The organism is Streptomyces sp. NPDC017936, from assembly GCF_044328485.1.
Classification (GTDB): Bacteria; Actinomycetota; Actinomycetes; order Streptomycetales; family Streptomycetaceae; genus Streptomyces.
In genome coordinates, this window is sequence record NZ_JBIRHK010000006.1 from 55,184 (window position 1) to 168,334 (window position 113,151).

Genomic DNA, 113,151 nt, shown 5'->3' on the forward strand with positions numbered 1-113,151 from the left:
GCCGCGGTGATCAGCCGCGAACCCGTCGCCTTCACCGCCTGCCGCCCCCCGGACCGGTGGCTGGACTTCCACCTCTACCCGGACGCCAGCGGCATCAGCGTCCGCATCGTCCCCACCGGCGCGCAGTCACTGCCCTGGTCCGCGCCGCACCAGCTCCCCGACACCACCCCGCCGGCCCGGGCCGGCCGGCTCTACCAGCTCACCCACCTGGCCGCCGCCCTCACCGAGGTGGTCGGCGTCCAGGACGTCGTCGACCTGGTCGCGGACCAGATCATGCCCGCCTTCAGCGCTCAGGGCCTGGTCCTGTCCACCGCCGAGGCCGGCCGGCTGCGCATCACCGGACACCGCGGATACGACCCCGAGATCATCGAGCGGCTCGACGGCCTGTCCCTCGACACCTCCTTCACCCCGGCCGGGCGGGCCATGGACAGCGGCACCCCCGAGTTCTTCTCCGACACCGAGGAGATGCGGCGGGCCTCCCCCGAGGCGCCCCGGATCAGCGACAAACAGGCCTGGGCCTTCCTGCCGCTGATCATCTCCGGCCGTCCCGTCGGGATCTGCATCCTGTCCTACGACCGTCCCCACGTGTTCCCGGCCGAGGAACGCGCCGTCATGGCCTCGCTCGCCGGGCTCATCGCCCAGGCACTCGACCGCGCCCGGCTGTACGACACCAAGCACGAGCTCGCCCACGGCCTCCAGCAGGCACTGCTGCCGCGCGCCCTCCCGGTCGTCGCCGGCCTGCGGGTCGCCGCCCGCTACCTGCCCGCCACCCGCGGGATGGACATCGGCGGGGACTTCTACGACGTGCTCCGGCTCGGCGACAACGCCGCCGCGGCCGTCATCGGCGACGTCCAGGGGCACAACGTCGCCGCCGCGGCGCTGATGGGGCAGGTCCGTACCGGCGTCCACGCCCACGCGGCCCTGGGCACGGCCCCCGGGAGCGTCCTCTCCCGCACCAACCGGCTCCTCATCGATCTGGCCCCCGACCTGTTCACCAGCTGCCTGTACGCGCACTTCGACTTCGTGGGCGGGCGGGTGACGCTGGCCAGCGCCGGCCACCCGCCGCCCCTGCTGCGCCTGCCCGGCCACGGCACCCGTCCCCTGGACGTGACGCCCGGGCCGCTGCTGGGCATCGACCCCGACGCCGAGTTCCCCGGGACCGAGATCCCGCTGACGCCGGGGCTCATGCTCGCCTTCTACACCGACGGGCTCATCGAGACGCCGGGCGTCGACCTCGACGACGCCATCGCCGGTCTCGCCGGCCTTCTCACCCAGGCCGACGACCGGGACCTGGACCGGCTCGTCGACGACCTGCTGGACAAGGCGCGCACGACGGGGCAGCGCACCGACGACATCGCCCTGCTCGTCCTGCGGCACGGCGGTGACGAGCCGGCCACGCGGGCCGGACGGGCCGCCACGGTCGCCGATCACGGGGCGGACGGCGCCGGTGCCGCCGACGGCGTCGCGCGCACCGGCTCAGCCGGCGGTCGCCGTGACCCGCACCGCCGTACGGGAGGGACACCGCCTCGCGGCCGGCACGGGACGCCGGGCGAGCCGGGCGCCGGGTGACCGTGGGGCGCCCGGCCGCAGCCGGGCCGGCGGGTGCCGTGCGTCGGCGGGCGCGGCCGGTCACCGGGACCGCCGGCTCCCCGGCGGGGTCCGCTGCCGGAGGGCGGCCGTGTCAGGCCCGCCCGTGCGCCTCCTGCGAACCCCGGGAGAACGAGTCGATGACGACCGCCGCGAACAGCACCCCGCCCGTGATGACGAACTGGACGGCGGCGGGTGTGTCCGTGATCGCCATGCCGGAGGCGATCGACTGGATCACCAGCATGCCGAGGACCGCCGTCCAGGTCGTGCCGCGTCCCCCGAACAGGCTGGTGCCGCCGATGACGGCGGCCGCGATCGCGTTGAGCAGCAGGACGCCCGAGCCGGACGTCTGGCTCACCGAGGTGATGCGCGACGCCAGGAACAGGCCGCCGATCGCCGCCATGGTGCCCGACACCGCGAGCACCGCGGTCCGCACGCGCGTCACGCTCAGGCTGGCGCGACGGGCCGCTTCGACGCCGCCGCCGACCGCGTAGACCTGCCGCCCGTAGTGGGTGTGCCGGAGCACGACGTCGAGGCCCGCCACGACGACCAGGAAGACGAGGAGCGCGAGCGGCAGCCCCTGGAACCGGTTCAGCACGTACGCGGTGGCGAAGGCGATCACCGCGACGCCTCCGGTGCGCACCGCGACGGAGCCGGTCGAGCGGTGCGGCATGCCCACGGCCTTGCGGCGCCGTCCGTCCTGGTGCAGCACGAGGAAGACCGCGAGGGCGGCGGCCGCCGCCAGGCCGTAGGCGACGGCGTCGTCGGTGAAGTAGTAGCTGGTCAGCCTGGCGACGAGGCCGTTCTCGTCGAGGTTGATGGTGCCGTTGTTGCCCAGGATGGACAGCATGATGCCGTTCCAGGTGAGCAGCCCCGCGAGCGTGACGACGAACGCCGGCACCCGGGTCCTGGCGAAGGAGTACCCCTGCACGGTGCCCGTCACGGTGCCCACGAGCACCGCGATGATCACGGCGAGCCACTCCGGCACCCCGTGGTTCACGTTCAGGACGGCGAACACGGCGGCGGCGAGCCCGCTGATCGAGCCGACCGAGAGATCGAGCTCACCGAGCAGCAGCACGAAGACGATGCCGACCGAGATCAGCCCGGTGCCCACGATGTCGACGCTGAGGTTGGACAGGTTGCGGGGGGACAGGAAGTTCTCGTTGAGGGACTGGAAGATGATCCAGACCGCGGCGAGGACGAGGACGACGGGGAGCTCTCCCAGTTCACCGGCGCTCAGCTTGCGCCGGAGAGCGGCGACCCGGCCCTCCACGATCCGCGCCGCGGCCCGCCCGCGCCGGGGCCGGCCCGCGCCGGCGTCGGACGCGGCGGGTTCGGTCCGCGAGGTGTCCGCCCCGCCGCGCGTCTCGTTCACCATGCCGCCCCCTGGGAGGCCGGCCGGCGCGGCACGTTCTCCGTGGCGCCGGTGATGGAGGCGATGATCTGCTCGTGGGACGCGGTGTTCACGTCGAAGAAGCCGTTGTTGCGGCCGAGCCGCAGCACGGCGGCCCGGTCCGCGAGCGCCTTCACGTCGCCCATGTTGTGACTGATCAGCAGGACTCCCACGCCACGGTCGCGGAGGTGGTCGATGAGGTCCAGGACCTCGTTGGTCTGCTGGAACCCCAGGGCCGCGGTCGGCTCGTCCAGGAGGAGCACCCGGGGGTCGCCGAGGAGCGAGCGGGCGATGGCCACCGTCTGCCGCTGGCCGCTCGACAGGGAGACGACGGGGGCGCGCAGATCGGGCAGCTCCCGGGTCAGCCGTTCCAGCAGGTGCCGCGTGCGGCGCTCCATCTCCACCTCGTCGAGGAAGCCGTACCTGCGCAGCTCCTGCCCCAGGAACAGGTTGCCGACGACGTCGAGGTTCCCGCACAGCGCGAGGTCCTGGTACACGGTGGCGATGCCGAGGTCGCGGGCGTCGTGGGGGCGTTTGACGGTGACCGTGCGGCCCTCCCACTCGACGGCGCCCTTGTCGGCGGGGGCGACCCCGGAGATCACCTTCACCAGGGTGGACTTGCCGGCCCCGTTGTCGCCGAGCAGGGCGACGACCTGGCCGGCGTGGATCTCCAGCTCGATGTCGCTGAGCACCTCGACGACGCCGAAGCGCTTGCACACGCCGTGCAGCGCCAGCAAGGGGGGAGCCGGCACGGGAACCATCTCCTTCCTCGGGGCCGGATCCGGCGGGAACCCGGCTGTCAGGTGAGCCCGGCCTTGCCGCAGGCGGCCCACAGTCCGGGTGCGCAGATCTGCCGGACGGTGTACACGCCGTCCTTCACCAGCGTGTCCTTGATGTTGTCCGCGGTCACGGCCAGCGGGGTCAGCATCACGGCCGCGATCTTCGTCCCGTCGCGCGCGGTCACGGTGTCCTCGGCGACCTTGCCGAGGTTCTCCCCGCGGGCCGCGGCCACGGCCAGCGCGGCGCCGCTCGCGGCCTCGGGGGCGAAGGGCTTGTAGACGGTCATGTACTGGCGGCCGGCCACGATGCGCCGCACCGCCGCGAGTTCGGCGTCCTGTCCGGTGACGGGCGGGATCGGGGCGACCTTGTTGGCGCGCAGGGCGGAGATGCTGCCCGCGGCGAGGCTGTCGTTGGCCGCGTACACCCCGTCGATGTTCCCGGCGCCCAGGGCGGCGATGGCTCCGGTCATGTTCATGTGCGCGACCTCCGCCCTCCACTGGTGGGTGTCGTACGACTTGCCGATCTTCACCCGGCCGGTGAGGACGGACAGCGCGCCCTTCTTGAACAGCGCCGCGTTCGGGTCGCTGGGGTCCCCGTTCATCATGACGATCTGGTCGTCGGGCGCTCTCGAGGCCATGCCCTGCAGCAGGGACGTGCCCTGGAGCCTGCCCACCTGCTCACCGTCGAAGGAGACGTGGCCCGCGATCGGTCCCCCGGCGAGACGGTCGTAGGCGATGACCGGGATGCCCGCCTCGTCGGCCTTGCGGACCGAGGCGGCGAGCGACCGGCCGTCCACGGCCACCAGCAGGATCGCGTCGACCCCTTTGGAGATCATCGAGTCCATCTGCTGCTGCTGGAGCGCCACCTCCCCCTTGGCGTTGGCGTGCTCGACCGTGCATTCCTCGCACAGCTTCTTGATCTTCTCCTCGAGCAGGGGCCCGTCCTGCGTCTCCCAGCGGGCCGTGATGGCGTCCGGCAGCAGCACGGCGATCGTCGGCGCGTCGTCCGCGTTGTCCCGGCCGGGGCCGGTCGCGGTGTTCGGTCCGCAGGCCGTGAGGGCGAGGGCCGCCGACACGGCGGTCACGGCCACGACCGCGTCGCGGATGAAGGCCTTCATGCGGGAGACCTCCCTTCGGCCGGTCTTCGATCCGGGGGTCCACGCGAGCGCGGCCGCGTGGCGCGTGCCGCGGACGTGGCGGCGGGGACACGGCGGGCCCGTGACGACGGGCCCGTACGGGCCGTTCGGCGCGCGACGCCACGGCGGAAGCCGCCGGGGTCAGCCGGGGGACCGGGCCGGCGGGGACGCGCGGTCGCGGCTCCGGCGCTCGTGCGGCAGCCGGCGGACGACGACGAAACGGGAGCCGACCGCCCGCCTGGAACGTGCCGCGCGGAAGCGGCGAGACGACCACCTCGTCAGTCTGACACCGGCCCGGGTGATCTGCGAACGCAGTGCGGACGGCGGAAAGGAAGGGGGACGGGGGAGGGGGGAACGTGAGGAGGGGGCGGTCGGCTGAACGCCCGAAGGGCGGCAGGGAAGGCCGTGGGGAGGCCGGAGGGGGCCTGGGGGACGGCCGGGGGGAAGCCGAGGGGACGCCGGGGGGAGACCGACGAGATCTGTCCGTTCCCTCCGCATATGCGATTCTGGTGTCTGGGTGCCGGATCTCCACCTGTCGACACCTGCTGCCTGTACGGGGAGGTAGGTCGCGGACATGCCTCAAGACGGCCGTGCCCGCGCCGGGGTCTCGGAGCCGCCGGCTCCCGGGTCCGGCGCCGACGACACGGGGGCGCCCCTCCCGGTGCCCGGCTCCACCGCGCACCAACGGGTCCTGGCCTTCGCCGGAGCGGCGCTCGCGGCCGTCTACGTACCCGTCGGGGGCGGCGACGAGCTCCGCCTGGTCGACACCGCGGGGTGCGCCCGTGCCGAGTACGGGCTCCCGGCCCGTCTGTCCCTCGCCGGCGGCTCGCCCGCGGCCCACGCCTGTCGCGGCGACCGGCCCCTGTGGCTCAGCTCCACGGCCCTCGCCGCCTATGCCGAGGGCGGCCCCGTGCCGCCCCGGGCCGAGGCGTCGCTCGCCGCGCTGCCGCTCGGCGCACAGGGCGCGCGCCTGGGCTGCCTCGTCCTCGTCGGGAGCGACCCGCACGGCTTCGACGCCGAACGGCGCCGTTTCCTGGAGCGGTACGCCGACGCGGTCACCGGCCTGCTGCGCACCGGGGCCGACCGCGCGTCTCCGCTGCTCGTGCCCGCCCTGCGGAGACTGGGCGTCGGCTCCTTCGTCCTGGTGCCGGACACCGGCCTGGTCGAGGTGGACGACACCCTGCTCGAACTCGTCGGCATCACGCCGGACGCCTTCGACGGCAAGGCGGAGACCCTGCTCGCGCACGCCCTGCCGGAGGACATGCACGCCCTGATGTCCGTCCTGGAACCGTCCCCCCAGCCCTTCGGCCGACGGGAGCTGGAGTTCCGGGTCCGCTGCCCCACCGGCGAGATGCGCTGGCTGAGCCTGGGGTGCCGCGTGCTGGCGGGCACCGGGGACCGGCCGGAGCGCGTGCTGGGGGTGGTGACGGCGACCTCGGTCCTGCGCCGCGGCGCGGACGACGTCTCCCGGATCCAGTGGCTGACCGCCGCGCTGGACGAGGCCGCGAGCGTCCACGAGGTCGGGCGGCTGGTGGTGTCCGTGCTGCGGGAGCCGCTGGGCGCGGACCGGGTGGCTCTCGCCGAGGCGCGGGGCGACCGGCTCGCGGTCACCGTGCTCGACCCGCCGGAGCCCGCCGCCTGGCCGGAGGCCTGGCGTTCCGCGTGGCGCTCGCAGTGGCCCGACGTGCCGGCCACCGCCGTGCCCGCCCTGCGGACGGCGCTGCGGGACGGCCGGATGGACCTGTGGCCCGCCGGAACGGTCCTCGCACCCGGACTCGCGGGCATCGGCGACGGCGGCCTGGCCGTGCTGCCGCTGCCCGCCAAGGGCCGGGTCGCCGGAGTGTGCCTGGTCGGCTGGGACCGGGTGCACGAGTTCGTGCCCGAGGAGCGGTCCTTCCTGACCGCCACCGCCGCCCTCGTCGGACAGGCGCTCGCGCGCGCGCACGCGCACGACGCCGAGGAGGAGCTCGCGACGATGCTGCAGCGCAGCCTGCTGCCCCGCCGGCTCCCCGAGCTGCCCGGCGGGACGGCCGTCGCCCGCTATCTGCCGGCCCGGCACGGACTGCAGGTGGGGGGAGACTGGTACGACGTCATCGCCCTCACCGAGGACCGCGTGGCCCTGGTCATCGGCGACGTGCAGGGACACAGTGCCGGAGCCGCGACGATCATGGGCCAGATGCGCACCGCCGTCCGGGCCTACGCGGTGGAGGGGCACCCGCCCGACGTGGTCGTCTCGCACGCCAACCGCCTCCTCGTCGGCATGGAGACCGACCTGTTCGCCACCTGCTGCTACGCCGAGGTGGACATGGACGAGGGCACCATCCTCTTCGTCCGGGCCGGACACCTCTCACCGCTGGTGCGCCACCCCGACGGCGGCACCGAGGAGGTGCAGGTCGAGGGAGGGCCTCCGCTCGGGGTGCTGGCGGAGGCCGAGTTCCCGATGACCTCGGTCGCCCTGGCCCCCGGCACGGTGCTCGTCATGGTCACCGACGGCCTGGTCGAGGCCTCCGACCTGCCCCTGGACGTGGGCATGCGGCAGACGCTCGCCGCGCTCGCGGCGGCGGAGCCGGCCGATCCCGGGCGCATGGCCGACCGGCTGCTCGGCGACGGCGGCCGGCGTGAGGACGACGTGGCGCTGCTGCTGCTGCGCTACGACGGCATGAAGACCCGCCCGATCAAGGCCGGCTGGGCGGTGTGGCGGCTGCCCGACGCCGTGATGCACGCCCGTCGCTTCACCGCCCGCACCCTGCGCCGGTGGCAGGTCGGGGAAGCGGCCGACGCGGTGCTGCTGGTCGTGTCCGAACTCGTCACCAACGCCCTGGTGCACACCCAGGGGCCGGTCCACATCGACCTGATGCTCCGCGGGGACCGGGTCCGGGTCGGCGTGAGCGACTCCTCGCCCCGCGCGCCGGCCAAACCGGTCATCGTGGACTGGGAGGCGACCGGTGGCCGGGGGCTGCTGCTGGTCGAGGCGGTGTCGGACTCCTTCGGCTCGATGCCGGTGGCCGGCGGGAAGCTGGTGTGGAGCGAGATCGTCGTACCGCGGGGCGAGCCGGCCGCCGGGGAGCCGGCGTCCCCGGGGGAGCCGGGGGGCCCGCCGTGAGGGCCCGCGGACGGTACGTCGCCGCCGCCCTCGTCGCGGGGCTCATGACGCTGTCCGCCGTCTCCTGCCAGGGGCGGGGCGACGGCGGCCCGGACGGCTTCACCGTCGGCCTGCTGCTCCCGAGCCGTTCGCTGGCGCGGTGGGAGCAGTCCGACAAGCCGCTCATCGAGCAGCGGCTGAAGGAGCTGTGTCCCGACTGCGCCGTGCAGTACGCCAACGCCGAGGACGACGCCGCGCAGCAACGGCAGCAGATGAGCTCCATGATCACCAAGGGGGTGGGGGTGCTGATCCTCGACGCCGCCGACACCAAGGCGCTGCGCTCCTCGATCCAGGAGGCGCGCAAGGCGGGCGTCCCCGTCGTCGCCTACGACCGGCTCGCCGAGGGCCCCGTCTCGGGCTACGTCGGCTTCGACGGCGGCCGGGTCGGTGAACTCCAGGGCGAGGCGCTGCTGAAGGGCATGGGGGACCGCGGCGGCGACCGGACCGTCGTCATGATGAACGGCGACCCGAGGAGCCCGAACGCGGCCTGGTACAGGTCGGGCGCGCTGTCCGTCATCGAGGGCAAGGTGACGATCGGACGGTCCTACGACATCCAGAGCTGGAACACGGAGAACGCCCACGCCCGCATGTCCGCCGCCATCGCCGCCCTGGGCCCGGACCGCATCGGAGGTGTCCTGGCCGCCAACGACGCCATCGCCGCGGGCGTCGTCGCGGCCCTGAAACGCGCCGGCGTCCGGCAGTTCCCGCCCGTCACCGGCCAGGACGCCGAACTCGGCGCCGTGCGCCGCATCCTCCAGGGCGAGCAGTACATGACGGTGTACAAGCCCTTCCGGCAGGAGGCCGCGGCCGCCGCCGCCATGGCCGTCGCCCTGGGGCGCGGCGGGGACGCCGGCGACGCCGCCACGACGACGATCGACAGCCCCACCACCCGGAACATCCCGTCCGTCCTGCTCACCCCCAGGGCGGTGACGGTCGACACCATCGCGCGGACGCTGGTCAAGGACGGCGTGTACACGGTCGACCAGATCTGCACCCCGCGCCTGCGGGCCGCCTGCGAGAAGGCCGGGCTAATCCCGTAGAGGAAACCGGCGGGACCAGGCACGACGCGCGCCGCATCACTCTCCGTGCCCGGATCGCCGCCCTGTGTTGCGGGACCTCGTGCCCGGTGCGACCGTGTACGGGGGGCGAGATCGACGGCCCCGCAAGGGACGGCCTTGCGCGGCCCCGGTCCCACCGCGCCGACATCCGGCCGCATCGCGGCCCGCCCTCCCCGGCCCGTGCCGGAGGGCGATCGGCGCGCGTCCACGTAACGGGGGGACGCACAGAAAGCGGGAAATCCCATGGCGAACGGACCCATGAACAGGGGCGTCTTCGGCGAGCAGCCCGACGGGCACCACGGTCCCCTCGGAAGCTCCGGCACCGAGTTCACCGGCCGGTACGTGATCGTGTTCGACCCGAGAGACCAGGAGAGCGGACTGAACGCGCTGAGTTCCGCCGCCGCCATCGCACCGGTGGAACGCGTCATGGGAAGCGAGACCACGAACGTCGGGGAACTCCTCGAGCGCCCCGACGTCTCCGTGCACTTCCCGGACCTCGGCGTCGCCGTCGTCGAGGTGCCGCCCGAGAAGCGCCACTCGCTGGTCACCACCGCCGAGGCGGAGACCTCGATCATCGCGGCGGAGCCGGAACGCATGGTCTACGCCTTCCCGGTCACCGCCCCGCAGCAGGCACCGACCGAGTTCTTCCCGGCCTACCGCAGCGACGAGGAAGTGGTCACCCGCCACTCCCGGGCGGAGATGGCCGCCGGCCAGGGACCGGCCTGGGACGAGCAGCGGTGGACCTGGGGCCTGCAGGCGATCCGGGCCGACATGTCCCACCTGACCGGACGCGATGTGAAGATCGCCGTCCTCGACACCGGCGTGGACACCCACCACCCGGACTTCGCCGGCCGCATCGAGGCGACGGAATCCTTCGTGCCCGGCGAGGCCGTCGAGGACGGCAACGGCCACGGCACCCACTGCATAGGCACCGCGGCCGGCCCCGCCGAACCCCATGAGGGCCCCCGCTACGGCGTGGCCTGCGACGCCAGGATCCTCGCGGCCAAGGTGCTCAGCAACGCGGGCACCGGCACCGACGGCCAGATCATGGCGGGCATGGCCTGGGCCGTCTCCCGCGGCGCACGGGTGATCTCCATGTCCCTCGGCGCCCCCGTCCGGCCGGGTGAGATCTTCCCGCAGACGTACGAGATCCTGGCCAAGCGCGCGCTCGAACGCGGCACGGTGATCGTCGCCGCCGCCGGCAACGACAGCCGCCGGCCCCCGCGCATCGAGCCCGTCAGCCGTCCCGCGAACTGTCCCTCCATCCTCGCGGTGGCCGCCCTCGACAAGGCGATCACCCCGTCGTTCTTCTCCAACGGCGGCATCAACGGCCAGGGCGGCGAGATCGACATCGCCGCGCCCGGCCGGGACGTGCGCTCGGCCCGTCCCGGCGGCGGATACCAGAACCTGAGCGGCACGAGCATGGCCACACCGCACGTCGCCGGTGTCCTGGCCCTGCTCGTCGAGGCGAACCCCGCGGCCTCCGCCGCGGACATCATGACCGCTCTGAAGGCCGGCGCGTTCCCGCTGGCGCAACCCGTCCGGGACACCGGCGCGGGCCTCCTCCAGGCGCCGTGAGCGAGCCGTCCCGGCCCGGGCCGGTCGGGGTCGTCCTCGCGGTCGACCCCGACCGGTTCACGGAGGTCGTCGAGGCCCTGCGGCGGGCCGGGCTGACGGTCACGGGCGAGCAGCCGGTCGTCGGCACGCTCTCCGGCACCGTCGCCGAGGACCGCGTCGAGGCCCTGCGGGCCGTCGACGGCGTCGACGCCGTCGACCGGGAGCGCACCGTCAGGCTCCCTCCGCCCGACGCGCCGGTCCAGTGAACACCGGGACGCCTCCCGCGGGTTCGCCCCGGCGCCGGCTCAGCTCATGAGACGGCTGCCGATCGACCGGGCCGCCTCGGCGTGGGCGAGGTACTCCACGATGTGGTGGGCCCGGTCCCGGGCGTTGAGGACGGCGAGGTCGGTCAGACCGTCCGCCCAGTCGTCGCCGAGCGGGCACCCGATGGTCACCGGGTCGGTCGGACACCAGACGTTGAACCAGTCCGCCACCTTGTCCGGACGCTTCGGCCCGCCGACGAGCAGCCTGGTGTACACGCTGTCCAGGCCGAGCGGGCTCCCCGCCGTGGTCAGGTGCACCAGGTGCACGCCGGGGGAGAGCCGGGTGACGAGATCCAGGCCGACGACCGTGCCGAGGCTGTGCGCGACGAGCACGACGTCCCCCTCCTGCGGCATCGTGTCGAGCACACAGTCCAGCACCTCGTCCCGGATCCGCCGGTCCTCGAGGTAGGCGGCGACGTCACGGAAGACCAGCGCGATGGCCCAGGCGTCGAGGTCGCTGCGGGCGGCCAGCCAGCTCAGCTGCCGCTGCAGGGCCCCGACCAGGTCGCCCGCGCCGATCCGTTCGGTGGCCAGCTGCCGTTGCGGCGGCACCTCCCACCGCGTCGCCGCCTCCGCGACGATCTCCTCGTACACCGCGCGGGCGGCGGGCGTGACGGGAGCGACGACCTCCGCCGCCGTGGCAGCCGGAGCCTCCACGACGCGGGGAACGGCCTCGTGCGCGGTGAGGGCACGCGCCAGCCGGTCGCCGTAGTACGGGAACCAGACGTCCGCCGGGTCCACCGGAGCGAGCCCGGCGCGGACGAGCCCCTGGTTCAGTCCGGCTGCCCAGGTGCGGCGCAGCTGCTCGGGGTCCTTGCCCTCCTGCGAACGACCGTGCAGGAAGACCAGGTGCCGGTGGCCGCCGAACGCGCCCTCCCGGGCCCGCAGCCCCGCACGCGCGGCGGCGCTCTCGGCGCTCGGGCGCGGCACGCCGAGGGCGGCCGCCGGGGCCGCGGCGGTTCCGGCGACGGCGGCCGGAGCCGCGGCCGCCACCGGACCGGCGACGGGCGACGGGGCCGCCGCCGGGCCGGCGGCGGCCTGCGCGAGACCCAGCCCGGCCTCCGGACCCAGCCCGGCCAGCAGCGCCCGCTCACCGGGGGTGAGCGGCAGCGCGGCGAGGTGTCTCAGGACGGAGCTGATGCGTACGCCCTCGTTGGCCAGCCAGTCGATGGCGTCGTCGCCGTCGCCCGGCTGCCAGACCCGGCCGTCACGGCGCAGGACGCGGCCCTGGCCGTCGGTGCGGGGCACACCGCTGTGGTGCAGCGCGACGACCTCCCACTGGTCGTTGAAGACCGGCGACCCCGAATTGCCCGGCTCGGTGTCCGTCCAGTAGTGCAGGAAGTCGTCCAGGCGCACCTTGAGCATGTTGTCGCGTACGGCGATCTCCTTCAGACGGCCCATCGGATGACCGACGACGTTGACCGGCTCGCCGATCACCAGCTTGCCGGGCTGGGCGCTGAGCCGGTTCCAGCCGAACGTCTCTCCCGGCGGCCGCCCGTCGGCGCCGGCGGCGACCAGCACCAGCGCGTAGTCGAGGCGCTCGTCCGTCACGAAGAAACCGTCCGGGTCCAGCTCCAGCCGCGTCGGCGACTGCGGGGTGTTGTCGACGGTGACCTGGGCGTCGAACTCCACGAAGCACTGCCGGGCGGCCTCCGCGTCGGTGAGCACGTGATGATTGGTCATCAGCAGGCCCGGCGACACGAGGAAGCCGGTGCCGAGCGGCAGTTCGCGGCCGTTCTCCCGCACCGAGATCCGGGCCACCGTACGGGCCGCCCGCGCACCGCGCGGCAGGAAACTCCACGCCTGCAGCTCCTTGGACGCCCCGAGGATGCGCTCGTACGCGGCGGGCGCCGTCAGCGGTTCGCCGCGGACGGCCTCCACCGCCATGGCGGCCGGCACCGCGTGCCGGTCGAGCAGCCGGGCCGCGCGCGCGGCGAGCGCCTCCCGCGAGTCCGGGAAGGCGACCCCGGCGTCCTGCTGCCGCTCGACCGCGCGGCGCTCGTCGCCGGTCTCGCCGTACCGCGCCGCGGCCGCCGCGAGCTGGTGGTCCCGCTCCCGGCGTGACCTGTCCGCCGTTCCCATGTCAGGCCACCGTCCCTCCGGCGGAGTGCCACGGCACGAAGGCGTTGGTCAGACCGGCGAGCGCGGTGCGCAGCTCCGGATGGTGGCGCAGCAGCACCGTGATCATGCTGTTGTCGTCGATCCAGGCCATGCCGGCCTTGGAGTACACCTCGGGGGTGTAGTACTCGGTGAAGAAGCGGTCGCTGTTGAGCCGCCGCGAGGCCATCAGGATGAAGATGCGGAACGCCGTGTCGCTGAAGGCGAACCCGGCCGGCAGCTTCTCCGCGTACAGCCCGACCATGAGGTCGACCTTCTCGATGTCCCCCTCGTAGAGCTGCTCGATCTGCTCCGCCCGCGCCCGGTTCTCCGTCAGTTCCAGGAAGTTCGCCGCGGGCTTCAGCCGCAGCAGCCGCCGGAACTCGTTGTAGCGGGGCACGCCCAGCTCGCGGGAGCGCAGGATGTCGGTGGCCGCGAGGTCCTGCAGATGCCCGTCCGGACGCTCGAACTCCTGCAGGAACTTGGGGAAGTTGAACAGGGTGACCAGCCCGGGGTGGAGGGTGCCGAAGCTGTAGAGCAGATCGGCCATCCCGGTCGTCTCCAGGAACTTCAGCGCTCCCGGCCCCGCGATGTCGCGCAGCGTGCAGTGGCGCAGGGTGGCGTCGTCGGCGACGGAGCGCAGGTGCCAGTCGTCGCGGACCAGCGGGTGCATGCGGTAGACGGCCACGAACTCCTCGGTGATGGCGAACGGGACGCCGTAGTGGTCGGTCTCGCCCCCCATGATGCCGCTGACGACCTCGCTGTCGCTGACCCGGCCGAAGAGGTCGTGCACGCGTTCGCCCGCGACGCCCCACCAGTTGGCGCGCAGCGCCTTGACGGTGGTGGGGTGGCTGAGCACGGCCGGGGTCCACTCCACGGTGTGGATCTTGGCGAGGAGCGCGGCGTTGACGAGCCGGGCGCGCTGGAACAGCTCCTCGTCGCCCCACGACGGGTACGCGCCGTGCAGGTGGTCGCAGATCGCGTTGTGCTCCCGCGCGAACAGGTCGTGCATCATGGCGAGACCCAGCCAGAACCCGGGGACGCGGGAGGGATCGCGGGCGGGGTCCGAGCGGACCGGGGACTGCTCGTCGTCCCACAGGTGCAGCTTGCCCGTCTCGCCGGTGCGCAGCAGGCGCTGCTCGGTCTCGTTCGCGCCGTAGATCTGGGAGGCGTCCCACCAGTGGGAGGACACGTTCACCCGCGTGTCGGGGGTCCCGGCGGGCGCCCGCGGGTCACGGGTCGGGTCGTCCGGCGTGCGCATGATGCGCATGGGGTGCTCCGGCCACGGGTCGTCGTCCAGGAGGGGGACCTCCCAGGGCCGGTCCGTGGGGCTCGTCCCGTGGCTGAACCAGTCCCGGACCATGAACTGGAGCCAGGCGGCCACCAGGGAGTTGACCGAGGTGGCCGGGATGAGCTCGTCGCGGGTGAGCAGGGCGCGGCTGACGTCGCGCGGGTTGGGACGGGACAGGACGTCCTCGGGGGTGGCGGGAGCGATCCGGTCCAGCGGGATGTTCCGGCCGAAGCGGGTGCCCGCCATGCCCATACGGGGCTCGTCGAGGTCGTTGTGGCTGCCGTCGGCGGTCCGGTTGACCCGGTGCGTCTCGGAAGGGGGCGCGGGGTCGGGCAGCGAGACCGAGGGCAGCCGGCCGGTGTCGTGCAGGTTCTCCTGGCGGAGCCTGACGCGCAGCCCGAGGAGCGTCAGCAGGCCGGGGATCACGGGCAGCCGGTCCCAGCCGACGCGCCGGTCCAGCCACTGGGCGCCGGCGGTGACGATCCGCCAGGGCAGGGACGTACGGTATCCGGCCGTCGAACGCGGTGCGCCACGTCGTTGCTTGCTCATCGTGGTACTCCTTGCGCGGCGAGGATCACGTCGCTCGCCTTCTCGCTGATCATGTAGATGGGGGTGGCGACGAAGAAGCCGGGAATGCGGGGAAAGACCGAGGCGTCGACGATCCGCAGACGGTCCACCCCGCGCACCCGGAAGTCGCTGTCGACGACGGCCGAGGGATCGTCCGCCCGCCCCATCCGGCAGGTGCAGGACGCGTGGTGGCCCCAGGCCTCGTCCTGGACGAACCGGCGGATGTCCGCGCGGCCCCGGACCCCCTCTCCGGGCCACAGTTCCTCGACGATCACGGAACCGGCCCTGCGGTTCATCCCGCGCACGAACTCCACGGCCTCCGCCATGGCGTCGAGGTCCACGTCGTCCTTGTCCGTGCCCTCGGTGAAGTAGTGGAAGTTCACCAGCGGGGTGTCACGGGGATCGGTGGAGCGCAGCCGCACCCGGCCCCCGGTGTTGTGGGTGCGGCTCTTGAGGATCGCCCACGTGAAACGGTCCCGATGACGCGTCAGGTCCATGGAGTAGCCGGGGTAGTAGCCCCGGAAGTCGAAGGGGCCGCCGAAGACGAACAGGTCGGGCGCGTCCAGCGACGGGCGGGACTTGCGGGTGACGCCGACGACGGCGCCGTTGGTCGTGTACACCCCCTCGCCCCGCTGCCAGGCCCGGTGGCAGGGGTCCGGTTCGGTTCCCGGTCCCGGCGCGTGGAAGCCGCAGTCCCCGACGGCCGGGAACGCGCGGGCCGTCCGGCTGACCACACCCACCTCGTAGCGGTCCTGGAGACCGCCGCCGACGCCCTGGAGGCCGACCCGTACGGGGATGCCGTGCCGCCGCAGCTCCTCACGCGGCCCGATGCCCGACAGCATCAGCAGCTGGGGCGTGTTGAACGCCCCCGCCGCCAGGATCACCTCACGGGAGGCGAGGACCCTGCGCGGGGTCGGCGGCCCGCCGGCCGGCCGGCTCGCGGGGTCGGCCCGGTAGGCGTGCGCCTCGTCCAGGTAGTCGACGCCGGCGGCCGCTCCGCCGTCGTCCAGCACCACCCGGGCCGCCAGCGCGTTCGTGCGGACCACCAGCAGGTCCGGGTGGCTTCGCCGCACCTCCTGCACGCGCTCGCGCACGGCGCTGCGGCGGCCGTTCGCCGTGGAGATCGGGATCTGCCACAGCCCCTGCAGGGCACGCGTCTGCACCCGCCAGTCGTTGGGGTCGACGAAGGAGCCGTAGCCCTCCAGCGGGGACAGCGGCCGGTCGAGGAAGTCGACGAGCGTGTCCTTGGCGGCGGACAGGATCACCTTCAGCAATTGCTTGTCCTGCACGGCCAGTTCGGGATCGGCGAGGGCGGTCGGCAGCCAGCCGTCGAAGCCGTGCCGGGCGTCGTTGCGGTACCGGGCGGCGGTGAGGGGCAGGGCCTTGAGCAGGGCGGCCAGCAGCGGGTTGGCCGGCGGTTCCTTGGGCCTCGGCCGGTAGGTGCAGCGCTCCAGCCGTTCGAAGTAGCGGCGCATGGCCGTGCTGTGCCACGTGGCGTCGCCGGTCTCCGCCGCGATGGCGTCCCAGTCGCTGTTGTACGGGTAGACGGTGATCAGCGCGTGGTGCGCGGTGCACCCGCCGACCGTCCCGGCCCGGGGGTAGAGGATGCCCCGCTCCGGCACGAGTTTGCTGTCGCGCCGCTGCCGGTCCTCGTCGGCGTAGTGCCGCACGAAGTAGTTCCAGCACTGGACGGGGTCCTCGGAGGCGTCCGCGTGGAAGGCAGGGACGAGGTAGGTGTCGTTCTCCTCGGCGCCGCCCGCGTCGAGGAGCAGGGTGCGCCGGCCCGCCGCGGCGAGGTTGGCCGCCAGCGGCCCGCCTCCCGCGCCGGCGCCCACGACGACGTACTCGAAGCCGGTCTCGGCCGGGGGAGGGGCGGCACCGGGGTCCGCCGTCACTTCCGCCGCCCCTTGCGCGAGGTGCCGAGCGAGACGCCGGCCGCCACGGCCAGGGCCGTGTTGGTGGCCGAGATGAGCGTGGTCAGCGCGCCGGTGCGCGGCGGCAGCCGGCCGCTCAGGGCGAGCATGGCCGCGGTCGCGGTGTCGCTGCCGTGGATCAGGACGCCCTCGCGCAGGTCCTCCCTGAGCCGCTCGTCGCGGTAGGTCAGCAGGTCGAGCCCGAGCAGGACGGTCCGGATCCCGAACAGCCGGAAGGCGTAGATCGCCGCCGGACTGAGCGGTTCACGGGCGTCGGGGTCGAGGCGCCGGATGAGCAGGTCCGGTGCCAGCAGCCCGGTGGCGCCGTTGAAGACGCGGATTCCGGCGAGTGCGTAGAGCGAGGCGGGACGAGTGACGGCACGGTGCCTGGCCATCGTGTCTCCTGAGGGGTGGAGTGATGTGTGCGGCGGTGGGAACTACTGCCGAACCTCCCGGAAAGGGGGAAGAAAACGCCCCTGGAAGCACTCCGCCTTCCACGTTAGGGGAGCCCCTGCCCCGCTGCACCTCGGGCGCGTGAGGACGACGTCGCGCGCCCGTACGATCCGTGCCGCCCGCCGTCCCTCACTCGTGGACCGGCCGGCGAACCCTCGCCGGCCGGTCCGGGCGCCGTGCGCTGCGGCGCCCGTGGGTCAGAGCGCCGTGCCCCAGGTGTGGGCCACGTCGACGACGAGGTGGTCGGCCAGCCGCAGCACCCGGAAGGGCAGCCGGGCCCGCACGCCGAGGCCGATCTGGGTGTCGCCCTCGAAGCTGCCGACGAACCGTGCGTCGCGGAAGGTCTGGTAGCCGGTGAGGTCGACGCCGTGCAGGGGCAGGCCGGCCCCTCCGGGGTAGGTGGGCAGGCCCGTGTCGGGGTCGTAGGCCGGCGCGTGCACCCGCACTTCCAGGACGGCTCCGCCGCCCACGGCGATGGGCCGGCCCGAGCCGTCCTGGTAGATGCGGTCGACGTACCGGACGGAGTGGCCGAGGTCGGCTCCGGCGGCCCCGGGGATGTCGACGACCAGCCGGTCGTAACAGTCGTGACGGCCGGTCCTGGCGTACTGCACCGGCTCCGCCGAGGCGGCGGTGTACGACTTGTCCAGGCTTCCCCAGCCGGTGGGGCAGGCGGCGACGGCCTGCGCGGCGGCGGCCGGAGCGGCCTGCGCCGGTACGGCCGCCACGGCCAGGGTGGCGGTCATGAGGGCCGTCGCGGCCCAGACGGTTCTGCTTCGCACCATGGTGTCCCCCGAAGAGTCCGTGTGTCTGATATCGGGTGAGACATCCGGGGCGGCCCGATGGTTGCGCTGTTCCGCGGTCGCACGCGGCCGTGCGCCGGGCATGCGGGGAGTGACCGGCGCCGCCGCACGGGACGCGCCGGGCGGGCCCCGGCCGCCCGTGCCCGCCGCTCCCGACGGGGGAGCGGCCCGGCCCGGATCCCCTCCTGACGAGGGCGGTGCGCGGGTAGTCTGCCGCAGATGAGGGTGGGCACCGGGACGACCCGGCTGGTCGTGCTGCGGGGCAACAGCGCCTCGGGGAAGTCGTCCGTCGCGGCCGGCCTCCGCGACAGGTTCGGCCGCGGGCTGGCCCTGGTCGGCCAGGACAACCTCCGGCGGGTCGTGCTGCGCGAGCGCGACCGGCCCGGAGCGGCGAACATCGGGCTGATCGACACCGTCGCCCGCTACGCCCTGGACGCCGGGTACCACGTCGTGGTGGAGGGCATCCTGTACGCCGACCACTACGGCGACATGCTCGCCCGGCTGCGAGCCGACCACCGCGGCCCGACCCACGGCTACTACCTGGACGTGCCGCTCGACGAAACGCTCGCCCGGCACGCCCTCAAGCCGATCGCCGACGAGGTCGACGCGAGCCTGCTGCGCGACTGGTACCGGCCGCTGGACCTCCTGCCCGGCGGGGCAGAGACCGTCATCGCCGCCGACAGCCCCCTCGCCGCGACCGTCGACCGCATCATGCGCGACACGGGCCTGGCCGACCTCCCCGCCCTGGACCGCTGACACGGCCCGGACCCGCCCTCCGCCGCCCCAGCCTCGTGCCGTCCCCAGCCTCGTGCCGTCCCCAGCCTCGTGCCGTCCCCAGCCTCGTGCCGTCCCCAGCCTCGTGCCGTCCTCGTGCCGTCCCCGTGCCGTCCCCGTGCCGTCCCCGTGCCGTCCCGTCCCCGTCCCGTTCCGGCCGCGGGGACGGACGGCGCGCGGTGTCAGGCGGGCGGCGGGCCCGGCGGGGCGCGGGGCCCCCCCCCCCGGGGGCCCCCCCCCCCGCGGCCCCCCCCCCCGCCCCCCCCCCCCCGGGGGGGGGGGGGGGGGGGGGGGGGGGGGGGGGGGGGGGGGGGGGGGGGGGGGGGCGGGGGGGGGGGGGGCCCCGCGCGGGGGGGGCCCCGGGGCCCCCGCCCCCCCCCCCCGGCCGCATCCGGCCGGTGTCGTCGGCCTATTCGACCTCGGCCCAGTCGAGGGTGCGCTCCACGGCCTTCTTCCAGCCCGCGTACCCTTCCGCGCGCTGGTCGTCGGACCACTTCGGCTCCCAGCGCTTGGACTCCTGCCAGTGGGTGCGCAGTTCGTCCGTGTCCTGCCAGAAACCGGTGGCGAGGCCCGCCGCGTAGGCGGCCCCGAGCGCCGTGGTCTCGGCGACGACCGGCCGGCTGACCGGGACGCCGAGCACGTCCGCCTGGATCTGCATGCACAGGTCGTTGGCGGTCACCCCGCCGTCGACCTTGAGGACGTCCAGGTGGACCCCGGAGTCCTGCTCCATGGCCTCGACGACGTCACGGCTCTGGTAGCAGATGGCTTCCAGGGTCGCCCGGGCCAGATGGCCGTTGTCGTTGTAGCGGGCGAGGCCGACGATCGCGCCGCGGGCGTCGGAGCGCCAGTACGGGGCGAACAGGCCGGAGAACGCGGGGACGAAGTAGATGCCGCCGTTGTCCTCCACGGTGCGCGCCAGGGTCTCGCTCTCGGCCGCGTTGTTGATGACCTTCATCTGGTCGCGCAGCCACTGCACGGCGGACCCGGTGACCGCGATGGAGCCCTCCAGGGCGTAGACCGCCGGCTCGTCGCCGAACTGGTAGGCCACGGTGGTGAGCAGGCCGCTTCGCGAACGCACCAGCTCGGTGCCGGTGTTCAGCACGAGGAAGTTGCCGGTGCCGTAGGTGTTCTTGGCTTCGCCCGGCGCGTAGCAGACCTGTCCGACCGTGGCGGCCTGCTGGTCGCCGAGGACCCCGCTGATGGGGATGGCGGCCCGCAGCGGGCGTGTGGTGCGGGTGACGCCGTACGCCTCGCGGTGGGAGGAGGGGTTGATGGTGGGCAGCATCTCCCGGGGGATGTCGAAGAAGCCCAGCAGCTCGTCGTCCCAGTCGAGGGTCTCCAGGTCCATCAGCATGGTGCGGCTGGCGTTGGTCACGTCGGTGGCGTGGATACCGCCGTCGGGTCCGCCGGTCAGGTTCCACAGGACCCAGGCGTCCGTGTTGCCGAACAGGGCGTGGCCCTGCCGGGCGGCCTCGCGGACGCCGTCGACGTTCTCCAGGATCCACTGGATCTTGCCGCCGGAGAAGTAGGTCGCCGGCGGCAGGCCCGCCTTGCGGCGGATGACGTCGCCCCGGCCCGAGCGTTCCAGGGCGGCGGCGATGGAGTCGGTCCGGGTGTCCTGCCAGACGATGGCGTTGTAGTAGGGGCGTCCGTTGCGCGGATCCCACACCACGGTGGTCTCCCGCTGGTTGGTGATGCCGATCGCCGCGAGGTCCTCCGCGGTCAGGTCGCCCTTGCGCAGAGCGGTCTGCATCACCGAGTTGGTGCGCTCCCAGATCTCCACCGGGTCGTGCTCCACCCAGCCGGACCGCGGAAGGAACTGGGTGTGCTCCAGCTGGTGCCTCGCCACCTCGTTGCCGGAGTGGTCGAAGATCATGAATCGGGTGCTGGTGGTGCCTTGGTCCACCGCTCCCACGAAGTCAGCCATGGTGTGCCGCCTCTGTTGCGGGGGTCAGCGCTCGGGGGTGGGGACGCGGCCGGGGGGCTCGGGTTCGGCCGTCGGCAGGAACCGCCCGACGAGGAACTTGTACAGGAAGGCGCCGAGCAGGCCGCCGATCAGGGGGCCGAGGATCGGGACCCAGAAGTAGAAGTTGCCGTACTGATCTCGCCACGCGGTGCCGTAGCCCGTGATGAAGCTGGCCAGACGGGGTCCGAAGTCACGTGCCGGATTGATCGCGTAGCCGGCGTTCGTGCCCCAGGCCATGCCGATGGCCACGACGATCAGGCCGACGATGAAGGGGGCCAGGTTCGCGCCGGGCGGATTGTTGAGCAGGTCGGTGACGGCCATGATCAGCAGCAGCAGGATCGCGGTGCCGATGACCTGGTCGCGGAAGGCGCCCCACTCGTGGACCGGCAGGTTCGGGTTGCCGTTGGCCGGGAGGGTGGAGAAGACGCCCTGTGTCTTGAAGGTGTGACCGGGGTCGGCCTTCGCGAGCGCCTCGGTGTAGTTCCAGCGCACGATGAGGGCCGCGACGAAGGCGCCCGCCGTCTGGGCCACCACGTACGGCGCCACCTTGCGCCAGGGGAACCCCTTGAACGCCGCCAGGGCGACGGTCACGGCGGGGTTGAGGTGGGCACCGCTCAGCCGGGCGGCGACGTAGACGCCGAGGGTGACGCCGATGCCCCAGGCCCAGGCGATGCTGTCGTGGTTTCCGAGACCGCCGGGCGGCGTCGTCAGGGCTCCGCCGGCGACCACCTGGGCCACCACACCACAGCCGAAGAGGATGAGAACCATCGTGCCGGCGAACTCGGCCGACAGTTCGCCGACGAGCCCCGACCGGGTGGATCGTTCAGCCATGAAAGCCCGCTTCCCGCCGGCCCAGGGCCGGCTGTCGACTGCCCGAGCTTTTCTCAGATCAGCATAAGGCGATCATGAATTGACCGCACTTGTAGCGGAAAACACCCGTATTCCGGGAATCCGGCGAGGAGTCCGCCCTCGCTCCACGCGTCCGTCGTGCACGCCCGCCGCGGAGGGTTTCGGACTTTCCGCACGGGGGTGCGCGACGTGGCCTCCGCCCGGTCCGCTCCCCCTATGCTTCTACTCGCTTGTAGAAAATGGCTGCGTGTCCCCGGTTCCCCCGCGGACACGCACGTGGCACGTGAAGGAGTGAACGCCCCGATGGTGTTCAAGAGGTTGCTCGGCTCGCTCGGTGTGGGCGGACCCACGGTCGACACGGTCCTCGACCCCGGCGCCGCCCGTCCCGGGGGCGCGCTGACCGGTCGGGTCCACCTCGAGGGCGGCAGCGCCGACTTCGACATCGAGCACATCGCCCTGGAACTGGTGGCCCGGGTGGAGGCCGAGCACGAGGAGGGCGAGAGCCGGGGGACCGTCGCCTTCGAACGGTTCGTCGTCGGTGGCGGCTTCCGGCTCGCCGCGGGCGAGGAGCGCAGCGTGCCGTTCAGCGTCACGCTGCCGTGGGAGACCCCGGTCAGCGAGCTGTACGGGCAGCCGCTGGGCATCGTGCTGGGCGTGCGGACCGAGCTGTCGGTGGCCGGCGCCAGGGACAAGGGCGACCTCGACCCGCTGACGGTGGCCCCGCTGCCGACGCAGGAGGCGGTCCTGGAGGCCCTCGGCCGGCTCGGCTTCGGCTTCGCGTCCGCCGACCTGGAGTACGGCCGCATCGGCGGCACCGGGCAGCGGCTGCCCTTCTACCAGGAGATCGAGCTCACTCCCGCCCCGCAGTACGCGCACCAGGTCAACGAGATCGAGCTGACCTTCCTCGCGCACCCCGGCGGCGTGGAGGTGGTCCTGGAGGCCGACAAGCGCGGCGGGTTCCTCTCCGCGGGGCAGGACGCGCTCACCCGCTTCACCGTCGGTCACCACGACGCGCGCGACTGGGTCCAGGAGGTCGACGGCTGGATCCGCCGGCTCGTCGAGCACCGCGAGTCGTACGGCTCCCCCGCCCTGTACGGACACCACGGCCAGGACGGCCACCCCGAGGGGCACCGCTCCGGCCCGGGCGTCGGTACCGCGGTCGCCGCCGGGGCGGCGGGACTGGCGGTGGGCGTCGTCGGCGGCATGGTCGCGGCCGAGGTCGTCGACGAGGTCGGTGACCTCTTCGAGGGCGACGAGGACGACGAGGGCGGCGAGGACTGAAGCGGCCGTGGGTTGCCCCGGGCACCCGCTTGTTTCTACATTGATGTAGAAACAAGCGGGTGCCGGGTCGCCGCAGGGGCGGCCGGGTCCCGCCCGACCTTTGGAGTCCTCATGGCCCTGTGGGACCGCATCAAGGAGTCCGCGTCGACGATGCAGACCCAGCTGGTGGCGAAGAAGAACGACCTCAAGAGCGGCGCCTTCCGCGACGCCGGCATGGCCATGTGCGCGCTGGTCGCCGCCGCCGACGGCACCGTCGACCCCGCGGAGCGCCGGCGCGTGGCCCAGCTCATCGCCACCAACGAGGTGCTGCAGAACTTCGACGCCGTGGATCTGCAGCGGCGCTTCGACGACAACCTCGGCAAGCTCACCGCCGACTTCGCGTTCGGCAAGGTCAGCGTTCTCCAGGAGATCGCCAAGGCGAAGAAGAAGCCCGCCGAGGCGCGTGCCGTCGTCCAGATCGGCATCGTCATCGGCGGCGCCGACGGCGACTTCGACAAGAGCGAGCAGGCCGTCGTCCGCGAGGCGTGCTTCGCGCTCGGCCTGCCGCCGCACGAGTTCGACCTCTGAGCGGCACGCCGCGCGCGTTTGCGGGCGCGGCGGGGCGCGTCGGGCCGGCCCCCCCGGGGCGACGGCGCGGCGCGCCCACCGGTCCGCGCCCGCCCGGAGGGGCGCGGTGTCAGAGGGGCGTCGCGGCGTGCAGGACGAAGGCCAGCGTCAGGGCGGAGTTCGCGGACGACATGGCCGACACGGCCGTCCCCGCGGCCGCCGTCCACGCCGCCATCCCCACCGCCGTGAACACCGGCGGCCAGGCGCGCGCCGCGGGCGCCGGGGCGAGCAGGGCCGCGACCCGGCGCGGCACGGGGCCGGGCAGCGCCAGGCCCGCGAGCGTGGGCACGGGAGTGCCGCGGGAGACCAGCGCCGCCTTGCCGATGGCGCGGGCCACGGTGAGGCGGCTTCCGACCGCCTCGGCCGCCTCCTCGTCCGCCCACCGTTCCGTCGTGTAGGACACCGCCGTACGCAGTGGGTGCAGGAACGGATTGGCGTGCGCCGCCAGCCGCACGGCGAGCAGGAGACGATGGTGGCGGCCGGTGAGGTGGGCCCGCTCGTGGGCGAACAGGGCGCGCCGCTCGGCCGGTTCGAGGCAGGACAGCAGGGCCGTCGTCACCACGACACGGTCGCGCCGCCCGCCGGGCAGCGCGTACGCGTAGGGTTCCGCGTCCGGGAGCACCGCCACCTCGGTGCCCGGCAGGCCGGCCAGGGCCCGGTGGGCCCGGCGGCGCACCCGCCGGTGGCGCCAGACGGTTCCCGCGCACGCGGCGACCACCGCGAGGAGGGCCGGTACGGCCGCCCGGCCGGCGACCTCGTCGTACGGCACCGCCTCCCGCACCTCCGGGTCCGACCAGCCGTCGGGCAGCGGGTTGCCCGGCAGCTGGGCGGTGCCCACCACCATCAGCAGCCCCAGGCACACGGAGCTGCAGACCGCCATGGCCGCGGCGAGGCCGGTCAGCAGCCGGGTGGCGGTCCGCGGGTGCAGGTGCTGCTCGGCCAGGCGCGCGACCGGCCACGCCGTCAGCGGCAGGACCAGCGGAAGAAAGACGAAGACCCCCATGCGGCTGTCAGTCTTCCCCGTCGTCCTTCGCCCGGTCCAGCAGCTCCCGCAGCAGGCGCTCGTCACCCGGTTCCAGGGACGTGACGAAGCTGGCCAGGACCGCTTCCCGGTCGCTCTCGCCGTCCAGCAGCTTGCGCATCTTGTGAGCGGCGAGCCCCGCCTGGTCGGAGACCGGGGTCCAGGCGAAGGAGCGGCCCGCGCGCTCGCGGGTCACCGCGCCCTTGGCCAGCAGCCGCGTGAGGATGGTGATCACGGTCGTGTAGGCCAGGTCGCCGCCGAGCCGTTCCTGCACCCAGCCCGCGGTGGCCGGACCGCCGGCCTCCCGCAGGGCCGACAGGACCAGCCCTTCCAGCTCGCCCTGTCCCCGGCGCCGAGGTTCCCGCCGATGGTTCGTCACACCCTGTCTCCCTTCCGCCGCCCCGCAGTTCACGAGCGGTACATCGTAGAGACCCCCGCCGCGGCCGTGCCGGCAGCGGGCGGGTCCCCGGCGCGGGCTGCGGGTTCCGCCCGGACGCGGAGACGGCTGGTCCGCGCCGCCGGAAAGCGGCGAGGCAGCCGGGACGCCGTGCTTCCCCGCCACGGCCGCGTCCCCGCGAGACCCGCGTCCCCGCACGCGGCCGCGCGTAACGGACGGGTCCCCGGCAGCGCCACGGAACGGGCCGCGCACGACCCCGCGCCGGCGCCACGTGCGGGGCGGCGGCGCGTCCCCGTGGCCGGCCGCCGGTGGCTCAGGAACGCGTGGGCGGCTCGTCCCGCTCGACCACCGTGCCCGGGACGACCCGCCCCGTGTCGTGCCGTGCTTCCGGAGCGTCCTGCTCCCGGAGCGCCTTGGCCTCGCTCTTGAAGATGCGCGCGGCCTTCCCCGCCGAGCGCGTCAGTCCGGGCAGTTTCCTGATCGCGAGGATCACCGCGACGACGAGGAGTATCAGGGCCAGCTCGCTCATGCCGAACATCAGGTCTGCTCTCTTCCCGGGCGGACGGCGGCCGTTGAGGGCGTGCCGCCGAGCCGCCGCGATCTACAATGCTGTAGAAGTTTCTCCTGGGGCGTGATCGCTCAACAAGCCCGATTTCCGGCCCGGTCGGCGCCGGCCGGACCGTCGTGCCGCGCGAGGAAGCAGGACAGTACGATGCCGGACCAGCATGATCCCATGTCCGAGACGGCGGCCGGCGCCGCCCGGCGGGAAGGGGCGAGGCGCTGCCGCGCCCTCATCGAGGCCCGCTGGTTCGCCCTCACCGTCGTCGCGGTGATCCTGCTCAACGCGCTGCTGCTGGGCGTCGAGACGTATCCCGGTCTCGCCGCCGGCGTGGACCGCTGGTCACGGCTCGCCGAGCACGCCTGCCTGGCCGTGTTCACCGTCGAGATGCTGCTGCGCCTCGCCGCGCACGCCGACCGGCCCCGGGACTTCTTCAGGGATCCGTGGAACCTCTTCGACCTCGCAGTGGTCCTGTGCGCCTTCCTGCCCGTCGTCCGTGAGAACGCCACCGTGCTGCGGCTGCTGCGCCTGGCCCGCGTGCTGCGCGCCGCCCGCTTCCTGCCCCAGCTGCGCGTCGTCCTCGCCGCGGTCGCCCGCAGTCTGCCCGGCACCCTCGGTTTCCTCCTCGTCGGCGCCCTGCTGCTGTACCTGTACGCGATGGTCGGCTGGGTCTTCTTCGGCCGTCACGACCCCGGGCACTACGGCTCCCTCGGCCGCGCCGTGCTCACCCTCTTCCTCCTGATGACCCTGGACGGCATCGGCGACGCGGTCCACGCCGGCCTCGAGGTCTCCCGCTGGAGCCTGCTCTACTACGGCTCCTACGTCCTGCTCGCCTCCTTCGTCCTCGTCAACGTGCTCATCGGCGTCGTCCTCACCTCCCTCGACGAGGCGCGGCAGGCGGAGCGGGAGGCGTCGGACGGGGGAGGCCCCGGCCGTGACGCGCCGGAACGCGACGAGCCGCGACAGGGCGGGCGGGACCGCGCGGCAGGCCCTGCGGACCCGGCGGTGCTGCGTGAACGGGTCGCCGCCGCCCGCCGCGCCCTCGAGGACCTGGAAGCCGAACTCGACCGCGGCGCGCCGGACTTCACCGCCGGACCGGACCGCACCGCCGCAGCGGGGCGGAGGGGGACCGGAGGGGAAGGGTTCCGCCCGTCCCTCTCCGGGGACCTGGGCGAGGGATCCGAACCGGCCCGGGCCGTGACATCGCCGCGGGTCACAGGGTTGCCCGCGGACCGTTGACGGCCCACGGCGTCGCGGACGCTCGGGTCCGGGCGCGCGACGGGGGTGCCGACGCCTTTGATCGAAACGGTTGCACGGACCGGCCGTGACATGCGTCACGGCCCCTTCTCACATCAACGCCGTCCGGTAGTACATGGCGCGTGGGCCATATAAGTGGATCTGCCCTCTCGTAAGCGGACATATGGCGCACAAGATCCAAAGTGGCGGCTCTGTGGCGTTTCCCGCACGCCGCCGGCCCGCCGCGCACGGCCTGCTGACGGAGCGTCAGGCGTTCCCCGTGGTCCGGACGGACCGGGGCAGCACACCCGCGCGCCCGATTCAAGGGCGTCGGACGCCTACGAAGGCGGGTAGGAGAAGAGCGCGTTGCCCTGTCTTCACACACATCTCAGAATGACGGCTCGGAAGGCGTCACCGCAGGTCAGGCCCAGCGTCCTTGCTGAGTCGAGCCCGTCGGAGGCGCACTCGAGACGACCAGCGAGGCACGTATGAAGAAGCACCGCAGGAAGACGCGCCACCGGCATCTCGCCGTCGCCGCCGTCGCGCTCGGCGCGCTGGCGATACCGTCCGCCGCCATGGCCTGTCTGAACGACCCGAGCGCTAAGGGCGCCGAGTCCGCCGGCCAGGGGAAGAACGACTGGAAGAACGCGTCCGCGCAGGGCCGCTGGCAGGGCGGCGCGTGGACCTCGCAGCCGTCGGCGTCGGCTTCGCCCCAGGCCCCCGCGCCGGCCTCGACGGGAGCGGCGGACACCACCGCGCCCGCCGCGGCTCCGACCGCCTCCGGCTCGTCGGCCCCGGCGTCCGGTGCCGTGGCCAAGGTCGTGGCCCTGGTCAACAGCGAGCGCAGCAAGGCGGGTTGCTCCGCGCTGACCGTGAACGCGAAGCTCACGACGGCCGCCCAGAGCCACAGCGCGGACATGGCGAGCCACAAGACCATGTCGCACACGGGGTCCGACGGTTCGGACCCGGGCCAGCGGATCACGCGGGCCGGCTACAACTGGAGCACCTACGGCGAGAACGTCGCCTACGGATACTCCACGCCCGAGCAGGTCATGGCGGGCTGGATGTCCAGTCCCGGCCACAAGAAGAACATCCTGAACTGCGGTTTCAAGGAGATCGGTGTCGGTCTCGCGCAGCCCGGCAACTACTGGACGCAGGACTTCGGCACGGCGCGCTGACGCACGGGCCGGCCGGGCGCACCCCCGCGACACGCCTGCCGGCACACCCGCGTCCACGACCGCGGCGACGCCGAACGGGCCCCTCCGTGAAGGGGCCCGTCCGGGGTTCCCGGAGCGGAACCGGTCAGGCGGCGCCACCGGGCGGGTCGAGCACGACCGGCAGCTCCGCTAGGCCGCGGAAGGCGGGGAAGGGGACCTCCAGCCACCGTGGTTCGGCCGAGGGGTCGGCCGGACTCATCCGCGGGAAGCGGTCGAACAGGCCGGTGAGGGCCAGTTCCATCTCCAGCCGGGCCAGCGGGGCCCCCAGACAGTAGTGGCCGCCGTGCCCGAACCCGATGTGGACGGTGCCCTGCCGGCGCACGTCGAACTCGTCCGGCTCCGGGAACTTCCGCGGATCACGGTTGGCCGCGCTCAGCGCGACCTGGACCAGGGCGCCCTTCGGGATCCGCGTCCCGGCGTACTCCACGTCCTCGGTCGCGTAGCGGAACGTCGAGCTCTCCACGGAGCCCTCGAAGCGCAGCACTTCCTCCACCGCCGGACCGATCAGAGCCGGGTCCTCGCGCACGGCGCGGAGCTGCTCGGGATGGGTCAGGAAGTTCTGGACGGCGTTGCCGATGAGGTACGCGGCCGTCTTGTGACCCGCGAACATCAGCAGGAACGCCGTGGACACCAGCTCGCTCTGGGTGAGCTCGCCGTCCTCGTCGTCCCGCAGCGCGGTGAGCGCGCTCAGCAGGTCGTCACCCGGTCGGCCGCGCTTGGTCTCGACGAGCTCCGTGAAGAAGGCGTGCAGGTCCTCCTCCGCCTTCTGCTGGGCCCGTCTGGCCTCCTCGTCGAAACCGCTCCGCGCCACCGCGGTGGACAGGTGCTGCATCCGCGACCGGTCCCGCGCCGGCACACCGAGCAGTTCGCAGATCACGATGATCGGCAGCGGGAACGCGAACGCCGGCAGCAGGTCGAACGGCTCGCGGGTCGGGCACCCGTCGAGCAGTTCGTCGACGGTCTCCCGGATCCGCGGCCGCAGGGCCTGCACGCGCCGCGGGGTGAACGCGGTGCTGACCAGCTTGCGCAGCCGGGTGTGCTTGGGCGGGTCGGAGTTGAGCATGTTGTCGTCCAGCGCCACGGACGATTCACCGAAGATCCTCCGGTAGGCGTCCATGGCCCCGTACATGTCCTTGCTCAACCGCGGATCCGCCAGGGCGGTCCGCGCGTCCTCGTACCGTGTGATCAGGTACGTCTCGTTGCCGTGGGGCGGTCTCATGGGGCAGACGGGCGCCTCCTCCCGGAGGCGGGCGTAGACCGCGTGCGGGTTGCGCCGGTACTCCGGGGTGCACCGCTCGGCGGCGGCGACGGCGTCTTGCGTGGTGATCAAGGACGACTCCTCAGGTCGAAGAGGGTCTGGGCGTTGCCGCCGAGGATGCGCTGCTGGGCCGCCTGGTCGATCGGCAGTTTCTCGATCATGCGGAGGGAGTCCTCCAGCGGCGCCGCCAGCGGTGGGGAGTCGGTGCCGAACAGCATCCGTTCGGGCCCCAGCACCTCCAGGTTGAGGTTCAGGTGCGCCGTGCTGAACGGACTCGTGTCGACGTACATCCGTCGGAGCGCGGCGGCCGGGTCGGCCGCCGGCGCCCCGTCCGGGGGCGGGATGGAGCCCGGCGCCGCGGGCCGGCCCGGGGCCGGGGCCGCGGAGGAGCCGGGGGGCGGCGCGCCCCCGGCCCAGTGCCGGGGGCGCGCCGCTGTCCGCAGGCGCTCCGGCAGCAGCGCCATCGCGCCGCCGCCGGTCGCGCCGATCAACCGCAGACCGGGATACTTGTCCAGCCATCCCGCGAACGCGATCATGGCCATGCCGACGGTGAGGTCGCCGAACCGGCCGATCTGCTCGACGAAGCCGGTCTCGTCGACCCGCTCGGTGCCCACCGGCTCGGCCGGCGCGTGCACCAGGACCGGCACCCCCGCCTCCGCGGCCAGCGCGAAGAAGGAGTCGGCGCGCGGGGAGCCGAGCAGCTCCCCGTGGACGCTGGACGTGGTGATCAGGCCGACGAAGGCGGGGTCCGCCAGTGTCTCCCGCACCCCGTCCAGGTGATCGTCGTCCCCGAACGGGTTGGCGTACACGTAGCCGCGCAGCTGGTCCGGGAACCTGGTGATCAGGCCCGACATCCAGGCGTGGAAGGCACGCAGCCGGTCGCGGGGTTGCGCGTAGTTGTCGACGCCCGGGACCCGCGCCATCGCTCCGGCGCCGACGGGGCTGCCGATGAGGGTGAGGTCGATCCCGGCCTGGGTGCGAGCGGCGAGCATGCCGTCGACGTCGGTCAGACTGGGGGGCATCGGGAAGCGTTTCGCCGCCTCCGGTGGGGACAGGTGCCCGTGGATGTCGATGATCATGTGTGGCTTCCCGGGGTGGGTGTGAGTGCGCGGACGACCGCGGCACAGTCCTCGTCGCCCAGCCCCTGCTCGGTGGCACGGACATGGGTCTCGGCCGCGGCGGCGGCGAGCGGAAGGTGCAGACCGGCCGCCGCTGCCTGCTTGGAAGCGAGCATGAGGTCTTTCGCCATCAGCCGCAGCCGGAAGTCCGGCTCGTCGAAGCGGCCGGAGGCCAGCCGACGCGACTTGAACGCCATGACCGGCGAGGCGAAGCCGCTGCCCGCGATCGTCTTGAGGACCAGCTGCCGGTCGAGTCCGGAGGCGGCCGCCAGTTCGGTGGCCTCGGCCATGGCCTGCACCTCCACGCCCATCAGCAGGTTGAGGAGCAGCTTCATCCGCATGCCGGAACCGAGTGCGCCCAGATGGACGACCTCCTTGCCCAGCATCTCCAGCACCGGCCGGGCGGCCTCGAACACGCGCTTCTCGCCGCCGACGAACAGCCGCAGCTCACCGTCGCGGGCGTGGTCCCGGTTGCCGAGCATGCCGACGTCCAGGACCGAGGGGATGTCACCGGCGATCTGGACGACCTCCTCGGGGGCGACGGTGCTCGCGCAGACGAGGGTGCCGGGGTAGGGGCCCTGGGCCAGCACGCCGTCCGGTCCGCGCAGCACGGTGCCGAGGGCCGCCCCGTCGGCGACGGTGCAGATGGCGGTGCTCGTGCCCTCGGCGGCGTCAGCGGGGTGGGCCGCCGCGTGGGCGCCGGCCGCGACGAGCGGCTCGGCCCGTTCCGGAGTGCGGTTCCAGACCCGTACCGGTACGCCCTGCTCGAGGAGGCGCGTGGCCAGGCCGGTGCCCATCCTGCCGAGACCGATGACGGCGACGGTGCCGTGTGCGGTGTGCGTCATGACGCCACCCCCGCGGTCTCCTTGACGACCCGGAACCGCAGCGACTGCGTCGAGTCGACCCACTGGCGCAGCGGAGCCACCAGCGCCTGGTGCTCCTCGCTCTGCTGCCAGGCGAAGAAGTGCTCGGGCGTCTCCCACTCGCTGGTGATCACCCACTGGCGCGAGTCGTCCACGGGTTCTCCCAGCCGTTCGACGATGTGGCCGGGGGTGCGGGCGACGGACTTCCGGATCCGGTCGTACAGATCCAGGAACCCCTGCTCGCCGCCCTCGATCACGCGGACCGTGAAAACGACGGACAACTTCTCGGCCGGTCGGCCGTTCTGGTCGGTGCCCATGTCTCCTCCTGATGGTGAGATCCGGTAGGACACGCCTCCTAACTCCTCATGGCCCCCGTGCGGACGCAACTCCGAATGGGGGAGAGGCCGGGCGCCGCAAGGGGTTCACGCTCCGTTGTTGGGCCGTTCGGGTGGGTGACGGGACCATCCGTTTCGCCGCCGCCGGAGCGGACGCCGTCACACGAACGGGGCGCCGCCGGACAGGCGAACGCCCCGCTTCCGCGCGGGTCCGGGCGAGGGGGATGTCCGCGGGCCCGGATCCCGCCCCGGCCCCGCGGAACGGGCCCGCCGCGGGAGGCGGCGGGCCCGGATCACGCTCCTGACGTCCCGGGCCGTCGGCGGTCCGGACGCTCCCCGTGCAACGGCGCCCCGCGTCCTGCCGTCCGCGGGTGGACGCGACCGCCGTGACGGTGCCGACGCGGACCGGGCACGCGGACCGCGGGCGCACGCCGACCGCGGCGCGGGGCCCGCGGCCGGGTGTGCCGCGGCATCCCGGCCGCGGCGCCGAGGGGGCGCGGCCGGCGCGGGAGCGGGGTCAGTAGTTCTGCCACTCGTCCAGCACGTACTCCAGCACCGCCGGATCCATCAGCGTGCTCGGCCGGACGTCCTCGCGGCGGCGGTCGACGGGGAACACCTTCGCCGCCGTCAGGACCGCGTCGTCCAGGTAGCGCAGCGGCGGCGCGTCCGCCGCCAGCCGCAGCGGCGGGGGAGTGCCGCGGCCGGGGACGGCCAGGACGAAGCCCCAGTTGCCGAAGCTCGGTACGTCGACCTGGAACTCCGTCGTCGCGTACCCGGCCGCCTCGATCGTCGCCGCGATCGACCAGTACGTCTTCGGCGCGAAGAACGGTGACCCGCTCTGCACCATCACCTGGCTCCCCGGCGTCAGGACCTGGCCGAGGAGGCTGTAGAACTCCACCGAGTACAGCTTGGCCAGTGCCGCCGTGTCCGGGTCCGGGAAGTCGACGACGACGGCGTCGTACCGCTGCCGGGCGCCGCGCAGCCAGGTGAAGGCGTCGGCGTTGACCACCTCGACCCTCGGGTCCTCCAGCGACGCGTCGTTCAGTTCGCGCAGCGGTCCGAAGTCGCGCGCCAGCCGGGTCATCGCCGGGTCCAGCTCGACGAGCGTCACGTGCCGTACGTCGTCGTAGCGCAGCACCTCGCGCAGGGCGAGCCCGTCGCCGCCGCCCATGATCAGCACGTCGGTGCGGCGGCCCGACAGCGTGGGGTGGACCAGCGACTCGTGGTAGCGGTACTCGTCGACGGAGCTGAACTGCAGGTCGCCGTTGAGGAAGAGCCGCATGTCCGGCTCGCCGGTGAAGGCCGTGGAGCGGGTGACGACGATCTCCTGGTACGCGGTGGTCTCGGCGTGGACGATCGGGTCGCGGTACATCTGCTGCCGTGCGGTGACCTCCAGGTCGTCCGCCAGCGCGTACGCCGTGCCGAGCACGGCCAGCACCGCCGTGACACCGGTGAGCAGACCGATGCGGACGCGGCGCCGGGTCTGCCGGCGGAAGATGAACACCACCACGATGACCCCGGCCACCGCGTTGACCGCGCCGACCACCAGCGCGCCCTTCAGCTGGCCGAACGTCGGCAGGAGCAGCAGGGGGAAGCACAGACCGCCGACCAGCGCCCCGATGTAGTCGACGGCGAACAGGTCGGCGACGGCGCTGCCCGCCTCCTGCCGCCGGATCCGCTGCAGCAGCGTCATGAGCAGCGGGATCTCGGCCCCGATCAGCAGTCCGACCGTCAGCGCGATCACGATCATCGCCGGCGTGTACAGCTGCAGCCAGGCGAACGCCGCGTACAGCATCAGCACGGACAGTCCGCCGACCAGCGCCAGCGCCCCCTCCACCAGCGCGAACGCGCCCACCGGGCGGCGGCGCAGGGGTTTGGCGGCGAGCGAGCCGATGCCCATGGCGAAGACCATCACGGAGATGACCACGGAGGTCTGCAGGACGGAGTTGCCGATGAGGTAGCTGCCCAACGCGGTGAGCGCCAGCTCGTAGACGAGACCGCAGGCCGCGCAGAGGAAGACGGCGAGCAGCAGCAGGAAGCGCGCCCCCCGGGAGGGGCGGGCGGCCGGGGGGCGGGAGGACGCCGCGGTGTCGCGGTCCTGCAGGGTGGTGGTGCTCATGGGGGCGGTGCCTACGAGATCGCCGCACCGACCATGAAGGCGGTGCCCAGGTACATGCCGGCCTGGACCCAGGCGGCGGGGTGCGGACGGTGGGCGTCGTCGTCGAGGACGACCGCGCCCATCTGGCCCGGGGTGAGCATGCCGATCACGATGCCGACGAGCGTCATCACCAGCACTCCGGCCAGGCCGTAGAGGAGCGTGCTGACCAGGCCGTAGCCCAGCCCCTGTTCGGACTCGCTCGCCCGGATGGCCTCCATGATGACCAGACCCACGGCGACGGACTGGCTGCCCAGCAGGACGGCGGCGCCGCGGTTGCGGTCCGTCCAGACCACGTGGAAGAGCTTGCCGGGCGTGACGAGGTCGAGGGCGATGAAGCCGACGGCCATCACGACGAGGCCCACGACTCCGTAGAGCAGGGCCTGGCCGGTCGACTCGAAGATCTCGGTCACTGCGTTGCCTTTCGTCGGGGCGTCGTCAGGTCCGGGGGACCGGTGGAACATCGTCGGACGGCGGAGGCCCGTGGGGCTCCGGGCGGCGCGGGGGGCTCCGGGCGGCGCGGGGGCCTCCGGAGCGGGGTCACTTGCCTTCGCCGGGGCCGCCGCCGCGGAAGCTCTCGCTGTCCGGGTCGGGCCAGTTGGTGAGGTACTGGCTGTGGCGGTGGTAGCCGTTGCGGTAGTCCTCGATCTCTATCCGGCTGCCCTTCCGGTCGGGCGAGACGGTGACCAGGTCGTCGGCGTAGCGCAGGAACTCGACGCCGTCGCCGGTGGCGCGGTCGAGTGCCCGGCGGTGTCCGTGGATCGCCTCGGCGACGGAGTCCGGGGTGCTGGACGGGGCGAGCCAGCCGGACCCGTTGTCGGAGTACTCGTCGTCGATCCAGCCGCGCGGCACACCGTTGTCCCCGCCGGAGGAACAGGCGGTGAACAGGGCCGCGGCCAGCACGGCCGCCACCGCTGCGCGCGTGAGTCGGGCGCTCTTCATCGGGCCTCCAGCCGGGTGTACGTCGATGAGAGGGGGCCGTCCGGCGGGTACGCGCACTGCGAGGCGCCGGACCTCCGCATCCGGGCAGGAGGCGTCACAAAGATGGCCTGCACATGACTCCCCCCGGTCATATTTTTGCAATAAGCGCGCTGAGTATGGCACATGAGGTGCATGAGGTCTGAGGGGCCGGGACGGGAAGGAGCGGTTCCCGTCGGAACCCCCTGTGGCCTGTGCGGACGGCGTGCCGGTAGCGTGTGCCGCCGACGCCTGTCGGGGGAGGGAGTGGGGGCCGTGAGGGAGAGGGGCCGGGCCGGCGAGGGACCCGTCCGACCGGAGCAGATGATCGCGGAGGCGCGGAAGGCGTTCTTCGCGATGTTCGCCTTCGTGGCGTTCGTCTGGCTGGTGCAACTCGCCAACTCCGCGAGCGGATACGGCCTTTCGCGGGACTACGGGGTCGTCTCCGGCGACCCGGGCGCGCTGCCCCACGTCCTCACCGCGCCGTTCCTGCACTGGAACTGGGCCCACATCGAGAGCAACTCCGGGCCGCTGTTCGTCTTCGGGTTCCTCGCCGCGTACCGCGGCGTCGCCCGGTTCCTCGCGCTGAGCCTGCTCGTGGCCGTGAGCAGCGGGCTGACGGTCTGGCTCTTCGAACAGCACTCGGCGGACACGGTCGGGGCCAGCGGTCTGGTCTTCGGCTACTTCGGCTACGTCGTGGTGCGGGGCCTCTTCGACCGCCACCTGATCGACTCGCTGATCGGGATCGTCATGGCGGCGTCGTTCGCCTATCTGCTCACCGTGGCCGTGCCCGGAACCCCGGGAGTGAGCTGGCTGGGACACCTCGGAGGGCTGGCCGGCGGCCTGGTCGGCGCGTGGCTGCTGCGGGACCGGCGCTCGCGCGGCGAGGGGTCCGGCTCCGGACACGGAGCCGGACGCGTGGACGGCGGCACCGGGCCGGACGCGCGGAGCGAGCCGGCGACGCGCACCGACAACCCGCGTGCCGACCTGCACAAGGAGCTCCGGGACCTCGGCCTGCTCTAGCGGTCACGACACGGGAGGGCTCCCGGAGATCCCCCCGCCGGACACGCCGGACACGCCGGGCCGGCGGACCGTCACGGCGTGACCGGCGCGCACGGCCGGGCCCGCCGGTCGAGCCGGGCCCGCCGGTCGAGCCGGGCACACCGGGCGAGCCGGGCACACCGGGCGGTCATGGCTGCGGCCCACCCGAGCCGGCCTGCCGTCATGGTGGATCCACACATGTTCGGCCTCTCGGTGCGCCGCCTAGCGTGCAGCCCGTCGACGTCCCGCACCCAGGAGGCTCTCCATGGCCTTGCCCTCCGGCACCGCCTCGCCCGCAGGAAGACGCACCGCCCTCACCGTCGTCGCCCTGGCCGCCGCGGCGGCCCTGCTCCCGTCACAGGCCGGCGCCCAGCCGGCCACCGGTTCCGCCGCCGGCCACTGCGCGCGCCTCGCCCAGGTGCGCGTACCGGGCGCCGCCCATCAGCAGGCCGCCTGCCTGGGCGAGTTGACCACGGCGGGGACGGTCGGTTCCGGTCACACCGACCCCGCGGACTGGGCGGGGCTGACGCCCAAGGACCTGACCGTCCCCACGGGGGTGCCCGGCATCCAGATCGACGGCTACTTCCCCGACACCTCGACCACCAACACCAACCACGGCTGGAACCACGACGCGCAGTTCGTCGTCCGGCTCCCCGACCGCTGGAACGGCGGACTGGTCGTGGCCGGCACCCCCGGCAACCGCGAGCAGTACGCCAACGACCGGGCCATCGCCGACTGGGTGCTCGCCCGCGGCTACGCCTACGCCGCCACCGACAAGGGCAACACCGGCCTCGCCTTCCACCGCGACGGCTCCCGACCCGGTGACGCCGTCGCCGAATGGAACACCCGGCTCACCCAGCTCACCCGCGCCGCCCGCGCCGTGGTCGCCCAGCGCTACCACCGCCCACCCGCGCGCACCCTCGCCACGGGGATGTCCAACGGCGGCTACCTCGTGCGCTGGCAGCTGGAGAACCACCCCGAGCTGTACGACGGCGGCGTCGACTGGGAGGGCACCCTCTGGCGTCCCGAAGGCCCCCATCTGTTCACCTTCCTGCCGTCCGCGCTGCGCCACTACCCCGCCCTCGCGGCGGGCGGGCCGGCCGCCGAGCAGGCGCGCGCGGAACTGCACCGCGCCGGCTTCCCGGCAGGGTCGGAGTTCCTGTGGCCCTACCACCACCAGGTCTACTGGGACCTGACCCAGCGCGTCTACCGCGAGGAGTTCGACCCCGCCTTCGACGGCGCGACGGAGGCCGGCACCCCGTACTGCGCCCCCGGATCGGTCCCGGGCTGCGACGCCGACTACGACTACGCGGCCCGCCCCGCCGACGTCCGCGAGGCGGTGCGGCGCGTCGCCCTGACCGGCCGCATCGGCAAACCGCTGATCACCCTCCACGGCACGCTCGACGTCCTGCTGCCCATCGGCCAGGACTCCGACGTCTACGCCCGCATGGTCCAGGACGCCGGCCGGGGCGGCCTGCACCGGTACTACCGCATCGCGGACGGCACCCACACCGACGCCCTGGTCGACAGTTTCCCCGATCTGCTGCGGCCCCTCCTGCCCTGCCACCGCTCGGCCTTCACCGCCCTGGAGCGCTGGCTCGCCACGGGCCACCGCCCGCCCGCCGACCGCACCGTCCCCCGCCCGGAGGGGGCCGGTCCCGCGGCCCTGCTCACCGCCTGCCGCCTCGACGGGTGACCGAGCGGCAGCACACCTTCACGGCGGCGCCCGCACCTCGTGGGAGGACCGCGCCCGAACGGGTGGCGGTCACCCCTCCCGCCCGGCGTCCCGGTCCGACGCCGGCCACACGTACGGCAGATCGTCGGGCACGTCCGGGAACAGGGGCGCGTAGAACTCCGGGTCCTTGCGCACGAGCGCCGAGCGGTGACTGCGGTGGAACGCGGGATCGCCCAGCCACGGCGGCAGCTCCCCGTCCTCGGCGAGCTGCTCCTGGGTGCGGACGCCGGAGCCGCGGCGTCGGCCGCCGAAGTCCGTCATCAGCGAGGCGGCGCAGGTGTCGGCCCGTCCGGTCGCCGTCCACACGCCGCAGACCTCCAGGCCGTAGCGCACCAGCGCCTCCTCGTACCCGGTCCACATGCGCACCGCCGGGTGGTGCCGCCAGCCGTAGCCGGCGACGGTCAGTCCGCGCAGCACCTGGAGCGTCTCGACGCGCTGCTTCCCCAGCCGGCGCGGGTCCAGGACGGCCGCCGAGGCGGTGAAGTCGGGATACGGCAGGAAGGTCTGCATGGTCCATCCCCGGCACGACGCACGGGTTTCCGCAACCGGGCGGACGACCGCTCGCGGACGGGCGGCGCCGGCGCCGCCGCGCCGCCCGGGCTGAGCGGGCGGCGAAACGGAGGCATGGTGGAGTCATGATCGTGCTCGCCGTGCTCTTCGCCGTCCTCGGGGCCGCCAGCAACGCGGTGGGCACGGTCTTCCAGCGCAAGGCCGCCTCCACCGTGTCCCGGGGCGGCGGGGTGCGGCTGCTGCTGGCCCTCGTGCGACGGCCCGCCTGGGCCGTCGGCATCGCCGGCGTGGCGGGAGCCGCGGTGTTCCAGGCCCTGGCCCTGATCAACGGGCCCATGGCCCTGGTCCAGCCGCTGTTCATCCTCGAGCTCCCGTTCGCCCTGCTGGTCGCGGTGCCGCTGCTGCACCGCCGGCTGTCGGCGGACGGCTGGTGGGCGGTCGGGGGAGTGGTGGCCGGCCTCGTCCTGCTCCTCGTCTCGGCGGCCCCCTCCGGGACCCTGCACCAGGCGTCCATGGGCCGGTGGATCCCGGTGCTGGCGTTCGCGCTGGGCGCGATGGCCGCCACGGTCGTCCTCGCCTCCTCCTCCACCTCGCCGCTGACGAAGGCGGCCGCGCTGGGAACGGGCGCCGCGGTCGGCAACGCGCTGACGGCCGCGCTCATGAAGTCGGCCACGGACCGCCTCGCCGACGCCGGGCTGCCCGCCTTCCTCACCACCTGGCAGACCTACGGCTTCGCGCTCACCGGCATCGCGGCACTCCTGCTGCTGGAGAACGCCCTGCAGGCCGGCCCGCTGGTCGCCTCGCAGCCCGCGCTGACCATCGGGGACGCGATGGTGAGCCTCCTGCTGGGCGTGGTCCTGTTCGACGAGACGATCCGCACGGGCTGGTGGCTGCTGCCCTCGGCGCTCGGCGTCCTCCTGATCCTGTGGGGCGTGCTGCGGCTGACGCGCGTGGTGCCCGATCTCGCCGACGTCGTGCGGTGAGAGCGGGTGCGGTGGCGGCGGGGTACGGGCGGCAGCGGTGAGGGAGGCCGAACCGCTCCGCGACCGGGAAGCCGAGTCGCCGGCCCGTGGTGGTGGGCCCGTGCAGGGGCCCTCGTGCGGTGACGGCCGCGTGGACCGGGCGAGGAAGTTTCGAGTGCGCGTCCGCTGGGATCCCGTATGCCGTGTGTCGACGCCGTGGGCCACGTCGACGAGCCCGGGAGCCGGAACCGCCGGAGCGGACGGCCCGGCGGGCCGTGAGGAGGCTGCCGTGAACGCGGTGACGGAAAGCGTGCGGATGCCCGCCGCCGGTGTCGTGCTCGACGCCGACGTGGTGATTCCGGAGGTGGCGAGGGGCGTGGTCCTCTTCGCGCACGGCAGCGGCAGCGGCCGGCACAGCCCCCGCAACCGGTACGTCGCGGGCGAACTGCGGACCGCCGGCATCGCCACGGTGCTCGCCGACCTGCTCACCCGGCGGGAGGAGGAGATCGACGAGCTGACCGCCGAGTTCCGCTTCGACGTCGGGATGCTCGCGACGCGGGTGGCCGAGCTGGCCGACCGGCTGCACGGGTACGAGCCGGTCCAGGGCCTCGGCGTCGGGCTGTTCGGCGCCAGCACGGGTGCGGCGGCCGCCCTGATCGCGGCCTCGGAGCGGCCCGACGCGGTCCGCACGGTGGTCAGCCGGGGCGGACGGCCGGACCTGGCGGCAGGGGCGCTGGAGACGGTGTACCAGCCCACGCTGCTGATCGTCGGGGCGCGGGACGACGTGGTCGTCGACCTCAATCGTGACGCGATGCGACGGATCCCCGGCGAGACCAGGCTGGAACTGGTGCCGGGTGCCACCCATCTGTTCGAGGAGCCGGGAGCACTGGAACAGGTGGCCCGTTCGGCGCGCGACTGGTTCCGGCGCCACCTCGGGGACTGACGGCACCGTGCCGGGCCGGCGCCCCCGTCCGCCGACGGCCGGGCGGAACCTCTGGGCTTGCTCAAGGAGGGCGTGAAGCCGCCGTGGCGCCGGGCATCCTCGGACCAGCCGGTGCGAACGCCCGGCGGTCAGGGGGAGAACATGCTGACTGCGTTTGTTCTGGTGGGCGCGGCCGTGGTGGGGCTGGTCGCCTGGTGCTCGTGGATGGCGCGCAGGGCCTGGCGGCACGCCTGGGACGACCTGGGACGGCAGGCGTCCGTCGCCCGGCCGGCCGACGGACGTCGCCACGGGGCCCGGTCGGCGGGCCGTACGGGAAGCGCGGGGAGCGCGGGGAGCGCGGGGCATGCGACGAGCGCCGGTGACGGCTTCGTCACCGGCGCGTCCTGGTACGTCATGGACCCTTCGTGCCACGGCTCGCCGAGCGGTTCCTCCTGCGGGAGCGGCTCGTCGTCCTGCGGCAGCAGCTCGTCGTCCTGCGGCAGTTCGTCCTCGTGCGGGAGCAGCTCGTCGTCCTGCGGGAGCAGTTCGTCGTGCGGCAGTTCCTGCTGAGGCGCGTGGCCGCGACGGCCGCCCCGGGCGTCGCCCCCGCCGTCCGCGGACGCGGCGGACGGCGAACGCCGTCGCCCTCCACGAACGGACGAGCACGGCACCGGACCGGCATGCGGAAACGATCAGTGCTGCTTACGTTGTGCCTAGCTGCCCACCTGTGACGCGCCGGCGTACGTGCCGCGGGGCGGTGCGTGTCACTGACCGGAAGAAGAAACGCGCATGCCCAGAGTCCGAGCCCTTGCCGGCGTGGCCGTGACAGCCGCGACCGTCACGGCCGTCGCCACCGTTCCGGCCTCCGCCGTGGATCCCGTCGGACGGAACGTCCGGTGTGACGCGGGAGCCCTCGTGGCGGCGATCCGCGACGCGAACTCCGCGGGCGGCGGCACGCTGACGCTCGCCCACAAGTGCCTCTACACGCTCACCGCGCCGGACAACGGCGACAACGGCCTGCCGGTGATCACCAGCAGGATCACCGTGCACGGCAGCGGCAGCACCGTCGCGCGCAGCACATGGGCCAGGACCCCGGAGTTCCGCATCTTCTCGGTCAGTGGTCCCTACGCGGCCCTCACCCTCACCGACCTCACCGTCCGCGACGGCCGGGCGCCGGGGAGGGGGGACGGCGGTGGCATCAGGGTCGGCAACGGCGGCGCACTCACCCTCGACCGGGTGGACGTCGTCAAGAACGTCGCCACGGGTGGCGGCGGAGGCATCGCCGGCGAGAACAGTGAGATCACCGTCCGCAACACCCTCGTCGGCGACAACACGGCCGCCGGGGGCAACGGTGGCGGACTCCAGCAGAGCGGCGGCACCGCGCGGTTCTGGAACAGCGCCGTCACCGGCAACGCCGCCTTCTCGCACGGCGGCGGCGTCCACGCCTCCGGCGGCGGCACGACGACGATCCTCGAGCACACCAAGGTCGCCGACAACGCCGCCGGCGCGAACGGGGGCGGCGTCCACACCGGTTCGAGCCCGACGACGACCCTCAAGGACACCCAGGTGATCGGCAACACCGCCCGCGTGTCCGGCGGCGGCCTCTACGGCAGCGCGACCGTCAGCGACGGCAAGGTCTTCCACAACTCCGCCGGGCAGGGCGGCGGTCTCCACGTCACCGGCGGCGCCAGGGCGACGACGCTCACCGGCACCCTCGTCTACAACAACACGGCCACCGACGGCCGGGGCGGCGGCATCCTCAACGAGGCACAGCTGGAACTCGACCGCAGCCACGTCCACGCCAACCACGCGCCCGACGGGGCGGGCGGCGGCCTCGTCAACCAGGGGGGCGGCGCCAGGGCGACGCTCAAGAGCAGCTCGGTCACCTACAACGTCGCCCGCGACGCCCCGGGCGGCATCCTCAACGAGGGCACGGTGACGCTGCTCTCCAGCACCGTCGCGAACAACTTCCCGACGAACTGCCAGGGAACCCCCGTCCCGGTGCCGGGCTGCGCCGACTGACCCTCCCGTCCCTCACACCAGCCTCGCCGGGTGCGACACCGCACCGTCCACCGGCCGTCACCCGGGCGCTGTTGACGCGCGTAGCCCGTTCCTTCACGCTGGGCGCGGGCCGCCCGCTCCTGAGGCGGCGGTGGTCGTATCGCCGAGCAGTCGACGGTCGGGAGGACAGGATGCTCAGACGCGCGGTTCGCTTGCTTGTTCCATTTGTCATGGTCATGTCTGGGGTGGTGGTCGGGGTGGGCGCCACCGCGGGCACGGCGCACGCCGACGAGTGCTACACCTGGAGCCGCACCCTGTCCCAGGGGGCCTCCGGCGGCGATGTGACCCAGCTGCAGATCCGGGTCGCGGGCTGGGTGACCTCCGGGGAGCGGCTGTCCTACGACGGCCAGTACGGCGCCCGGACCGCCGCCGCCGTCAAGAAGTTCCAGGCCGCGTACGGGCTGACCGCGGACGGCGTCGCGGGACCGCAGACCTTCAGCAAGCTCTACGCCCTCCAGGACGCGGACTGCACGCCGGTCCACTTCACCTACGCCGAACTCAACAAGTGCAACGCCGACTGGTCCGGCGGAGCGGTACCGGCGGCCACCGCCAAGGCGAACGCCCTGAAGACCATGTGGAAACTGGAGGCGATGCGGCACGCGCTCGGCGACGTCCCGATCACGATCTCCAGCGGATTCCGTTCCTACGCCTGCAACAACGCGGCCGGCGGCTCGTCCACCAGCCGGCACCTCTACGGCGACGCCGCCGACCTCACCGGTTCGCCGAGCCTGTGCCGGCTCGCCCAGCAGGCCAGGACACACGGCTTCTCGGAGATCCTCGGCCCGGGATACCCCGACCACAACGACCACACCCACGTCGCGTTCGACCCGTCGCCGTACTGGTCGGCGCCCAACTGCGGCGTCTGAGCGGACCGCTGGCGCAGGCGGGGACCACCTCGCCTGCGCCGCGGCCCGTCAGGCGGGCGGAGCGGTCCGGCGTCCGCCGGCCGGCCCGGGCGGTCGGACGGGAGGCCGCCGTGGCCGACGGGAGCGCCCGGGAAGGACCGCCGGACGCGAGAGTTCACGGCCTTCCGGACGGACCCGTCCGCGGTACGCCCGTCAGGACGCGGCGCCGGTAGGTGCCGGGCGGTGTGCCGACCAGCTCGGTGAAGCGGGTGGTGAAGGCGGCCGGCGACGAGAAGCCGACCGCGAAGCAGACCTCGGTGACATCGAGGTCGCCCCGTCGCAGCAGCGCCGCCGCGCGCTCGATGCGACGCGCCGTCAGATAGGCGTACGGCGCCCGGCCGTAGGCGAGCCGGAACTGCCTGCTGAGGTGCCCGGCCGCCATGTTCGCGTCGCGGGCGAGCGCCTCGACGTCCAGCGGCCGCGCGTACTCCCGGTCGATCCGGTCCCGGACGCGGCGCAGCCGCGCGAGGTCGTTCAGGCGCTGCGCGGCAGTCAGCGCGAGCTTCCACGCGGGGTGACACATGGGAGAACCCTTTCGTCGATGTTCGCGGGCGCCGGGGTCCGGTCCCTCACCGCACGGCTCAGCGGAGCTCCTGGATGCGGATCAGGTTGCCCGCGGGGTCGCGGAAGGCGCAGTCGCGGATGCCGTAGGGCTGCTCGGTCGGCTCCTGGACCACCTCGGCGTCGCCGGCCTGCAGCTTCTCGAAGGTGCCGTCGAGATCCCGGGTGGCCAGCAGGATCCAGCCGTAGGTGCCCTTGGCCATCATCTCGACGATGGTGCGGCGCTCGTCCTCGGTGATCCCGGGGTCGGCGGCCGGCGGCGCCAGGAGGAGGGACACGCCGGGCTGATCGACGGGACCGACCGTGATCCAGCGCATCGCGCCCTGTCCGACGTCACTGCGGACCTCGAAACCGAGGGTGTCGCGGTAGAAGGCGAGAGCGGCGTCCGGGTCGTCGTGGGGGAGGGAGACCGTGTGAAGGGTGATGTCCATGACCGTCACGGTAGTTGCGGTCCGGCGACCGGTGCTTCTCGATTCCTGATCCCCCCGCGGCCGTCCGTCCGGCGACGACCGCGCCGCTGACCCCGGGCGCCGGTTCCGCACGTGGCGCGGACACCGGATCACCCGGCATCCACCGGAAACCGACGGTCGGTCAGGTGCTCGGCGTACTGCGCCGAGCACCCCCGCGCGCGGCCCGGACCCCCGCCGGACGGACGGCTTCGGCCCGTGCAGCGGGCCGGTCGCGAGGCGGGACTCCTCAGGAGGCCTGCTCCTGCTTCCGCTCCGGCTCCTGCTTCCCGTCCGCGGCCGGGCCGGGCGCGTCGGGGGACGTGTAGAAGACGGACGTGCCCTGCTTGGTGCGCTGGGCGAGGTTCTTGGCGACCAGCCCTTCGAGGGTGGAGCGCACGACGGTCGTCTTGACGCCCCGGTCGGGATGCCGCCGGCCCAGCGACTCGGCGATCTCGGCGGCGGAACGTGGTTCGCTCCGACTCGTCAGGTACTCACGGACCAGGGAGACGAGCGACGGCTGAGCCGGTTCGGCGGCCTTCGTCCGGGCCGCCGTCTTCTTGGCGGCCGCTCCACGGGACGCCGGAGCGGCCTTCTTGGCCTTCGACCGCTTGGCGCCGCCCGCCGCGGCCGCCGGCTTCTTCCGCGGGGCGGGCACCGCAGCGGCGGGGTCGGGCACGGCGGGGTCGGGCGCGGCGGTTTCGGGCGCGGCGGGTTCCGGTGCGGCGGATCCGGGCGCCGGCGACGCGGGAGCGGGCTGGACACCGAGGGCCTGCTGGACGTTCAGCAGCACGGAACGATCCTGCTCGAGGGCCGCCAACTGCTCCTGCAGCAGGGCGATCTCACCGGTGACACGCTCTTGTTCCTTGAGGTTGCGCTCCAGGTCGGCGGCCACCTGGGCCGCGTACTGGGAGGTCACCCCGTTGTTCTCCGCGGTGGGTCGGGACATGCTTCTCACGCTCCTTCTCGGAATGCCGCGAGCGGTGGGCCCAGAGCCCCGTCACGCGCGGCGCGCCATGAGTGCCCCTTGCCGGGGGCGCCGTGGCCGACAGCAGGTGCAGCGGCACTGCAGTGTCCCAGCGATACTACGGACGAGGAGCGTGCCGGTCGCCGGTGTTCGGACGGAAAACCCCCGTGGCGGCGGCACATGACCGCGAGGCGGGCAGGAGACGCGTTCGGGAAACGGGGCTCCGGCGCCCCGCCGGCCCGGCGCCGGCCGAGGGCCCGGGCGCGGCCGGTGAGTGAACTCGTCGCCGACCCGGCCGACTCCCCTGACGGAGGGTCGGACCGGGTCGGCGACGCGTTCGGACCGGGCCGGCGACGGTGCTGTCGCCGAGTGCTCAGGCTTCTTCCAGGGCTTCGCCGAACTCGCGCAGCACCCGGCCGTGATGACTGTGGGCGAGCTGGTGTCCGACGGCCAGGATCACGGCCACCGGCCATTCGACGACCTTCGCGGCGGCCAGCAGGCCGACGCCGGCGAGGAACGCGAGCTGGTCGGGAGGGGGCAGTTCCACGCGTGTGCCGAACACGTCGAGCGTCACGGCGTGCTGGGTGACGGCGCGGTCCGCCGCCGCGCCGGCCGACTTCGGGTTCGCGCCCGGCGCACCGGGCCGGTCGGGGCCGGCGTCCTGGGGAGTGACGGTCGTGGTGGTCATGGCTGCCGTCCGTTCCCTCGCCGGTCGGCGGGCCTCCAAAGCCTCCGGCGATGCGCTCTGGCGTCCTGTCCCCTTCCCGTCCACCCTATGCGGGGCCCGGGGACGGTGCATCCCCGAGCGGTGGGCCGCCGTCGGGCGGACCGAGCACGACGGGAGGTCGCCGGGGCGCGGTGCGGGAGCGCCCGTGCCGTCGGCGGGCACCAGCCGGTCGCCCGGACGGACGAGGGCGAGCGGCGGCCCCACGACCGTCGGCCCCGACACCACGAGGACCGCCCCGAGCACGGGCGCCGCGTCGGCCGGCGTCCCCGGCAGGGGGCCGGCGAGCAGCGCGGCCGTCGCCCGGGACAAGGCCACGCCGGCCACGACCAGCCCCACCACGGTACGGCGCGTGCGCCTCCGGAGCCGGCGCGGGTCGTGCCCGAGCCCGACGTCGTGGAGGACCACCGCCGCCGACAGCGACACCGACGGCTCGAAGGCCGTGCCGAGCAGGCGGTCGGGGCGGATGCCGCCGGTCGGCGCGCCCGCGGCGAGACCCGTGGGGAGCAGGACGATCAGCGCCGGGACGCGGACACGGACGAAGGCCCCGGTCGGGTGGCGGACCGCGGGACGGGGGCCGCCGGCGACGGCGCGGCGCCGGCCGCCGGTGGCGGCCCCCCGGCGACGGTTCTAGCTTCGGATCATGGAGGCGACGAGCGGCGGGACGGCCGGGGCGGCGGCCGGCCTGCCCGCTCGGCTGGTCGCCCTGGCCTGGCTGACGCAGTTCATGGTGGGGACCGACCTGTTCGTGGTGGCGCCGTTGCTTCCGGCCATCGCCGCGTCGCTCGGTGTCGACGCCGCCAGTACGGGCCTGCTGGTGACGGTCTTCTCCCTCGCGTACGTGGTGGCCTCGCCCCTCGTGGGCCGGCTCGCGGACCGCCGGGACCGGGCCACCGTGCTGGTGTGGGCCCTGGTGCTGTTCTCGGCGGCCAACGCCGCCACCGCCGCGGCGCCCGGCTTCGGTCCGCTGCTGCTGGCCCGTGTGGTGGCGGGCGTCGCGGCCGCCGCCACCGGCCCCACCGTGTACGCGCTGGTCAGCTCCCGTGCGCGGCCGCGGACACGGGCCCAGGTGCTGGCCGTGGTGGGGTCGGGCCTGCTGACCGCGCTGTGGGTGGGCGCTCCCGCGGGGGCCCTGCTGGGCCGGCACGTGGGCTGGCGGGCCGCCTTCGTCATCCTCGCCGTGGGCACGCTGGTGCTGGCGCTGCCCCACGCGTTCGTCTGGCGCCGTGGCCCGGCGGCCGCGCCGGGGGCGCCGACGACGCCGGCGCGGGGCGGTCGTACCGGGACCGGCGCCGCGGTGTCCGCCGTGGCGGTCACCGGCCTGTGGGCCTTCTCCGTCTACAGCCTCTACACGTTCCTGAGCCTCGCCCTCCACGCCGACGGCAGGGGGAGCGCCGTGACGTGGCTGCTCGTGGCGTACGGGGTCGGCGCCGTCGTCGGCGGCCAGGTGGGCGGCGCGTTCGCCGACCGGGCGGGCGCCGTGCGGGTCACCCGGACGGCACTGGCGCTGACCGCCGTGCTGGAGGCCGTGGTGGGGCTGGTCTACCCGGTCACCTGGGCCCTGGCGTGCGCGCTGGGGCTCTTCGCGTCGGCCGCGTACGCGTTCTTCCCCGCCCAGCAGCGGCACCTGGCCGACACGTTCCCCGGGCAGGCGACGGCGGCGCTGTCCTGGAACAACAGCGCGCTGTTCGTCGGCCTGTCGCTGGCGGGCGCGACCGGCGGCCACCTCATGCGCGCCCTCGGCTATCCGGCGCTGCTGTACATCGGCGCCGCCGTGGCGGTGCCGGCGTGTCTGGTCGCCCGCGGCCGGCCGGCCCGTCCCCGGGAACAGGAGGCGCGGTCATGACGGATCCACCCCCCGAGGGCGGGGCACCGGCCCCCGGGGGCCGGTACGGCAAGGACCTGTTCGAGCCGGACGACCCCCATGAGGCCGAGCGGATCGACGCCGGTGCGCTGGTGTACGACCCCGTCACCATGCGGCGCCTGCGGGCGCTGGGCGTCGGCCCGGGCTGGCGCTGCCTGGAGGTGGGCGCCGGGACCGGCACGGTGGCGCGCCGGCTGCTGGAGGCGGGCGTCGAGGAGGTGGTCGCCCTGGACCGGGACACCGGCGCCCTCGCCGCCCTGGCGGGCCCGCGGCTGCGCGTGGTCGCCGCCGACCTCACGGCGGCCGGCCTGACGGCGGCCGACCTCACGAAGGGCGGTCCCGCGACGGAGGACGGCACGCGGCCGGCCGGCTTCGACCTGGTCCACGCCCGGTTCGTCCTGATGCACCTGCCCGAGCGCCGCCGGCTGATCTCACGGCTCGCCGGCTGGCTGAACCCCGGCGGCTGGCTGGTGCTCGGCGACGCCGTGGAACTGCCCGACGTCCTCGACGCCTCCTCCGCCTACCGGCGGACCATGGACGCCATGTGGCAGGCGCTGAGGACGACGATCGGCACCGACATCTCCTCCGTGTCGGCGTACCCCCACTTCCTGAGGGAGGACGGACTGCACGACGTCGGGGCCGAGCTGTTCTGCCCGCCTCTCGTCGCGGGCGGTCCCCTGGCCCGTTTCTGGTCGCGGACCTGGCGCCGGATGCGACCCGCGCTGGAGGCGACCGGCCGGGTCGACGCAGCCGTCGTCGAGGAGGCCCTGGAGTACCTGGACTCGCCGCGACTCGCCGAGCTCGGACCGGGCCTGGCGACGGCGTGGGGGCGGCGGCCCTGACGGGCCGGGAGGGGGCCCGGCCGCGGCACGGCGCTCCCGGGCGGCGCCCCCGGTGATTGTCAGTGGTCCCTCCTAGGGTTTCGGCAGTGGGACTTGCCGGACAGGCCGCAGGTTCCGTTCCTGGGGAGGGGTGTGTCATGTCTGCCGGGTCCACGGTGTCGAGGACGTATCTGGAGCTGTCGCAGGAGGGCGGCGGGGCGCACAAGTTCTACGAGGTGGCCGTCGACGGCCAGGTGGTGACGGTGCGCTACGGACGGATCGGCGCCGCCGGGCAGACCCAGACGACGACGTTCGCCACGCCCCAGAAGGCGCAGGCGGCCGCGGCGAGGAAGGTGGGGGAGAAGATCCGCAAGGGGTACGCCCCGGCCGTGGCCGGAGCGCGCGCCCCGCGCCCGGTGACGCGGCGTCAGGTGTCGTCCGCCCCGTCCACCGCGCGCGCCGTGGCTCCGGTCCTGTGGCGGTTCCGCACGGGGTCGTCGGCGTTCGGGATCCACGTCGACGACGAGCACTGCTGGGTGGGCAACCAGGCGGGTGACGTCTACACCCTGGGCCACGACGGCGGCGTCCTGGCCCGGTTCAGCCTGCCGGACGGGGTGAAGTGCCTCGTCGCCGACGACTTCTGGATCTACGCCGGCTGTGACGACGGCAAGGTCTACGACCTGTCCTCCAAGCTGCCGTTCGCCGCGTACGACATCGCCGCCGAGGTCGACATCTTCTGGCTGGACATCCACGAGGGCGTCCTGAACGTGTCGGACCGCGACGGCGGGCTGACCGTCATCGACCACGAGGACGAGCACCAGTGGGCCCGCCGCAGCCAGGGCGAGCACGCCTGGATGGTCCGCGCCGACGACCGGGCCGTCTACCACGGCCACTACCGGGGCGTCACCGCCTACGCGCCCGACGGCCGGGGGGAGTTGTGGCACACGCCCACCCGGGGCGGTGTGCTCTTCGGCTGGCAGGAGGACGACGCCGTGTACGCGGGCACGGCCCACCGCGTCGTCCAGCGGCTGTCGAAGGCGACCGGAGCGGTGGAGGCCACCTACGCCTGCGACAGCGCGGTGTACTCGTGCGCCACGTCGCCCGGCGGGCGGTTCGTCTTCGCCGGCGACGCCGCGTCGTCGGTCTACTGCTTCGACCAGGACGGCACGCGTCTGTGGAAGCTCGGCACGGGCGACGGCTCCGCGCTGTCGATGCAGTACCGCGACGAGCGGCTGTACCTGGTGACCACGGACGGCTCGCTGGTGTGCGTGGACGCGAGCGAGGCGGCCGTCTCCGCCGCCCAGCAGGGTACGGTGCCCGTGGCGCGGGACATCAAGCTGGCCGCGGCCCTGCCGGTCCAGGCGCCGGTGACGGCCGCGGGCGCCGTGTCCACCGTCGCCCACGCGCCGGCCGGAGCGGTCGTGGTCGAGTGCCTCAGCGAGGGCGGCAGGCTGCGCGTGCACGTGGTGTCCGAGGGCTACGACTCCTCCTGGAAGGTCCAGTTCCCGCGCGCGATACGCGAGCCCGGCGCCCGCTACGTCGTGGACGCCCTGCACCCGGCCGCCGGCGGCTTCTACCGGGTCCGGGGCGAGATCCGTCGCCTGCTCTGACCTGACCACCGCCCCCCCCGCACCACCGGCCGCGCCGCGTCTTGCGGCGCGGCCGGCCGCACACCGCCACGGCGGGCGCACGCACCTGCCGGCACCCGCACGAGCCGGGCCGGAACGGCACCCGCGGCGAGCCCGTACACCGGCTCCGCGGGGCGGACGACGCCCCGGGCCGGGCCATCGTGCGCGGAGGGGTCCGGCCGGTCCCTCTCCTCCGACCCCGCTGCTCCATTCGGGTACAGGATTCACGCGAGCGGCGGCGTGCCGCTCCTTCCCATGGCCTCATTCGCGTGCCGGGGCGGCCAGGATGGCGGCTGACGGACGCGATCGCGCGGGTGAGCCGCCAGCACGGAGAGAGCACGCTTTGAGCATCGTCAATGAACCCCAGGGTGCCGAGGAAGCGGGGTCCCACTACGAGGACGAGCTGCCGGTCCGGCGCCGGCGCCGCGGCGGAGTCGTCATCAAATGGCTGACCACCACGGACCACAAGACGATCGGCACGCTGTACCTGTCGACGTCGTTCGTGTTCTTCCTCATCGGGGGCGTCATGGCCCTCGTCATCCGTGCCGAGCTGGCCCGGCCGGGCCTCCAGCTGATCTCCAACGAGCAGTACAACCAGGCGTTCACGATGCACGGCACGGTCATGCTGCTGATGTTCGCGACGCCGCTGTTCGCCGGTTTCACGAACTGGATCATGCCGCTGCAGATCGGCGCGCCCGACGTGGCGTTCCCCCGGCTGAACATCTTCGCCTACTGGCTCTACCTGTTCGGTTCGCTGATCGCGGTCGCCGGCTTCCTCACCCCGCAGGGTGCGGCCGACTTCGGCTGGTTCGCCTACACCCCGCTGTCGGACGCCGTCCGCACGCCCAACATCGGGGCCGACCTGTGGATCATGGGCCTGGCCTTCTCCGGCTTCGGCACGATCCTCGGCGCGGTCAACTTCATCACCACGATCACCTGCATGCGCGCACCGGGCATGACCATGTTCCGCATGCCGATCTTCACCTGGAACGTCCTGCTGACCAGTGTCCTGGTCCTGCTGGCCTTCCCGGTCCTGGCGGCCGCGCTGTTCGCCCTGGAGGCGGACCGCAAGTTCGGCGCCCACATCTTCGACGCGGCCAACGGCGGCCCCCTGCTGTGGCAACACCTCTTCTGGTTCTTCGGACACCCGGAGGTGTACATCATCGCCCTGCCGTTCTTCGGCATCGTCACGGAAGTCATCCCCGTCTTCTCCCGCAAGCCGATCTTCGGCTACATGGGTCTGGTCGCCGCGACCATCGCGATCGCCGGTCTGTCCATCACGGTGTGGGCGCACCACATGTTCCCCACCGGCGCCGTGCTGCTGCCGTTCTTCTCCTTCATGACGTTCCTCATCGCCGTTCCGACCGGCGTGAAGTTCTTCAACTGGATCGGCACGATGTGGAAGGGATCGGTGTCCTTCGAGACTCCGATGCTCTGGGCGACGGGCTTCCTCGTGACGTTCCTCTTCGGTGGTCTGACCGGCGTCATCCTGGCCTCGCCGCCGATGGACTTCCACGTCACCGACTCGTACTTCGTGGTGGCGCACTTCCACTACGTCGTCTTCGGCACCGTCGTCTTCGCGATGTTCGCCGGCTTCCACTTCTGGTGGCCGAAGTTCACCGGCAAGATGCTCGACGAGCGCCTGGGCAAGATCACCTTCTGGACGCTGTTCGTCGGCTTCCACGGCACCTTCCTGGTCCAGCACTGGCTGGGCGCCGAGGGCATGCCGCGCCGGTACGCGGACTACCTCGCCGCCGACGGCTTCACCGCGCTGAACACGGTCTCGACGATCAGCTCGTTCCTGCTCGGCCTGTCGATGCTCCCCTTCCTGCACAACGTGTGGAAGACGGCCAAGTACGGCGAGCCGGTCGGCGTCGACGACCCGTGGGGCTACGGCCGCTCCCTCGAGTGGGCCACCTCCTGCCCGCCGCCGCGGCACAACTTCCTCACCCTGCCGCGGATCCGCAGCGAGTCCCCCGCGTTCGACCTGCACCACCCGGACGTGGCGATGGTCGAGGCGGCGGCCGACGGGGCCCGCTAGCACAGGACAGGACTGCAGATGAGCGATCCGTCGCACCGGGACGTCGCGAGCGCCGACCTCGGCAACGAGGTCGAGGGGTATCTGCTGTGGCAGGCCAGGGTCATGGAGGCGGAGAGACGCGCGCGTGAGTTCGTCGCCCCCATGGAGTGGACCACCACCGCGCAACGCACCGATATCGAACAGCGCTACGTGGCGGACAGCCTCACCCGCGCTCGGGCCGACCTGGAGCGGGTGGCGGCCCGCTGTGTGTCCCTGCGCGGCGAATACGAGGCCCGCTACCGGACACTGCGGCTGCGCTGCGTGGGCTGGGCGCTGGCCGCGAACGCCTGTGTCGTCGCCGTCGCCGCCTCCTTCGTCCTGCGGTGGCACTGACGGCCGACGCGCCGGGCGGACGCCGGGAAACGGCCGCCGCACGGGCACCGGATGCGGTTTCGGTGCCCGTGCGGCGGGACGGGGAGGGAGGGGCGAGCTCGGCGCTCGCCGCCGGTTCAGCCGTTGCCCATGGCCTTGCGGACGGCGTCCTTGGTGCGGTCCATGAGCGCGGCGACGGGGCCGAGGGCCACGTTGGCCGCGCCGGACTCGACTCCGGGGTGGGGCCGGGTGGGGGCCAGGGCCTCGGCGGCCTTGACGGCCTTGGCCATGGCGGCGAGGTTGGTGACGTCCGTGCTGCGGCGGATGTGCGTGAACTCGTACCGCTCCTCCGCCCGCGCGTGTTCCTGCACGTCCGTCCGCAGGGCCCGCAGCCGCGGCAGGAACTCGGGGTCGTCGGTGTCCATGTCGTCCAGGGCGGAGAGGGTCTCCTTGGCCGCCCGCTCCTCGGCGAGCCGGTCCTCGACGACCTGCTCGCCGCCCGGCAGCGCCCGCCGGGCGAACGGGTGGACGACCTCCTCCTCGGCGGTCTCGTGCACGGCGAGCAGCCGGACGAGGCGGCGGAAGGCGGCGCGGCGCTCCTCGCCCTCGCTCCGCTCGACCTCGTCGAAGAGGTTGCGGATGTCGCCGTGCTGACGCATCAGGAGCCCGACCACGTCGATGTCCCGGGACCGGTCCGCGCCGGCCTGGGGGGTGTGCAGTTCCGTCATGACGCCCTCACTTCTCGCGCAGGGCGGGGTCGGGGTGCTCGCCCTCGGTCTGGACGCGGTACTCGCGGCCGAACATGTCGTCGTGCTCGGCCATGACCCGCTCGCTCGGCGGCTGTTCGCCGCCGTGGATCTGCTCCTGCATCTTCTCGAACCGCTCGTGCGCCTCGCGCACGTAGCCCGCGCCCAGCGTCGTCAGGTCCATCTGCGTGTCGAGCAGTTCGCGCAGGTACTGCTTGTTCGGTTCGAAGGTGAGCACGTTCGGCAGCTCCGGCGCCAGCACCTCCTGCGGCTCACGGCCGTCGTGGCGGCGCATCAGGTCGCAGGCGATGTGCAGGTGCTCCAGCTCCATGTTCAGGTGCAGCTCCCAGATCGCCTTGACCTTCGGATCGCTCTCCTGCTCCATGAACGAGTAGTACAGGTAGCACTCGTTGTACTCGTGGTTGACCAGCTGCTCCCACCACGTCTCACCCGGGTCGACGAGCGACTCGTAGTGCGTGACGTGCTCCTCCTCGATCAGCCCGATCTCCTGGTACAGCTGCCGGGCGATCGGCTCCATGTAGGTGGGGCCGGTGTTCATGTAGAAGTTCATCGTCTGCTGCTCCGCCGACATGATCGTCAGCGCGTGCAGCTTCGACAGCGGGTTCGTCTCGTCCTTGGCGTACGGATCGCGGACGTTGTCGACCGGGTCGCGGTGGTGGAACTTCGTGGGCCGGCCGGGCATGACCTCGGTCAGGTCGTCCACGATCGACTCCGCCTTGCGGTGCTCGATCATCTCGTACAGGTTCGCGTACCGGTACAGGTGGTCGAAGTCCTCCAGCACACCGAACTGGTACGCCTGCTTCAGGTACGGGTCCGGTTCCATCCGCGCCACCCACGCCGTCAGGTCCACGGCGACCTGCTCGTAGGCGATCGTCGTCTCCAGCACGGACGACACCCCGGGCAGCAGCCAGTTCACGACCTTCTGCTGCTGCGCCTCGATGTAGCGGGTCCGCGCGAGCTGCCGCTTCACCTCCGGGTCCACCGTGTTGCGGGCGAGCTGGTGGCTGAAGAGGATCGCCTCCACCTCGATGCCGTTCATGGTGATGATCCGGCACCGGGTGTACGGGTCGCACCGGTCGGGGTCGATGGGCCGCACGTTCAGCTCGCGCCAGCTGCGCAGCTGACGGTCCAGCGGGATGCCCCGCTGCTCCAGTGGGTTGAAGGTCATGGGGGGTGTCTCCTTGGGGGAAGAGTCAGCTCGTGGGCCGGCGGGTACCCCGCCGCTGCCGGCGCGCACGGACCTCGCACCGAGTCTGTCCATGACGGGCGCGTTCCGGCCACCGCTGACGGCGGGGGAGCGCACGGTTCCCCCTGCCGGGTCAGCCGAGATGACATTCCGACCGGCATGTGACATGGCCGGATGTCCGCGCCCGCCTCCTCGCCGGACGGGCGCCGCGGCCGAGGCCGACGGCGGGCCCCTGCGGAGTGATCCCGGGCAGGCCGCGGGTACCGGTAACGGCATGGCGGAAGTGATACAGGCGGGACTGTGGGGGCTGGTGGCGGGTTCGGCGCTGCTCGTGGGGGCCGCGCTCGGATACGGGCTGCGCGTGCCGCAGAAGCTGATCGCCACGGTGATGGCGTTCGGCGCCGGGGTGCTGCTGTCGGCGGTCTCCTTCGAACTGGTCGGTGAGGCGTACGACCAGGCCGGGCTGGCCCCGGCGGCGATCGGCACGCTCGCCGGCGCCGTCGCCTACACGGCGGGGAACCTCTGGCTGGCCGCCCGCGGCGCCCGGCACCGCAAGCGCTCCGGCCACCATGCGGCGCAGTCCCAGCCGTCCGAGGCCGAGCAGGGCGGATCCGGGACGGCGCTGGCGCTCGGGGCCCTGCTGGACGGCGTTCCGGAATCGGCCGTCATCGGGGTCGGCCTGCTCGACGGCGGGACGGTCAGCCTGGTGACCGTGGCAGCGGTGTTCATCAGCAACGTCCCCGAGGGGCTGTCCAGTTCGGCGGGGATGAAGCGGGCCGGGCGCGGCAAGGCGTACGTCTTCGGGGTGTGGTCGGCGATCGCGGCGGCGAGCACCGTCTCCGCCGTCCTCGGCTACACCGTCGTCGGGGCCTTCTCCCCGGCCGTGATCGCGGCGGTCACGGCGGTGGCCGCCGGTGCGATCCTCGCCATGATCGCCGACACGATGATCCCCGAGGCGTTCCAGGACGCCCAGCTGGCCATCGGGCTGATCACCGTGTGCGGCTTCCTGGTCTCCTTCGCCCTCTCCCACAGCTGACGACGGTCCCGTCCGCCACCCCGTCGCGTCAGGTGGCGGACCGCTCGTCGCCCGGCCTGCGCAGCACCTCGAGCAGGTCCTCGCGCCCGGCCACCGCCTCCAGTGCCAGCGTGCGGTAGCCCGACCGGTCGAACAGCACCGTGATGCGGTCCCCGTCCTCACTGAGCACCGTGCCCTCGCCCCACCGCTCGTGCCGCACCTCGGCGCCCACGGGGTAGCAGGCCGCGGCGGGATGGGAGGGCCGCTCCCCGTGCCCGGGCCCGGCGCCCTCCTCGCCGCGGGCGTCGCCCGCGTCGCAGCCGTCGCAGTTCCCGCACGGCGCCGCGTAGTCCTCCCCGAAGTAGCCGAGCAGGAAGCGCCGCCGGCAGCCGGTCGTCTCGGCGTAGGCCCGCGCCATCTCGACCCGCGACCGCTCCGTCCTGCGGTGCGCCTCGGCCGTCCGCACGGCCTCCTCGACCGCCCGGTCGGGAGACACGCCGGGGACCGGACGCACCTCGCCCTCTTCCCCGGTGGCGGCGGCCTCGGCCTCCTCCAGCAGGTTCACCGCGGCGGTGACCCGGTTCCTGGACAGTCCCGTGTCCTCGCGCAGCTCCTCGATGCCGGCGGGGTCCGCGCGGTGGTCGTGGACGGCGTCGACCACGTCGGACAGGGTGTCGCGGCTCGGAGCGCGGCCGGCGAAGTACGACTGCATCCCCGTGTCCTGCGACCGGTAGTGCAGCACGGCGAGGGCCGGGCGGCCGTCCCTGCCGCAGCGGCCGGTCTCCTGGTAGTAGGCGTCCAGGGAGCCCGGCAGCGACGCGTGCAGCACGAACCGTACGTCCTCCTTGTCGATGCCCATGCCGAACGCCGAGGTCGCCACCACGACGTCGGCCGCGCCGGAGAGGAACACGTCGTGGACGCGGGCGCGTTCGGCGGCGCGCAGACCGGCGTGGTACGCCTCGGCGGCCAGCCCCAGGGAGGCCAGTTCACGGGCGTAGTACTCGCTGTCCTTGCGGGTCGCCGCGTAGACGATGCCCGGCTTCGGCTCGGCGGCGGCCCGCTCGACGACGGCCCGGCGCCGGTCGTCCTCGTCCTGGAAACGGGACACCTCCAGCCTGATGTTCGGCCGGTCGAAGCCGGTCACCATCAGCCGCGGCCGGCGCATGCCCAGCCGTTGCGCGATCTCCCTGCGCACCGGCGGGGCGGCCGTCGCGGTCAGGGCGAGCACCGGCGGCCCGCCCACCCGCCGGACCGCCTGCTCCAGGCGCAGGTAGTCGGGCCGGAAGTCATGGCCCCAGGAGGACACGCACTGGGCCTCGTCGACCACGAAAAGGGCCGGTTCCGCCTCGGCCAGCCGTTCCACCACCTCGTCCTTGGCCAGCTGCTCCGGCGCCAGGTACACGAAGCGGACCTCGCCCCGGTCCACCGCCTCCCACGCGGTCTGCGTCTGCGCCGCCCCGAGGTCGGAGTTGACCGCGACGGCCGCGGGGACGCGGTCGCCCTCCGGGAGGCCGGCGATCTGGTCCCGCTGGAGGGCCAGCAGCGGCGACACGACCACGACCGGCCCGGACAGCATCAGGGCGGGGACCTGGTAGACGGCGGACTTCCCGGACCCGGTCGGCATCACGACGAGGGCGTCCTCGCCCTCCAGCACCCATTCCATGGCGGTGAGCTGCTCGGGCAGCAGGGTCTCCCATCCGAACACGTCGGCGGCGATCCGGCGCAGGCGCCCGGCCCGGTCCTGCTCCGCACCCGGTTCCCCACGACCCATGACCCGCTCCTCGCTTCTTCCGGTGCGGACGCGAGAGCCGCGCCCGTGATCCGCACGCCTGGGTACCCGCGGGACGGACGCGTACCCGTCGCCCGAGCCGTCCGGCCGGTCGCCCGGGGGACGGCGCGGCGCGCTGCGCGGGGCCGCGGCCGTTCACCCCTTTCGGGCACGGCTCGTCCACCTCCCCACGGGCACGGCTGCTTCCCCGCGCGACGCGTGTGCCCGGCGAGCGCCGCCGCGTCAGCCGGTCAGGTGCCGCTCCAGCCAGTCCGCGGCGGCCCGGCGGAACAGACGCCGGTTGTCGGCGCGCAGGAAGTCGTGCCCCTCGTCGCGCAGTGTGAGCAGCTGGGCGTCATGGCCGCGTTCGCGCGCCGCCCTGAGGAACTGCTCCGACTCCCGGGGCGGGACGTTGGTGTCGTGCTCCCCGTGAACGGCGAGCACCGGCACCCGCAGCGCGTCGACACGGCTCATCGGCGACAGCGAGCGCAGCAGTGCGCGGTCGCGCTGGGGATGCCCGTACTTGTGGGCCGCCGACTGCGCGATCCACGGCTCGGTGCCCTCGAAGAACGTCGCGAAGTCCGACATGCCGCAGACCGCCACCCCGGTGCGGAACAGCTCCGGATGCCAGACCAGGGAGGCGAACGTGAGGTAGCCGCCGTACGAGCGGCCCATCACGGCCAGCCGCGCCGGATCGGCGGGGCCCGCCAGCACCGCGTGCGCGGCGCAGTCGGCGACGTCCTCGATCGCGGCGAACCGGCCCGTGCCCAGGTCGGCGTCGACGAACGACCGGCCGTGGCCGGAGGATCCGCGCACGTCCGGGGCGAAGATGTCCAGCCCTCGTCCCAGGATCTCGTGGTAGAGCGGGTTGAGGACGGGACGTTCCTGTTCCTCGGGTCCCCCGTGCAGATGGATCACGCAGGGCGCCGGCTCGCCCGGCCCGCGCCCCGGCGCACGGTAGTACCAGCCGTGCAGGGACAGCCCGTCCCGCGCGGTCAGGCCGAGCGCCACCGGCCGGACGGGCGGACGGCCCGGGGGAACGGCGTCCTCGTCGCGGGACGACCACGGGGTGCGCAGCACGGACACTCCTTCGTGGAGCCACCACACGCCCGGACGGCGCTGCGACCCGGACAGGGCGAGCGCCATCCGGCCCGCGCCCGCGGCCGTGACACGCGTGACCACTTCGTGGGGGAGGGGCACGGGCCGCGGCGGTCCGACGGCCGCTCCGTCGGTTCCGTGCGGGACCGTGTCGACGACTTCGACCTCGCTCGCGCCCCGGACGTTCCAGGCGAGGACGGCGGTGCGGCCGTCGAGGGCGAAGCCGAGCAGCTCCAGCTCGCTGCCCTCGCGTTCGGAGGCGACGGTCCAGCCGCGCGGGTGACCGTCGGGAGCGAGCTCGGCGGCGAGCAGGGCCGCGAACTCCCGATGGGCGTCGCTGCGCAGCCAGAGCGCGTCCGCGCGGGGCGAGAACCGGCCGATCCACGGGTCGCCGTCGGCGACCGGCATGACACAGGTCGTGGTGAGGTCCGAGGTGCGGAGCACCACCGCCTCACGCCGGCCGCGGGGGCCCCGGCGCAGCAGCGCCAGCGCGCCGTCACGGCTGATGTCGCACACGCGCAGCGTCGCCGCGTCCGTCTCGGTGGCGAGCAGGACCGGGGCCGCCGCGCCGTCGGGGTCGATCAGGTACGCGGACAGCCCGTCGCCGGAGCCGGCCGGCGGCGCGGCCGGCGGCCCCTGCCGGGCGGCGGGGAAGGCCGTCACGTCGGTGGCCAAGGGGGACAGCGGCGTGACGGCCCCCGCGTCGGTGAGCGGTGCGGCGCCGAGCAGAACGGCGTCGCCGTCACGGCCCGACCAGCCGGCCGGCCGGCGGCCGACACGGCCCCCGGGCTCCTCGGCACCGGGGTCCGCCAGGACGTCCCGGAGACCGGGCGCGGCGGTCGGGACGGCGACGGTGACGGCGACGGCCGATCCGTCGTGCGCCCAGCAGCCCAGGTAGGCCGAGCTGCCCGGCTCGGCCCCGGCCAGGATGTGGCGGTCGGTCCCGTCGGGACGTACGCACAGCACCCGTGAGTGCTCGCCGCCGCCGGGAGCCGTGGTGTACGCGATCCACCGGCCGTCGGGCGACCAGGACACCTCCCGGACGGGGTCCGGTCCGGAGTCGAGCAGCCGCACGTCACCGCCGTCGAGCGGTCCGGCCCACAGCTGGGGCACCCCGCCCCGGTCGCAGATGAAGGCCACCTGCGTCCCGGAGGGGTCGGCCGAGGGGTACCAGCAGCCGTGCGCGATGAGCCGTGTCGTGGCGTCCCGTGGACCGGAGGCGTCCGGCAGCGGGACGGGCGCGGGGGCGGCGAGGGCGGAGGCACGCTCCTCCGGCGGCGCCGCGCCGGCGCCCGGCGCCGGGGGAGGAGCGGTGAGCTGCTCCACGGCCGCCGTGCCGGGGCCGTACCCGTCGTCCGGGCCCTGTGGTCCGTACGCGCCGTCCGGGTCTCCCGGCCCGTACGGGCCGGGAGACGCCTGCGGGGGGTGCGTGCCGTCGCGGCCGTACGCGGCGCGTCCGTCGGTCAGATTCCGTGCGTCTGAAGCCATATCTCCAGCAAAGCCACTTGCCACAGCGCGTTGGCCCCGCGCTTGGTGCGGTGTCGGTCGGGGGCGGCCAGGAGCTCGGCGAGGTACTCGTCCCTGAAGAGACCGCGCCGCCCGGCCTCGGGGGCGTTGAGCGCCTCACGGACCCGGTCCAGGACGGGCCCGGCCATATGGGTGATCGCCGGAACCGGGAAGTAGCCCTTCGGACGGTCGACCACCTCCTGGGGCAGCAGTTTGCGGCCGGCCTCCTTCAGGATGCCCTTGCCGCCGTCGGCCAGCTTCAGTTCCGGCGGGCAGGCGGCGGCCAGCTCCACCAGCTCGTGGTCCAGGAAGGGCACCCGGGCCTCCAGGCCCCAGTCCATGGTCATGTTGTCGACCCGTTTCACCGGATCGTCCACGAGCATGACGTGGGTGTCCAGCCGCAGGGCCGCGTCGAGGGCCGTCTCGGCTCCGGGCACCGCCATGTGCTCCCGCACGAAGCGGCCGGAGACGTCGTCCGGCGGCAGCATGTGCGGCTGCAGGATCCGGGCGAGGTCGGCGTGCGACCGGTCGAAGTACGTCTCGGCGTACCGCTCGGGCTCGTCCTCCCGGGCGACCGCGGCCAGCTGCGGGTACCAGCCGTAGCCGGCGAACACCTCGTCGGCGCCCTGCCCGCTCTGGACGACCTTCACCTCCTTCGCCACCTGCTCGGCCAGCAGGTGGAACGCGACCACGTCGTGGCTCATCATCGGCTCGCTCATCGCCGCGACGGCGTGGTCCAGCGCCGAGGACACCCGCTGGGAGGGGACCAGCAGCTGGTGGTGGTCGGTGGCGAACTCCCTGGCCACCAGGTCGGAGTAGGCGAACTCGTCCCCCTCGGCGCCGCCCTCCGACTCGAATCCCACGCTGAACGTCGCCAGGTCCCGCTGGCCCTCGTCGGCCAGCAGCGCCACGATCAGGCTGGAGTCCAGACCGCCCGAGAGCAGGACACCGACCGGCACGTCGGCGACCATCCGCCGGCGCACGGCGGTGCGCAGCGCGTCCAGCACCGCGTCCCGCCACTCGCTCGGGCTCATGTCCGCGAGTTCGGGGCGGCGCGTGTACGACGGCTGCCAGTAGCAGTGATCCCGGTGGGTGCCGTCCGGCTCGACGACCCGCACGGTGGCCGGGGGCAGCTTGCGCACCCCGGTCAGCACGGTGCGGGGCGCGGCCACGGTCGCGTGCCAGCTGAGGTACTGGTGGACGGCCACCGGATCCAGCGAGGTGTCGACGTCGCCGCCCGCGAGCAGCGCCGGGAGCGTGGACGCGAACCGCATCCGGCCGGGGGAGTGCGCCAGGTACAGGGGCTTGATGCCGAGCCGGTCCCGGGCCAGCACCAGACGGCCGGTGCGGTGCTCGAACAGGGCGAAGGCGAACATGCCGTAGAAGCGCTCGACGCAGGCGGTGCCCCACTGCCGGTACGCCCGCAGGATGACCTCGGTGTCGGAGGTGGACTCGAAGCGGTGGCCGAGGCCCCGCAGCTCCTCGCGCAGTTCCTTGTAGTTGTAGACGCAGCCGTTGAAGACGCCGGTGATCTCCTGCTGGGGGTCGGTCATCGGCTGGGCGCCGGACTCCGAGAGATCGATGATCTTCAGTCGCCGGTGCGCCAGCGCCACGGCGCCCAGCGACCGGACGCCCTCGCCGTCGGGGCCCCGGGCGGCGAGCCGGTCGTTCATCCGCCGCACGGCCGCCAGGTCGGGCCGGCCCCCGTCGAAGCGCATCTCTCCGCTCAGGCCGCACATCACGCACCACCTCCCCGGCGCGCGTCGGTGGCCCGCACCGGTGCGGTGTGCCCGGGCCTGCCCTCCGAAAGCTGGGCGGAGCTGGTCGACATGGTGAGTACTTCTCCTTCGAGGACTTCGAGGACTTCGAGGACTTCGGGAACCGAGGGAACTTCGAGGACTTCGGGAACGGGGGCGGGGGACGCGGACCGGAGACCTCCGGGCGGAGCGGCACGCACGGCGCTTCTCCCCGTCACAGGCCGGGCATCCTGGCCGGGCCGGTGCCCAGGGCGTCGCTCACGTCCAGTCCGCTGGGCGAGAACCCCCTGGTCGGAGCCGGAGACGGGGCAGGAGCCGCGGGGGGAGCGGCCGCCGCGGTGGGGGCGGGGCGGCAGCGCCTGACGGTCTCCCCGCGGGTTTCCGCGATCACCAGGTCGGTGCAGGCCAGCAGGTCCTCCTTCGCGGCCGTGCGGCGCATGCGATGGGCGGCGCTGCCGTCCGCGAGCGCCTTCTCCGCGAGGGCGTGGACGACCTGCCAGTCGCCCGCCGCCTCGAGCGCCGGGCGCACCCGCTCCAGCAGGCCGCGCACGACCTGCGCCGCGGGCGCCTCCTTGTGCGTCTCCGGGTCGACCAGGGCGCCTTCGAGGCCGGACCTGGCGGCCCGCCAGTCGGCGGCCCGCAGCCACTCGTGCCGGCCGGCGCACACGGGAGCCCCCGGGCCTTCCAGCCGTTGCCGGGCGTCCGTCACCAGGGCGCGGAAGAGTCCGGCGACGAGCACGACCGTCTCCGGGCGCGGGCAGGCGTCGCAGATGCGCAGCTCGAGCGTCTGCTGGTGCGCGGACGGCCGGATGTCGTAGTAGATCATCCCCGCGTCGCTGATGACTCCGGAGCCGATCAGCTCACGCACGGACGCGTCGTACTCGGCGGCGTTCGCGAAGCATCCGATCGGTCCCGCCGTGGGCCAGCGCTGCCACAGCATCGTCCGCCAGCTCGCGTAGCCGGTGTCGGCGCCCAGCCAGAACGGGGAGCTCGCGGACAGGGCGAGCAGCACGTGCAGCCACGGCGACACCTCGCACATGATCCGTACGGCCGTGTCGCGGTCGGGAACGTCCACGTGGACGTGGACCCCGCAGATAAGCTGTTCGTCGGCGACCCTCCGGTACTCGTCCACCATGTGGCGGTAGCGGTCGTCGGCGGTGGTGCGGACGGCCGCCGTGCCCGCCAGCGGCACGGTCCCCGCGGCCACCACGGCCAGCCCGTGGGCGGAGGCGGCCACGTCCAGCCGCCGCCGGGTGCCGGTCACGTCGCGGTACAGGTCGTCCAGGGACTCGTGGACGCCGCTGTTCGTCTCCACGGCCGCCTGCTGCAACTCGGTCGTGAAGGTGGGTGTGGGAAGCCCCTGCAGCACCGTGTCTGCGCGGGGCACCAGCAGGCCGGACTCCACCTCGACGAGGTGGAACTCCTCCTCCACTCCGATACGAACGGTCACGGCCACTCCTAGAGATGACGGCGGATGCTTCGCTGCCCCGATCCGACAAACCGGTCCCGTCGGAGTCACAAAGCGGCGGACTACCTCCTCGGAGTTCCCAGAGACCCCACCCGTAATCGCCACATGCTCTCCAGAGAGACCTATGTCTCATATGAGCGGCTGATGACGGAGGGTGAGGCGACGTCATGGAACGCGCCGAGGCGGGTGCGACCCCCTCCCTGTCGCCCCATCGGGCGGTTACCCCGTCGGCGCCTTCTGGATCCTGCCGGTCCGCCCGCTGCGCGCGGGTCGGCCGAAGGGGTGGGCCGGACGGGCCCCGGGATCACGGCCGGGTGCAGACGTCGCCGAATTACTAGGTAGACTGACCTACCTAGTAGACGAAGGGGAACGTGATGAGCGAGACCGGCGCCGCGGCCGAACGGCCCGGCAGGCGGCGTGGGGACGCGCGCGAGCGGCTGCTCGCCGCCGCGGCCCGCCGTTTCTACGCGGACGGCGTGTCCGCGACGGGGATCGACACGATCACCGCCGAGGCGGGCGTGGCGAAGATGAGCCTGTACAACAACTTCTCCTCCAAGGCCGACCTGGTCAGGGCCTACCTCGACGCGCGGCACGAGGAGTGGCTGAACCTGTACCGGCGGCGGCTCGAGGGCGTCCGGGACGGCCGCGCCGGCGTGCTGGCCGTCTTCGACGCGTACGCCGATCACGCGGCGTTCGCGTACGACCACGGGTTCCGGGGGTGCGGCCTGCTGAACGCGGCCGCCGAACTGCCCGCCGGGGACGAGGGCAGGGCCGTGGTGCGCCGGCACAAGGAGGAGGTCGAGTCCCTGCTCGCCGGTCACCTCGAGCAGATGCTGCCGGACCGGCCGCAGGACGCTCGCGTGCTGGCGGAGCACCTGTCGTTCCTGCTGGAGGGCGCCACGGCGCGCGCCGGCCTCGAGGGCGCCGGCACGCGCCTGGAGCACGCCCGGACGATGGCGGCCGACCTGCTGGACCGGCTGTGACGCGGTCCGCCGTGCACAGGACCGGTCCGACGGGCGCGGGGCCGCTGTTCGTGCTGGTCGCCTCGGTGCTGTGGGGCACCACGGGCACCGCCGCGACCTTCGCCCCGGCCGTGGGCCCCCTCGCGATCGGAGCCGTCGCCATGGGGCTGGGCGGCCTGCTCCAGGCCCTCGCGGCGGCCCCCCGCATCGCCCGGGAGACGTCCGCGCTGCGCGCGCAGCGCGGGGTGGTCGGGCTCGGTGCGCTGGCGGTGGGCGCCTACCCCCTGGCGTTCTACAGCTCCATGCACCTGGCCGGGGTCGCCGCCGGGACGGTGGTGTCGATCGGCTCGGCACCGCTCGCCTCGGCCGTGATCGAGCGCGTGGTGGACGGACGCCGCCTCACGCGCCGCTGGACGGTCGGCGCCACCGCGGGCCTGTCCGGGACGGCGCTGCTGTGCGCGGCCGAAGCGACCGCGGCGCACTCGGGCCCCGGAGCGCACTCGGCGGGGTCGACCGTGCTCGGAGTGGGGCTGGGCCTGGTGGCGGGCTTCACCTACGCCCTGTACTCCTGGGCGGCCCACCGCCTGATCAGCCGGGGGCTCACCTCCGGAGCGGCCATGGGCGCCGTCTTCGGGCTGGGCGGACTGCTGCTGGTACCGGTGCTGCTGGCCACCGGCGCCCCGCTCCTCGCCTCCTGGACGAACACGGCCGTGGGCGCGTACATGGCGCTGGTGCCGATGTTCCTCGGCTACGTCCTGTTCGGCTGGGGTCTGGCCCACGTGCCGGCGAGCACCGCGACCACGCTCTCCCTGCTGGAACCCGCCGTCGCGGCCGTCCTGGCCGTCCTGGTCGTCGGCGAGCGCCTGCCCCTGCTGGGGTGGGCCGGCATCGCCCTGGTCGTCGGCTGCCTCGCCGTCCTCACCGTGCCGACCCGCTCCGCTCCGAAGCCCGGGGCGACCGTCCCGGGGCCGGGCGACGGCGCGGGGGCCGACGCGGCTCGGTCCGAGCGCGCTCCGGTCCTGTGACCCCGAGCCGGGACCCTCCCGGCCGGGCCGCTCGCAGCCGGCAACGCACCGGGGCCACCAGGCATGATCCGCGCCCCGGGTGGCACGCGGGGAGCATGGGCACCACCGACGTGCGGCGGCACGAGCCGGTCACCACGGTCCTCACCTGGGAGGTGCGTCCGGGCCGGGAGCAGGAGTTCGAGGACTGGACGCGCGGGATCAGCCGCTGCGCCCGGCAGTTCCCGGGCAACGAGGGCGTCTCGTGGCTGCGCCCCGAGCAGGGGCACCGCTTCCACGCGGTGCTGCGCTGGTCCGACCCCGGCCGGCTCGGCGAGTGGCTGGAGTCCGACGAGCGGGCGGCATGGCACGCCCGGATCGAGGACGTCGCCACCGAGATCGGCAGCGAACGGCAGTCGACGTCCGGGATGGAGACCTGGTTCAGCCTCCCCGGCACCACCGTGCGGCCGCCGCCCCGCTGGAAGATGGTGCTCACCACGTTCGCCGGCGCCTATCCGTTCACGCTGCTCATCCAGTGGCTGGTGGCACCCCACACGGGCGCCTGGCCCCTGCCGCTGCGGGCCGCCGTGTTCCCGGTCCTGCTGCTGCCGACGCTGACCTACCTCGTCATGCCCCGCCTGAGCCGCCTGCTGCGGCGCTGGCTGTACCCTCCGCAGGGCCGGTGAGCGGCGCGTTCCGGACCGGACCCCGCGACGACCCGCCGCGCCCGTGACGGTGGGGCGTCAGCCTCCGCCGGAGCGTGGCGGCGAACGGTTCGACCGCGCCGGGGAGACGGCCCGGGCCCGTCGGCCGTCAGGGCGCGGGCGGGAGACGGAGGGCGAGGAGCGCGATGTCGTCGTTGCTGCCCGGGGAGAGCCCGGCGAGGAGTTCGTCGCAGAAGGCGGGCAGGGGCTCGCGGGCCAGGGCGGCGGCGTGCTGACGCAGCCGTGCGAGGCCCTGGTCGAGGTCTTCGCCGGGGCGTTCGATCAGGCCGTCGGTGTACAGGAGCAGCGTGGACGCCGGCGGCAGCGTGTGGGTGCCGTGGGGCCGGGGCGCGCCGGGGTCCACGCCGAGCAGCACGCTGTGGCCGTTGTCCAGGTAGCGGGTGTCGCCGTCGTGCGACACGAGGAGCGGCGGCGGGTGGCCGGCGTTGGCGAGGCGCAGTTGCCGGCCGCGTCCCGGACCCGGTTCGAGGCGGGCGTAGACGCAGGTCGCGGTGTGCCCGCCGTAGAGGGTGTGCGTGATGGCGTCCAGGCGGCGCAGGATCTCGCCCGGCGGGTCCAGCCGGTCGCAGGCCAGTGCGCGGAGCATGTTGCGCAGTTGCCCCATGGTGACCGCCGCGGGCAGGTCGTGCCCGGTGACGTCCCCGATGATCACCGCGATGGCGCCGTCCGGCAGCCGGAAGCAGTCGTACCAGTCGCCCCCGACCTCCACCGCGGCACGGGCCGGCATGTACCGGGCGGCGATGCCCAGCGGGGAGAGGTCGGGCAGTGCCGGCAGCAGGGACCGCTGCAGGTGTTCGGCGGTGCTCTGCACCGAGGCGTACAGGCGGCTGTTGTCCACCGCCAGCGCCGTGCGATGGGCCAGGTCCTCCACCAGGGCCAGGTCGTTCTCCGTGAGCGCGAAGGCGTCCCCGCTGCGGGCCAGGGTCAGGGCACCGAGCACCTGCCGCCGTGCCCGCAGCGGGGCGATCACCGCGGAAGCGGCGCCCAGCTCGGAGAACAGGGCGACCTGGGCCGCGTGCAGGGCGGTGCCGTCCCGCAGGGAGGCCATCGCGACCGGGTCGACCAGCAGCGGGCCGGCTCCGCGGAGCACCCGCGCCAGCGGGTCGGACGAGGTCTCCGGGACCGGCGGCAGCGGTCCTTCCAGATGAGCGGTGGGCAGCCGGTCCCAGTGCGCCACCACGACCCGGTGGGGCCGCCCGTGCGGGTCGAGCAGGTCCGCGGCGCACCAGTCCCCCGACTGCGGCAGCAGCACCTGACACAGCCGGCGCAACGCCATCGTGCCGTCCAGCGTGCTCGAGAGCGCGTCGGTCGCCTCCGCCAGCAGGGCAAGGCGCTGCAGCGCCGCCTGCAACACCGCGTCGACGTCGTCCCCGTCCCCGGCCTGCTCCTCGCTCACCAGCCGATCATCACATGCGGCAGGTGACCACCCCCGTAGCGACGTGGGCTCGGCTAGCTCACCGGGCGAGGGGCGACTAGCCTTGACGAGTGAGAGCCGCGTTCGCGAGTACGCCCGCCGACGGCGAGGCACCGATCCACGTACTCGGGCGGCACCATCCACGACCGCGCCCACGTTTTCGCTGCGGCTGCGGCCATCCCTGTCGTCCGTCGACAACCGTGCGAGGGGTGGAAGGAAGGTAGATCCATGAATGCACAACGCGCGAGGCGTCTGTTCGCGGTGTCCGCCGTGGGGGCCCTGATGGCGGGAACCGCGACGATCGGCGCAGCCGGAGCGGCCTCGGCGGCCGCCCCCGAGAGCCTTCCCACCCACCAGGTCAGCCGTGACTGGTGTGGTCATCACGGCGGCTGGTGGAACGACAACTGCGGTCACCGCGGCGGCTTCGACAACGGCCCCGTCGTGATCATCGTGGTGGGCTGAGCCGGTTCCGACGGAGCACAGCCGAGGGCCGCCGTCCGCATCGCGGGCGGCGGCCCTCCCCCGTGCCCCGGCGGACCGGCGGCTCCTCCGGGCGTGTCCGGCTCCGGGTGCGGCCGCGCGTGAGCGGGGAGTTCCCGCGTCCGCGCCGAACGTTCTCGCGCCCACCGGCGTCATGGTGTCGACCGTCCGCGAGGAGGAGTGACCACATGACCGCCCTGGGCTCCGGTCCCCGTCGTCCGCCGTCCGCCGTGGTGCTGATCGCCGGGCTCGTGCTCGTCACCGCCGGCTGCGGCGGCTCGGCGTCGCCGGGAACCGGTGGACCGTCCCGTCCGGCCGGGGCGACGGCGTGGAAGGAGCCCGCCTCGTACGTCTGCACGCTGGAATCGAGCGAGGGCGAGCGCGCCCTGATCGGGACGTTCCGCATCACCGTCCTGGACGGGAAGGTGGCGAAGGCCGTCGGTCTCGACGACAGCGCCCGGCGCGTGGTGGAGAGTTCACCGGACGCCGTACCCACCGTCGGAGAACTGCTGCGGGAGTGGGAGCAGGCCCGCGACGACGGCGCCGACACGGCGGAGGCCGAGTACGCCGCCGACGGACACCCGGTGCGGATCAGGCTGGACGGGGACGGGAACACGCTCGACGACGAAGCCCTGTACGTCGTCAGCGCGTACCGGCCGAACGAGGTGCCCTAGTCGCCGCGGGCCCGGGCGCGGAAGGTCCGGCGGTAGGTGTCGGGAGGCACGCCGACCGTGCGGTGGAAGTGCCGGCGCAGCGTGGTGCCGGTGCCCATGCCGGTGGCCGCGGCGATGGTGTCGACGCCGTCGTCGGTGGTCTCCAGCAACTCCTGGGCGTGGCGGATGCGTTGGGTGAGCAGCCACTGCAGCGGGGTGGTGCCGGTGACCGCTCTGAAGTGGCGGCCCAGATGGCGCGAGCTCATCCCCGCCCGGCGGGCCAGGTCCTCCACGGTCAGCGGCTGGTCCAGCCGTTCGATGACCCAGGGGAACAGCGCGGCGAGCGGGTGGTTGTCCGGGGCGGGCGCCGGGGTGGGGACGAACTGGGCCTGGCCGCCGTCCCGGTGGGGCGGCACGACCAGGCGCCGGGCGACGGTGTTGGTGACCGACGAGCCGTGGTCGAGGCGGACGAGGTGCAGACACAGGTCCAGGGCGGCGGCCTTGCCGGCGGAGGTGAGCACGCTGCCGTCGTCCACGTAGAGGACGTCCGGATCCACCGTCACCCGCGGGTGGCGGGCGGCGAGGACCCGGGTGTGCGCCCAGTGCGTGGTCGCGCGCCGCCCGTCGAGCAGGCCCGCGGCGGCCAGCACGAAGGCGCCGGTGCACAGGGAGGCCACGCGCGCGCCGGCCTCGTGGGCCGCGCGCACCGCGTCGACCAGGTCGGCGGGCGGGGCCACGTCGACGTCGGCCCAGCCCGGCACGATCACGGTGTCGGCGTCGGGGAGCCGGTCGAGGCCGTGCTCGGGCTCCAGCCCGAACCGGCCGGCCCGCACGGTCCGCGGCCCGCAGACGACGAGGTCGTACCAGGGAACCGTCACCCCGGCCGGGGCGGAGCCGAAGACCTCGCAGGCGAGGGCCAGTTCGAAGTGGAGCATGCCGTCGGTGACGGCCAGCGCAACAGTGGTCACGTCCGGAATTGTACGGGTCATGTCGTTCCGGACACTCGTGGACGGCCCACCCCGTCGACCACGATGTCCACGACGGATCACGGCAGTTCGTTCGAGTGCGGGGGAGGACCCATGGAATCGGGACTCAAGGTGGCGGTGTTCGGCGCGTACGGGCACACCGGGCGCTTCGTGGTGGCGCGGTTGCGGGACCGCGGGTTCGTCCCGGTCCTCTCGGGCCGGGACGCCGGCAAGCTGAAGCGGCTGGCCGAGTCCCGTCCCGGACTCGAGACCCGTCCGGCGTCGGTCGACGACCCGTCCTCGCTCGACCGCGCCCTGGCCGGCGCGGCGGCCGTGGTCAACTGCGCCGGACCCTTCGCCACGACGGCCGCCCCCGTCATCGAGGCGGCCCTGCGCGCCGGGATCCCGTACGTGGACGTGGCGGCCGAGATCGAGGCCAACGCCGACACGTTCGCGCACTTCGCGGACCGCGCCCGGGCCGCGGGAGCGGTGGTCCTGCCGGCGATGGCCTTCTACGGCGGCCTCGGCGACCTGCTGGTCACCGCCGCGATGGGCGACTGGACGGCGGCCGACGAGGCGCATGTCGCCTACGGGCTGAACAGGTGGCACCCCACCGCCGGGACGCGTGCCGCGGGCGCGGTCTCCCGGCAGCGGCGCGGCGGCCGGCGCGTCCGTTACGCGAACGGGCGGCTGGAGTACCGCGACGACGCCCCGCCGGCCCAGGAGTGGCCGTTCCCCGAGCCGCTGGGGAACCGGGCCGTGATCGGGGAGTTCACGATGGCCGACGTGGTCACCGTGCCCAGCCACCTGCCGATCCCCGACGTGCGCACCTCCATGACGGTGGAGGCGGCCGGGGACCTGTCCGACCCGGACACCCCGGCGCCGGCCGCGGCCGACGAGCACGGCCGGTCCGACCAGACCTTCCTCGTGGACGTCGTCGTGCGCTCCGGCGGCCGTGAACGGCGCGCCGTGGCGCGGGGCCGGGACATCTACGCCGTCACCGCGCCGCTCGTGGTGGAAGCGGTCGACCGCATCCTCACGGGACGGACCAGGACGGTCGGCGTCGCCTCCGCCGGCGCGCTCTTCGACGCGCCCGGCTTCCTCCGCGCGCTGTCCCCGCACATCTCCTGGGAGACGGAGCCCTCCGTCCCGCTCCCGCGAGTCTGAGGGGGCGCTCGGCGTCCGGGACGCCGGCCGTCCGGCGCTCCGTGCGGCCACGCACCGGATCGCCGGCGGCAGGGGTGCGCGGCGGACGGGGCGGAGGCGGGAGAGCGCCCGGGGCAGGGCCGCGCACAGGTGGTCCGTCCCGCGGGGTCCGGCTCGGACGCCGTCGTGGACGGCACCCGTTTCCAGGTACTCGCCGCGCGCACGCGCCGTCCCACGGCGCACGTCCACCCCGGGCAGCTGAGCACCTCCCACCTGGCGACGCACTCGGTGCCGCTGGAGGAGGCGCCGCGGGCCTACGAGATGTTCAAGACGAAGGAGGACGGCTGCGTGCGCGCCGTCCTCCGTCCCGGCGGGTGACGAGGCGGAGGACGGCGCGGGCCGCCGTCGCCCGGCCGCGACCGTTTGCCGGAAACGCGGCCGGGGAACTCGGCGGCCCATGAGCGCAACGTCACGTCGCCGACGGATGAGACAGAGCCGCGTGCTGTGGCTGCTGGACCGGCTGGAACGGGAGCCCAGGGCCGACCGCCTGATCGAGACCCTGCGCACGGGCGTGCGCTCCCTGCCGCTCGGACCGGGACGGGACCTGCTGCACGGCAGAGGGCTGGGGCACCCGGTCCATCCGCTGATGGTGCAGGTGCCGATCGGCAGCTGGATGTCCGCCGCGGTGCTGGACCTGTGGCCGGGCCGCACCCGCGGGGCCGGGCTGCTGGTCGGCGTCGGCCTGGCCACGGCGGTGCCCGCCGCGCTGGCGGGCACCGTCGACTGGGCGGAACTGCATCCCGAGCAGCAGCGCGTGGGGCTGGCGCACGCCATGACGAACGTGGCGGCGGTGGGGCTGTACGCGGCCTCGCTCGCCTGCCGCCTCAAGGGGCGGACGGGAGCCGGCCGGACCTACGGCTTCCTCGGGCTGGCAGCAGTGGGACTCGGCGGCTTCCTGGGCGGTCACCTGGCCTACCGCCAGGCCTCCGGCGCCAACCACGCCGAAGAGGTCCCGCACGTGATCCGGGACGCCTGGCACCGGGTCGGCGCCGTCGCCGAGTTCCCGGCCGGCCGGCCCGTGCGGCGCGTCGTGGACGACGTGCCGGTGCTGGTCGTCCGTGAGTCCGGCGGGACGGTCCACGCCCTCGCCGAGCGGTGCAGCCACCTCGCGGGCCCGCTGTCCGAGGGCACCGTCGCCGACGGGTGCGTGCAGTGCCCCTGGCACGGGAGCGTGTTCCGGCTCTCGGACGGCTGGAACGTGCGCGGCCCCGCCACCGCGCCCCAGCCCGCCTTCGACACCCGGATCCTGGACGGACACGTCGAGGTGCGCCTGCGCCGCGACGGTCCCGGAGCGAACGGGAAGTGGACCGGGACGGAAACGGAGAAGGCGCATGGACATGCAGGGTGAGGCTCGCCTCGTACAGCGGGTGAAGGGGGTCCTGCGGCGCACCCGCCGGGACTACTCGGCGGACCACGACCAGCACCTGGGCGGCTACCTCGGCGCCATGGCGGCGTTCGGGACGTACACGGCGGCCTGGGCGGCACTGGTCCGGCACCGCGGACGCCCGCTGCCCGAACGGCCGGAGCCCTGGGACGTGGTCCTGACCTCGGTGGCCACGTTCCGGCTCAGCCGGCTGCTGAGCAAGGCGTCGGTCACCAGCCCGCTGCGGGCGCCCTTCACCCGGTACGTGGGTCCGCAGGGGCCGGCCGAACTGCACGAGGAGGCGCGCCCCGAGGCGGGCAAGGACACCGTGGGGGAGCTGGTCACCTGCCCGTTCTGCATGAGCGTCTGGGTGGCCTCGACCCTGACCGCCGGCCGACTGCTCTGGCCGCGCGCGACCCGCACCGCCATGGGGGCCCTGACCGCCCTGGCCGGGGCGGACGCGCTGCAACTGACGTACGGCGCCCTGGTGGCCCGCACCAGCGGCGACTGAGGCCGGCCCGGAACCGCGCCCCGCGTTCCTCGCTCACGACGTGAGCGAGGAACGCGGGGCTTCGGCACGGCCTTCCCGGGATCCCCGGTAGGCGGCGCGGCGCACGGCGGCCAGGGTGCTGCCCGGAGCGAATCCGGGAGCGCTGTGCTCGTGGACGTCGAAGCCGAGGCTCTGCTCCTGTGCCAGGGGCAGGGGAGCACGGACGGTCAGCACGGCGAACGCGCGCCACCTCCCGGCGGAGGTCTCGGCGCACAGGTCGAAGACGAGCGGGGCGGCGTCGAGGGCCCCCCGCAGACTCGCCGGGTCGCCGTGCACCGGCGCCCGCCCGCGGCGGGGGAAGGCGGCCAGGAGCCCGGTGCGGCCGCCGATCCGGTAGGAGAGCAGGCTGGAGTACGGGCCGCCCAGCGCGTCGGCGCGCGGCAGCGGCAGATGCCGGGTGAGCCGGCTCCGGCCGCTGCTGGTGAGGAGCAGGTCGAGGGGCCGGCCGGAACCGCCGGCCCCCTCCACGCGCACGGCGAGACCCAGCCCGTCGGGCAGGCGCCGGGGCAGACCGGCCGCCCGCGACAGCCGCACGGTGGCGGCGTACCGCCCGGGCGCGTCCAGCCACGCCGCGTGCCACGGCCCGCCTCCGTCGTCCACGACCTCGACCTCGGCCGTGCACGTCAGGCCGTGCGGGTGCAGGGCGGGGGCCCGGCGCAGGCGGCCCAGCAGGCGGAAGCCCGCTTCGGCCGCCGTCGCCCCCCGGGGCGCGGCCGCTGTCGCCGGCCGTCGCCCCTCGGCGCCGGCCGCGAGGGTGCGGCCGGTTCGGGAGAGGCCGTTCACGGTCCGGACCAGCCGGCCTGCCACTGCTCGCTGTCCTCCTCGGACGCCCCCTCCGCCGCGGGGTCGTCGCCCTCGGCCTGCGAAGGAGTCGTGCGGGGGACGTCACGACGACCGGACGTCGGCGCGTCGTCGTCCCCTCGGCGGTCCTTCGGCCGTTCGCCCTCGGCCTGGGACGGGGTCTGCTCACTCATGGTCGGCCTCCTCGTCGGACGGTCGGTGCTGTCGCGCTGTTCCGGGGGCGCCCCCGAGGAACGGGGGCAGCCGGTCGAGAGGGCGTCGCGCGCCCCCGGGCGTGCGGTCGGGTACCCCGGCCGGGCGGGTTCAGCCGGATCCGGTGCCACCGTGGCGGAGCGACCGCGGCCGGCCGGTTCGGTCACCGGGGGACAACCGGGGGGGCAGGGATGCCCCTCCGCGCCGAACGCGGCCGGTGACCCACCCGGTCTCCTGATCTGCGGCCCATGGGCCGGGAGGTCGTCGAGGGGGGCTCGCCGCCCCCTCCGACCCGCTGGAGATCGTGAGCGACGTGCGCGAGCTCGGGATCAGCGGCATGCGGGCCGCCGAGTGGCCGCGCGCGGACCGGCACGTCGACGTCGGCGGCTCCGGCACCTGCCGCATCAGCGCCTCGGTCACCCACGTCGACGACGTCGGGACCGAAAAGGTCCTGCCGGAGGCCTTGCGCGCGCTCGTCGACGGGGCCGGGTCCGTCGAACGGCAGCCGCCGGTCCGTCCGCCCCGTCCGCCCTGGAGCCGGAGCAGGCCGTGCTGCCGCGCGAGGCGTTCTTCGCCGAGGCCGGCCACGTGCCGGCCGGGCGCGCCGCCGGGCGGATCGCCGCCGAGACGGTCGGCCCCTCCCCGCCGGGCGTCCCCGTGATCGCGCCCGGCGAGGTGATCACCGGCGCGGTGCCCGGCCACCTGCGCTCCGGCGCGGACCACGGCGTCCTCGTCCCGGACGCGGCGGACCCGTCGGTCCGCACGCTCCGCGTGGTGGCGCGGCGCTGAGGGCCGTCGCCGTCCCGGCGGGACGACGGCCGAGTGGGCCTCACGTCCTGCGGGAGTACGGGGTCCGCAGGGCGAGGAGGGCGATGTCGTCGTCGTTGCTGGAGGGGCGGACGCGGTGCAGCAGCTGGTCGGTGAAGGACGGCAGCGGACGGTGGGCGAGGGCGGCGGCGTGCTGCCGCAGCCGGTGCAGTCCCTCGTCGAGGGTGTGGCCGGGCTCCTCGACCAGACCGTCGGTGTACAGCAGGAGGGTGGACCCGGGCGGCAGCAGGGTGCTGGCGTCGGGGCGGGACACGCGGACGCCGGTGCCGAGCAGCAGGCTGTGGCCGTCGGTGAGGTACTCGGCCAGGCCGTCGTGGCTGATCAGCAGGGGCGGCGGGTGGCCGGCGTTGCTCCAGGACAGTTTCCAGTGGCCGTCGTCCGCCTCCTCGATGCGGGCCAGGACCATGGTGGCCATGGTGACGTCGGTGATGTGCATGACCGCCTCGTCGAGCCGGGCGATGATGCGGCTGGGGGGTTCCTGCAGGGCCCAGGCGTAGGCGCGGAGCATGTTGCGCAGCTGTGCCATGCCGGCCGCGGCCTCGAGGTCGTGTCCGACGACGTCGCCGATGGCCAGGGCGGTGGACTTGTCGGCCAGGGAGAAGGCGTCGTACCAGTCGCCGCCGACCTGTGAGGCGTCGGGCGCGGGCAGGTAGCGGACCGTCATCTGCAGGCCGGGGACGCGCGGCATCTGGGGCAGCAGGTGGTTCTGCATGGTCTCGGCGACCTTGCGCTGGCGCTGGTACAGGCGCGCGTTGTCGAGGGCGAGGCCGGCACGGCGGGCGATGTCCTCGAGCAGCGGGAGATCGGCGGTGGTGAAGTCGCCCGGCTGCTTGGAGCGGCCCAGGGTCAGGGCGCCCAGGACCGCACGGGTGCTGCGGATGGGGGCGATGGCCGCGGAGTGGATGCCGGTGGCGTCGAACAGGCGGCGCTGCTCGACCGCGATGCCGGAGTCCGGTGCGCCCTGGTAGGTGCGCGGGCCGGCCAGGGTGGAGGCGACCCCGCGCAGGGCCCTGGACAACGGCATCGGGGACTCCTCGGGGATCGGCGGCATCGGTCCCTGGAGCTCCTCGTGGTGCACCAGGTTCTCGCCGTCCGCTTCGACGACGACGGAGCGCCACACTTCGTCGCGCTCGGCGATCAGGTCGATGACGGCCCAGTCCGCCAGCCGGGGCACCACCAGGGTCACGAGCCGGTGCAGGGCCTCGTCGACGTCGAGGGTGGAGGTCAGCCGGGTGGTGGTCTCGGCCAGCAGCGCGAGCCGTTCGAGTTCGGGCAGCGGCGTGCCCTCCGACCGCGGCCGCGGGTCGGTCCCCTGCGCGTGGCGGTCGTCGAAGAGGACCAGCGTGCCTTGTGCGCAGTCACCCGTTTCGTACGGGGTGATCAGCCACGAGACGGGGAGCAGGGAGCCGTCCCCGCGGGCGAAGTAGTCCCCGTCGCCCTGGGCGGTGCGGCCGTCGTGGAAGGCCTGCCGCATGGTGCACCGGGTCCTCGGCATGGGCTGGCCGTGGGCGTCCCGGTGCAGCAGGTCGTGCGCGTCGCGGCCGAGGAGGTCCCGCACGGGCCGGGCCAGCAACTGTTCGGCCCGGGCGTTGACCGCGATCAGACGGCCCTGTTCGTCCACCACGTAGGCTCCGGTCCCGATGGCCTCCAGCGCGCTGGTGAGCTCGGCACCGGGTGCTGCCAGGGGGCGTTTCCCGGGGGTCTGCGCATGCTCGGGCCCTGGCACGTCCTCATCTCCTTCTGCCGACGGGTGTCACACCCACTCGGAGTATCCCCCTCCCGGATGCCCCAGCGCGCGACACCTCAGTCTCCCGCTCTCCCGCGCTCGGCGAACGCGGCGGCCGGAGTTCGCGCACGACCGGGGAAGGAACCGCCCGGCGCGACACCGCCGGCCGCCGGCCCGCTGTAGTGATCACGTCGGCCGGGGGTACTCCGCCTGTCCGGAGGAACACCCACACGCCAGTCCCGCGACGGACGCCTCCGGTCCGTCGGACGGGGGTGCGGCCATGACACCGGTAATCGACGAGACGACCTCGGACGACGCCGTCGACCTCCACTTCGTCGGCAACGCGACCGTCCTGCTGCGCTACCGCGAGCTCACCCTGCTCACCGACCCCAATTTCCTGCACCGGGGCCAGTACGCCTACCTCGGCTACGGACTGCTCAGCCGCCGTCTGACCGAACCCGCCCTCGACGTCACCGCTCTGCCGCGCCTCGACGCCGTCGTCCTGTCCCACCTGCACGGGGACCACTGGGACCGCACGGCCCGCCGGCACCTGGACCACACGGTGCCGGTCCTCACCACGCCCCATGCCGCACGCCGTCTCAGGGTGGCGCACGGTTTCCGGCACACGGCGGGACTGCGGACGTGGCAGGGGCTCACCCTGCGGCACGGCGCCTCGCAGGTCCGCGTCACGGCCCTGCCCGGCAGACACGCCCGCCATCCGGTGCTGCGCGGCCTGCTGCCGCCGGTGATGGGCAGCATGCTCGAGTTCGGGCCCGTGCGCGGCCCCGTCCGGCTGCGGCTGTACGTCTCGGGCGACACGCTCCTGTACGACGGGCTGGAGGAGATCGCGCGCCGCTTCCCGGCCGCCGACCTGGCCGTCCTCCACCTGGGCGGCACCCGCCTCCCGGGGGGCTTCGTGGTGACCATGGACGGCGCCCAGGGGGCGGAACTGGCCCGTCGCCTCGATCCCCGGTTCGTCCTGCCCGTCCACTACGGCGACTACACGGTCATGCGATCGCCGCTGTCGGCGTTCCTCGCCGAGGCCGACCGCCTCGGACTGGGCGAACGGCTCGTCCACTGCGAGCACGGGCAGCGGTCACGCGTGCCGGCCGCGCGCGGCGCGGTCCCGACGGTCACCTGACCGCCGCCGGCCTGCCGCGGACCGCCGGGTGCGCGGACACCGCGACCGGCCGCGCGGAGCCGGCGCGGCGCGGTCACGGCGAGGTGTCGGCCGGCAGGTCGAGGCGGAGCTCGTAGCCGCCGTCGGGCGTGGGACCGGAGGTGATGGTGCCGCCGAGGAGTTCGGCGCGCTGCCGCAGGCCGGTCAGGCCGTGATGGGCGCCGGGCAGGGGGAGAGGGGGCCTGGTGGGGGCCGTGTTGGTGACGGTCGTGCGGATGGTGCCGCCGGTGCGGTGGAGGCAGATGGTGACCGTGGCGCCGGGGGCGTGTTTGCGGACGTTGGTCAGGGCCTCCTGGACGGCCCGGTAGATGGCGCGCTGGATGGTGGGCGGAAGGTCCTCGGGCAGGTCCGTCTTCAGGTGCGCCTCGATGCCGCTGCCGTCGATCAGCCGCTGCAGGTCGGCGAGCGAGGGCTGGGGGGTGAGTTCGGTGGGGCGGCTGCCGGAGGCCCGCAGGACGCTGACCATGTGCCGCAGTTCGTCCAGGGTCTGCACGCTGAGCCGGCGGATCGTCGAGGCGGCCTGCCGGGTCTCCGCGTCGTGGCTGCCCACCTGGAGCGCCCCGGCCTGCACGGCGATGAGGCTGACCTGGTGGGACACCACGTCGTGCATCTCCCGCGCGAGCTGCGCGCGCTCCCGGGCCAGGACGCTCTGGGCGGCCAGCAGCCGTTCGTGCTCGCGGGCCTCGGTGATCTCGGCGAGCCGGAGCGACAGCTCGCGGCGGGCCTGGACGAGCTGGCCCAGGAAGACGGGGGCGGCCGCCGTGGCCACGGCGTAGACGCTCTGGACGAGGGTGTGGGTGCCGGCGAGGTCGGCGGGCCTCAGGGACGACCACGGCCAGGGCAGGAAGTCGCAGACCGCGTACGCCAGGGCGCAGCCGGCCAGCAGGACGCGGTGGCGGCTGATCGAGGAGAGCGTGTAGAGCGCCACGAGCGTGGCGAGCACCGCGTCCGTGACCAACGCCGTGGGGAGGGTGAGCACGAACGTCGTGAACGGCAGGCGGCGGCGCAGGGGGAGCGAGAAGGCGGCGAGCAGCGCGCAGGCCATGGCGGCTCGCTGCCCGGCGTCGACGTTGGACCACGTGTCCGCCAGCGCGAGCAGGACGAGGACGGCGTCCAGCAGCGGGGCCGGCACCGCTCGGCGCCTCACCCGGTGTCCTCGCCGTGCTCCCGCGACGGGCCCAGCAGGCCCGCGCGCTCCGCGATCAGCACCGCCTGGACGCGGCTGCCGACCTTCAGCTTGCTCAGCACCGCGCTGACGTGCCCCTTGACCGTGCCGGCGCTCAGGTGCATCCGTTCGCCGATGTCGGCGTTGGCGAGTCCCTCCGCCATCAGGACGAGGACGGCTCGCTCCCGCTCGGTCAGCCGGGCCGTGAGGCGGGCGGCGGGCTGGCGCTCGCCGTGGTCGAGGTAGCCCTCCACGACGGTGCGGGTCACCTTGGACGACAGCACCGTCCCGCCCTCGGCCAGGGCGCGCACCAGATACGGGAGCTGCTCCGGGTCGGTGTCCTTGAGCAGGAAGCCGGCGGCGCCCGAGCGCAGGGCGGCCGTGACGTACTCGTCGGCGTCGAAGGTGGTGAGCATGGCCACCACCGGGGGGTCCGGCATGCGACGCAGGTGGGCCAGGACGGTGAGCCCGTCCACGTCCGGCATCCGGATGTCCAGCAGGACCACGTCGGGGCGTGACTCGCGGACCGTCCGGACGGCCTGGCCGCCGGGGACGGCCGCCACGACCTCGATGTCGTCCGCCGCGTTGAGGATGTGCGTGAAGCCCGTGCGGACCAGGGCCTCGTCGTCGACCACCAGTACCCGGATCACCTGCGCTCCGCTCGTTGCGTGCTCGCCAGTCGATGCGTACCACCCCGGTGGCCCTCCCTCAGCGGGCCGGAGGCGATTCCCGCCGATCGGCGGCGTGGCACCGGCCGGTCGGACGGGATCGCCGCGGCCGGCCGGCGTGGTGCCCCCGTCCGGTCGGCGTGCCGCCTCCGGCACCGCGCCGGGTGAGCGACGGAGGGTTTCGGCCGGACCCGGGGACACGAAGGGGAACGCGGCGCCCGCGGAGCCGGCGGAGGTTCCGTGCCGAACCGGGCGGGGCCGCGCGGAGGCCACGGCGGCGGTCGGCCGCCTCCGCGCCGGGCGGCCGTCGGTAATCCGTTGGAGCGGACGCTTCCGGCGCTCCTATAGTCCCCGCATGCGCACCCCCTACCCCCGAACCCCCCATGTGCCCTGGTCACCGGGTGCTTCCGCCGACGACGTGCGGGCCGGCGGGCTGAGCGGGTTCGCCGGACGGGAGGTCGTCGTCACCGAGAAGCTCGACGGGGAGAACACGACGCTGTACGCAGACGGGCTGCACGCGCGGTCCGTCGACTCGGCGCACCATCCGTCGCGGGCGTGGGTCAAGGCGCTCCAGGGACGGGTGGGGGCGCGGATCCCGGCGGGGTGGCGGGTGTGCGGGGAGAACGTGTACGCGCGGCACTCCCTCGCCTACGACGCGCTGGAGGGCTACTTCTACGGGTTCTCCGTGTGGGACGAGCGCGACCGGTGCCTGGGCTGGGACGAGACCGTGCGCTTCCTGCGCGGGCTGGGGGTGCCGGTGCCGCCGGTGCTGTGGCGGGGGGTGTTCGACGAGCGGACGCTGCGGCGGCTGCGCGTGGACACCGGACGACAGGAGGGCTACGTCGTGCGCACCGCCGAGGGCTTCGCCCTCCCGGACTTCGCCGGGCGGGTCGCGAAGTGGGTGCGGCCCGGGCACGTGACGACGGGGACGCACTGGATGCACACCGCCGTCGTGGAGAACCGGCTCGCCCCGGCGGCCGCCCTGTGGGCCGTGCGCTCCGGGGCGTCCCCCGACCCGCAGGCGCTGGCCGGACACCTGGGCGTGGCGGACCACGACGCGGCCGCGGCCGCCGAGGCCGCCTCACGGCTGGACGCCCTCGGACGGCGCGGCGACGCCCGGCTCGCGGGCGTCCTCGCCGCGACGCTCCACCGCGCGCCACGGGCCCGGCTGATGGGCCGGGCGGCCGGCCCCCTGGGCGTGCCCCTCGCGCGGCGGGTCGCCGACCTGGTGGGGCTGCACACCGCCCTGCACCGGCCGTACCCGGACGCGGAGCGGCGCGCCGGGCTCGTACGGATGTCGTTCGCGGCCGATCCGGGGGTGCTGCACGCCGTCGCGGGGGCGGTCGCGGGCGACGAGCGGGCACGCGAGCAGGTGGAGTGGTCCGCGCTGCACGCGGACGAGGCCGGGCTGTTCGGCGAGGCGCCGCTCGGGCCGCTGCGGACCGGCCTGCGCGAGGCACTGGAACGGGACGGGATCGGCGGCGCGGCCGGTGACCGCTGCTGGGCGGAGGCGCGGGAGGCGTACGCCCGGGGCCGGGTGTCCACCGCGGAGGAGGCCGTCGCGGCGACCTGGCGGTGGCGCGGCGGCGACTTCCCCCGCCTGGTGCACCTGACCGGACCGTCCGGCAGCGGCAAGAGCTCCTTCGCGGCGCGGCTGGACGGCGTCTCGGCACACGTGTCGCTGGACGGGCTGCGCGCGGCGCGCGGCGCGCGGGCGGACCAGAAGGCCAACGGGGAGGTGCTGCGGGCGGGCCTCGAACGGCTGGACAGGGCGCTCGCGGCCGGTGGCACGGTGGTGTGGGACGCCACGTCGCTCACCCCGCACCAGCGGTCCCTGGTGCACGCGGTGGCCCGCCGGCGCGACGCGCTGGTCACGCACGCCGTCGTGCTCGCCGACCACGACGAGCTCCTGCGGCGCAACGCCACACGCGCGCACCCCGTGCCGGCGGACGTGCTGACGGGCCAGCTGCGCCGGTTCGTGCCGCCGTATCCCGGCCAGGCGCACCGCACCTGGTACGTGGGCGCGGACGGGACCGTGGCGGACCGCGACGGCACACTGGAAGGGGAGGACGTCTGATGCGTACCAGCGAGGAGATCTACCACCGGGTGCGCTGGGACGCGCGGTTCGACCCCGCGCGGTTCGTGCTCGGCATCCACCAGCGGGGCGCCGCGCCCGAGCGGGTGCCGCTGCCCGCGTTCGTGCCGGGCGGTGAGATCCCGTGGCACCGGGTGCTGTTCGTGGAGGCGGACGGCGAGCTCGTGTGGGACCGCGCCACCGGCGTCGACCGCATCGACGCGTCCGGCGCCGGCCGGGTGCGCGACCCGCGACGGCTGCGGGCCCCCTTCTTCACGGCGCGCACACCGCACGCGTGGGACGCCGCCGCCGGCCGCTGGACCCCCGCCCCGCCCCCCGCCCCACGGCGGGACGGGCCCGACCGTGTGCGGATCCTGACCTGGAACACGCTGTGGGACCGCTACGACAGCCACCGCATCGACACCGCCCTGCGCCGTCCGCTGCTGCTCCGGGCACTGGAGCACGCCGACGCGGACGTCATCGCCCTGCAGGAGGTCGAGGCGGAGCTGCTGGACATGCTGCTGGAGGCGCCCTGGGTCCGGGCGGGCTACACCGTCGGCACCGACCCCCACGGCAAGGACGTCGACGACTGCGGGCAGCTCCTGCTCAGCCGGCTCCCCGTGCGGGAGGCGGCCCTGCACGTCCTCGGTCACCACAAGGCCGTCACCGCCGTCGTCGTCGACACCGCGTCCGGACCGCTGGCCGTGGCCGCCACCCATCTGACGAGCGACCACTCCGAGGACGGCCCGGCCCGGCGCGCCGCCGAGCTGACCCGGCTCGCCGAGGGCCTGGCGGCCGTGCCGGGCGGCCTGGTCCTGGCCGGCGACCTCAACGACGGCGGCCCGGGCCCGGCCCGCACGCTCGGCATGCTCGACGCCTGGACCGAGACGCACGGGAGCGGCGACCGGACCCCCACCTTCGACCCCGGCGTCAACCCGCTGGCCGCCGTGTCGTCCCTGAGCGGCCGGGCCTCCCGCCTCGACCGCGTCTTCGTCCGCCCCGGCGACGGGCCGCGCGTGACCGGCGCGACGCTGCTCGGCGACACGCCCGGCCCGCACGGCCTGTACGCCTCCGACCACTACGGCCTCGCCGCCGATCTGCACTGCGGCACCGGCACGCCCGTCGACGTGCTCGACGTCGCGCCGACCCCCCGCACGGCGCTGGCGTGGGTTCCGCCGCGCGAGCTGTGGCCGGCGCTGCAGGACGTGCGCCGGGACCACGACGTGCAGATCCGGCGCTGGCCGCCGCACGTGAACGTGCTGTTCGGGTTCGTCCCCGAGCCGGACTTCGAACGGGCGGCACCGCTGCTCGCGGAGGCGGCCGCGCAGGTCGCGCCGTTCACGGCCCGGCTGGCGGGACTGCACACCTTCGGGCACCGCGACGGCGCCACCGTGTGGCTGGACCCCGCGGCGGACGACGAGACCCCGTGGGCCGAGCTCCGGCAGGCGCTCGTACGGCGCTTCCCGCGCTGCCGCGGACGCCACCCGGAGTTCACCCCGCACCTCAGCCTCGGCCGGACCGCCGACCCGCACGCCGTCGCCGTCGACTGCGCGGCGCGTCTGACCCCCATGACCGCGCGGGTCGGCGAACTGGTCCTGATGTCCCGGCGCGGCGACGAACCGATGCGGCCGCGGGCCACGGTCGCCCTCGGCACCGGCGAGGTGCGGTGGCTTCCCGAGCCGGCCCTCGGCCGGCCCGACCGGGGCCGGGAGGAGTGGGCCGCGCCCGCGGCCGGCGCCGGCGTGCCGCCCGCGACGGACGACGCGACGGCCGAGCACGTCGTGCGGCTCCTGGCCGACGCGCTCGGCGAGGGGACCGTCCACCTCGTCGGATCCCGGCGCATGGGCTGCGCGCTCGCCGGGGCCGACCTGGACGTCGTCGCCGCGCTGCCCGGCCCGGTGGACCTCGCCGCCGTCAGGGAGCGGGTCACGGCCGCGCTGCCGGGCGCCGCGCGGGTGCGGGAGGTCGTCGGCGCGCGCGTGCCCGGGCTGCGGTTCCACGCCGGAGGACTCGACGTGGACCTCGTGGTCGTCGCCACGGGCGCGGTGCCGGCGAAGGACGCGGTGGCGCGGCGGGCCGAGCTGGGCGAGGCCGCGGCGGTCGCGCTGAGCGCGGTGTCCGACGCCGACGCGGTCCTGGCGGCCGTGAGCGGGCCGGCCGCGGGGCAGGACAGGCCGGCGCGGTTCGCGGCGCTGGCCCGGGGCGTGAAGGCGTGGGCGAGGGCGCGCGGACTGGACGCGGCGCCGTTCGGGGGGCTGCCCGGGCTGGCGTGGGCGGTGCTCGCGGCCCGTACCCTGCGCGCATCGCCCGACGCGGACGCCGGTGAGCTGCTGCGGCGGTTCTTCGCCCTGTGGGCCGCGTGGGACTGGCGGCACCCCGTCACCCTCACCGGTGAGGACGCGCCCGGGACCGGCGGGGCCCTGACCGTGCTGACACCCGCCGCCCCGGTGCGGTCCTGCACCGAACAGGTCGGCCCGCACGGGCGGGACCTGCTCGGCCAGGAGCTCTACCAGGCCTGGGAGACCGTGGAGGCCGCGGCCCGGTCCGGGACGGACCCGTGGCCCGGCCTGCTCGCCCCGCCGCCGCTGCACCGGCGGCACGCCGCCTGGGCCGTGGTGACGCTCCGGCCCCGGCGGCCGGAGGACTTCGACGCACTCGACGGGCGCGTACGCGGGCGGATGCGCGCGCTGCTCGGCGCGCTGGAGGACGCGGGCGTGCGGGACGCGCACGCCTGGCCCAGGGCCCTGACCCCCACGCCCGCCCCGGCGCCCGCCGAGGCGCCGGCCGGCGCGCGGTACGTGATCGGCCTGGGGCCGGCGCCGCTCGGCGCGCAGCGGCTCGCGGACATCGCCGGCCGGTGGGTCACGGGCCTGCCGGGGGTGGAGGTGACGCACGTCGAGGGCGGGGCGGTCCCCACGCTGCGGTGACGCGGCCCGCGGAAGAGGGGGCCGGTCGGCGGCGGCAGTGGGGCCGGCCGGCCCCCGGCAGGCGCCGTACAGCCCCTGGGCTCCCGCTCCGCCGCGCCGGACGATCGTGAGGACCGCACGCCACGGAGGAGACCTGCGATGACGGACGACCTGCTCGAGCGGCCCCCGGTCCACGCCCTGCTCGCGGACGGCACCACCGTGCGCATCCGGCCGGCGCTGCCGGGCGACCACGACCGGCTGCGCGGGTTCTACGAGGAGATGTCGCCGGAGAACCTCCGCATGCGGTTCTTCGTGGCCGGCCGGCGCTCGGCCGACCAGGCCGCCGACCGTGCCTGCGCCCCGTCCCGCCCCGGCTACCGGGCCCTGCTCGCGGAGGCGGACGACAGGGTGATCGGCCTCGCCGAGTACGACACCGGCGGGCACCGGGACGGCGCGGAGATCTCCGTCGCCGTCTCCGACGGCCTGCACCACCGGGGCGTCGGCACCCTGCTGGTCGAGCACCTCGTCTCGGCGGCGCGCGCCGAGGGCATCACCGCCTTCACCGCCGACGCGCTGAGCGAGAACCACAAGGTGCTCCGGCTCTTCGCCGACCTCGGCCTGCGCACCACCCGCCGCTTCGAGGGAGCGGAGGTGCGCTGCACCATCCACCTCGACCAGGACGACGCCTACCTCTCCGCCGTCGAGGCCCGCGGCCGCGCCGCCGACGTGGCCAGCCTCGTCCCGCTGCTGCGGCCCTCCGCGGTCGCCGTGGTCGGAGCGGGACGCACCCCCGGATCGGTGGGCCGGGCCGTCCTGCACCACCTGCGGACGGGCGGCTTCACCCGGCGCCTCTTCGCCGTGAACCCCGGCGTCGCCTCGGTGCTCGGCGTGCCGTCCTACCCCTCGGTCGCGGCCCTGCCGAAGACGCCGGACCTCGTGGTCGTGGCCGTGCCGGCCGCCGCGGTGCCCGCCGTCGCCGAGGAATGCGGAAAGACCGGGGTGCGCGCGCTCGTCGTCGTCACGGCCGGCCTCGACCACCCGCAGGCACAGGCCCTGCTGACCGCCTGCCGCACCTACGGCATGCGGCTCGTCGGCCCCGACTGCCTCGGCGTCTGCCACACCGAGCCGGACCTGGACCTCGACGCGACCTTCGCCGCCGCGCACCCGCGCCCCGGGACGGCCGGCGTCGCCGTGCAGTCCGGAGGCGTCGGCATTGCCCTGCTCGACGGCCTCTCCCGGCTCGGCATCGGGGTGTCGTCCTTCGTCTCCCTCGGCGACAAGTACGACGTCAGCGGCAACGACATGCTCCAGTGGTGGGAGAGCGACGGCCGGACCGACCTCGCCCTGCTGCACCTGGAGTCCTTCGGCAACCCGCGCGCCTTCTCCCGCACCGCCCGGCGGGTGACCCGCCGCATCCCGGTGCTGACCGTCGACGCCGGCCGCACCGAGGCGGGCCGCCGGGCGGCCGCCTCCCACACCGCGGCCGCCGCCACCCGCACCATGACCCGCGGAGCGCTGTTCACCCAGGCCGGTGTCACCGCGACCCGCTCGGTCGGCGAACTCCTCGAAACGGCGGCCCTGCTGCACTCCCAGCCACTGCCGGAAGGCACCCGCGTGGCCGTCGTCACCAACGCGGGCGGAGCCGGGGTGCTCACCGCCGACGCCTGCGCGGAGGCGGGACTCGTGCTCCCCCCGTTCACTCCGGCGACGACCGGCGAACTGCTCGCCGTCCTGCCGGACGGCGCCACCGTCGGCAACCCGGTCGACGCCACCGCCGCGGTGTCCGAGGAACAGCTGACCGAGTGCGTCGACCGCCTCACCCGGTACCCCGGCGTCGACGCCGTCGTCGTGGCCCTCGTCCCCACCGCGGTCGCCATGGCCACCGGTGACGACCTGGTACGCGCCGTCACCGCGGCCCCGGGACGACGGGCGAGGCCGGTGATCGCCGTACGCCTGGAGCAGGACCGGTCGGTGCGCCTGCTGCCCGCCGCCGACGGCGGCACCGTCCCCTCGTACGCCGAACCCCGGGCCGCGGCCCGCGCCCTGGCCCACGCCGCCGAACGCGCCGCCTGGCTCGCGCGGCCGGCCGGAACCGTCCCCGGCCTGGACGACGTCGAGCCCGAGCGGGCCCGCACGGTCGTCGAGGAGTACCTCGCCGCCCACCCGGACGGCGGTTGGCTCGACCCGCGCACCTGCGCCGACCTGCTGGCCTGCTACGGCATCCCGCAGATCCCGTGGGCCTGGGCGGAGACCGAGGACGACGCCGTCCTCGCCGCCGACCGGCTGCGCGGCTTCGACGGCCGGGTCGTCATGAAGGCCCACTGGCCCGGGCTCCTGCACAAGACGCAGCAGCACGCCGTCCACCTCGACCTGCGCGGCGACTCCCAGGTCAGGGCCGCGTTCCGCGATCTGGGGACCCGCTTCGCCGGCACCATGACCGGCGTCGTCCTGCAGCCCCTGGCCGCCCGCGGCACCGAACTGTTCGCGGGCGTCGTCCAGGACGAGGTGTTCGGCCCGCTCGTGCTGTTCGGACTCGGCGGCACCGCCACCGAGGTGCTCGCCGACCACTCGGCACGCCTCGCCCCGCTCACCGACCGCGACGTCCACGAACTGATCACCTCCCCGCGGTGCGCCCCCCTGCTGCTCGGCGCGGACGGAAGCACCCCCGTCGACCTCGAGGAACTGGAACAGCTGCTCCTGCGGCTGTCCCGGATGGCGACGGACCTGCCGCAGCTCGCCGAGACCGACTTCAACCCGGTCCTGGCGACACCGGGCGGCGTCACCGTGCTCGACGCGCGCGTACGCCTGCTGCCGCGCCGGCCCCAGGACCCGTATCTGCGCCGGCTGCGCTGAGGAAGGACCGGCGGACCGGACGACGGGCGCCCGCGCACCGGGGCGCGGGCGCCGCACGCGGCGCGGGCCGCCGACCGGCCGCGCCGACCGCGAGAGGAGGCGGACCACCGTGACCGACACCGTGCTGGTCACCTACGGAACGACCGACGGATCCGCGCGGTGTGCCGTGCGGCGCTCACCGGCGTTCCGGCACGACGGCGACCGGACACCGGGCGTGGTGCAGGAGCGCGTGGCTCACACCGCCGATCTGGAGCCCGAAGTGACCGGTCCGGCGCGGCGCCCCGACGACCACGAGGTCCGCGGCCGCCGACCGGTCCACGAGGACCTTGCCGGCCGGTCCCTCGAGCGTCGCCGGGCGCGTCCGGACGTTCGGGTGCTCGGCGTCGGCGGCCTGGAGCCGGGCCTCGACGAGGGCCGTGGCGCGTTCCTCGTACGTGTCCGCCGGTCCGTCGGTCTGGACCCGATCGCCGCTCCGGTCGAAGGCGGGCCTGCGCCAGGCACGCACCACGTCCAGGACGCAGCCGCGCACCTCGGCTTCCCGGAAGGCGAACCGGACGGCCTCGGTACTCGTGTCGGCCTCTCCCAGGCCGAGCAGGATCCGTTCGTGCCGGCCCGTCAGGCCCGCCTGATCGCCGCGGACCACGACCACCGGGCAGTGCGCCCGGGCGGACACGGCCAGGCCGACCGACCCGAGCAGCAGTCCCTTGAGCTCGCCGCGGCCACGCGAACCCGTGACCAGGGCGAAGGCCTCGTCGCCCGCCCGCAGGAGCGCGGCGGCCGCGTCGTCCGGGACGATGTCGGTGGTGACCTTGACCTCCGGGTTGCGGCGTTCGGCACGGTCGGCCGCCGAGGCCACGATGTGCTCGGCCAGCACCTGCTCCGAGGACCGCTCCGAACCCACCGAGGGGAGACGGGGCTCGTAGCGCTCCCAGAGTGAGGCGTACACCAGCCTGAGCGGGGCACCGTGGCGGGCGGCCTCGTCCACGGCCCAGTCGACCGCCAGCAGACTGCAGTCCGATCCGTCGACACCCACGACCAGGGGGAGTGTCATCGTCCCCACCGCCTTTCCTCAGGCCGCGTGACGCGCGGCGCTCGTGGGGTGGGTTCCACCGTCGCATCCCGGTGCCCGCGACGCGAGGGCGGCGTCCCGGCCCGCGCCGCAGGACCCGTGGCCCGGGCCGGGCCCGACGGCCCGCACCGCAGGGACACCGGTCCCCGGGTCCCGCGACGCCGGACAGCGGCTCCCGCGCACGACGGCGCGACGGCGCGACGGCGCGACGACACCGGCTCAGGAGCCGGGCGTTCGCGGTCCGCCCTGATCGGCGGGCTCGCCGGTGAGCAGCGGTTCGACGTCCACGACGCCCTCGACGGCCCGCACGAGACGCACGGCGACCGAGACGAGCGAGGTGTCCCGGATGTCTCCGCGCAGGGTGACGACCCCTTCGCGCACGGACACGTGGACGGCGTGGCCCAGGCTAGGGAACAGGCAGGACACCACCGTGCGGCGGACCTCGTCCGCGATCTCCTCGTCCGGCCGCAGGAAGACCTTCAGCAGGTCGGCACGGCTGACGATGCCCTGGAGCATGCCGAGGTCGTCGACCACGGGCAGCCGCTTCACGTGCCGGACGGCCATGATCCGGGCGGCGTTCGCGAGCGTGGCGTCCGGGTGGACGGTGACGGCGGGCGTGCTCATCAGCTCCTGCGCCCTGGTCGCACCGGCCTTGGCGACATCGAGCAGGCGCTGACGCTGTTGCCGGAGCATCCGCTCGCCCTCGCCCGTGCGGAACTCCTCCTTGGGCAGCAGGTCGGCCTCGGAGACGACACCGATGACGCGTCCCTCCCCTTCCAGCACCGGCATGGCGCTGACCTTCCACTGCTCCATCGTCCGGACGATCTCCTTGAAGGGAGCGTCGCGTCCGACCGCCACGACCGTCTGGGTCATGACATCGCTCACGGTGTACGGAGTCCCGGTCACTGCCCACCACCTCGTCTCACGTTCTCGGGGCGACGCCGGCCGTCCCGTCCGCGCCGTGGCGGAGGCGCACGGCGACCGGACGAGCGGTTCCCGGCCGACGGTGCCCTTCAGCGCCACCCGTCCGCCGACGCCGCCGGTCGCCCGGCGCGGTCACCCCCCGGTGCCGCGCCGCTCTCCCGCCTTCGCGTGCCCCGGCGGCGTCCGCCCCTCCACTCTCCGCCCGGCGGTCGGCAGGCGCATGGGCCACTCGGCCCCTTCCGCACGGCGGTCGGGCCCGCCGGGGCCGGTGGCCGGGTGCGCGTCGCGCCGAGGCCGCCGCCGGGGCCGCTGCCGGACCGGGCGTCCCGGCGCGCGTCCGGGTCCACGGACCCGCCCCGTACTCCGCCCGTCCGCACCGCCGTGATCGGGCCGGCTCCCGGTTCCGCGGCCGGCGTCCGGTTCCGTGACGGGCCGCTGGGCGAGCGGCGGGGCCGGACGTCGCTCCGGCAGGGACCTTCGGCCCTGTGGCCGGAGCGCGTCGGCGTTCGAAGCTGGAGCTGGAGCTGGAGCTGGAGCTGGAGCAGGAGCAGGAGGACAGGAGGAAGCGCCCCGCAGGCCGACGCGCCGTACCCGGACTTCACGTACAAGATGGGAGTACGGCGACCGTCCGGTGGGACGGCTGTCGTCGGCGGGAGCGACGGCACCTCGCCGTGCGCGGCTGTGCCCGTGCGACGACCGTGCCGATGCGGTCGCCGCCGCCGACGAGCGGCCACCGGACGACGGCGTCGCGCTGCCGGAGAAGACGATGGGGAACGGTCGACGCACCACCGGGCGGCCCCGCACGACGTGTGCCGGGGCGGACGCGCCGCGGACCCGTGCGGCGCGCCCTTCGCGGCCCGCCGTCCCGGTCGCGTCCCGTGCCGGGCCCCCGGCACGGCCGCCCGCCCTCACCGCCCGCGTCCGGCTCCGCGCCGAGGAGGTCCGCGCACCACGACGGCCGCCACGGACATGAGGAGGAAGGTCATGCCGCACACGTCGGAATGGCAGGTTCGTCTCCACCTCTTCGAGGACGACGACGGAACCACGAAGGCACACCTGGTGCTGGACACCGGCACCACGGAAATCACCGGCCACGGGGCGGCGCACCGCCACCCGGCGGACGCCGACGTGCCGGAGATCGGCGACGAGCTGGCGGCCGGCCGGGCGATGAACGACCTCGCCCGGCAACTGCTGGACACCGCCGACCGCGACATCGCCGGCATGGGCGCGGCCCGTCCGCGCACACGCCAGGCCACCGGATGGCCCACCTGAGGCCCCGCACCGGGCCGGGGTCCGTCACCGGCTGACCCCGGCCCCCACGCGAGGCACGGCACCATCCGGAAGCACGACAGAGGGCGGCCACCATGCGAGCTCACCTCGGCGACCAACTCGTCATCGAAAGCACGACGTCCGGCGCCACCCGGCGCGACGGCGAGATCGTCGGACTCCACCACGAGGACGGAACACCGCCGTACGACGTGCGCTGGTCGGACACGGACGAGGTGACGCTCGTGTTCCCCGGCCCCGACGCGCACGTCAACCACGTCGAGGGACGGCTCCGGACGGCTCACGGGGCCGCCCCACCGGACACGGGCGCGACAGGGACCGTTTCCCCAGGGGGCCCGCCGGCCGGTGCGCCCGATCCCGGCGACATCGGCCGGCGCGTGGCCGCCGAACGCCGCAGACAGGGACTGAGCCGCGAGGAGACGGCCCGCCGCGCCCGGATGTCGCCCGGCTACCTGTCGTACCTGGAGGAGCGTCCCGCCGACCCGAGCACGGCGGCTCTCATCAGGCTGGCCGACGCCCTGGGGACGACCGCCGCCGTGCTGCGCGGAGGAGGGGCCGATCTGCCACCGGGCCGGGGCCACGCGCTGCTGCGTCCGCTCCTTCGCGACCTCGCCCCGGACGAGTGCCGCGCCCTGCTGTCCTCCCACGGCGTGGGGCGTGTCGCGGTGTCGGGGCCCGACGGCCGCCCGGCGATCGTCCCGGTCAACTACGAGGTCGTCGACGACACCATCGCCTTCCGCACCGCCCCCGACTCGCTGCCCGCGGCGGCCGTCGGAACGGAGGCCGCCTTCGAGGTCGACCACGTGGACGACGCCCTGAGCCAGGGCTGGAGCGTGCTCGCGGTCGGCCCCGCGAGCGTCGTCACGGACCCCGGCGTCGTGCGCGCGCTCACCGAGCGGGCCCACACCACGCCCTGGGCGGGCGGGGCACGCGAGATGTGGGTGTCGATCCGGCCCACGCGTCTCACCGGCCGCAGGATCACCGCGGCAGAACAGTAGGCGGCCGCGGGCCGTCCCGCGCAGGAGCGGGCCCGGCCCGGAGCACGCCGCCGACTCTCCCGAAGGGAGCCCCCGTGAGCCCACAGGCACCGTCCGACGAGCGGGTGGCGGCCCTGGTCCGCGACGCCGCCGCCGCTCCGTCGATGCACAACGCGCAGCCCTGGCGCTTCCGCTACCTGCGGCACAGCCGCACCTTCGAACTGCGCGCCGACTTCGCACGCACCATGCCGCACGCCGACCCCGAGACCCGTGCTCTCCACCTCGGTTGCGGCGCCGCCCTGCTGAACCTGAGGGTGGCGGTGCTCCACGAGGGCTGGCACCCCGAGACCGCGCTGGTGCCCGACCTCGCCGACCGGGCCCACCTGGCGAGCGTACGGCTGACCGACCGCGCGGGCGGCGATCCGGACCTCACGGCGCTGTACCCGGCGGTCCACCGGCGACGCAGCAGCCGCTACCCGTTCGAGGAGAGGGAGATCCCCGCGGACGTGCGGGAGGCCCTGGACGCCGCCGCGCACGCCGAGGGGGCGACGCTGACCTTCCCCGCCTCCTGGCACCTGCGGGAGGTGCTGGAGATCTTCCAGGAAGCCGAGGCCCGCAACCTCACCGACCGCGGCGGCGACCAGGACCTCGCCCGCTGGACCGAGGGCGCGGCCCTGTCCGTGGACGCCACCGGCGAGGGCGTCCCGGAGTACGCCTTCGGGCCGCGCAAGCGCGGGGGAGAGGCCCCCGTACGCGACTTCACGGGCTCCCGGCACCTGGCGGGACGCGACAGCGCCGACTTCGAGCGGACCCCGCAGCTGGCCCTCGTCAGCACGGCCCACGACCACCCGCGGGACTGGCTCCGCGCCGGCCAGGCCATGGAACGCGTCCTACTGCTGGCCACCCTCCAGGGCCTGGCCACCTCCTTCGCCACACAGCCCCTCGAATGGCCGGACCTGCGCTGGCCGCTGCGCGACCCGGCGACCGGCACGGGCCACCCGCAGGTCGTGCTCCGCCTGGGCTACGGTCCCAGGGGCCCCGGCGCACCGCGCCGCCCGGTGTCGCAGGTCCTGGACATCCGGCCCTGACGACGGAGCCGGCGCCTCACCTCGCGGGGGCGCGCCCGCCGGGGCGGACCGACCCGCGTCGCGGAGGCCCGCGGGGGATGCGACGGTGTCCGCAGGACGTTCCCCGTCCCCCGGACGGGAAGGCGGTGACGGCGACGGGACCGCGGCCGAGCCGAGGAGGGAACGCGGAATGCCGGAGTGGACGTGGGAATGGGAGGGCTACGACCCGGCCGGCGAACAGCTGCGGGAATCGCTGTGCACCCTGGGCAACGGCTACTTCGCCACCCGGGGCGCGCTGCCCGAGTGCCGGGCGGGCCTGGTGCACTGCCCCGGGACCTACGTGGCCGGGTGCTACAACCGCCTGGAGTCGACGGTGGCGGGCCGGCAGGTGGTCAACGAGGACCTGGTCAACCTCCCGAACTGGCTGCTCCTACGGTTCCGGCTGCGCCACGCCGAAGGACCGTGGGGCAGATGGTTCACCCCGGACACGCACGCCCTCCTGGACCACCGGCACACCCTGGACCTGCGCCGCGCCACGCTCACCCGCACCTTCCGCCACCGGGACGGCGGGACCGGCGTCCTCACCGTCGAGCAGACCCGCCTGGTGCACATGGGGGACCCCCACCTGGCCGCGTTGCGGACGGTCTTCACGGCCGAGGACCGGTCCGGCGAGATCGAGGTCGAGTCCGGCCTCGACGGCGAGGTGATCAACGGCAACGTGCACCGTTACCGCGCCCTCGACCAGCGCCATCTGCGCCACGTGCGCACCGGGACCCGGGAACCCGACACGATCTGGCTGGACTGCCGGACCAGCACCTCCGGCATCCAGGTCGCCACGGCCGCCCGGACGGTCGTCACCGGCCCGCCCCCGGCCTCCTCGGTGCTCGGCCCGGCCCGCCGGACCCGCCGTGCCGTCCACCGCCTGGTGGTCCCGGTCGTCCCCGGCCGGCCCGTCACCGTGGACAAGACCGTGGCCCTGCACACCTCGCGCGACACGGCGATCAGCGACCCGCTCGGCGCGGCGGTCGACCGGGCGCGCACCGCGGCGGACTTCCCCGCCCTGCTCGACTCGCACGCCGCCGCGTGGGAGCGGCTGTGGCGGCGGGCGGACATCCGGGTGCCCGGCCGGGCCGGCCGCATCCTGCGCCTGCACCTCTTCCACCTCCTGCAGACGCTGTCCCCGCACACCGCGGACCTGGACGTGGGCGTCCCGGCCCGGGGCCTGCACGGCGAGGCGTACCGGGGCCACGTCTTCTGGGACGAGCTGTTCGTCCTGCCGTACCTCAACCTGCGCTTCCCCGAGGTCTCCCGGGGACTGCTCGACTACCGCCACCGACGCCTGCCGCGGGCCTGCCGGTCCGCCGCCGAGGCGGGCCGGGCCGGGGCGATGTACCCGTGGCAGAGCGGCAGCGACGGCCGCGAGGAGACCCAGCAGTGGCACCTGAACCCCCGCTCGGGACGCTGGCTGCCCGACCACTCACGGCTCCAGCACCACGTGGGCTCGGCGATCGCCTACAACATCTGGCAGTACTGCGAGGCCACCGGCGACACGGAGTACCTGCACACCAAGGGCGCGGAGATGCTCCTCGGCATCGCCCGCTTCTGGGCGGACCGCGCGGCCTGGGACGCCGGCACGGGCCGCTACCGCATCCGCGGCGTCGTCGGCCCCGACGAGTACCACGACGCCTGCCCGGGGGTTTCCCGGCCCGGACTGGACGACAACGCCTACACCAACGTCACGGCCGTCTGGGTCCTCGTCCGCGCCCTGGAACTGCTGCGGCGGCTTCCCGCCTGGCGCCGTGACGAACTGTGCGACCGCATCGGGCTCGACGGCGGGGAACCCGCGCGGTGGGAGGAGGTCTCCCGGCGACTGCGGGTCCCGTTCCACGAAGGGGTCATCAGCCAGTTCGAGGGCTACGGCGGCCTCGCCGAGCTCGACTGGGACGCCTACCGGGCGCGCTACGCCGACATCCGGCGGCTGGACCGGATCCTGGAGGCCGAGGGCGACACGGTCAACCGCTACAAGGCGTCCAAACAGGCCGACGTCCTCATGCTCGGTTACCTGTTCTCGCCCGCCGAGCTGCGGCGCCTGTTCGGGCGGCTCGGCTACGACCTGGACGACGAGATCTGGCACAGGACGGTCGACTACTACCTCCGGCGCACCAGCCACGGCTCCACGCTCAGCGGACTCGTCCACGGCCTGGTGCTCGCCCGGGCCAGGAGAGCGGAGGCGTGGCAGTACGTGCGCGAGGCCCTGGAGGCGGACATCGCCGACATCCAGGGCGGCACGACCGGCGAAGGCATCCACCTCGGGGCGATGGCCGGGACCCTCGACCTGGTCCAGCGCGGACTGACCGGGCTGGAGACCCGCGAGGACGCCCTCCGCCTGGACCCGGTGCCCCTTCCGGCGCTCTCCGAGTACGGGTTCTCGCTGCGCTACCGGGGCCACTGGGGGGTGAGCGTACGGCGCCGGAGCGGCCGGCTGGAGATCGGCGTGCCCGACTCGGCGGAGAAACCGCTGCACGTGGTGCTGGCCGACCGGGCCGTGACCATCGCACCCGGAGAGACCGGCACGTTCGTGGTGCCGGGAAGCTGAGGAGGGGCCCGCACGGCAGGCCGCCGACGGGCGCGCCGCGCACACCGCCGGCCCCGGCGTGACGGTGGACGGCATGCGGGTTCCGACTCGCCGAAAGGGGACTCGCCGTGCCGGTCCGCGTGGAGCCCCAGGGGTACGTGACCACGGTCGTTTGCGTGCCGCCCGCTCCGATTTCACGGGCGCGCACGCCGCTCATTATGATCTTGGGTCGTGACCGTGCAGAACTCTGACAAGACGCTCTCCCGCAAGCAGAGGCTCCAGGAGAAGCAACGCCGCCAGTTGTCGGTGGTCGACACCGTGGACAAGGCCGAGGCCAAGGTCGTCAAGGCGGAGGCCGAGCTGGCCGTCGCCGTCGCCGAGGCGGTGCAGGTGTTCGGTGACGAGAAGTCCGCGTCCGAGGGACTCGACATGCCGGTCGAGGCGATCCGGCGCTTCCTCGGCATGGCGCGGGCCGAGGCCGAGGACCGTGAAGCCGCCGACCGGACCGAAGCGGCCGGCGCGCACTAGCCACGTCCCGCGCTCCCGGCGCCCGAAGCGCTCCGGCCCGCCCGCCTCGCACCGGGGTGCCGTCCCGGGCGGGGCGTCGGTCCGTCCGGCTTCCCGGAGACCGGAACCCCGCGCCGTCACCCGCAAGGGTGCGTTCGACGGTCGGGGGCCGGGCACAGCCGTACCCGCCGGGCAGGAGCCTTGTGGTGCGGTACGACGACGCCGCTGTCGACGTCGGCCGGTACCGCCGCGCGGCTGCGTGACGACGTCGAGCCGGAGCGGACGCCGCGCTTCGACGGCCGACCGGGGAGCGCCGGCGCGGGCGGACGAAGGCCGGCGGACCTCAGCCCACCTGCAGCGTGCAGCGTGCCTCGGTCGTCACCGGGCCGGTGCCGCCGTCCACGCGGAGCACGACGGAGAAGGTCCGGCTGAGGGCGCGGGGATGCCCCGACGGGACACCGCCGCCGGGGTCCAGCACCTCATGGGTGGACCACGCCCCCGTGGCGTCCGTCTCCCGGTTCACGTCGCCGGTGGTGGCGGCGCTGCCCAGGCCGTAGGGGGGCGCCTGGGTGACCTTGTCCGGCCCGTACTCGTCGACGGTGCCGATGTCGATCCGTGTCGTCACCGTGGAACGGGGGGCGTGGCCGCCGCTGCCGGCGGTGTACTCCACCCGCCAGGTCGCCGGGTCGCAGTCGAGGCGGACCTCCTGCTCGACCGTCCCGGAGGCTGCCGAGGCCGGCAGGGCCGGCAGCAGGGCGAGGGCGGGTGCGCACACGGCGACACCCGCGCGCAGAGCGGTCCGACGGACCCGGGAAGACGTCATGTCACTCAGCGTATGCGGATCGGTCACCCACTGGATACGCCCCGGCGGGTGACGTGCCGCCGGAAAGGACGGTACGACCGGGCAGTGGGGTCATCCGCACGGCGACACCGGTACTCCGGGCGACCGAGGCGGACGGGACGACCTGGGACGACCCGTCCGAGGAGGAGCTGCACGACCTGCCGGCCGACATGGACCTCAGGTGACGGTTCGTGGTCGTGAACCGGCTCGACCGGGAACCCCCCGACCAGCACTACCTGCAGGTCTGCCTCCATGACGACCTGAGCTGTCAGGTGGAGTACCGGGAGGGAGGGCCGGACCGGCACTTCCAGGCACGGGTGCCCCGCGGGCACGAGGTCTTCGCGGTGGAGCCCGTGGCCGAGGTGCTCCAGGACCGGGCCTTCGGACGGCCCGGCCGGCGTGAGGCCCTCCCCTGGGTCCCGTGGCCCTCCCCGGAGTGACGCGCGGCCGCAGCCGCCGGTCCGGACCGTCCGTCAGGAGGCAGCCGCGTGCCGACGGGCCGCGGAGTGCCCGAGCGCGGCGGCGAGGAGCAGGGCGGCCAGGGCGAGCAGGGCGGTGCCCCGCCAGCCGAGGGCGCCGAGCAGGGGCGCGGCGAGTGCGGTGCCGACGGCGCCGGCCGTGAAGTACAGCACGAGATAGACGCTGTTGAGGCTGCCGGAGGCGTGCGGGTCGAGGGCGATGACACCGCTGAGGTTGGCGGCCTGGGCGGCGAAGCAGCCGGCGTCGAGGAGGGCGAGTCCCAGCGCGGTGACGGGCGGGGTGCCGAGACCGGTGGCCAGCAGGACGGCTCCGGCGCCGGAGGCCAGCAGACCGGTCGTGATCACGGTGGCCGGGGTGTACCGGTCGGCGAGGCGTCCGGTGAACGGGAGGACGACCAGGCCGAGCAGCCCGGCCAGGCCGTACAGGCCGATGGCGGTGGGGCCGAGGGAATGCGGCGGCTCGGCCAGGGCGAGGGCGAGGGCGACCCAGGTGAGGTTGAAGGCGAAGTACCACAGCCCACCGGTGACCACCGCGCGGCGCAGCTGCGGGAACCGGCGCAGCAGCGCCGGCGGGGAGAGCAGAGCGGCACGGTAGCCGCGGCCGGCGCGCGGCCGCTGCCGGGGAAGGACCACGGCGGTGGCGAGGGCGCCGAGCAGGGCGAGCGCGGCGAAGACGAGGAGCATCCGGCGCCACCCGAGGAGGTCGGTGAGCGCCCCGCCCGCCAGGCGGCTGAGGAGGATGCCGGCCGACATGCCCGCGGCCACCGTGGCCACGCCCGTCGCGCGGCGCCCGGACGGCGCGTGCCGGCCCGCGATGTTGCCGGCCTGGGCCGCGACGCCGGCGGCCGCCCCGACGAGCAGGTAGGCGGCCAGGAGCACGCCCGGACCGGGTGCGGCCGCGGCGAGGGCGAGGGCGGCGGCCAGGGCGGTGAGCTGCGCGGCCACCAGCCGGTTGGGCGCGAGGTGGTCGGTGAGGGGGAGCAGGAGGGCGAAGCCGGTCATGCAGCCGGCGAGCGCGGCGGTCGGTACGAGCCCGATCACGGAGAGGGGAACGCCGAGGTCGGCGGCCACGGCCGAGAGCGCGGGCTGCACGGCGTAGTTGTTCGCGATCGCCGTGCCGGCCGTGCAGGCCAGCAGGAAGGTGCCGGCCGGGGTCAGGGGTCGGGTCATGGCCGTGCGCCGCGGGTGAGGACGACCGCGTACCGGCACTCCGCGTCGGTCGTGTTGGCGAAGACGCGGTCGCGGGGCTCGCCGAGTTCGAGGGAGTCGCCCGCGTCGAGTTCGTGGACCGTGTCGCCGTCGTGGAAGGTCAGGCGGCCGTCGAGGACCCAGACGAGCTGCCGTACGAAGGCGAAGGCGGCGGCCGGGTACGGCACCCGGGCACCGGCGGGCAGGCGGATCTCGGCGACCTCCGTGGGGAACTGCGGGCCGGTGATCTGCCGGCGCCGGTAGCCGGTCGCGGGGTCGCGCCACTCGGCCGCGTCCGTCCGGCGGCGCACGCCCGTCACGCCCTGCGGGTCGGCCGGCGCCCCCTCGGCGAGGGCGAGCAAGGAGGCGACGCTCAGCTGGAAAGCGGCCGACAGCTTGCCGAGGACGACGGCGGTGGGGCTGCTCTCGCCGCGCTCGATCCTGCTGATCATCGCCTGGGACACCCCGGAGGCGTCCGCGAGCTGGGCCAGGGTCCACCGGCGACGTTCACGCTCGGTGCGGACTCGGGCGGCGATCCGCCCCACCAGCGGGTCTACTATATTGGACATGAATCCACTATATGAAAGGCGCGTGGCGGTGACGGTGCGCCCCGCCCGGGCCGAGGACGGCGAAGCCGTCCGCGAGATCCGCAATCACGCGATCGAGCACTCCACGGCCCTGTGGACGCGGACCCCCCAGTCGCCCGCCGAGGGTGCCACCTGGCTGGCCGCCCACCTGGAGCACGGGTCGGCGTTCGTGGCCGAAGCCGAGGGCGGGGTTGCCGGGTTCGCGGTCTACGGACCCTGGCGGCACCTGGACGGATACCGCCACACGGTGGAGGACTCGGTCTACGTGCGCGAAGGCCGGTACGGACTCGGCATCGGCTCCGCGCTGCTGGCCGCCCTCGTCGACTCGGCACGCGGCGCGGGCCACCACGTCATGATCGCCGGCATCGAGGCCGGGAACACCGCCTCGATCCGGCTGCACGAACGGTTCGGCTTCCGGCACGCCGGCACGGTGCCGGAGGTCGGCACCAAGTTCGGCCGATGGCTCGACCTGACGATCATGCAGCTGCCGCTCGGCTGAACGGTGCGGATCCGACGGCGCCCGGACCTCCTGGACGGCCGGGATCCGGCCCCCCGCAGCCTTCCACCGGCGGGCGAACAGGACACAGAAAGCGCACATTCGTGCGAGAAGCCGCGGAGTGTCACATGGGTTGATTTTCGCCAGTATGGTGGGCGGGCGGCCGAGCGGAGCACGGGACCGGCACAGGGGAGTCGCGCGAGTGCCGTCCCGTCCGCCCGCCGCGGTAAGGACACCGGGGGCAGCCGAGCCGTGGCCGGCGTGCCCTTCGTCACCAGGGGGCGGATCGATGCGGGTGCTTGCGGAGCGGTACGAACTGGTCGAGGCGGTCGGCCGCGGCGGGATGGGGGAGGTCTGGCGCGCCACGGACCGGGAGCTCGGCCGCACGGTGGCGGTGAAGGTACTGCCGCCGGAACTCACCCGGCACGAGGAGTTCCGGGTCCGGTTCCGCCGCGAGGCGCGCACGGTCGCCTCGCTCAACCACCGGAACGTCGCCGTGCTCCACGACGTCGGCGAGGACACCGCGGACGGCGAGACGACACCGTTCCTGGTGCTGGAGTTCATCGAGGGCCGCACGCTGACCGACGTGCTCGCCGACGGCCCGTTCAGCGTCGAACGGGCCCTGGCCGTCGGCCGGGACATCGCCGACGCGCTCGCCCACAGCCACGCCCAGGGCCTCATCCACCGCGACATCAAACCCTCCAACGTCATGCTGACCTCGGACGGCGGCGTGAAGGTCCTGGACTTCGGGATCGCCAAAGTCGTCGCGGAGACCACCACCCGCCTGACCGCCACCGGCATGACGGTGGGCACCCCCGCGTACCTGTCGCCGGAGCAGCTGACGGGACAGCCCGTGGACGGCCGCTCCGACCAGTACTCCACGGGCTGTCTGCTGTACGAACTGCTGACCGGCCGTCCCCCGTTCGTCGGCGACTCCCCGTTCGCGGTCATGCACCAGCACATGAGCCAGGAGCCGGTCGCCCCCTCCCGGCTGCGCCCGCAGATCCCCGCCGCGGTGGACGACCTGGTGCTGCGGACCCTGGCCAAGGACCGCGAGGAGCGGCTGGGCACCGCGCGCGAGATGCGGGAGGCGCTGGCGGTGACCCTCGCCGCGGTGAGCGTTCCGGCCGCCGTACCGGCGGCGCGGGCCGCCGTCCCGCCTCCGCCCGCGCCCGCCGTGCCGCCCGCGCGCGCGAGCGCCGAGCCCCGGACGGGCCCCGGTCACACGGCGCTGGCCCGGCAGGAGACGCACACCGCGCTCACACCGCCCAGGCCCGCCGTGCCGCCACCCGGCGAGCCGCCCGGCGCGGCCGGCCCCGCCGCCGGCGACGGGGGCCGGACACCGGCCGCCCCCGCGTCCGCCACCCCCGCGGCGCCGGAGGGGCGGTGGTTCAGGCCGACCACCGGCCGGATCGTCACCGTCCTCGGTCTGATCGCCTCCGGCGTCGTCAGCCTCGGCCACCAGGACGTGTACGACGACTCCTCCGACGTGTTCACCGGCGTGTGGCTGGCCACCGCCGTGCTCGGGCTCGCGCTCCTGCGCTGGCTCCCCCTCACCTCGGCCCTCCTGTGGTGGGGAGCCGGGGCCCTGGTCATCGCGAGCGTCACGGCCGGCGGCGCGGTCGACGAGCGCGGATACCGGTCCGTGTCGGAGGACGACTTCAGCACCCTCTACTCCTACGACTCCTCCTACGGGGTGCACTCCCAGCTGGAGGAGGACTCCTACGGCACCGGCCTCTTCGAGGACGACTACGCCGGGGGGTACGCGCCCGCGGAGACCGAGGTCGGGTACGACTACACCGGCCACGACAACATCGAGATCCTCGCCGCTCCGGCCCTCGCCCTCGGCGCGCTGTGCCTGCTGCGGGGGCTGAGCCGCCGACGCGCCTCCTCCCCTCTCGCGGTGGCCGCAGGACTGACCCTGGCCGGGCTGGGCGTCGGCTGGCTGGCCCTCGGAACCGAGGACCAGACCGGACTGTTCTCGGTCCTCTGGGGCCTGACCGTCCTCGTCGCCGCCGTCCAGGACGTCCGGGCCCGCAGGAACGCCCCGCCGCGGGCCCGCCGCCGTCTCCGGTTCGTCACGGCCGACTGATCAGAAGGCGTAGCGGACGCGCAGCCAGGGAGCCCGGTCGGCGATCAGCGCGCGCAGCCGCGCCACCGCCCGCGCCTTGGTGCCGCCCGCGTAGCGGACGTTCAGCGCGCCGTTCTCGGAGTGCTTGGCCTCCTGGAGGTCGGGCCGCCACAGGACGTCCTCGGCGCGCGGGTGCCAGCCGAGGTTGACCTCGTGCAGTTCCCGGTTGTGCGTCAGCATGATCACCTCGGCGGCCGCCTGCCGCTTCACCCGGGCCGGCAGGACGTCGTCGAGGTGCTCGAGCAGCCGGGTCCAGGCCTCCTCCCAGCCGGGCCGGACGACGACGGGGGAGAGGTTGAAGTGCACCTCGTACCCCGCGTCCAGGAAGTCCGCGGCGGCGGCGATCCGCTCGGCGACCGGCGAGGTGCGCACGTCCAGCAGCCGGGAGTCCTCCGGGGGCATCACCGAGAAGCGGACGCGGGTCCGGCCGCGCGGGTCCAGCGCCAGCAGGTCGGGGTTGACGAACTTGGTCGCGAAGGACGCCTTGGCCGTCGGCCACTGCCGGAAGGCGTGCACGAGATCCGCGGTGTTGTCGCAGATCAGAGCGTCCACCGAGCAGTCGCCGTTCTCTCCGATGTCGTACACCCAGGCCTCGGGGTCGCACTGGTTGGGCTCGGGCTTCGGTCCCTGGCGGGCGATGTGCCGGCCGATGTGGGCGATGATCCGGTCGATGTTCGTGAACACGGTGACCGGGTTGGCGTACCCCTTGCGGCGCGGCACGTAGCAGTAGGCGCAGGCCATCGCGCAGCCGTTGGAGGCGCCGGGGGCGATCCAGTCGGCGGACCGGCCGTTGGGGCGCGTGCTCGGCGACTTCCGCTCCCCGAGCACGAGCGTCTCGCCCTTGACGCGCACCCACCGGGCGACGTTGCCCTCGTTGCCGTGCAGCCCGGGGACGCGCCAGTGGGACTCGACCTCGACGACCCTCGCCTCGGGGAACCGGGCGATGATCTGCCGGCCGCGCGGCGAGGCGGCCGCCGCGGGTTCCGCGTGGATCTCCCGTACGGGCAGCAGGCGCCGCGCGGCGGCGGAGTCGCGGAAGGACGGCCGGCCGGTGTCCGGCGCCGGCCCGGGGCCGAGGGCGTCCAGCCCGAACAGGGTGTCGGGACTGTCGTCCGGGACGGAGCGAGGAGGGTGCATGAACGTTCCGGTGGGGTCGGCGTGGGGCTGCCCGGGTCAGACACGGACGCGTGAGCACACCCACTGTACGAGTGGCCGCCGCCGTGCCGCGGCCCTCGGCCGGGGCCGCGGCACGGGCGCACGACCGGCGTCGTGCGCCCGCGCCCGCGGGAGAGGGGCGGGGCCTCAGCTCCCCTGGCCGGCGAGCGCGCCCCGGTGGCTGCGCACGACGTCCGCGTAGACCCGCGCGCTCGGCTTCGGGCGGCGCCGGAACGTCGTGCGGTCGACCTCGTGGAGCCCGAGCTGGGCGCCGTACCCGAAGATCCACTCGAAGTTGTCCATGAGGGTCCAGTGGCAGTAGCCGAGGACGGGAGTGCCCGCGCGGACCTCGGCCGCGAGCGCTTCGACGGACGCGGGGATGAAGGCCGCGCGCTGCCTGTCGTCGGAGGTCTGGATGCCGTGCTCGGTCACCAGGACCGGCACCCCGGACACCTCGTGCGCGTAGCGCACCGCGCCGGCGAGGGAGCCGGGCTCGATGGCCGTGCCCATCCCGTTGAGCTCACCGTCGGCCGTCACCTCGCCGTCGGGGCCGTGGACGATGCGCTCGTAGTTCTGGACGCCGATGAAGTCGTCCTGGCGCGCCTCGCGCAGCCAGTGGTCGTACACGGCGGCCCGCTTGGCGTCCCGGCGTTCCTCGCCGCCGGGGAGCGCCACCTCGTCGGCGATGGCGATGGAGACGCCGACGGGGAGGTCGGCGCGGCGGGCCTTGATGGCCTCGCGGGCGGCGCGGTGGGCGCGGGTGAACGCCGCCTGGAACTCGTCCTGCCGGTGGGCGGGGATGACGTTCGCACTGGCGTAGGCGTCGCTTCCGGCGGCGCGTGCGGCGGCCGCGAGCATCCGGGTCTTGAGCGTCTCCGCCTCGGCCGGGAGTTTCGCGCCGGCCTGCAGCAGTTGCTCCAGGTTGGGTTCGTTGAGGGTGACGCCGTACGCGATGCGGTCGCCGAAGCGTGCCATGACGCGGTCGCACTGCTCGGCGAAGCGCGCCGGGGCGTCGGCGGCGGTCCAGGAACCGTCCGCCGCGAACCAGTGCGGCGCGGTGAAGTGGCTGAACGTCACCAGCGGGGCGAGACCGCGCCGGAGGCAGCCGTCGACCATGCGCTCGTAGTGGTCGAGGGCCTCGGCGGAGACCACCCCGCGCTCGGGTTCGACGCGGGCCCATTCGACCGAGAAGCGGAAGGCGCTGAGTCCGAGTCCGGCGGCCAGGTCCAGGTCCGTCTCCCACTGCTGGTAGCCACGGCACGCCGCTCCGCTCGGTTCGCGGAACAGCGAGGGCGTGGTGTGCTCCAGGAACCACGTGTCGCTGGTGCTGTTGTCGCCCTCGTTCTGGTGCCCCGCGGTGGCGACGCCCCACAGGAAGCTGTCGGGCAGGCTGGGGTGAGTCATGTGTGCTCCTTGCACTGATCCGGTGAGCGGGTCCCCGTGCGCGTCCGGACGCGCGGGCGTCACCGTGCGGTCGCGGGGTACGGGGCGGAGAAGGAATGCCGGCCGGGTCCGGCCTCCACCGGCTCCCCGCCCGGCAGGTCGACCAGCGCGGTGACCCGCGGTGGCACCAGGACGTCGACGTGCAGCGTGCCGCCTTCGCGGCGCCACCCCGCCTCGGCCCGGCCGTACGGCGTGTCGTGTTCGGCGCGGGCCCAGGTGAGGCCGCCTCCGGGGCGGGGGCGGACCAGCAGCCGGCGGTAGCCCGGCCCGGCGGGCGTCAGGCCGGCGACCGTGCGGTGGATCCAGTCGGCGACGGCGCCGAGCGCGTAGTGGTTGAAGGAGGTCATCTCGCCGGGGTTGACGCTGCCGTCGGGAAGCATGCTGTCCCAGCGCTCCCACACGGTGGTGGCGCCCATGTCGACCTGGTACAGCCACGAGGGGCAGGACCGCTGGGTGAGCAGCCGGTAGGCGGTGTCGGTGTGACCGGTGTCGGTCAGCGCGTCGCACACCAGGGGAGTGCCGAGGAAGCCGGTGCCGATGCGGTGCCCGCCCGCCGCCACCAGGCCGGCCAGCCGGCGTCCGGCCTCGGCGCGCTCGGTGTCGTCCTCCAGCAGCCGGAAGCACAGGGCGAGGGCGTAGGCGGTCTGCGTCTCCTCCGCCAGGCGCCCGCCGCCGAGGTGGAACCGGGCGAGGAACGCGTCGCGGACCGAGTCGGCGAGGGCGCGGTAGCGGGCGGCGTCGTCCTCGGCGTCCAGGACCCCGGCGGTGCGGGCCAGCAGCCGCGCGGAGTGCGCGAAGTACGCCGTGGCGACCAGCTCGGACGATGTCATCGCGCGGCCCGGGTCGTCCGCCGGGGCGGTCGGGTCCAGCCAGTCGCCGAACTGGAATCCCTCGCCCCAGATCCGGTCCGGTCCGGCGAGGCGGTCGACGGCGTCGACCCAGGCGCGCATCGAGGGGTACTGGGCGCGCAGCACCTCCGGGTCGCCGTACCGCTCGTACAGCACCCACGGCACGATGACGGCCGCGTCGCACCAGCCTGCCATCGGCGGGTTGCCGGGCGGGATCGGCACCGGGGTGATCACCGGGATGTCGGGGCTGAACACCGGGGGCACGCCCCGCTCGTCCCCGGCCTGGTCGGCGGCGAGGTCGCGCAGCCAGGAGCGCAGGAAGCCGTGGACGTCGTAGAGGAAGGCGGCGGTGGGGGCGAAGACCTGGACGTCCCCGGTCCAGCCGAGGCGCTCGTCGCGCTGCGGGCAGTCGGTGGGCACGTCGACGAAGTTGCCGCGCATCCCCCACACCACGTTCTCGTGCAGACGGTTCAGGGAGGCGTCCGAGCAGGAGAACCAGCCGGTGCGGCGCAGGTCGCTGTGGAGCACCACGGCGGTGACGTCGTCCGGGTCCGGGTCTCCGGGCCAGCCCTCGATCTCGGCGTAGCGGAAGCCGTGGAAGGTGAAGCGGGGTTCCCACTCCTCGCCGGCCTCGTCGCCGCGCAGCACGTAGCGGTCGGTGGCGGTGGCGTGCCGCAGGGGGCGCGTGCAGAGTTCGCCGTCCTGCAGGACCTCGGCGTGGCGGAGGGTGACGGTGCGGCCGGCCTCGCCGCGCACGCGGATGTGCAGGCGCCCGACGAGGTTCTGGCCGAAGTCCAGGATCGTGCGGCCGGTGGGGGAGGTGGTCACCGCGACGGGCGAGAGGCGTTGCGTGCGGCGCACCGGCGGACTGTCCGCCGGGAAGAGGACGCCGGTGTCGAACTCCAGGATTCCCACCGGCTGCCACGCCGAGTCGTCGAAGCCGGCTTCGCTGAAGCCCGCTCGTTCCCGGCGGGCGTCGTACGTCTCGCCCTCGTAGAGGCCGGCGGCGAGGACCGGGCCGGTGCTCCAGCGCCAGTCGGTCCCGGTGGCGACGGTGTCGGCGGAGCCGTCGGCGTACTCGATGCGCAGTTCGGCCAGGAGCCCGGTGTGCTCACCGTAGACGTCCCGCGTGCCGCCGTTGAATCCGAGCAGGCCCCGGTACCAGCCGTCGGCCAGGTGGGCGCCCCAGGCGTTGCGGCCCTCGCGGACCAGGGCGGTGACGTCGAAGGACTGGTAGCGGTGGCGGTGGCGGTAGCTCGTCCAGCCCGGGGCCAGGACGTGGTCGCCCACCACGGAGCCGTTGAGTTCCAGTTCGTAGACGCCGAGGGCGGTGACCAGGAGCCGGGCCGAGCGCACGGCGGGCCGCGCGGTGAACTCGGCACGCAGCAGCACGCCGGGACGGGCCCCCTCGGCGGGCGCGGGGGTGTCCGCCGACGCGGGGGCGGCGGGGCGGGGACTGATGACGCGGGCGGTCCAGGAGTGGTGCATGGCGGCCTTTCTCAGCACCGGAGGTGAGCAGGCACGATCATGCGGCCAATACCTAGTGAAAACTAGGTGTTCATGAGTGTGACGTGTGTCATAAACCCGGTCGCCCGCTGTCGCCCGGTGTCATTGGAGGGGTAATCATGTTATGAGCATGACAAAACGAGTCCCGGGTTCCGGACGTCGTGGCCGGTCCGCTCGTCGCTCGCCGCGCGGTCCCGGCGGCGCGGGGTGAGCCGGGGCTCCTACAGTCCCCGGCCGTCGGTGGAGATCGCCCGTATGAGCCGGTCCAGGTGGCCGCGCATGACGGCGACGAGGTCGAAGGAGCGGCCGCCGGCCAGCCACTGCTGCAGCAGTCCGGCGTCCACGGCCGCGCACTCGCGGGCGATGCCCTCGTGGTCCAGGTCGGAGCGCAGTTCACCGTGGCGGCTGCCGGCGCGCAGCCGGTCGGCGAGTTCCGCCACGCCCTTCTCCTGCCACCGGGTGAAGTGCTCGTGGGCCGGGTGGTCGGGCGCGGTGGCCTCGGCGGTGAGGACGACCGCCAGCTCGACCATGCCCGGCATGGTGAGCGTCTCGGCCGTATCCTCCAGGTGGCACCGGAAGGCGTCCCGCACGGAGTCCGAGACCCGCTCCCACCGCACGTCCATGCGCTCGTGCCAGTACTCGACGACCGCGAGCAGCAGCTGCTGCTTGTCGCGGAAGTGGTGCAGCAGCCCGGCGTCGGTGATCTCGGCGTCGCGCGCGATGCGGGCGAGGGAGGTCTTGCGGTAGCCGTCCCGGCCGAAGCGCAGCAGGGCCGCCTCCAGGATCTGCGTACGCCGAGCCCGGCCCGCCGTGTAGTGGCCGCGCGGCCCCCTGGGTGTCGCCATGCCAGAACAGTACCGGCGTGCCGTGCGCCGGCGGCCGGCCGCAGGGGCCCATGAGTGCGCTGTGTGTCATGGGTCACAACCCAGATACCTAGCGACCACTAGGTGTTCGGGTCATCATCGACGTCACGCGATGCCGGGTTGCCGCGCCGTCACGTCCGTGTGAACGACGTGTTCCGCCGGCCCTTCCCTGCGTGCCACCCCCACGCCTCCCCTTCCCTCGGCACCTCCGTGAAAGGAGGGCTGGTATGACGCCGCTGTCACCAAGCCCCTCAGTCGACCTCGCCGCCCGCGCCCCCGCGGACGGCCGGTGGACTCCCCGCCTCGTCCTGCTGCTGATCGCGCTCGCCTGGCCGACCCAGCTGCTGGCCGCGGGCGGCATCCTCGGCGCCAACGCCACGGCGGGAGTGGCGCAGGCCTTCCACACCACCCAGGTGGCGTGGTTCGGCCTGACCCTGACCCTGGTGTCCGTGCTGCTCACCCCGTTCGTGATCAAGCTCGGAGACCTGTACGGCAAGAAGCGCGTCATGCTCGCCATGACGGCGCTGGGCGCTCTAGGCGAGGCCGTCGCCGCGCTGGCCGGCAGCTTCTGGCTCGTCCTCGCGGGCCGGGCGATCGCCGGGTTCTACGGGCCGTTCGGCGCCCTGTCGTTCGCCGCGGTGCGGGACGTCTTCCCGCCCCGGCTGGTCAAGCCGGCCAGCGGCATCATGGGCAGCAGCGTCGGCCTGGTGGCGCTCTTCTCACCGTTCCTCGCCGGCTGGCTGGTCGACAACTGGGGCTACCGCGGCGTCCTGTGGTTCCTCGCCGCCGCCACCGCCGCCGCCTTCACGCTGATCGCACTGCTGGTCCCGGAGACCCCGCGGCACGCCTCCGGCTCGGGCTTCGACTGGCTGGGCGGCCTCGTCCTCGGCGGCGGTCTGACCTCCGTGGTCTACGCCGTCGGCCAGGGCCAGTACTGGGGCTGGTCCGACACCCGGACCCTCGGCTGGCTCGCGGTGGGCGCCGTCGCGCTGATCGCCTTCTTCTTCGTGGAGCGCTCCAGCGCCCACCCCATCCTCGACCTCGCGGTCCTGCGCCGCCGCCCGGTGGCCCTCGCGCTCACCGCGGGCGGCCTGGCCCAGACGGTCGCCTTCACGATGCCCGGCCTGGCGATCCTGCTCGCCCTCTACCCCCACATCCCCGGCGTGTCGGCCGGCCTGGGCTGGACGGCCCACCACAACGCCGTCGTCAGCGTCAGCTGGAACCTGGTGATGTTCGGCACCGGTCTGCTCGTCAGCCGCCTCCTGCGGCAGGTCGACGCCCGCCGGCTCTGGTGCGCCGGCCTGGCGGTCATGGCCGTCGGCTACACCCTCGTCGGCTTCTTCCACGGCGACGAACTCGAACTGATCCTCACCTCGAGCGTCGCCAACGTCGGCGCCGGCGTCGTCGTCGCGGGAGCACCGGCGCTCGTGGTCGGCGTGGTCTCACGCGACGAGCAGGGCCTGGGCAGCGGCATGCTCAACATGCTCGTCAGCCTGTTCGGAGCCCTCCTGACCGCGGGCGCCTACGCCGTCCTCGCCTCGGACAGCACCGTCGTCGAGGGCACCGCCTTCTACCTCGACACCGGCTACTCCTGGATCTTCTGGCTCGGCGCCCTGGTCACCCTGGTGGCCCTGCTGCTCTCCCTGTTCATCCCGCCCCTGCACGACCCGGCCGAAGAGGAGGCGCCGGCCGGCACGCCGTCCGCGTGAACCGCGCGCACCGGGGCCGGCCCGTCGCGACGAACCGGCCCCGGTGCGCAGCGACGCGGGCCGTCCCCGGTCCTTCCCCGGCGCCTCCCTGACACGCGCCGGGGGAGGGCCGGGACCAGGCGCTCGGAGCGTGCCGTCGCCCCCTCGTCCGGATCCTCGCCGGCCGCACCGGCCCGGCCGCGCGCGACGGCGACGGGCCGCGGCCTCACACCGTGCGGTGCAGCCAGCGCTGCAGGGTTCCGTTGATGTCGGCGGGCAGGGCGCTGATCCGGTCGATGGCGTCCCGGTCCTCGGGATGCGGAGGGACGCCGGCCGCGGTCAGGGCCGCGTGCAGCGCGAGGCGCCGCTGGTCGCGCGGGTCGATGAGGCGAGCCGGGCCCCGGGCCGGGCCGGGCGCCGGCAGGTCGTCCCCGTACGCCTCACCGCGAGCGGCGGGCCGGACCGCTTCGGCGTCGTCGACGGCGTAGGGGTCGTCGACGGCGTAGGGGTCGACGAAGCAGACGGGCAGGCTGTGGTCCAGGGCGGTGGCGCTCACGGGGGTCCCCTTCGGATCGGTGCGCGGATTCGCAGCACCAGACCCGTGCGGGCCCCCCTCCGGTTGCGGATCCGGCCGCGCACCACACGGACGGCGTCATCGGATGATCGGCCGAGGACCGGATCATCGTTCCGCGTCCGGGCGGCGGGCGCCCCGTCACGGCCGGGGGCGGGGCGCTGCCCGTTCCGCACCCGGCCGTGGTGACGCCTGGCGGCGGCCCGCGGGGTGTGATCCGCTGGACGCGTCGGTCTCCCCGCCAGGAGGCGGGCGGGCGACCGCGTGACGAGCCGCGTCGACGGAGGAGAGCCATGACCGTCCACGACCGCCGGGCGCCGGACACCGTCGTCGTCGGTGCCGGTCTCGCCGGTCTCGCCTGCGCCCTGGACCTCTGCCGCGCCGGACGCCGGGTGGCTCTGCTGGAGGCGTCCGACGGGCCGGGCGGCCGGATGCGCACCGACCGGCGGGAGGGCTTCCTGCTGGACCGCGGCTTCCAGGTGTTCAACACCTCCTACCCCCAGGTGAAACGGCGCCTGCACCTGCGGAGCCTGCGACTGCGGCCGTTCACTCCGGGCATCGTCGCGCACACCCCGGCCGGGCCGGTCCGTCTGGAGAACCCGACCAGACGGCCCGGCGCGGCGGGGAACCTGCTGCCCGGGCGGGTCCTCGGGGCGCGCGACCTCGCCGCGTTGGCCGCGCTCACCGCGCGGGACGCCCTGCTGCCCGCGTCCTGCCTCAAGAGGAGCCCGGACCGGGCCACCTCGGACGCCCTGTTCCGGGCGGGACTGTCGGACGAGGCGGTGGAGCACATCCTGCGGCCGTTCCTGTCCGGGGTCTTCCTGGAGGACCGGCTGGAGACCTCCGCCCGGTTCTTCCACCTGGTCTGGCGGAGCATGGTGCGAGGGACCCTCTGCCTGCCCGCCGACGGCATCGGCGCGGTCCCCGCCCAACTCGCCGGGTCCCTGCCCGAGGGCGTTCTCCGGCTGGAGACGCCCGTCGCCGCGGTCACCGCGTCCGGGGTGCTGCTGGCGGACGGCGGCGAGGTGCCGGCCACGACCGTCGTGGTCGCGACCGACGCCGCCACGGCCGCCCGGCTGCTGCCGGGCCTGCCGGTGCCGGAGGGCCGTACGGTCACCACGTACCACCACGCGGTCGCGCGGACGCCGATGGCGGAACCGACGCTGATGGTGGACGCCACCGGAACGGTGCTGAACACCTGTGTGCTGACCGAGGTCGCCCCCACCTACGCGCCGCGCGGCACCGCGCTGGTGTCCAGTTCCGTGCTGGGCGCGGACCGGCCCGGCGCGGCCGACGCGGTGCTCCGGCGCCTGGCCGAGATGTACGGCACCGACACCGGCGGCTGGCGGCAGGTCGCGGTGCACACCGTCACGGGGGCGCTGCCGGCGACGCTGCCGCCCGCGCCGCTCAGCCGGACGACCCGCTTCGGGCCCGGCCGGTACGTCTGCGGTGACCACCGGGCGACCGGTTCGGTGCAGGGCGCGCTGGCGTCGGGTACGCGTGCGGCCCGGGAGGTGCTCGCCGACTCGGCGCACGGGTGACGCCGCGTCGGCCGTTCCGCGCGCAGGGACGCGCGACCGGCGCCGATCGCGGCTTCCGCCGCATCGCGTCGGGGCGGGAGGGACACGCCGCGGGACGGGCCGGTGCGGGCGGACCGCTCAGGTCCGGAGGCGGTCGAGGAAGGAGGCGATCAGGGGGGCGATCTCGGGGAGGTGGTCCTCCAGGGCGAAGTGGCCGGTGGGGAAGAGGTGGAGTTCGGCTGCGGGCACGTCGTTCAGATAGGCGCGGGCGCCGGACTCCGTGAAGAAGGCGTCGCCGGTGCCCCAGACGATCAGCGTCGGCGGGCGGTGCTCGCGCAGCCACGCCTGCCAGGCGGGATACGCGGCGACGTTGCTCCCGTAGTCGTACGCCAGGGCCAGTTGGGCCTGCTGGCGGCCGGGCCGGTCGAGGAAGTACTGGTCCAGCAGCCATCCCTCCGGCGCGACGAGCGACGGGTCGGCGGTGCCGCCCTCGTACTGCGCGCGGGTGGCGCCGAGGGTGAACAGGTCGAGGATCGTGGCCTCGGCGCCGGGGGTGTCGGGAGTGAGCGCGACGAAGTCGCGGGCCGTGGCGGAGAGGCCCTCGGCGTAGGCGTTGCCGTTCTGCACGACCAGGCCGGTGACGCGTTCGGGGTGACGCAGCGCCAGACGGAAGCCGACCGGGGCGCCGAAGTCGAACAGGTAGAGGGCGTACCGGGTCAGCCCCAGCCGCTCGGTGAAGCCCTCGACGACGTCCGCGAGGCGGTCGAAGGAGTAGGTGAAGCCCTCCGGGGCGCGGGTGTGCCCGAAGCCCGGGTAGTCGGGAGCGATCAGCCGGTAGTGCCGGCCCAGGCTGTCGATGAGGCGCCGGAACTGGTGCGAGGCGGACGGGAACCCGTGCAGGAGGAGCAGCACCGGGGCGTCCGGGCGGTCCGGCAGTGACTCGCGGTAGAAGACCTCCACGCCGTCGACCTCGACGGTCCGGTGGGTCGTGCGGGCCGGGACCGAGATGCGGGAGAGAGCCGTAACGGTCATGGTCACATGCCTCCTGGGCTTGGTTGTGCATTAGGTATAGCTCGACCACTTCTAATGGGTCAACCGCTTCAGGTACCGTTAGTCGTATGCGTGACAGTGAGCCGTTGACCGGCGAGCCCCTGGCCCTGGACCTCGTCAACACGCGTCCGGCGGGCGTCGGCGGCCGCACCGACCTGCTCGACACGCCCGAGCGCCTGGCGGCCTGGCTCGCGCTGGAGGAGGCCCGGCTCGGTCTCGAGGTGGACGGCGCCGAGCCGACGGCGGCCGACCTCGCCGCCGTCCACGCCGTCCGCGCCCACACCGAGACGGCGGTCCGCGCCCTGCTGCACGGGCAGGAGCCCCCCGCCGGCGCCCTCCGCGCCCTCACCGACGCCCAGCGGGCCGCGCCCGCCGTCCGCGAGCTGACGTGGAACGGCGGCGCGGTCACGCCCGTGCTCCGCCGCACCGGCCCGCTCGGCGTCCGCCTCGCCGCCCTGCTGGCCGAGGCCGCCGCCGACCTGCTCACCGACCCCGCCGTCGGCAGGCTCAGGCGGTGCGAGGCCGACGACTGCGTGATGCTCTTCCTGCCCGCCCACCCCCGCCGCCGCTGGTGCTCGGCGGCCCGCTGCGGGAACCGGGCGCGCGTCGCCCGTTACTACCAGCGCCACAAGCGGTCCGCCGACCGGGAGCCGTGACCGCGGTCGTTCCGGTCTCCTGCCGTTCCTCGGCCGACACCGGCGGGCGAACGGCCGGCTGACCGGATCCGGCGCGCGACCGGTGCGCCGCCCGGGAGACGCCCGCCCCTCGAGGCGCCTCTGTCGCCTGTATTGACGCGGACATGGCTCATCAGTTTAATCATGGCTTGAGATAAGGCGTGACACGTTCGGACGGCGTCTCCGTCGCTCTCACCTCGCCTTCGCGGGCGCACCCGGGGCCGGTCGGGCGCCACCGCTCCACCTCCCGTGCGCGCACGCCATGAAGGTGAGGACACCCCCCACCCGGAAGGTCACCCCCATGGCCCTTTTGCGCAGGACGGCCCTGCTTCGCGGCGCCCCGCCCGCCCGCCGGCTCCTCGCGGCGCCGGCCGCGGTCCTCACTCTCGCTCTGGCGCTCACGATCGCCCCGGGCGCGACACCGCGGGCCGCGGCCGCGGGTGAGCGCGTCGACGTCTGGCTCACCACCACGTCGGACGCCGCCGGCCGCAACGTCACCCGCGGCCTCGCCCAGCAGGCGCCGCTGAGCTTCGGCCCGACCGGCGGCGGCGCCGACCAGGTCATCACGGTCGACGAGACCACCACGTACCAGCGGTTCGAGGGCGGCGGCGCCTCGATCACCGACACCACCGCGCACCTGCTGCGCGGTGGGGCGATCAGCGCCGCCACCCGCGACACCGTGATGCGCCGGCTGTTCTCGCCGACGGAGGGCATCGGACTGTCCTTCGTCCGCAATCCGATCGGCGCCTCCGACCTGTCCCGGCCGGGCCACGTCTCCCTCGACGACACCTGCTGCACCCTCGACGACTTCGGCGCCAACGGCTACGACACGAACGTCCGGCTGCTGACCGCGCAGGCCGAGCAGCTCAACCCGGCGCTGCGCGTCAAGGGCGTGCCGTGGAGCGCGCCCGGCTGGATGAAGGACAACGGCCGCATGGACCAGATGGGGTGGCTGAAGTGGGAGTACTACCCCCTGTACGCCCAGTACCTGGTCAAGTACGTCCAGAGCTACCGGGCCGCCGGCGTGCACGTCGACTACCTGTCGGTGCAGAACGAGCCGAACTGCTGCCAGGCCGGCAATCCCACGGCCATGAACTACCCGGGGATGAACTGGAACTCCTCGGGGCTGATCGAGTTCACGAAGAACCACGTCTACCCGGCGTTCCGCGCCGCGGGCATCGACACCAAGATCCTCGTGCAT

The 113,151-nt window shown here is 74.3% G+C and carries 99 protein-coding genes (2 of these 99 only partly in view); 49 read left to right on the forward strand and 50 right to left on the reverse strand.

Going from position 1 to position 113,151, the window contains the following annotated elements; translation table 11 throughout:
• Positions 1–1,569: the 3' portion of a SpoIIE family protein phosphatase gene (locus tag ACH4F6_RS14220; protein WP_397960406.1), read on the forward strand. It extends 729 nt beyond the left edge of the window; only the last 1,569 of its 2,298 coding nucleotides appear in the window; the start codon falls outside the window, past its left edge; it ends in the stop codon at positions 1,567–1,569.
• Positions 1,570–1,681: 112 nt separating this feature from the next.
• Here ACH4F6_RS14220 and ACH4F6_RS14225 read toward each other — a convergent pair whose 3' ends face one another.
• From ACH4F6_RS14225 to ACH4F6_RS14235, 3 genes are read right to left on the reverse strand one after another with little or no spacing between them, the layout of a single operon-like run.
• Positions 1,682–2,965: a sugar ABC transporter permease gene (locus tag ACH4F6_RS14225; protein WP_397960407.1), complete on the reverse strand. Its 1,284-nt coding sequence runs from the start codon at positions 2,963–2,965 to the stop codon at positions 1,682–1,684.
• Positions 2,959–3,741: an ATP-binding cassette domain-containing protein gene (locus ACH4F6_RS14230; protein WP_397960408.1), complete on the reverse strand. Its 783-nt coding sequence runs from the start codon at positions 3,739–3,741 to the stop codon at positions 2,959–2,961. The genes ACH4F6_RS14225 and ACH4F6_RS14230 overlap by 7 nt, the downstream gene beginning before the upstream one ends.
• A gap of 38 nt (positions 3,742–3,779) precedes the next feature.
• The gene (locus ACH4F6_RS14235) at positions 3,780–4,877 is read right to left on the reverse strand and encodes a substrate-binding domain-containing protein (protein ID WP_397960409.1); all 1,098 of its coding nucleotides are present in this window, start codon (positions 4,875–4,877) and stop codon (positions 3,780–3,782) included.
• A 592-nt stretch (positions 4,878–5,469) separates the two neighbouring features.
• On the opposite strand from ACH4F6_RS14235, the gene ACH4F6_RS14240 reads away from it, so the two are divergent.
• The 4 genes from ACH4F6_RS14240 (at position 5,470) to ACH4F6_RS14255 (ending at position 10,918) form a co-directional block, all read left to right on the forward strand.
• Positions 5,470–7,998 carry a SpoIIE family protein phosphatase gene (locus ACH4F6_RS14240; RefSeq protein ID WP_397960410.1) on the forward strand — a complete coding sequence of 843 codons (2,529 nt, stop codon included), beginning with the start codon at positions 5,470–5,472 and terminating at the stop codon, positions 7,996–7,998.
• Positions 7,995–9,077, forward strand: a complete 1,083-nt coding sequence (locus tag ACH4F6_RS14245; RefSeq protein ID WP_397960411.1) for a sugar ABC transporter substrate-binding protein — start codon at positions 7,995–7,997, stop codon at positions 9,075–9,077. Before ACH4F6_RS14240 ends, ACH4F6_RS14245 begins: the two co-directional genes overlap by 4 nt.
• Before the next feature lie 261 nt (positions 9,078–9,338).
• Entirely contained in the window at positions 9,339–10,673 is a 1,335-nt protein-coding gene (locus ACH4F6_RS14250; protein ID WP_397960412.1) for a S8 family peptidase, read from the forward strand.
• The gene (locus ACH4F6_RS14255; RefSeq protein WP_397960413.1) at positions 10,670–10,918 is read left to right on the forward strand and encodes a hypothetical protein; all 249 of its coding nucleotides are present in this window, start codon (positions 10,670–10,672) and stop codon (positions 10,916–10,918) included. Before ACH4F6_RS14250 ends, ACH4F6_RS14255 begins: the two co-directional genes overlap by 4 nt.
• Positions 10,919–10,957: 39 nt before the next feature.
• On the opposite strand, the gene ACH4F6_RS14260 is transcribed toward ACH4F6_RS14255, so the two are convergent.
• The 5 genes from ACH4F6_RS14260 to ACH4F6_RS14280 form a co-directional block, all read right to left on the reverse strand.
• Positions 10,958–13,057 (reverse strand): trypsin-like serine peptidase, encoded by a 2,100-nt coding sequence (locus tag ACH4F6_RS14260; RefSeq protein WP_397960414.1) that lies wholly within the window; start codon positions 13,055–13,057, stop codon positions 10,958–10,960.
• A gap of 1 nt (position 13,058) precedes the next feature.
• The gene (locus tag ACH4F6_RS14265) at positions 13,059–14,912 is read right to left on the reverse strand and encodes a peroxidase family protein (protein ID WP_397960415.1); all 1,854 of its coding nucleotides are present in this window, start codon (positions 14,910–14,912) and stop codon (positions 13,059–13,061) included.
• Positions 14,909–16,825 carry a GMC family oxidoreductase gene (locus ACH4F6_RS14270; protein WP_397960416.1) on the reverse strand — a complete coding sequence of 639 codons (1,917 nt, stop codon included), beginning with the start codon at positions 16,823–16,825 and terminating at the stop codon, positions 14,909–14,911. The genes ACH4F6_RS14265 and ACH4F6_RS14270 overlap by 4 nt, the downstream gene beginning before the upstream one ends.
• On the reverse strand, positions 16,822–17,238 hold the full coding sequence (locus ACH4F6_RS14275) for a hypothetical protein (RefSeq protein ID WP_397960417.1): 417 nt from the start codon (positions 17,236–17,238) through the stop codon (positions 16,822–16,824). Before ACH4F6_RS14275 ends, ACH4F6_RS14270 begins: the two co-directional genes overlap by 4 nt.
• Positions 17,239–17,493: 255 nt before the next feature.
• Positions 17,494–18,078 carry a hypothetical protein gene (locus ACH4F6_RS14280; protein WP_397960418.1) on the reverse strand — a complete coding sequence of 195 codons (585 nt, stop codon included), beginning with the start codon at positions 18,076–18,078 and terminating at the stop codon, positions 17,494–17,496.
• A 237-nt stretch (positions 18,079–18,315) separates the two neighbouring features.
• Here ACH4F6_RS14280 and ACH4F6_RS14285 point away from each other — a divergent pair, with 237 nt between their 5' ends.
• Positions 18,316–18,852 (forward strand): kinase, encoded by a 537-nt coding sequence (locus tag ACH4F6_RS14285; protein WP_397960419.1) that lies wholly within the window; start codon positions 18,316–18,318, stop codon positions 18,850–18,852.
• 427 nt (positions 18,853–19,279) lie between these two features.
• On the opposite strand, the gene glpK is transcribed toward ACH4F6_RS14285, so the two are convergent.
• Positions 19,280–20,797, reverse strand: coding sequence for a glycerol kinase GlpK (glpK, locus tag ACH4F6_RS14290; protein ID WP_397960420.1), 1,518 nt, complete (start codon positions 20,795–20,797; stop codon positions 19,280–19,282).
• A 24-nt stretch (positions 20,798–20,821) separates the two neighbouring features.
• Positions 20,822–21,667 carry an MIP/aquaporin family protein gene (locus ACH4F6_RS14295; protein ID WP_397960421.1) on the reverse strand — a complete coding sequence of 282 codons (846 nt, stop codon included), beginning with the start codon at positions 21,665–21,667 and terminating at the stop codon, positions 20,822–20,824.
• 321 nt (positions 21,668–21,988) lie between these two features.
• On the opposite strand from ACH4F6_RS14295, the gene ACH4F6_RS14300 reads away from it, so the two are divergent.
• Positions 21,989–22,966, forward strand: a complete 978-nt coding sequence (locus ACH4F6_RS14300; protein ID WP_397960422.1) for a sporulation protein — start codon at positions 21,989–21,991, stop codon at positions 22,964–22,966.
• Between the two features lie 111 nt (positions 22,967–23,077).
• Positions 23,078–23,533, forward strand: a complete 456-nt coding sequence (locus ACH4F6_RS14305; RefSeq protein ID WP_397960423.1) for a tellurite resistance TerB family protein — start codon at positions 23,078–23,080, stop codon at positions 23,531–23,533.
• Between the two features lie 109 nt (positions 23,534–23,642).
• Here the strand turns inward: ACH4F6_RS14305 and ACH4F6_RS14310 are convergent, their stop codons facing one another.
• From ACH4F6_RS14310 to ACH4F6_RS14320, 3 genes are all read right to left on the reverse strand, one after another.
• Positions 23,643–24,575: a M56 family metallopeptidase gene (locus ACH4F6_RS14310; RefSeq protein ID WP_397960424.1), complete on the reverse strand. Its 933-nt coding sequence runs from the start codon at positions 24,573–24,575 to the stop codon at positions 23,643–23,645.
• A 7-nt stretch (positions 24,576–24,582) separates the two neighbouring features.
• A complete protein-coding gene (locus ACH4F6_RS14315; RefSeq protein WP_397960425.1) occupies positions 24,583–24,972 on the reverse strand; it encodes a BlaI/MecI/CopY family transcriptional regulator in 390 nt (129 codons plus the stop codon).
• 331 nt (positions 24,973–25,303) lie between these two features.
• Positions 25,304–25,519, reverse strand: a complete 216-nt coding sequence (locus ACH4F6_RS14320) for a twin-arginine translocase TatA/TatE family subunit (RefSeq protein WP_397960426.1) — start codon at positions 25,517–25,519, stop codon at positions 25,304–25,306.
• A 183-nt stretch (positions 25,520–25,702) separates the two neighbouring features.
• On the opposite strand from ACH4F6_RS14320, the gene ACH4F6_RS14325 reads away from it, so the two are divergent.
• Entirely contained in the window at positions 25,703–26,788 is a 1,086-nt protein-coding gene (locus ACH4F6_RS14325) for an ion transporter (protein ID WP_397960427.1), read from the forward strand.
• A 485-nt stretch (positions 26,789–27,273) separates the two neighbouring features.
• Positions 27,274–27,963 carry a CAP domain-containing protein gene (locus tag ACH4F6_RS14330; protein WP_397960428.1) on the forward strand — a complete coding sequence of 230 codons (690 nt, stop codon included), beginning with the start codon at positions 27,274–27,276 and terminating at the stop codon, positions 27,961–27,963.
• 124 nt (positions 27,964–28,087) lie between these two features.
• On the opposite strand, the gene ACH4F6_RS14335 is transcribed toward ACH4F6_RS14330, so the two are convergent.
• From ACH4F6_RS14335 to ACH4F6_RS14365, 7 genes are all read right to left on the reverse strand, one after another.
• On the reverse strand, positions 28,088–29,332 hold the full coding sequence (locus ACH4F6_RS14335; protein WP_397960429.1) for a cytochrome P450: 1,245 nt from the start codon (positions 29,330–29,332) through the stop codon (positions 28,088–28,090).
• Positions 29,329–30,339: an amidohydrolase family protein gene (locus ACH4F6_RS14340; protein WP_397960430.1), complete on the reverse strand. Its 1,011-nt coding sequence runs from the start codon at positions 30,337–30,339 to the stop codon at positions 29,329–29,331. The genes ACH4F6_RS14335 and ACH4F6_RS14340 overlap by 4 nt, the downstream gene beginning before the upstream one ends.
• Positions 30,336–31,223 carry an NAD(P)-dependent oxidoreductase gene (locus tag ACH4F6_RS14345; RefSeq protein ID WP_397960431.1) on the reverse strand — a complete coding sequence of 296 codons (888 nt, stop codon included), beginning with the start codon at positions 31,221–31,223 and terminating at the stop codon, positions 30,336–30,338. The genes ACH4F6_RS14340 and ACH4F6_RS14345 overlap by 4 nt, the downstream gene beginning before the upstream one ends.
• Complete coding sequence (locus ACH4F6_RS14350) at positions 31,220–31,558, reverse strand: antibiotic biosynthesis monooxygenase family protein (RefSeq protein WP_397960432.1); 339 nt, start codon at positions 31,556–31,558, stop codon at positions 31,220–31,222. The genes ACH4F6_RS14345 and ACH4F6_RS14350 overlap by 4 nt, the downstream gene beginning before the upstream one ends.
• Before the next feature lie 535 nt (positions 31,559–32,093).
• Positions 32,094–33,695, reverse strand: a complete 1,602-nt coding sequence (locus ACH4F6_RS14355; RefSeq protein ID WP_397960433.1) for a polyamine aminopropyltransferase — start codon at positions 33,693–33,695, stop codon at positions 32,094–32,096.
• Between the two features lie 11 nt (positions 33,696–33,706).
• On the reverse strand, positions 33,707–34,144 hold the full coding sequence (locus ACH4F6_RS14360) for a DUF350 domain-containing protein (RefSeq protein WP_397960434.1): 438 nt from the start codon (positions 34,142–34,144) through the stop codon (positions 33,707–33,709).
• 127 nt (positions 34,145–34,271) lie between these two features.
• Positions 34,272–34,673, reverse strand: coding sequence for a DUF4247 domain-containing protein (locus tag ACH4F6_RS14365; RefSeq protein WP_397960435.1), 402 nt, complete (start codon positions 34,671–34,673; stop codon positions 34,272–34,274).
• 291 nt (positions 34,674–34,964) lie between these two features.
• Between ACH4F6_RS14365 and ACH4F6_RS14370 the strand changes: the two genes are divergently transcribed.
• Both ACH4F6_RS14370 and ACH4F6_RS14375 read left to right on the forward strand, forming a co-directional pair.
• Complete coding sequence (locus ACH4F6_RS14370) at positions 34,965–35,711, forward strand: rhomboid family intramembrane serine protease (protein ID WP_397960436.1); 747 nt, start codon at positions 34,965–34,967, stop codon at positions 35,709–35,711.
• Positions 35,712–35,994: 283 nt separating this feature from the next.
• Positions 35,995–37,425: a tannase/feruloyl esterase family alpha/beta hydrolase gene (locus tag ACH4F6_RS14375; protein ID WP_397960437.1), complete on the forward strand. Its 1,431-nt coding sequence runs from the start codon at positions 35,995–35,997 to the stop codon at positions 37,423–37,425.
• A gap of 69 nt (positions 37,426–37,494) precedes the next feature.
• Here ACH4F6_RS14375 and ACH4F6_RS14380 read toward each other — a convergent pair whose 3' ends face one another.
• Positions 37,495–37,974: an MSMEG_6728 family protein gene (locus ACH4F6_RS14380; protein ID WP_397960439.1), complete on the reverse strand. Its 480-nt coding sequence runs from the start codon at positions 37,972–37,974 to the stop codon at positions 37,495–37,497.
• A gap of 125 nt (positions 37,975–38,099) precedes the next feature.
• Between ACH4F6_RS14380 and ACH4F6_RS14385 the strand changes: the two genes are divergently transcribed.
• Both ACH4F6_RS14385 and ACH4F6_RS14390 read left to right on the forward strand, forming a co-directional pair.
• Entirely contained in the window at positions 38,100–38,957 is an 858-nt protein-coding gene (locus tag ACH4F6_RS14385; protein WP_397960440.1) for a DMT family transporter, read from the forward strand.
• 268 nt (positions 38,958–39,225) lie between these two features.
• Complete coding sequence (locus tag ACH4F6_RS14390; protein ID WP_397960442.1) at positions 39,226–39,879, forward strand: dienelactone hydrolase family protein; 654 nt, start codon at positions 39,226–39,228, stop codon at positions 39,877–39,879.
• 128 nt (positions 39,880–40,007) lie between these two features.
• Here the strand turns inward: ACH4F6_RS14390 and ACH4F6_RS14395 are convergent, their stop codons facing one another.
• Positions 40,008–40,274, reverse strand: a complete 267-nt coding sequence (locus tag ACH4F6_RS14395) for a hypothetical protein (protein ID WP_397960443.1) — start codon at positions 40,272–40,274, stop codon at positions 40,008–40,010.
• A gap of 9 nt (positions 40,275–40,283) precedes the next feature.
• Here ACH4F6_RS14395 and ACH4F6_RS14400 point away from each other — a divergent pair, with 9 nt between their 5' ends.
• The 3 genes from ACH4F6_RS14400 (at position 40,284) to ACH4F6_RS14410 (ending at position 42,785) form a co-directional block, all read left to right on the forward strand.
• Complete coding sequence (locus ACH4F6_RS14400) at positions 40,284–40,589, forward strand: hypothetical protein (RefSeq protein WP_397960444.1); 306 nt, start codon at positions 40,284–40,286, stop codon at positions 40,587–40,589.
• A gap of 58 nt (positions 40,590–40,647) precedes the next feature.
• Positions 40,648–41,880 (forward strand): hypothetical protein, encoded by a 1,233-nt coding sequence (locus ACH4F6_RS14405; RefSeq protein WP_397960445.1) that lies wholly within the window; start codon positions 40,648–40,650, stop codon positions 41,878–41,880.
• 170 nt (positions 41,881–42,050) lie between these two features.
• Positions 42,051–42,785: a D-Ala-D-Ala carboxypeptidase family metallohydrolase gene (locus ACH4F6_RS14410; protein WP_397960446.1), complete on the forward strand. Its 735-nt coding sequence runs from the start codon at positions 42,051–42,053 to the stop codon at positions 42,783–42,785.
• Between the two features lie 154 nt (positions 42,786–42,939).
• On the opposite strand, the gene ACH4F6_RS14415 is transcribed toward ACH4F6_RS14410, so the two are convergent.
• The 4 genes from ACH4F6_RS14415 to ACH4F6_RS14430 all read right to left on the reverse strand — a co-directional run bounded on the left by ACH4F6_RS14415 (position 42,940) and on the right by ACH4F6_RS14430 (position 45,486).
• Positions 42,940–43,347, reverse strand: a complete 408-nt coding sequence (locus tag ACH4F6_RS14415; protein WP_397960447.1) for a helix-turn-helix transcriptional regulator — start codon at positions 43,345–43,347, stop codon at positions 42,940–42,942.
• 58 nt (positions 43,348–43,405) lie between these two features.
• The gene (locus ACH4F6_RS14420) at positions 43,406–43,816 is read right to left on the reverse strand and encodes a VOC family protein (RefSeq protein WP_397960448.1); all 411 of its coding nucleotides are present in this window, start codon (positions 43,814–43,816) and stop codon (positions 43,406–43,408) included.
• 265 nt (positions 43,817–44,081) lie between these two features.
• Positions 44,082–44,780, reverse strand: coding sequence for a hypothetical protein (locus ACH4F6_RS14425; protein WP_397960450.1), 699 nt, complete (start codon positions 44,778–44,780; stop codon positions 44,082–44,084).
• 391 nt (positions 44,781–45,171) lie between these two features.
• Positions 45,172–45,486 carry a hypothetical protein gene (locus ACH4F6_RS14430; RefSeq protein ID WP_397960451.1) on the reverse strand — a complete coding sequence of 105 codons (315 nt, stop codon included), beginning with the start codon at positions 45,484–45,486 and terminating at the stop codon, positions 45,172–45,174.
• 679 nt (positions 45,487–46,165) lie between these two features.
• Between ACH4F6_RS14430 and ACH4F6_RS14435 the strand changes: the two genes are divergently transcribed.
• From ACH4F6_RS14435 to ACH4F6_RS14455, 5 genes are all read left to right on the forward strand, one after another.
• Positions 46,166–47,368: an MFS transporter gene (locus ACH4F6_RS14435; protein WP_397960452.1), complete on the forward strand. Its 1,203-nt coding sequence runs from the start codon at positions 46,166–46,168 to the stop codon at positions 47,366–47,368.
• Positions 47,365–48,228 (forward strand): class I SAM-dependent methyltransferase, encoded by an 864-nt coding sequence (locus tag ACH4F6_RS14440; protein WP_397960453.1) that lies wholly within the window; start codon positions 47,365–47,367, stop codon positions 48,226–48,228. The genes ACH4F6_RS14435 and ACH4F6_RS14440 overlap by 4 nt, the downstream gene beginning before the upstream one ends.
• 137 nt (positions 48,229–48,365) lie before the next feature.
• Complete coding sequence (locus ACH4F6_RS14445; RefSeq protein ID WP_397960454.1) at positions 48,366–49,817, forward strand: WGR domain-containing protein; 1,452 nt, start codon at positions 48,366–48,368, stop codon at positions 49,815–49,817.
• A 361-nt stretch (positions 49,818–50,178) separates the two neighbouring features.
• Positions 50,179–51,876 (forward strand): cytochrome c oxidase subunit I, encoded by a 1,698-nt coding sequence (gene ctaD, locus ACH4F6_RS14450; protein ID WP_397960455.1) that lies wholly within the window; start codon positions 50,179–50,181, stop codon positions 51,874–51,876.
• 18 nt (positions 51,877–51,894) lie between these two features.
• On the forward strand, positions 51,895–52,248 hold the full coding sequence (locus tag ACH4F6_RS14455) for a cytochrome C oxidase subunit I (protein ID WP_397960456.1): 354 nt from the start codon (positions 51,895–51,897) through the stop codon (positions 52,246–52,248).
• A 116-nt stretch (positions 52,249–52,364) separates the two neighbouring features.
• Here the strand turns inward: ACH4F6_RS14455 and ACH4F6_RS14460 are convergent, their stop codons facing one another.
• Both ACH4F6_RS14460 and ACH4F6_RS14465 read right to left on the reverse strand, forming a co-directional pair.
• Positions 52,365–52,955 (reverse strand): hemerythrin domain-containing protein, encoded by a 591-nt coding sequence (locus ACH4F6_RS14460; protein WP_397960457.1) that lies wholly within the window; start codon positions 52,953–52,955, stop codon positions 52,365–52,367.
• Between the two features lie 7 nt (positions 52,956–52,962).
• Entirely contained in the window at positions 52,963–54,162 is a 1,200-nt protein-coding gene (locus tag ACH4F6_RS14465) for a hypothetical protein (protein WP_397960458.1), read from the reverse strand.
• A 292-nt stretch (positions 54,163–54,454) separates the two neighbouring features.
• On the opposite strand from ACH4F6_RS14465, the gene ACH4F6_RS14470 reads away from it, so the two are divergent.
• Positions 54,455–55,216, forward strand: coding sequence for a ZIP family metal transporter (locus ACH4F6_RS14470; protein ID WP_397960459.1), 762 nt, complete (start codon positions 54,455–54,457; stop codon positions 55,214–55,216).
• A gap of 28 nt (positions 55,217–55,244) precedes the next feature.
• Here the strand turns inward: ACH4F6_RS14470 and ACH4F6_RS14475 are convergent, their stop codons facing one another.
• From ACH4F6_RS14475 to ACH4F6_RS14490, 4 genes are all read right to left on the reverse strand, one after another.
• The gene (locus ACH4F6_RS14475) at positions 55,245–56,966 is read right to left on the reverse strand and encodes a RecQ family ATP-dependent DNA helicase (protein ID WP_397960460.1); all 1,722 of its coding nucleotides are present in this window, start codon (positions 56,964–56,966) and stop codon (positions 55,245–55,247) included.
• Positions 56,967–57,206: 240 nt separating this feature from the next.
• Complete coding sequence (locus tag ACH4F6_RS14480; RefSeq protein ID WP_397960461.1) at positions 57,207–59,549, reverse strand: S9 family peptidase; 2,343 nt, start codon at positions 59,547–59,549, stop codon at positions 57,207–57,209.
• Complete coding sequence (locus ACH4F6_RS14485) at positions 59,525–61,306, reverse strand: N-acetylglutaminylglutamine amidotransferase (protein WP_397960462.1); 1,782 nt, start codon at positions 61,304–61,306, stop codon at positions 59,525–59,527. Before ACH4F6_RS14485 ends, ACH4F6_RS14480 begins: the two co-directional genes overlap by 25 nt.
• A gap of 232 nt (positions 61,307–61,538) precedes the next feature.
• Positions 61,539–62,774: a glutamate--cysteine ligase gene (locus tag ACH4F6_RS14490; protein ID WP_397960463.1), complete on the reverse strand. Its 1,236-nt coding sequence runs from the start codon at positions 62,772–62,774 to the stop codon at positions 61,539–61,541.
• A gap of 392 nt (positions 62,775–63,166) precedes the next feature.
• Between ACH4F6_RS14490 and ACH4F6_RS14495 the strand changes: the two genes are divergently transcribed.
• The 3 genes from ACH4F6_RS14495 (at position 63,167) to ACH4F6_RS14505 (ending at position 65,441) form a co-directional block, all read left to right on the forward strand.
• Positions 63,167–63,775, forward strand: coding sequence for a TetR/AcrR family transcriptional regulator (locus ACH4F6_RS14495; protein WP_397960464.1), 609 nt, complete (start codon positions 63,167–63,169; stop codon positions 63,773–63,775).
• Positions 63,772–64,779, forward strand: a complete 1,008-nt coding sequence (locus tag ACH4F6_RS14500; protein WP_397960465.1) for a DMT family transporter — start codon at positions 63,772–63,774, stop codon at positions 64,777–64,779. The genes ACH4F6_RS14495 and ACH4F6_RS14500 overlap by 4 nt, the downstream gene beginning before the upstream one ends.
• A 95-nt stretch (positions 64,780–64,874) precedes the next feature.
• Positions 64,875–65,441, forward strand: coding sequence for an antibiotic biosynthesis monooxygenase (locus tag ACH4F6_RS14505; RefSeq protein ID WP_397960466.1), 567 nt, complete (start codon positions 64,875–64,877; stop codon positions 65,439–65,441).
• Between the two features lie 127 nt (positions 65,442–65,568).
• On the opposite strand, the gene ACH4F6_RS14510 is transcribed toward ACH4F6_RS14505, so the two are convergent.
• The gene (locus tag ACH4F6_RS14510) at positions 65,569–66,876 is read right to left on the reverse strand and encodes a PP2C family protein-serine/threonine phosphatase (RefSeq protein WP_397960467.1); all 1,308 of its coding nucleotides are present in this window, start codon (positions 66,874–66,876) and stop codon (positions 65,569–65,571) included.
• 246 nt (positions 66,877–67,122) lie between these two features.
• Between ACH4F6_RS14510 and ACH4F6_RS14515 the strand changes: the two genes are divergently transcribed.
• Both ACH4F6_RS14515 and ACH4F6_RS14520 read left to right on the forward strand, forming a co-directional pair.
• The gene (locus ACH4F6_RS14515) at positions 67,123–67,356 is read left to right on the forward strand and encodes a hypothetical protein (RefSeq protein ID WP_397960468.1); all 234 of its coding nucleotides are present in this window, start codon (positions 67,123–67,125) and stop codon (positions 67,354–67,356) included.
• A gap of 206 nt (positions 67,357–67,562) precedes the next feature.
• Positions 67,563–68,048 carry a DUF6174 domain-containing protein gene (locus tag ACH4F6_RS14520; RefSeq protein WP_397960469.1) on the forward strand — a complete coding sequence of 162 codons (486 nt, stop codon included), beginning with the start codon at positions 67,563–67,565 and terminating at the stop codon, positions 68,046–68,048.
• On the opposite strand, the gene ACH4F6_RS14525 is transcribed toward ACH4F6_RS14520, so the two are convergent.
• Positions 68,045–68,995, reverse strand: coding sequence for a helix-turn-helix domain-containing protein (locus ACH4F6_RS14525; RefSeq protein ID WP_397960470.1), 951 nt, complete (start codon positions 68,993–68,995; stop codon positions 68,045–68,047). The two genes, ACH4F6_RS14520 and ACH4F6_RS14525, sit on opposite strands and share 4 nt — an antisense overlap.
• A gap of 111 nt (positions 68,996–69,106) precedes the next feature.
• Between ACH4F6_RS14525 and ACH4F6_RS14530 the strand changes: the two genes are divergently transcribed.
• From ACH4F6_RS14530 to ACH4F6_RS14545, 4 genes are all read left to right on the forward strand, one after another.
• Positions 69,107–70,159 carry a saccharopine dehydrogenase family protein gene (locus ACH4F6_RS14530; RefSeq protein WP_397960471.1) on the forward strand — a complete coding sequence of 351 codons (1,053 nt, stop codon included), beginning with the start codon at positions 69,107–69,109 and terminating at the stop codon, positions 70,157–70,159.
• A gap of 165 nt (positions 70,160–70,324) precedes the next feature.
• The gene (locus tag ACH4F6_RS14535; protein WP_397960472.1) at positions 70,325–70,516 is read left to right on the forward strand and encodes a hypothetical protein; all 192 of its coding nucleotides are present in this window, start codon (positions 70,325–70,327) and stop codon (positions 70,514–70,516) included.
• Positions 70,517–70,622: 106 nt separating this feature from the next.
• Positions 70,623–71,546 (forward strand): Rieske 2Fe-2S domain-containing protein, encoded by a 924-nt coding sequence (locus tag ACH4F6_RS14540; RefSeq protein ID WP_397960473.1) that lies wholly within the window; start codon positions 70,623–70,625, stop codon positions 71,544–71,546.
• Positions 71,530–72,072 carry a DUF1360 domain-containing protein gene (locus tag ACH4F6_RS14545; RefSeq protein ID WP_397960474.1) on the forward strand — a complete coding sequence of 181 codons (543 nt, stop codon included), beginning with the start codon at positions 71,530–71,532 and terminating at the stop codon, positions 72,070–72,072. The genes ACH4F6_RS14540 and ACH4F6_RS14545 overlap by 17 nt, the downstream gene beginning before the upstream one ends.
• Before the next feature lie 33 nt (positions 72,073–72,105).
• Here ACH4F6_RS14545 and ACH4F6_RS14550 read toward each other — a convergent pair whose 3' ends face one another.
• Positions 72,106–72,918 (reverse strand): phosphodiesterase, encoded by an 813-nt coding sequence (locus ACH4F6_RS14550; RefSeq protein ID WP_397960475.1) that lies wholly within the window; start codon positions 72,916–72,918, stop codon positions 72,106–72,108.
• The gene (locus ACH4F6_RS14555; RefSeq protein WP_397960476.1) at positions 72,891–73,085 is read right to left on the reverse strand and encodes a hypothetical protein; all 195 of its coding nucleotides are present in this window, start codon (positions 73,083–73,085) and stop codon (positions 72,891–72,893) included. The genes ACH4F6_RS14550 and ACH4F6_RS14555 overlap by 28 nt, the downstream gene beginning before the upstream one ends.
• Before the next feature lie 568 nt (positions 73,086–73,653).
• Here ACH4F6_RS14555 and ACH4F6_RS14560 point away from each other — a divergent pair.
• Entirely contained in the window at positions 73,654–73,893 is a 240-nt protein-coding gene (locus tag ACH4F6_RS14560; protein WP_397960477.1) for an amino acid decarboxylase, read from the forward strand.
• Between the two features lie 40 nt (positions 73,894–73,933).
• On the opposite strand, the gene ACH4F6_RS14565 is transcribed toward ACH4F6_RS14560, so the two are convergent.
• Complete coding sequence (locus ACH4F6_RS14565) at positions 73,934–75,658, reverse strand: SpoIIE family protein phosphatase (RefSeq protein ID WP_397960478.1); 1,725 nt, start codon at positions 75,656–75,658, stop codon at positions 73,934–73,936.
• Positions 75,659–75,938: 280 nt separating this feature from the next.
• On the opposite strand from ACH4F6_RS14565, the gene ACH4F6_RS14570 reads away from it, so the two are divergent.
• Entirely contained in the window at positions 75,939–76,799 is an 861-nt protein-coding gene (locus ACH4F6_RS14570; protein WP_397960479.1) for an MBL fold metallo-hydrolase, read from the forward strand.
• 73 nt (positions 76,800–76,872) lie between these two features.
• On the opposite strand, the gene ACH4F6_RS14575 is transcribed toward ACH4F6_RS14570, so the two are convergent.
• Both ACH4F6_RS14575 and ACH4F6_RS14580 read right to left on the reverse strand, forming a co-directional pair.
• On the reverse strand, positions 76,873–77,985 hold the full coding sequence (locus tag ACH4F6_RS14575) for a sensor histidine kinase (protein ID WP_397960480.1): 1,113 nt from the start codon (positions 77,983–77,985) through the stop codon (positions 76,873–76,875).
• Positions 77,982–78,653: a response regulator gene (locus ACH4F6_RS14580; RefSeq protein ID WP_397960481.1), complete on the reverse strand. Its 672-nt coding sequence runs from the start codon at positions 78,651–78,653 to the stop codon at positions 77,982–77,984. Before ACH4F6_RS14580 ends, ACH4F6_RS14575 begins: the two co-directional genes overlap by 4 nt.
• Before the next feature lie 373 nt (positions 78,654–79,026).
• Here ACH4F6_RS14580 and ACH4F6_RS14585 point away from each other — a divergent pair, with 373 nt between their 5' ends.
• The 3 genes from ACH4F6_RS14585 (at position 79,027) to ACH4F6_RS14595 (ending at position 86,504) form a co-directional block, all read left to right on the forward strand.
• On the forward strand, positions 79,027–80,748 hold the full coding sequence (locus ACH4F6_RS14585; RefSeq protein ID WP_397960482.1) for an RNA ligase family protein: 1,722 nt from the start codon (positions 79,027–79,029) through the stop codon (positions 80,746–80,748).
• Positions 80,748–83,672: a poly(A) polymerase gene (locus ACH4F6_RS14590; protein ID WP_397960483.1), complete on the forward strand. Its 2,925-nt coding sequence runs from the start codon at positions 80,748–80,750 to the stop codon at positions 83,670–83,672. Before ACH4F6_RS14585 ends, ACH4F6_RS14590 begins: the two co-directional genes overlap by 1 nt.
• Before the next feature lie 138 nt (positions 83,673–83,810).
• Positions 83,811–86,504 carry a GNAT family N-acetyltransferase gene (locus ACH4F6_RS14595; protein ID WP_397960484.1) on the forward strand — a complete coding sequence of 898 codons (2,694 nt, stop codon included), beginning with the start codon at positions 83,811–83,813 and terminating at the stop codon, positions 86,502–86,504.
• Positions 86,505–86,679: 175 nt separating this feature from the next.
• Here the strand turns inward: ACH4F6_RS14595 and ACH4F6_RS14600 are convergent, their stop codons facing one another.
• Both ACH4F6_RS14600 and ACH4F6_RS14605 read right to left on the reverse strand, forming a co-directional pair.
• Positions 86,680–87,564 carry a universal stress protein gene (locus ACH4F6_RS14600; protein WP_397960485.1) on the reverse strand — a complete coding sequence of 295 codons (885 nt, stop codon included), beginning with the start codon at positions 87,562–87,564 and terminating at the stop codon, positions 86,680–86,682.
• Between the two features lie 228 nt (positions 87,565–87,792).
• Positions 87,793–88,446, reverse strand: a complete 654-nt coding sequence (locus tag ACH4F6_RS14605) for a CBS domain-containing protein (protein WP_397960486.1) — start codon at positions 88,444–88,446, stop codon at positions 87,793–87,795.
• A gap of 1,035 nt (positions 88,447–89,481) precedes the next feature.
• On the opposite strand from ACH4F6_RS14605, the gene ACH4F6_RS14610 reads away from it, so the two are divergent.
• From ACH4F6_RS14610 to ACH4F6_RS14630, 5 genes are all read left to right on the forward strand, one after another.
• Positions 89,482–89,769 carry a DUF1876 domain-containing protein gene (locus ACH4F6_RS14610; protein ID WP_397960487.1) on the forward strand — a complete coding sequence of 96 codons (288 nt, stop codon included), beginning with the start codon at positions 89,482–89,484 and terminating at the stop codon, positions 89,767–89,769.
• Positions 89,770–89,861: 92 nt separating this feature from the next.
• Positions 89,862–90,782 (forward strand): DUF1918 domain-containing protein, encoded by a 921-nt coding sequence (locus tag ACH4F6_RS14615; protein WP_397960488.1) that lies wholly within the window; start codon positions 89,862–89,864, stop codon positions 90,780–90,782.
• Between the two features lie 74 nt (positions 90,783–90,856).
• On the forward strand, positions 90,857–91,849 hold the full coding sequence (locus tag ACH4F6_RS14620; protein ID WP_397960489.1) for an Acg family FMN-binding oxidoreductase: 993 nt from the start codon (positions 90,857–90,859) through the stop codon (positions 91,847–91,849).
• A gap of 169 nt (positions 91,850–92,018) precedes the next feature.
• A complete protein-coding gene (locus tag ACH4F6_RS14625; RefSeq protein ID WP_397960490.1) occupies positions 92,019–94,424 on the forward strand; it encodes a glycoside hydrolase family 65 protein in 2,406 nt (801 codons plus the stop codon).
• A gap of 210 nt (positions 94,425–94,634) precedes the next feature.
• Complete coding sequence (locus ACH4F6_RS14630; RefSeq protein WP_397960491.1) at positions 94,635–94,931, forward strand: hypothetical protein; 297 nt, start codon at positions 94,635–94,637, stop codon at positions 94,929–94,931.
• Between the two features lie 322 nt (positions 94,932–95,253).
• Here the strand turns inward: ACH4F6_RS14630 and ACH4F6_RS14635 are convergent, their stop codons facing one another.
• A complete protein-coding gene (locus ACH4F6_RS14635) occupies positions 95,254–95,733 on the reverse strand; it encodes a hypothetical protein (protein WP_397960492.1) in 480 nt (159 codons plus the stop codon).
• A 209-nt stretch (positions 95,734–95,942) separates the two neighbouring features.
• Between ACH4F6_RS14635 and ACH4F6_RS14640 the strand changes: the two genes are divergently transcribed.
• Positions 95,943–96,191 carry a hypothetical protein gene (locus ACH4F6_RS14640; RefSeq protein ID WP_397960493.1) on the forward strand — a complete coding sequence of 83 codons (249 nt, stop codon included), beginning with the start codon at positions 95,943–95,945 and terminating at the stop codon, positions 96,189–96,191.
• A 33-nt stretch (positions 96,192–96,224) separates the two neighbouring features.
• Here the strand turns inward: ACH4F6_RS14640 and ACH4F6_RS14645 are convergent, their stop codons facing one another.
• Positions 96,225–97,400 (reverse strand): MFS transporter, encoded by a 1,176-nt coding sequence (locus ACH4F6_RS14645; RefSeq protein WP_397960494.1) that lies wholly within the window; start codon positions 97,398–97,400, stop codon positions 96,225–96,227.
• Entirely contained in the window at positions 97,397–97,987 is a 591-nt protein-coding gene (locus ACH4F6_RS14650) for a helix-turn-helix domain-containing protein (protein ID WP_397960495.1), read from the reverse strand. The genes ACH4F6_RS14645 and ACH4F6_RS14650 overlap by 4 nt, the downstream gene beginning before the upstream one ends.
• Between ACH4F6_RS14650 and ACH4F6_RS14655 the strand changes: the two genes are divergently transcribed.
• Positions 97,986–98,504 carry a GNAT family N-acetyltransferase gene (locus ACH4F6_RS14655; protein ID WP_397960496.1) on the forward strand — a complete coding sequence of 173 codons (519 nt, stop codon included), beginning with the start codon at positions 97,986–97,988 and terminating at the stop codon, positions 98,502–98,504. The genes ACH4F6_RS14650 and ACH4F6_RS14655 overlap by 2 nt on opposite strands.
• Before the next feature lie 286 nt (positions 98,505–98,790).
• Positions 98,791–100,593, forward strand: coding sequence for a serine/threonine-protein kinase (locus ACH4F6_RS14660; RefSeq protein WP_397960497.1), 1,803 nt, complete (start codon positions 98,791–98,793; stop codon positions 100,591–100,593).
• On the opposite strand, the gene ACH4F6_RS14665 is transcribed toward ACH4F6_RS14660, so the two are convergent.
• From ACH4F6_RS14665 to ACH4F6_RS14680, 4 genes are all read right to left on the reverse strand, one after another.
• The gene (locus ACH4F6_RS14665) at positions 100,594–101,769 is read right to left on the reverse strand and encodes a spore photoproduct lyase family protein (RefSeq protein WP_397960498.1); all 1,176 of its coding nucleotides are present in this window, start codon (positions 101,767–101,769) and stop codon (positions 100,594–100,596) included.
• A gap of 165 nt (positions 101,770–101,934) precedes the next feature.
• Entirely contained in the window at positions 101,935–103,191 is a 1,257-nt protein-coding gene (locus tag ACH4F6_RS14670) for a family 1 glycosylhydrolase (protein ID WP_397960499.1), read from the reverse strand.
• Positions 103,192–103,250: 59 nt separating this feature from the next.
• Positions 103,251–105,566, reverse strand: coding sequence for a family 78 glycoside hydrolase catalytic domain (locus ACH4F6_RS14675; RefSeq protein ID WP_397960501.1), 2,316 nt, complete (start codon positions 105,564–105,566; stop codon positions 103,251–103,253).
• 239 nt (positions 105,567–105,805) lie between these two features.
• Positions 105,806–106,429: a TetR/AcrR family transcriptional regulator gene (locus ACH4F6_RS14680; protein ID WP_397960502.1), complete on the reverse strand. Its 624-nt coding sequence runs from the start codon at positions 106,427–106,429 to the stop codon at positions 105,806–105,808.
• 245 nt (positions 106,430–106,674) lie between these two features.
• Between ACH4F6_RS14680 and ACH4F6_RS14685 the strand changes: the two genes are divergently transcribed.
• The gene (locus ACH4F6_RS14685) at positions 106,675–108,156 is read left to right on the forward strand and encodes an MFS transporter (protein ID WP_397960503.1); all 1,482 of its coding nucleotides are present in this window, start codon (positions 106,675–106,677) and stop codon (positions 108,154–108,156) included.
• 205 nt (positions 108,157–108,361) lie between these two features.
• On the opposite strand, the gene ACH4F6_RS14690 is transcribed toward ACH4F6_RS14685, so the two are convergent.
• Entirely contained in the window at positions 108,362–108,691 is a 330-nt protein-coding gene (locus ACH4F6_RS14690) for a hypothetical protein (protein WP_397960504.1), read from the reverse strand.
• 308 nt (positions 108,692–108,999) lie between these two features.
• On the opposite strand from ACH4F6_RS14690, the gene ACH4F6_RS14695 reads away from it, so the two are divergent.
• A complete protein-coding gene (locus tag ACH4F6_RS14695) occupies positions 109,000–110,247 on the forward strand; it encodes an NAD(P)/FAD-dependent oxidoreductase (protein ID WP_397960505.1) in 1,248 nt (415 codons plus the stop codon).
• A gap of 117 nt (positions 110,248–110,364) precedes the next feature.
• On the opposite strand, the gene ACH4F6_RS14700 is transcribed toward ACH4F6_RS14695, so the two are convergent.
• A complete protein-coding gene (locus ACH4F6_RS14700; protein ID WP_397960506.1) occupies positions 110,365–111,258 on the reverse strand; it encodes an alpha/beta fold hydrolase in 894 nt (297 codons plus the stop codon).
• 86 nt (positions 111,259–111,344) lie between these two features.
• Between ACH4F6_RS14700 and ACH4F6_RS14705 the strand changes: the two genes are divergently transcribed.
• Both ACH4F6_RS14705 and ACH4F6_RS14710 read left to right on the forward strand, forming a co-directional pair.
• Entirely contained in the window at positions 111,345–111,932 is a 588-nt protein-coding gene (locus tag ACH4F6_RS14705; protein WP_397960507.1) for a CGNR zinc finger domain-containing protein, read from the forward strand.
• A gap of 319 nt (positions 111,933–112,251) precedes the next feature.
• Positions 112,252–113,151: the start of a ricin-type beta-trefoil lectin domain protein gene (locus ACH4F6_RS14710; protein ID WP_397960508.1), read on the forward strand. It continues 1,026 nt past the right edge of the window; 900 of the gene's 1,926 nt are visible here — the first part of the coding sequence; it begins with the start codon at positions 112,252–112,254; its stop codon lies off the right edge, out of view.

Coding starts and splice junctions, on each gene's coding strand:
- ACH4F6_RS14265 (WP_397960415.1), bottom strand. CDS start 14,912: ATGAGCAAGCAACGACGTGGCGCACCGCGTTCGACGGCCGGATACCGT.
- ACH4F6_RS14310 (WP_397960424.1), bottom strand. CDS start 24,575: ATGGGGGTCTTCGTCTTTCTTCCGCTGGTCCTGCCGCTGACGGCGTGG.
- ACH4F6_RS14515 (WP_397960468.1), top strand. CDS start 67,123: ATGAATGCACAACGCGCGAGGCGTCTGTTCGCGGTGTCCGCCGTGGGG.
- ACH4F6_RS14660 (WP_397960497.1), top strand. CDS start 98,791: ATGCGGGTGCTTGCGGAGCGGTACGAACTGGTCGAGGCGGTCGGCCGC.
- ACH4F6_RS14680 (WP_397960502.1), bottom strand. CDS start 106,429: ATGGCGACACCCAGGGGGCCGCGCGGCCACTACACGGCGGGCCGGGCT.
- ACH4F6_RS14280 (WP_397960418.1), bottom strand. CDS start 18,078: ATGGTGCGAAGCAGAACCGTCTGGGCCGCGACGGCCCTCATGACCGCC.
- ACH4F6_RS14455 (WP_397960456.1), top strand. CDS start 51,895: ATGAGCGATCCGTCGCACCGGGACGTCGCGAGCGCCGACCTCGGCAAC.
- ACH4F6_RS14410 (WP_397960446.1), top strand. CDS start 42,051: ATGCTCAGACGCGCGGTTCGCTTGCTTGTTCCATTTGTCATGGTCATG.
- ACH4F6_RS14555 (WP_397960476.1), bottom strand. CDS start 73,085: ATGAGTGAGCAGACCCCGTCCCAGGCCGAGGGCGAACGGCCGAAGGAC.
- ACH4F6_RS14425 (WP_397960450.1), bottom strand. CDS start 44,780: ATGTCCCGACCCACCGCGGAGAACAACGGGGTGACCTCCCAGTACGCG.
- ACH4F6_RS14250 (WP_397960412.1), top strand. CDS start 9,339: ATGGCGAACGGACCCATGAACAGGGGCGTCTTCGGCGAGCAGCCCGAC.
- ACH4F6_RS14605 (WP_397960486.1), bottom strand. CDS start 88,446: ATGACCCAGACGGTCGTGGCGGTCGGACGCGACGCTCCCTTCAAGGAG.
- ACH4F6_RS14705 (WP_397960507.1), top strand. CDS start 111,345: ATGCGTGACAGTGAGCCGTTGACCGGCGAGCCCCTGGCCCTGGACCTC.
- ACH4F6_RS14350 (WP_397960432.1), bottom strand. CDS start 31,558: ATGGGCACCGACCAGAACGGCCGACCGGCCGAGAAGTTGTCCGTCGTT.
- glpK (WP_397960420.1), bottom strand. CDS start 20,797: ATGGCTGACTTCGTGGGAGCGGTGGACCAAGGCACCACCAGCACCCGA.
- ACH4F6_RS14685 (WP_397960503.1), top strand. CDS start 106,675: ATGACGCCGCTGTCACCAAGCCCCTCAGTCGACCTCGCCGCCCGCGCC.
- ACH4F6_RS14320 (WP_397960426.1), bottom strand. CDS start 25,519: ATGAGCGAGCTGGCCCTGATACTCCTCGTCGTCGCGGTGATCCTCGCG.
- ACH4F6_RS14665 (WP_397960498.1), bottom strand. CDS start 101,769: ATGCACCCTCCTCGCTCCGTCCCGGACGACAGTCCCGACACCCTGTTC.
- ACH4F6_RS14260 (WP_397960414.1), bottom strand. CDS start 13,057: ATGGGAACGGCGGACAGGTCACGCCGGGAGCGGGACCACCAGCTCGCG.
- ACH4F6_RS14460 (WP_397960457.1), bottom strand. CDS start 52,955: ATGACGGAACTGCACACCCCCCAGGCCGGCGCGGACCGGTCCCGGGAC.
- ACH4F6_RS14595 (WP_397960484.1), top strand. CDS start 83,811: ATGACGGACGACCTGCTCGAGCGGCCCCCGGTCCACGCCCTGCTCGCG.
- ACH4F6_RS14440 (WP_397960453.1), top strand. CDS start 47,365: ATGACGGATCCACCCCCCGAGGGCGGGGCACCGGCCCCCGGGGGCCGG.
- ACH4F6_RS14520 (WP_397960469.1), top strand. CDS start 67,563: ATGACCGCCCTGGGCTCCGGTCCCCGTCGTCCGCCGTCCGCCGTGGTG.
- ACH4F6_RS14645 (WP_397960494.1), bottom strand. CDS start 97,400: ATGACCCGACCCCTGACCCCGGCCGGCACCTTCCTGCTGGCCTGCACG.
- ACH4F6_RS14485 (WP_397960462.1), bottom strand. CDS start 61,306: ATGTGCGGCCTGAGCGGAGAGATGCGCTTCGACGGGGGCCGGCCCGAC.
- ACH4F6_RS14505 (WP_397960466.1), top strand. CDS start 64,875: ATGGGCACCACCGACGTGCGGCGGCACGAGCCGGTCACCACGGTCCTC.
- ACH4F6_RS14675 (WP_397960501.1), bottom strand. CDS start 105,566: ATGCACCACTCCTGGACCGCCCGCGTCATCAGTCCCCGCCCCGCCGCC.
- ACH4F6_RS14365 (WP_397960435.1), bottom strand. CDS start 34,673: ATGAAGAGCGCCCGACTCACGCGCGCAGCGGTGGCGGCCGTGCTGGCC.
- ACH4F6_RS14380 (WP_397960439.1), bottom strand. CDS start 37,974: ATGCAGACCTTCCTGCCGTATCCCGACTTCACCGCCTCGGCGGCCGTC.
- ACH4F6_RS14275 (WP_397960417.1), bottom strand. CDS start 17,238: ATGGCCAGGCACCGTGCCGTCACTCGTCCCGCCTCGCTCTACGCACTC.
- ACH4F6_RS14495 (WP_397960464.1), top strand. CDS start 63,167: ATGAGCGAGACCGGCGCCGCGGCCGAACGGCCCGGCAGGCGGCGTGGG.
- ACH4F6_RS14545 (WP_397960474.1), top strand. CDS start 71,530: ATGGACATGCAGGGTGAGGCTCGCCTCGTACAGCGGGTGAAGGGGGTC.
- ACH4F6_RS14330 (WP_397960428.1), top strand. CDS start 27,274: ATGAAGAAGCACCGCAGGAAGACGCGCCACCGGCATCTCGCCGTCGCC.
- ACH4F6_RS14695 (WP_397960505.1), top strand. CDS start 109,000: ATGACCGTCCACGACCGCCGGGCGCCGGACACCGTCGTCGTCGGTGCC.
- ACH4F6_RS14625 (WP_397960490.1), top strand. CDS start 92,019: ATGCCGGAGTGGACGTGGGAATGGGAGGGCTACGACCCGGCCGGCGAA.
- ACH4F6_RS14700 (WP_397960506.1), bottom strand. CDS start 111,258: ATGACCGTTACGGCTCTCTCCCGCATCTCGGTCCCGGCCCGCACGACC.
- ACH4F6_RS14435 (WP_397960452.1), top strand. CDS start 46,166: ATGGAGGCGACGAGCGGCGGGACGGCCGGGGCGGCGGCCGGCCTGCCC.
- ACH4F6_RS14635 (WP_397960492.1), bottom strand. CDS start 95,733: ATGACGTCTTCCCGGGTCCGTCGGACCGCTCTGCGCGCGGGTGTCGCC.
- ACH4F6_RS14230 (WP_397960408.1), bottom strand. CDS start 3,741: ATGGTTCCCGTGCCGGCTCCCCCCTTGCTGGCGCTGCACGGCGTGTGC.
- ACH4F6_RS14670 (WP_397960499.1), bottom strand. CDS start 103,191: ATGACTCACCCCAGCCTGCCCGACAGCTTCCTGTGGGGCGTCGCCACC.
- ACH4F6_RS14300 (WP_397960422.1), top strand. CDS start 21,989: ATGGTGTTCAAGAGGTTGCTCGGCTCGCTCGGTGTGGGCGGACCCACG.
- ACH4F6_RS14385 (WP_397960440.1), top strand. CDS start 38,100: ATGATCGTGCTCGCCGTGCTCTTCGCCGTCCTCGGGGCCGCCAGCAAC.
- ACH4F6_RS14530 (WP_397960471.1), top strand. CDS start 69,107: ATGGAATCGGGACTCAAGGTGGCGGTGTTCGGCGCGTACGGGCACACC.
- ACH4F6_RS14345 (WP_397960431.1), bottom strand. CDS start 31,223: ATGACGCACACCGCACACGGCACCGTCGCCGTCATCGGTCTCGGCAGG.
- ACH4F6_RS14475 (WP_397960460.1), bottom strand. CDS start 56,966: ATGGGTCGTGGGGAACCGGGTGCGGAGCAGGACCGGGCCGGGCGCCTG.
- ACH4F6_RS14610 (WP_397960487.1), top strand. CDS start 89,482: ATGCCGCACACGTCGGAATGGCAGGTTCGTCTCCACCTCTTCGAGGAC.
- ACH4F6_RS14430 (WP_397960451.1), bottom strand. CDS start 45,486: ATGACCACCACGACCGTCACTCCCCAGGACGCCGGCCCCGACCGGCCC.
- ACH4F6_RS14615 (WP_397960488.1), top strand. CDS start 89,862: ATGCGAGCTCACCTCGGCGACCAACTCGTCATCGAAAGCACGACGTCC.
- ACH4F6_RS14355 (WP_397960433.1), bottom strand. CDS start 33,695: ATGAGCACCACCACCCTGCAGGACCGCGACACCGCGGCGTCCTCCCGC.
- ACH4F6_RS14235 (WP_397960409.1), bottom strand. CDS start 4,877: ATGAAGGCCTTCATCCGCGACGCGGTCGTGGCCGTGACCGCCGTGTCG.
- ACH4F6_RS14375 (WP_397960437.1), top strand. CDS start 35,995: ATGGCCTTGCCCTCCGGCACCGCCTCGCCCGCAGGAAGACGCACCGCC.
- ACH4F6_RS14590 (WP_397960483.1), top strand. CDS start 80,748: ATGCGTACCAGCGAGGAGATCTACCACCGGGTGCGCTGGGACGCGCGG.
- ACH4F6_RS14480 (WP_397960461.1), bottom strand. CDS start 59,549: ATGGCTTCAGACGCACGGAATCTGACCGACGGACGCGCCGCGTACGGC.
- ACH4F6_RS14540 (WP_397960473.1), top strand. CDS start 70,623: ATGAGACAGAGCCGCGTGCTGTGGCTGCTGGACCGGCTGGAACGGGAG.
- ACH4F6_RS14465 (WP_397960458.1), bottom strand. CDS start 54,162: ATGACCTTCAACCCACTGGAGCAGCGGGGCATCCCGCTGGACCGTCAG.
- ACH4F6_RS14285 (WP_397960419.1), top strand. CDS start 18,316: ATGAGGGTGGGCACCGGGACGACCCGGCTGGTCGTGCTGCGGGGCAAC.
- ACH4F6_RS14325 (WP_397960427.1), top strand. CDS start 25,703: ATGCCGGACCAGCATGATCCCATGTCCGAGACGGCGGCCGGCGCCGCC.
- ACH4F6_RS14295 (WP_397960421.1), bottom strand. CDS start 21,667: ATGGCTGAACGATCCACCCGGTCGGGGCTCGTCGGCGAACTGTCGGCC.
- ACH4F6_RS14650 (WP_397960495.1), bottom strand. CDS start 97,987: ATGTCCAATATAGTAGACCCGCTGGTGGGGCGGATCGCCGCCCGAGTC.
- ACH4F6_RS14420 (WP_397960448.1), bottom strand. CDS start 43,816: ATGGACATCACCCTTCACACGGTCTCCCTCCCCCACGACGACCCGGAC.
- ACH4F6_RS14415 (WP_397960447.1), bottom strand. CDS start 43,347: ATGTGTCACCCCGCGTGGAAGCTCGCGCTGACTGCCGCGCAGCGCCTG.
- ACH4F6_RS14340 (WP_397960430.1), bottom strand. CDS start 30,339: ATGATCATCGACATCCACGGGCACCTGTCCCCACCGGAGGCGGCGAAA.
- ACH4F6_RS14225 (WP_397960407.1), bottom strand. CDS start 2,965: ATGGTGAACGAGACGCGCGGCGGGGCGGACACCTCGCGGACCGAACCC.
- ACH4F6_RS14445 (WP_397960454.1), top strand. CDS start 48,366: ATGTCTGCCGGGTCCACGGTGTCGAGGACGTATCTGGAGCTGTCGCAG.
- ACH4F6_RS14305 (WP_397960423.1), top strand. CDS start 23,078: ATGGCCCTGTGGGACCGCATCAAGGAGTCCGCGTCGACGATGCAGACC.
- ACH4F6_RS14470 (WP_397960459.1), top strand. CDS start 54,455: ATGGCGGAAGTGATACAGGCGGGACTGTGGGGGCTGGTGGCGGGTTCG.
- ACH4F6_RS14405 (WP_397960445.1), top strand. CDS start 40,648: ATGCCCAGAGTCCGAGCCCTTGCCGGCGTGGCCGTGACAGCCGCGACC.
- ACH4F6_RS14240 (WP_397960410.1), top strand. CDS start 5,470: ATGCCTCAAGACGGCCGTGCCCGCGCCGGGGTCTCGGAGCCGCCGGCT.
- ACH4F6_RS14585 (WP_397960482.1), top strand. CDS start 79,027: ATGCGCACCCCCTACCCCCGAACCCCCCATGTGCCCTGGTCACCGGGT.
- ACH4F6_RS14655 (WP_397960496.1), top strand. CDS start 97,986: ATGAATCCACTATATGAAAGGCGCGTGGCGGTGACGGTGCGCCCCGCC.
- ACH4F6_RS14570 (WP_397960479.1), top strand. CDS start 75,939: ATGACACCGGTAATCGACGAGACGACCTCGGACGACGCCGTCGACCTC.
- ACH4F6_RS14395 (WP_397960443.1), bottom strand. CDS start 40,274: ATGACGTACCAGGACGCGCCGGTGACGAAGCCGTCACCGGCGCTCGTC.